Source organism: Spirillospora sp. NPDC048819 (assembly GCF_040650055.1).
Lineage (GTDB): Bacteria > Actinomycetota > Actinomycetes > Streptosporangiales > Streptosporangiaceae > Spirillospora.
In genome coordinates this window covers 1-113,524 of the sequence record NZ_JBEZGN010000026.1, presented here as the reverse complement: position 1 = coordinate 113,524, position 113,524 = coordinate 1, and the positions used below count along the sequence as shown (strand labels likewise).

The window sequence follows — 113,524 nt, the reverse complement described above, 5'->3', positions numbered from 1 at the left end:
GCCGTCGACGCCGCCTTCGACGCCGTCGTCGAACAGCCGCGGCAGATCGCCCGGCAGGTGCCGGACCTCCACATCATCCATTTCACGCCGTTCCGGTACAGAGCATGCCAGTGGCGATCGTAACGGCGGCGGGGGCGCCCTGGGGGACGAGCGGTGCGGTTCGATCGTCCCGGCAGGGCGTCCGGCGGTCCGCGGCTCACTGCTCGCGGCGGCGCCGGAGCACGAAGTCGGCCACGATGGCGATCGCGGCGACGCCGAAGACGACGCTGAGCGCGATTCCGATCCAGGTGTCCGGCATGACCGTGTTCGACAGGACGTTGAGGGCGACGAGAATGCCGACCAGGGTCCAGCGGGTGGAATTGCTCATGATCTTCGCCTTTCGAAGGAGAGGGGTGTTCGGGAAGAAGGAGGGGGTGTTCAGGAAAGGGTGGGAGGGGTGCGCCGGGGGAGCACGGCCCGGGCGGGCAGCAGGATCGCGGCGGCGCCGGAACCGGCCACGCCGATCAGGACCGCCGCGCAGGCCGCGGGCGAGATCGACGGCAGCGGGAGCCCGGTGACCGCCAGGGCGAACACCGGCAGCGTCACCCCCGCGATGAGGGACCCGGCCGCGACGCCGGTGCCGAGCACGATCGCGGCCTCCAGCCGCAGCATGCGGAGCACCTGCCGGCGGGTCGCGCCGGCCAGCCTCAGCAGCGCGAACTCGCGCCGCCGCGCCGCCGTCGCCAGGGCCAGCGTCGTGACGAGGCCGATGACGATGAACGCGGTGATCGCGGCGACGACCACCCGGCCGACGAAGCCCTGCAGCCGGATCTCCCGCGACAGGCTCGCGCCGAACGCGTCCGGGCCGACCACGCGGGTGCCCGCGTACGCGGCGGTGACGGAGGTCAGATCGGCGTTCCCGCGGACGAGGACGTGGTCGTCCAGAGGCGACGGGGAGTGCGCGGCGACGAGGTCGTGGGGCAGGAGCACGTCGCCGAAGCCGAGGCCCCGGTCGTACACGGCGACCACGCGGGCCTCGACCTTCGTCCCGTCGCCGAGCCACAGCGTCGCCGTCGACCCCACGCCGCGTCCGCCGGCGACGTCCCGGCTGAGCGCGACGGCGTCCCCCCGCAGATCGCCGAGCCGCCCGGACGACACGCCGGGGTCGAAGGCCGCTGCGGCGCCGGCGCCGACGCCCCGGGCGTTCAGCGACCGGAGGTTCTCCTCGCCCAGTTCCTTGACCGGCATGACGACCGTGGTGCGCTTGACGGGCGTCGCCGCGGTCACACCGGGCGTGCGGCGCACCGCCTCGGCGACGCCCCGCGGAAGCCCCGGCCCGGCCGCGACGACGATCTGGTCCGCGCGGCCGCCGTCGTCCGCCTGCACCCGCGTCGCGTGGGCGACGGTGGTCTGCGCGAACAGCTGGACGCCCGCGAACGCGACGGCCAGGGCGACCGGCGTGATGAGCGACCCGGCGCGCAGCGCGGCGGCGCGCGCCGCGTGCCGGGCCATCCCGCCGGCCACCGGCGACACGGCCTGCGCCGCGCCGCCCAGCACCCGGTCGCCGAGCCGGGCCACCAGCGGACCCAGCAGCGCCGTCGCGACGATCAGCGCGATGACCAGGCCGCCGATCGACGCGTTCGCGGCCGGGCCGGTGGCCGTGGCCGAGAACCCGAGCGCGTTCAGGCCGGCGACGAGGAACACCGCGCCGCTGATCACACGCCATCGGGGCAGCCCCGCGGGTTCGGCGGCGGCCTCGCCCAGCGCCTCCACCGGGCGGATGCCCGACACCCGCAGCGAGGCGAGGTACGCGGTCGCGACGGCTGCGAGCAGCGTCAGCGCGAACGCGGCCAGCGCCGGCAGCGGGCTGAGCGACAGGCCGAAACCGTCCGGCAGGACGTCCTCGCGGACCAGCGCCGCGTGCATCGCCGCGCCGAGCCCCAGGGACAGGACACCGCCGGCGAGCGCGGCCGGCGCCCCGATCCGGGCCATCTCGCGCACGAGAAGCGCCCGCACCTGCCCGGGGGTGGCGCCGACCGCGCGGAGCAGCGCGAACTCGCGCGCCCGCTCCCGCACCGACAGGACGATCAGCCCGCCGACGACCACGATCGCGGTCATCCCCGCCACGCCGCCGAGCGACGCGGCGATCTCCACGATGTCGGGCCGCGCGGCGGCCACGGACAGGTCTTCGGCGTCGCCGCGCGCCGCCCCGGTCGCCACGGTGAGACCGGGAACCGCCGCGCGGAGGGCGTCCTCGTCCAGCTCCTCGCCACCGAGCACGGCCAAGGCATCGGCCTGGCCCGGATGCCCGTACAGGGCCGCGGCCGTCGGCGCGGTGAAGAACGCCGCATCCGGGCCGTCCGCGACGACGCCGGTGACCCGGTACGGGCGGGGCTTCGCGTCTGCCTGGATCCGGACCAGCGCGCCCGGCCGGACGCCGGCCGACGCGCTCAGCACGACCTCGTCCGGTGCCTGCGGGGGGCGGCCCGCGCTCAGCCTGTACGGGCGCAGCGCCGCCGACTCCCAGCCGTGGCCCGTCACCGCCCGCCCCGAAGTGAGCAGGACGGGGAACGACACGTCCGCGACGACGTTCCGGACCCCGGGGACCGCCAGCAGCCTCGCCGCCGCGCCGGCCGGCACCCGGGCCGGGCCGGTCAGCGGCCGGCTCTGCTCCTCCGGCTTCTCCCCGAGCCGTTTCACCCGGTGCTCGACGCTCTGCGGCCCGGTCACGACCGCCTCGGCCGCGCCGTACCGCTCGACCGGCGCGTGCGCGCGCAACGCCGACTCCAGCAGCACCCCGCACGCCCCGACCAGCGCGGCCGCGAACAGCAGGGCCGCGAAGATCCCGATGTGCGCGCCCGTGTTCCTCGCCATGCCCTTGCTCACAGGGACTCCCAGCGGGCCATGACGGCGGAGGCGGTCGGGGCCGCCATCTCGTCGACGATCCGGCCCCGGCTGAGGAACACGACGGAGTCGGCCCACGCGGCGGCCACCGGGTCGTGGGTGACCAGCACCAGCGTCCGTCCGGTCACGTCGACCGACTCGCGCAGCATCCGCAGGACGTCGCGGGCCGCGCGTGGGTCGAGGGCCCCCGTCGGCTCGTCCGCGAAGACGACCTCGGGGCGGGTGATCACGGCGCGGGCGATGGCGGCGCGCTGCTGCTGGCCGCCCGACAGCTCCGGCGGCCGGTGCCGCAGCCGGTCCGCGAGCCCGACGCGCCGGACGACCTCGTCCAGCCAGGCCGGGTCGGGGTCGGTGCCGCCGAGGCGCAGCGGCAGCGTGATGTTCTGCTCGACGTCCATGGAGGGGATCAGGTTGAAGGCCTGGAACACGAACCCGATCCGCTCACGGCGCAGGCGCGTCCGCTTGGTCTCGCTGAGCCCGCCGATGTCCACGCCGCCGATCCGGACGGTGCCCTCGCTCGGCCGGTCGAGCCCGGACGCGCAGTGCAGGAACGTGCTCTTGCCCGACCCGGACGGCCCCATCACCGCGGTGAACGTGCCGCGCGGGAACGCCCAGGTGACGCCGTCCAGCGCACGCACTTCGCCGTAGGTCCTGCTGACCGACTCCAGTCCGACCGATGCCGGATCGGCGGGTTCGCGGTCCACCGGCGCGGTCGCCCCGGCCGTCATCGTCGTCATGGTGCCCCTCCGTCGGATGCCGCTCTCACCTGGTCGAACCTAGGTTTCGGAGGCGGTCCGGCACATGGGCGCGCTCTCCCGAATCGATGGTGTAGCGGGCTACACCACCGGCCTGGGTGCACGCCCGGATGCGGGGGGTCGCGAGGTGGCTTACGGTGTGCTGCGAGGTGACATGACCAGCGAAACGAGCCGTGATCTGAGGGGCGCGCTGAGGCGGAGCGCGGACGCGACCGGGCAGCTGGTCGGCGCGCTGCGGACCGGCCTGCCCGCATTGCTCGGGCTCGTCCCGCTGACGGCCTTCCTGGCCCTGATGTGGATCGCCCTGCCGTGGCTCCCGTCGGCCGTGAAGCCGCTGCGTGCGCTCGCCAACGCCGAGCGGCGCAGGGCCGGCCGGATCCTCGGCCGCGAGATCCCCGAGCCGTACCGGCCGCCGCGCGACGGAGGGCTGCGGGAGGCGCGCCGGCTGGTGCGGTCGCCGGACACCTGGCGGGACGCCGCCTGGATGGCGGTGCACGGGCTCACCTGCCTGCAGGCCGCCGTGATCGCGGTGGGGATCTGGGCGGCCGTCCCGTACACGCTCTCGCTGCCGCTGTGGTGGTGGGCGGCGCCCGAAGGGTCCGTGGCCGCGTTCGTCACACTGGACGGCTGGCCGAAGGCGCTGACGCTGCCGTTCCTTCAGGGCGCCCTCGACGTTTTCATCCTCCTGTGGCTGGTGCCGCGGTTCGCCCGCTGGCAGGCCCGGCTGGCGGAGGTCCTGCTCACCCCCACGACGCGCACGAGCCTCAGCGAGCGGGTCGAGGAACTCACCGAGACCCGCGCCGAGGCCCTGGAGGCGCACGGCGCCGAGCTGCGCCGCATCGAACGCGACCTGCACGACGGCACGCAGGCCCAGCTCGTCGCCGCCGCGCTCCGCCTCGGACTCGCCGACCGCCGCTTCGAAGCCGACCCGGACGCGGCGCGCGAGCTGTTCCTGGAGGCCAGGGAAGGCGTCGAGGAGGCGCTCGTCCAGCTGCGGACGGTGATCCGCGGCATCTACCCGCCGATCCTGTCGGACCGGGGCCTGGCGGGGGCGCTGCGCGCCCTCGCCGCCGGTCAGCCGATCCCCGTCGAGCTGGACATCGACATGGGCGGCGCGGCGGAGGGGCGGGCGCCCGCCGCCGTCGAGGCCGCCGCGTACTTCGTCGTCGCCGAGGCCCTCACCAACATCGCCAAGCACAGCGGCGCCCGCAACGGGCGGGTCGCCGTCCGCCGCGCGCCCGGCCGGCTGACGATCGCGGTGCGCGATGATGGCAAGGGCGGGGCCGACCCGGACCGGGGCAGCGGCCTCGCCGGTATCCGCCGCAGGGTCGCCGCGCTCGACGGGGCCACCCGCATCGACAGCCCCGACGGGGAAGGGACGACGCTCACCGTGGATCTGCCGTGCGGATCGTGATCGCCGAGGACAACGTGCTCCTCCGCGAGGGACTCGTCATGCTGCTGACCTCGGAAGGGCACGAGGTCGTCGCCGTCGCGGGCACCGGCCCGGACGTGCTGCCCGCTCTGCTGACGCACCGTCCGGACGCCGCCGTCCTCGACGTGCGGCTGCCTCCGGGGTTCCGCGACGAGGGGCTGCGCGCCGCCGTCGAGGCCCGCGTACGGCTCCCCGGCCTGCCGCTGCTGGTCCTGTCGCAGTACGTCGAGGAGACCTACGCCGCCGAACTGCTCGCGGGCGGCGCGGAGGGCATCGGCTACCTGCTCAAGGACCGCGTCGGCCGCGTCGGCGAGTTCCTGGACGCGCTGGCCCGCGTCGCCGCCGGCGGCACCGCCCTCGACCCCGAGGTCGTCTCCCAGCTGATGACGACCCGCCGGGACCCGCTGCGGGCCCTCACGCCCCGCGAACGCGAGGTCCTCGGCCTGATGGCGCAGGGCCTCGACAACGCGACGATCGCGTCCACCCTCGTCATCACCGAACGGTCGGTCAGCAAGCACATCGGCGCGGTGTTCGCCAAGCTCGGCCTTCCCCACACCGACAGCGGGCACCGTCGCGTACTCGCCGTCCTGGCCTACCTGAACGCGTGAGCGGGACCTTGCGGGTCCGGCGGGCCGTCCGGGCGCTGCTGCTGGACGGCGACGCGCTGGTCCTGATCCGGCGCACCCGCCCGGGCCGTCCCGTCTACTGGACGACCCCCGGCGGCAAGATCGAACCCGAGGACGCGAGCCCCGAGGCGGCGCTGCGACGCGAACTGGACGAGGAACTGGGCGCCACCGCGGGGCCCGTCCGCCAGGTGTTCGCGTGCGGGGAGCAGAGCCCCGGCCTGTACCGCCTCAACACGTTCTACGTGTGCCGCCTGACCTCGATGGACGTGTTCCGCAGGCACGGCCCCGAATTCGACGACCCCCGCAACGGCCGCTACGACGTCGACCACGTGACCTGCACCTCCGCCGGCCTGGCGTCCATCGACCTCATCCCCGAGACGCTCGCCGCGTACCTCCATGACCACGCGGCGGACCTCCCCGGCCTGCTGCCGTAGCGCTCAGGGGCTTGTCAGGGTTGTCGGCGTATGCGAATTTTGCGGTGCCTCTGTGATCAAGGAGCCGCACATGCCGCGAACCCTCCTGCGCGTGGCGGGAGCCGCCGTGCTCACCGCCGCAGCACTGACGCCCGTGACCGCCACGGGATCCGCCGCCACCGAGTTGCGCGCGGGGCGCGGCATGTCGGCGACCATCCGCTACACCCAGTACGGCATCCCGCACATCACGGCCAAGGACTACGCCGGACTCGGATACGGCACCGGCTACGCGGCTGCGAAGGACAACGTCTGCCTGATAGCGCAGGGCGTCGTCACCCTGAGCGGGGAACGATCCAAGCACTTCGGCCCGGACGCCGCCCCCGACGGTTCGCTGTCGTCGGCGTCCACCAACCTGGCCAGCGACGTGTTCTTCACGGCCGTCAACGACAGCGGCATCGTCGAGAAGCTGATCGCCGCGCCCGCCCCCTACGGCCCGACCGCCGAGGTGCACGAGCTGAGCCGCGGCTGGGCGGCCGGATACAACCGGTTCCTGCGCGAAGGCGAGATCACCGACCCGGCGTGCAAGGGCGCGCCGTGGCTGCGGCCCATCACCGAACTGGACGTCCACCGGCGCGGCTACGCCCTCGCCATGCTCGGCGGGTCCGGCATGGTCACCGACCAGATCATCGCGGCCGGTCCACCCGGGGAGAACACGGTGCGGCGCAGGACGCAGTCGCCGCAGGAGGCCGCCGAGGCGGCCCGGAACCTGCTGCCGGACGCCGGCATGGGCAGCAACGCGATCGCCGTGGGCGGCCAGGGCACCGCGAACGGGCGCGGGCTCCTCCTCGGCAACCCGCACTACCCGTGGCACAACGGGCGGCGATTCTGGCAAATGCACCAGACGATCCCGGGCAAACTCAACGTCAGCGGCGCAGGCCTTCTGGGCTCGCCCGTGGTCAACATCGGCCACAACTCCACCTTCGCGTGGAGCCACACCGTCGCCACAGGCGTGCCCCTGACCCTTACGGAACTGCGCCTGGTGCCCGGCGACCCGACGTCCTACTTCGTTGACGGCAAGAAAGAGAAGATGACCGAGCGGCGGGTCACCGTCCAGGTCGAACAGCAAGACGGCTCACTCAAGCCGGTGACGAAGACGCAGTGGCGCAGCCGCTACGGCCCGATCGTCACGTCCGTCTCGTCCGTCGACCTCCCGTGGACGACGTGGAACGCGTACGCGATCACCGACCCGAACGCCACCAACGTCCGCCTCGCCAACACGTCACTCGCCCTGGGCCAAGCACGCACCACCGACGACGCCGTCCGCGCATTGAAGAAGACCCAAGGTCTGCCCTGGGTCAACACCATCGCCGCCGACTCGCGAGGCAAGGCGCTCTTCGCCCAGATCCAGGTGCTGCCCAACGTCACCGACGAGTTCGCGGACCGCTGCAACAGCCTCCTCGGCCACCTGACGTTCCGCCAGGCCGGTCTCGCGATCCTGGACGGCACCCGGTCGTCCTGCGCGCCGGGCAAGGCCCCCGGAACCGTCCAGCCGGGCATCCTCGACCCCGGCCGCTACCCGGTGCTGAACCGCGCCGACTACGTCACCAACTCCAACGACAGCTACTGGCTGTCGAACCCCGAGAAGCCGCTGACCGGCTACGACCGCATCATCGGCGACGAGAACGCCGCCCGGAGCCTGCGCACCCGCAGCGGCCTCGTCGCCGTCCAGGACCAGCTCGGCGAGAGCCCGTTCACCCGGGCCGACATGCAGGACCTCGTCTTCGCCAACCGCAACCACGCGGGCGAACTGGCCGCCGACGGCACCGTGAAGATGTGCCGCGACATGCGGCTCGGCGAACCCTGCGACGTCCTCGCCGAGTGGGACGGGACGGCCGACGCGGGCAGCCGCGGCGCCCTCCTGTTCGACCGCTACTGGCGCAAGGCCACCGCCGCGTGGGACCTGTGGAAGACGCCCTTCGACGCGTCCGACGCGGTCAACACGCCACGCGATTTCAACACCGGCTCCTGGGCGGCCCGCAAGGCCCTGATCGACGCGGTCGACGAACTCCGGAAGTCGGACATCCCCCTCGACGCGCCCCTCGGCGACCACCAGTACGTCACCCGCAACGGCGAGAGGATCCCGCTCGGCGGCGGCACCGAAGGCCTCGGCATCCTCAACAAGATCGAGGCCACGTGGACGCCCGGCAAGGGCTACACCGAGGTCCGGACCGGCTCCAGCTACGTCCAGGTGGTCTCCTTCGACGGCGGCCGCTGCCCGGACACGCGGACCCTGATGACGTACTCGCAGTCCGCCGACCCGACCTCCCCGCACTACGCCGACCAGACCCGCCTCTTCTCCGCGAAGCGCTGGGTCACCGAGAGCTTCTGCCCACAAGAGATCAACACGGCGCCGGGCCTGAAGGTCGTCGAACTCAACGGAGGCTGACCCGGGCCAACCCGTCCAGAAGGCACTCCAGCCCATGGACGAACGCGGCATCCCACTCGTCCCCGCTCAGATGACCGTGCGCGGCGAGATGCGGATACCGATCGCGGTTGCGGACGAGATGCTCCGCGGCGGCGTCATGCGCCACGGTCTCATCGCGCCGCGCTCCGACCTCCATGAGCGCTGAGCCGATGACGTAGTTCGCGACCGCGTACGCGGCGCCGGCGAGCCGCGGACCGGCCAGCCCTGCCGCGGCCAGAACGCCGTACAGGAAATCAGTGCGGGCCATGACGTTGGGGCCCAGAAGCGGACGTCCGCCCAGAACCGCCGCCGACCACGGGTGGCTCAGCATCGCGGCCCGCCATCCCGACATCAGCGCGATCACGTCAGCGCGCCAGTCGGGCCCCGCCTCAGGCAGGGAGACATCGCCGAAAATGGCGTCGAGCGCCAGTTCCAGCACATCGTCCTTCGTCTTGACGTGCCAGTACAGGGTCGTGGACCCGGTGTTGAGACGCTCGGCGAGCCGCCGCATCGTCAACCGCCCGACGCCCTTCTCGTCCAGCAGCGCCACGGCCTCGCCGACGATGCGTTCCCGGGTCAGAGGCGGCGCCTCCCTGCGCGGACGTTGCTGCCGCAGCCACACGCTCTCGCTCATGCGTCCAACGCTAGTACATTGGACGAGTACTAGACCGTTGATCCGGTCACCCGAACGACGTACGGGAGGATGGCATGGGGCACATCGAGGTGAGCCGCCTGACCTTCGCGCTCCCTGACGGCCGACTCCTCCTGGACGACGTGTCATTCCGCGTCGGCGAAGGCACCAAGGCGGCGCTCGTCGGACCCAACGGTGCGGGCAAGACGACACTGCTGCGGCTGATCGCGGGCGACGTCCGGCCATCGGAAGGCGTCGTGACGGGCTCCGGCGGCCTCGGCGTGATGCGCCAGTTCATCGGCAGCGTCCGCGACGGACGGACGGTCCGCGACCTCCTGCTCTCGATCGCCCCCGAGCGCGTGCGGCTCACCGCGGACCGACTCGCGGCCACCGAACGCGACCTGGACGACGAACGCGGCCAACTCGCCTACGCGCAGGCCATCACCGACTACACCGACGCCGGCGGGTACGACATCGAAGTCGTCTGGGACACCTGCACCACAGCAGCGCTGGGCCTCCCTTTCGACGAGGTGAAGGCCCGAGGGGTGAACACCTTGTCGGGCGGCGAGCAGAAACGCCTCGTTCTGGAGGCACTCCTGCGCGGCCCGGACGAGGTCCTCCTGCTGGACGAACCCGACAACTACCTGGACGTCCCGGCCAAGGAATGGCTGGCCGAGAAACTGCGCGCCACGAGCAAGACCGTCCTGCTGGTGTCCCACGACCGCCGACTCCTCGCGGACACCGCCGACCGCATCGTCACCGTGGAGTCGCGGGACGTCTGGATACACGGCGGCGGGTTCTCGGGCTACGCACCGGCCCGCCGCGAACGCACCGAACGCCTCCACGAACTGCGCCGCCGCTGGGACGAGGAGCACACACGTCTCAAGCAACTCGTCCACACGCTCCGCCAACGCGCCACCAACAACGACGCGGTCGCGTCCTCCTACCAGGCCGCCCGCACCCGCCTGCAACGCTTCGAGGAAGCAGGACCGCCGCAGAGCGCCCCGAAGGAACAGAACGTGCGAATGCGCCTACGCGGCGGCCGCACCGGCAAGCGTGCCCTGATCTGCGAATCCCTGGAACTGACGGGCTTGACGCTCCCTTTCGACACCGAGATCTGGTACGGCGAACGCGTGGCGGTACTCGGCTCCAACGGCTCGGGCAAATCGACGTTCCTGCGCCTCTTGGCCGGACACGGCCTCCCGCACACGGGAGCTTTCCGCCTGGGCGCCCGCGTGGTCCCCGGCCTCTTCGTCCAGACGCATGCACGCCCAGACCTGCTCGGCCGCACCCCCGCGGAAATCGTCATGTCAGAGAACGCACTGACCCGCAACGACGCCATGGCCGCGCTGGCCCGCTACGAACTGGCCCCCGCCGGCTCCCGTCCGTTCGAAACGCTATCCGGCGGCCAGCAGGCCCGCCTGCAGATCCTGCTCCTCGAACTGTCGGGCGCGACACTTCTCCTGCTGGACGAGCCGACCGACAACCTCGACCTGGCCAGCGCCGAAGCGCTCCAAGAGGGCCTGGCGTCCTACTCGGGCACCGTACTGGCCGTCACCCACGACCGCTGGTTCGCCGCAGACTTCGACCGCTACCTGATCTTCGCCTCCACCGGCGACGTCCACGAGTCGCCCACGCCATGGTGGAAATGACGCGCCGGCGTCGGGTCTGTACGGTTCAACTCGACACTCACTGTCGCTGCTGGTGAACGACCGTCAGGGAGCAGGCGAGCGAGGGGATCACCGGGTCGAGGGTGCTGGGGTGCTCGTTCCAGGGACGATCACGGGTCTGCTCGTCGAGGGCGGCGAAGACTTCGTCGATGAGCCGTTCGGCATGCGCGGGGCCTTGCGGCGAGTCAGTTCGACGGGCCTGCGCCGTCCGGCATTGTGGAGTGCGCCGGAGAGCCGTCACGCGCCAGTAGCCAGGTGACGGCCGGGTGATCGAGTCTCGGCCCGAGGACGCGTTCGAGGCGCGGGTGGAACCGGGTGAGCAGACGGCGGATCCGATTGCCGATGCGGTTGGCCCCGGCGGCCAGATCCTGCTCGAAGCCGACCAGGACGGTCAGCCCGGCGGTGATCTCGTCGGTGAGTTCCAGCGACCGAAGGCCATGCCGAATGGTGCGGGCGGCGTCAGTGATCACCGCTTTCTCGGCGTCGGCCTTGGCCTCGCCTGGGTAGAGGCCGGTGATCCGCCGCATGGCCAGGCCGGGCAGGCAGGCGACCTTGCAGCCCGTGTCCCGGGCCACCGCCGGCGGCGGCGCGCCGATGGATGCGGGCTGGTCGACCACGACCACCACGGTCCCGAACTCGGCGGTGAGCTTGTCGAACACGTCTTGCAGCTTCGGTTCCCGGTTGGGCAGCGGCTTGTCGAAGACCCTTCCTGCCCGGCGACGGTCAGCCCGTGACCATGATGAGCGCTCTTCCCGACGTCCAGGCAAGGAAGACGCCCACCTCTTCTGTGTTGAACAACCTGACACCCCCAACTGCTCGCACGGGCCGGCCACAGGCGTCGTACACGCGCATCCACGTAATGCAGGCCTGCCGCCCGCAAAACGACCGGGCATTGCACCAGGCCAGGCAGTGGTCGGGCCTCCCATCAGCGTCTCCGACGGCACCCACGGGCCCAGTGACACCACCCCCAGGTCATCGGATCGACAGAGGGAACAGTCATGCCGGGTCCGAAGCCAGCGGCCTTCTTGTAGGACCGCGAAGAACATGACGGGGAGGTCGTGACGGGGCGGACGGTCAGGTCCTGACGGCGGAATGCGGCTGGGGGATCTCAAGGACCGGCGGTTTGGCGGTTCCCCCGGTAGAAGGTTCCTTTCCGTGAAATGCGGCGCCGGTACCGTCGTCGCGGGCTCGGATCCGGTGCGCACGACAAGTTGGCTGTAGGTGGGTCGGCTGTAGATGAGTTGGGTGTAGATGAACCGGGTGTGGCGGTCAGGTGTTCCGGCTCCCAGGGGTTCGGGATGCCGGAGGGTGGTTCCGGTGGTGGACGGTGCCGGCCACGGGTGTCCCGGGGTGGTTGGAGCCGGTAGACGTGGCGTCCGTCGGCGGCTCGGGCGATGTGGACCTGGTCAGGGTTGGCCGCCTTGAAGCGATTGTGGAATCCGCAGGTCAGAGCCAGGTTGTCGATGTCGGTGGGGCTGTCGCCCAACGCCCAGCCGGACACGTGATCCACCTCGCACTGCGTCCCCGGAACTTCGCAACCGCCCACCACACAGGTGGGGTACAGCGTTTCGAGAACTCGGCGCTGTCCCGGGCTGGCGAAACGAACGGCGCGGCCGAGGTAGAGCGGGATGTTGCCGCGTCCCAGGAGGAGGGGTGACACTCCGGCGGTCAGGGCGATGCGGCGGGCCTGTTCGGCGGGGATGGGGGTGCCGTCGGTCAGCCGGGCGGGGGCGGTGCCGCCGGTGAGGGTGTCGAGGTCGCAGATGACGGTGACCTTGGTGCCCCGGTGCCCGCCGGACAGGACGGAGGTCAGCGCGGCCGCGGTGCGTTCTGACAGGTCGCGGCGGTCGTCGGTCCCGGCCGGTTTGGCCAGAGGACCGAGGGTGCCGTCCCAGACGGCGGCGTCCTCGGCGTTGAGCCAGCCCTTGATGAACCGGCCGCCGTCCAGAGAGCGGGTGGAGTCGATCCAGGACCGCTCGTACCCACGCCGAGAGTCGGGGCAGGGGGTCTCGGTGCCGTCGCGTTCGGCGATCAGGTCGGTGATCTTGTTGCCGAACGCCGCGACCTTCCCAGCGGAGAATCCCTGCCCGGCCAGGTCGAGAAGGATCTCTTCGGCCGTCGCACAGTCATCGTCGTCCAGGCGGACGACCGCACCGGCGATGGTGGCGGCGTACCCGTGGGACAACTCTCCGGCAGCCAATCTCCGGGTGACGCCGGGCAGGCGGTCACGCTGACGGGCCAGGTTGATGCGCTCCTTGGCGCGCGCCTCGCGCATTCCCATATGAGTGCGCAGCCATGCGCGGGTGGACGGCAGGCCCCAGCGGCGCATCTCCCCGGAGACGTCCACCCGTCCGATCAAGAGGGCGAGAGTGCTTTCGTGCAGGTCGGTGGCGCGGGCCAGGGTTTCGGCGTCCTGCATGCAAACGGCCGCCGATGCGGGCGCGTCCCGCTGGGCGAGCTCGGCCGCGATCAACGCCGCCGCGTCCACCAGCTCACCGGTGGACATCGACGCCACGTCGATCTCAGTCGAACACATGACTTCATGTTATCGAACACTCACGCTCCGTCCCACAGATTCTGGGTGAGAATATTGAGACCCTCCGGACAGCCGACAGCCGAGCCGGATCAGTGGTTTGGTCCGCGCATGGGTACTGGCCTGTTCATCTGGGGCCCCGCTGAGCCCGGTGTCCTGCGCGGGGCACGTGGTCGGCCCACCTTGACGCACCTTGACGTGCACGAGCGGGAGAGGTTCGCCTCCGCGGCAACGTGAACAATCGGCCTGTATCGGCGCCTTTCCAGTTGGGGGGCACCTACCGGCCGCGCGGCGACTTGTGCGTCATCCGTTGGGGCGGGCTTTGAGGACGGCCTGGATGAGGTCGTCGGGGTCGGGCGCGTTGACGATCTTCCACTGCGTCCCGCCGGGGATGAGCGCCCACCACTCCTGGGTGGTGATGCCCCACCAGCAGACGACGCCGTTGAACCGCTGCTGCAGTTCGGCGATGGTCACTGCGTGAGCGGGGTCGGGCATGGAGGGGATGTCGGGGCGGGTCGCGTCGATCGCGGTCTTCTGGTGTGTCCGCGCGGCGAGCGCGGCGGTGACGAATGGCGTAAGGATGCGGGTGATCTTCGTGGCCGCGAGGCCGGGCCGGTTGTAGGGGGCCAGGTTCTCGCCCGTGCTGGACTGGTACCACCAGGTGCGAGACGTCGATTCCCGGACGAGGCTGATGCTTTCGCCGAAATGGGGCACGGCGGGATCGAACACCCGGAGAAGTGGACGCGGCCCGTCGTAGCGGGGGAGGGCCTGCCAACCTTCCCGGGTGACTTCCGTTGAGAGCCTGTCGAGATGGGTCGTCACAGAGGAAGTGGGTTCCGGCGTAGGGCGTCCTTGGGGTCCGTTCCATCGCATTACCATCGGTCCCACCTGCTGGGCTGGCCCGTGGGTCGATTGGTCACGCGATTGAGTTCGAGGGTTAGCGCCCTGCGGAGTTCTTCTGCACTGGTGCGTACAAGGGTCGGCTCTATGCCGGCTTTTGGGTCGTGCAGAGTGGCGACCCAGTCGCCGGGCTTGCCGTCGTGGCGTGTGGCGCGCCAGATCCGATGTCCTTTGAAGTCCTGTCGGAGCTGGGCCAATGCGTGGTTAGCGGGGGTGACGGGCGTGTCCATGATCAGTTCGAGCTTTCGAGGTCGATTTCTCTCCGTTACCGCTTCCAAGCTTCCTGTAATCGGGCTATCTTCTGGAAGGGCGAGAAGCCCAAACAATGAAGGCCCCCCGTGCGCGGTTAGAAAACCGCGCCGCTTTCGGATCTTGGAGGCTCCCCATGCCCCGCCGTCCTCGCGACCCCGATGTCCCCTCTTCGCCGGTCGAGTACTTCGGCGTCGAACTGCGCGCATATCGGGAAGCTGCCGGTATGTCCCGTCCACAACTCGCTGAGAAGCTCGGATACACCCCTCAGTGGATCGGACAGCTCGAATCGGGCAAATATGGGCCTTCAGAGGATTTCGCCCGAGACTGCGACACCTGCTTCCAGACGAACGGGACCTTCCACCGCCTCTGGGAGTGGATCCAGCGCTTCGGACGCCTCGCCGTCCTACCCCCAGGCTTCCCCGACTTCATCGCGCGGGAGGCCGAGGCGATGGGAATGCACATCTTCGAGACGATGGTCATCACTGGCCTGCTCCAGACACCCGAGTACGCCTTCGAGGTGCTCAGGGAGGGGAGGACCACGGAGGAGGCGGAGCAGCTCGTCGTGACTCGGATGGAGCGGCAGGCGATTCTCAAGCGCAAGAATCCGCCCCACCTGGTAGTAATCCTCGATGAGGGTGCCGTCCGTCGTCCGATTGGTGGGCGTGAGGTGATGAAGGGACAGGTTCAACATCTGATTGACCTGGCGAGCCTGCACCACATCACGCTTCAGATCGTTCCAGCGGGCCGGGGCTCCTATGCGGGCCTGCCTGGTGCCTTCATGGTCCTGAGCTTCGCGCAAGATCCTGACATCGTGCACGTCGGTGGGTATCTGGGTGCGCAGCTGATCGATCACATCGACGCTGTCCGGACCTATGGGATACAGTTTGATTTGATCAGAGGTGCGGCGATGTCTGCCGGTGATTCCCTGGAGCTGCTCCGAACGATCTTGGAGAGCCAATGAATGGGCCCTATGTGTCGGCCGTGCACTGGCGTAAGTGCAGCCACAGTGATTCTTCCGGGGGCTCCTGTGTTGAAGTTGGTTCGGTGGTCCCCGTTGCCGCTGTGCAGTGGCAGAAGAGCAGCTACAGCGACTCATCGGGAGCTGAGTGCGTGGAGGTTGCTTCCGTGAATCCTGTGTCCATGCAATGGCGCAAGAGCAGCAAGAGTGACAACACCGGTGGAGCGTGCGTCGAGGTGGCGGACTTGAGGGCGGCGGCCTCGGTGGCGGTGCGGGACTCGAAGGACCCGGATGGGCCGAAGTTGGTGTTCGGGGCCGACGCGTGGCAGGCGTTCGCGGGTCGCGTGAAGGGCGGGACGCTCGACCTGGCCTGAGATCACGAGCAGAAGCCCCCGAACCGTGAACGCACGGGCCGGGGGCTTTCACGTCCCGCCGCCGCATCCTTCTCCGCCGTTGCCCGGCCCCGCTCGCGCGCCACCAACAAGGACCTGATCCAGTCCAAATTAGTGCGCACCGTCCGAGACGGATCGCAGCCCGCGCGCCGGCCGGAATTCGAGCGGTTAGCGCTCGGCGGGCTCCCACCATGCCAGGTTGGCGGCCGCTTGGGCCGCCGGCTCGATGATCTCCCAGCATTCGGCGATCAGGCCATCGTCGAACCGCCAGATGTCGACGACCGTGATCTCCGGGCCGCCGGGCAGTCGCCGCCGCGAATGCATCACGACGTGATCACCGTCGGCCAGCAGGTGGTGGACCTCGACCTGCATACCGGCCAGCGGGGTGAGTGCCGCGTTCACAGCGGCGAGCCATTCGGCCTTGGTCGAGGAGGTCGAGTCCGGCCTGTGATGGACGAAGCCGTCGCTCAGCAACGGGTCGAGCGCGTCGACGCTGCCCGCCTCGATCAGTTCCGCCAGTGCCCGTTGAACGATGCTCTTGTTGTCAGTGGTCATGGATCTGTCAGTGGTCATGGACTTGTCGGTGGTCATGGACGCAGTGTTTCCACGGTCGCGAGGATTGTCGATGAAATCCCATTTCATGGCGTCCGGCTCCACGATGAGTACCCTCGATGACCGTGCACACGATCGGGGAGCTCTTGCGGCAGTGGCGGCATCGCCGGCGGCTCAGCCAACTCGATCTCGCGATCGCGGCCGACGTCTCGGCTCGCCACGTCAGCCTGGTCGAGACGGGCAAGTCCAACCCGAGCGCCGACATGGTCCTGCGGCTCGCGGACCAGCTCGATGTGCCCTTGCGCGATCGCAACCGGCTGCTGCTCGCGGCAGGCTTCGCACCCCGGTACACCGAGCGGCCGCTTGAGGACGAGGCGCTGTCGGCGGCCCGGGACGCGGTCGCGAGGGTGCTCCGCGCGCATGAGCCGTACCCGGCGCTGGCCTTCGATCGCCGGTGGAACATCGTGATGGTCAACCGTGCGGTCGAGCCGTTTTTCGCCGGGGTCGATCCCGACCTGCTGCGGCCGCCGATCAACCTCGTGCGGCTCGGACTGGACCCGCGCGGGTTCGCTCCACTGGTCGTCAACCTGGTGGACGTGCGTGGGGTGTTCCGCTCCCGGATCAGGCGTCAGCTCGCCGTCGCTCCCGACGCCGAGCTCACCGCGCTGTACGAGGAACTGCTGGAGCCCGATTCCGAGGACGCGTCGAGCCGGTCGGTGGAGTCCGATGTCGTCATCCCGATGATCCTTCGCGTCGCCGGGCGGGAGCTGCGGCTGTTCTCGACCATCACCACGTTCGGTACCCCGATGGACATCACGCTGGACGAGGTCGCGATCGAGTCGTACTACCCGGCGGACGCGGAGAGCGCCGCCTATTTCGAGAAGACCGGCGGTGACGTTCGAGCCGTCCCTGAACAGCGAGCCCGGAATGCGTGACGGGCATGTGATAGTGACGGGACGTCTCGGAACTCGATCGCGGTAGGCGGGCGGGGGACGCTTCTCGGGAGTGGGGTGTGGTGGTGGACGACTGGCCCGGGAGCGGGTTGAGCGACGAGGAACTGGACGTCGCCTACAACGTGCGGCGGAAGGCGGGGGAGGAGCTCTTCGCGCGGCACATCGCGCGGTACCGGGCCGAGTCGGAGCGGGCCGTCGACGGTCTTCCCGGACATCCCGGGATCGTCTACGACGAGACGAGCGGGGAGCGGCTGGACGTCTGGGGCACCGGCGAGGGCTTGCGGCCGGTGTTCGTCTTTCTGCACGGCGGCTACTGGATGGCGCTGTCGCGGGACGTCTCGTCCTTCATGGCGCGAGGGCTTCACGAGCAGGGTGTCGCCACGGTGGTGCCCGATTACACGCTGGCGCCGGAGGCTTCGCTGGAGGAGATCGTCCGGCAGGTGCGGGCGTCCATCGCGTGGGTCCACCGGCACGGCCGTGAACATGGCCTCGACCCCGAGCGGATCGTGGTCGGGGGCAGCTCGGCGGGCGGGCACCTGACCGGGATGACGATGGTCGGCGGGTGGCAGGAGCCACTCGGGCTTCCCGAGGACGTGGTCAAGGCCGCGATGCCCATCAGCGGGTTGTTCGACATCCGTCCCATCACCCGGGTCTACGTGAACGAGGCCGTGCGGCTGGATCTTGAGCGGGCGGCGGCGTTGAGTCCGGCGCTGCTGCCGGCGGCGTACCGGTGTCCGGCCGTTTTCGTGGTCGCGGAGAACGACGGGGACGGGTTCTTGGAGCAGTCTCGGCTGTTCCAGCCGGCGTGGGACGCCGGTGAGCTCATGATCGTGCCCGGCCGCGACCATTTCGACGTCGTCCTCGACCTCGCCGACCCGGAGTCACGGGTCGGCGCGGCGCTGCTCGGCCTGATCAGGCGGTGAGCACGGCCGCCTCGCGGTGGAGGTGGTCGAGCATGAGGCGCGCGGACGGGGTCGGGGCGCGGTGGGCGGGGAGCGTGACGCCCACCTGGCGGCGGACGGTCTCCAGCGGCACGGGCAGCGGCGTGATGTCGGCGTCGGTGCGGGCCACGAGTTCGGGGAGGGCGGCGATCATGTCGGTGTCGCGGACCAGGGTGCGGACCGTCAGGACCGACGTGCATTCGACCAGGTTGCCCGGCAGGACGAGGCCCTCCGCGCGGAAGACCTGCTCCAGTTCCGAGCGCAGCGCGGTCTGCTCCAGGGGCAGCACCCACGGGTAGTCGAGAAGGTCGGCGAGGCCGAGGGACGGGCGGCGGCGGGCTGGGTGGCCGCGGCGGGCGACGAGGCGGACGGGCTCGCCGTAGAGGGTGATCTGGCGGAGGCCGCGCAGGTCGTCGATGGGGTTGAGGCGGCCGAGGATCAGGTCGATCTCGCCGTCGAGCAGGCGGGGGACCTGGGCGTCGAACGTGGCCTCCTGGACGATCACCGTGATGCCGGGACGGTCCTCCTTCAGGGCGGCGATCGCGCGGGGGAGCAGGACGTTGGAGCCGGCGAGGAGCGTGCCGATGGTGACGGTGCCGACCTCGCCGTCCGCGAGGCCGGTGATGCGTTCGCCCGCGCGGCGCAGCTCGGCGAGGACGGCGCGGGCGTGCTCGATGAACGCGTCGCCGAACAGCGTGGGTGTGACGCCGCGCGGGCCGCGGGTGAAAAGTTCGACGCCGAGGATGTTCTCCATCTCGCGCAGGCTGCGCGTGACGGCGGGCTGCGCCAGGTGCAGGTGCTCGGAGGCCCGCAGGACGCTGCCGTGGTCGGCGATGGCGACGACCAGCACGAGGTGGCGGAGTTTCAGCCGTCCGTTGAGCAGGTCGATCGCGCGCATAAGAACTTACTATCACAATATCGTCATACCTCCATGGTCGATTGGTATTTGCCAGGCATAGCTTCGGGGCGGAGGATCGGAGGCGTCGAGCCATGCCGGGAGGGACGGATGAAGGCTGAGCACTACGTCGGCGGGGTGTTCCGTTCGGACGGGACCTCCTTCCCGCTCATCGCCCCCGCCGACGGCTCCGAACTGGGCGCCGTCCCGGAGGCCACACGGGAGGTCGTGGACGATGCCGTGACCGCGGCACGGACCGCGCTGAAGGGACCCTGGGCGGCGATGGGCGCCCAGGAGCGGGTCGCCGCGCTGAGGTCCGTCGCCGATGGGATCCAGGCGCGGTTCGAGGAGTTCGTCGACGCCGAGGTCGCCGACACCGGCAGATCCCGGGAGTTCGCGTCGACCGTCGACGTCCCGAGGGCGGTGGGCAACTTCCGCGCGTACGCAGACCTGCTGTACGGGCGTCCTGAACGGGCCTACATGACGCAGGTCCCCGGGTGGAGCTCCGGGGCGGGGGAGGCGCTCAACTACACGGTGCGCCGGCCGCTGGGCGTGGTGGCGATCATCTCGCCGTGGAACCTTCCGCTGCTGCTGTCGACGTGGAAGATCGCCCCCGCGCTGGCGTGCGGCAACGCCGTCGTGCTCAAGCCGTCCGAGGAGACGCCGTCGACGGCGACGCTGCTCGCCCAGGTGATCGATGCCGCCGGGCTTCCGGACGGTGTGTTCAACCTGGTGCACGGGCATGGCGCGGGTGCGGCGGGCGAGTTCCTCACCGGGCATCCGGGCGTGGACGCGATCGCGTTCACCGGGGAGTCGGCCACCGGAGCCGCGATCATGCGCAACGCCGCCGACCACGTCACGCCCGTGTCGTTCGAGCTGGGCGGCAAGAACCCGGCGCTCGTCTTCGCCGACGCCGACATCGACGCCGCCGTGGACGGTACGGTCCGGTCGTCGTTCACCCATTCCGGGCAGATCTGCCTGTGCACCGAGCGCGTCTACGTCGAGCGGCCGGTGTTCGACGTGTTCGTCGAGAGGCTGGGCGGCCGCGCGCGGGCCCTCGACGGCTACGGGCCGATGATCTCGGCGGAGCACCGCGACAAGGTCCTGTCGTACTACCGGCTCGCCCGCGAGGAGGGCGCCACGGTCGTCGCGGGCGGCGGCGCACCGGAGTTCGGCGACGAGAGGGACGGCGGCTTCCATGTGGAGCCGACCGTCCTCACCGGCCTTCCGGAGACGGCCCGCACGGTGAGGGAGGAGATCTTCGGGCCGGTCTGCCACGTCGCGCCGTTCGACACCGAGGACGAGGCCCTTGCGCTCGCCAACGACAGCCCTTACGGCCTCGCCTCGACGATGTGGACGCGAGACCTGTCCAGGGCGCACCGGGTGGCGCCGCGGATCGAGACGGGGATCGTCTGGGTGAACTGCTGGAACCTGCGCGATCTCCGCACCCCGTTCGGCGGTGTGAAAGCGTCCGGGATCGGGCGTGAAGGGGGAGAGTACTCCTTGGACTTCTTCTCCGAGCCCGTCAACGTGTGCATCCAGATCTGAAAGCGAGTCCCGTGACCACCACCGACATCGACGCCGCCGCCGAGCGGATTCTCGGCGCCTACGCGTCCGGCACGCCCTGTGCGCCCGTCCGCGACCTGATCACGACGGCGGACGACGCGTACGCCGTCCAGGACCGGGTGACCGAGCGGTGGCTGGGCGAGGGCCGCCGCCTCGCCGGACGCAAGATCGGCCTGACGTCGCGGGCCGTGCAGGCGCAGATCGGCGTGGACAGCCCCGACTTCGGGATGCTGTTCGCCGACATGGCCGTCCCGGACGGGGAGGAGATCCCCGCGGGCGCGGTGCTGCAGTCGCGCGCCGAGGCCGAGGTCGCGCTCGTGCTGGAGCACGACCTGACCCACGAGCGGCACACCGCCGCCGACGTGATCCGCGCGACGGCGTTCGCGCTGCCGGCCATCGAGGTCGTCGGCAGCCGGGTCCGTGACTGGGACATCACGCTCGCCGACACCGTCGCCGACAACGCCTCGTCCGGCATGTACGCGCTCGGCAACCGTCCCGTCCTCCTCAAGGACGTGGACCTGCGCCTGTGCGGGATGGTCATGGAGCGGCGCGGCGAGCAGGTCTCCACCGGCAACGGCGCCGCGTGCCTCGGGCATCCGCTGAACGCGGCGCTGTGGCTCGCCGACACCCTCGCCCGCGTCGGGCGTCCGCTCCGCGCCGGCGACACCGTGCTGACCGGTGCGCTCGGCCCCGTGGTCCCGGCCGTCCAGGGTGACGTGTTCGAGGCCCGCATCGACGGCCTGGGCGATGTCCGCGTCGCGTTCGGCAAGGAGGAGGCGTGATGGTGGACGTGAACCGCCTCGCGGCGACGCTGGACGAGGCCGCCCGGGACGTCCGGGCGATCCCGAAGCTGACCGACGCGGCGCCGTTCGACGTGGCGACCGCGTACGCGGTGCAGCGCGCCGGGATCGAGCGGCGGCGCCGGAGGGGCGAACGGCTCGCCGGGGTGAAGATGGGCTTCACCAGCCGCGCCAAGATGGTCCAGATGGGCGTGGACGACGTCATCTGGGGCCTGCTCACCGACGGGATGCTCGCCGAGTCGGCCGTGGACGTCTCGCGCCTCATCCATCCGCGGATCGAGCCGGAGATCGCCTACCTGATCGGGCGGGAGGTCCGGTCGGCCGCCGAGGTCGAGTCGGCCGTGGCCGGCGTCGCGGTCGGGTTCGAGGTCCTCGACTCGCGGTACGCCGACTTCAAGTTCACCCTCCCGGACGTGATCGCCGACAACGCGTCGGCGGCGCGGTTCGGGTTCGGGCCCTGGCACGCGCCGCGCGACGTGTCGAACGCGGGGCTGCTCATGGAGATCGACGGGCGTCCGGTGCAGACGGGCTCGTCCGCCGCGATCCTCGGCGACCCGGCGCGGTCGCTGCGGGCGGCGGCGCGGCTCGCGCTCGGCGCGGGCATGAAGCTCGAACCCGGCTGGATCGTCCTGGCGGGCGCCGCGACGGCGGCCGTGCCGCTCCCGAAGGACGCGCACGTCCGCGTCACGGGCGCCGGGCTCGGCGGAGTGGAGGTGACGACGTGATGGGCGACGCGATCCTCGTCGAGGGCAAGGCCGCGCCGCGCGGGCGGTTCCCGCACGTCAAGCGGGCCGGCGACCTCGTGTTCGTGTCCGGGACGAGCTCGCGCCGCCCCGACGGGACGTTCGCCGGGGCGAGCGCCGACGCGATGGGCGTCACCGACCTCGACATCCGGGCGCAGACCCGCGCCGTCATCGAGAACATCGGCGACATCCTCGGCGCGGCCGGGGGAGGGCTGGCCGACATCGTCAACGTCACCACGTACCTGGTGAGCATGAACGACTTCGGCGGGTACAACGAGGTCTACGGAGAGTACTTCGACGAGACCGGCCCGGCCCGCACCACCGTCGCCGTCCACCAGCTCCCGCACCCGCACCTGCTCATCGAGATCGCGTGCGTGGCGCACATTCCCGGAGACCGCACACCCGACGGGCGCACAGCCCATGAGGAGGCCGGAGCATGACCCTGCCCCAGCTGTCGTTCGGAACGCCGTTCAACTTCGAGTCCTGGATCGACGAGCACCGTGACCTGCTCAAGCCGCCGGTCGGCAACGTCCAGGTGTTCGACGAGGCCGGCCTGATCATCATGGTGGTCGGGGGTCCCAACCAGCGGACCGACTTCCACGACGACCCCACCGAGGAGTTCTTCTACCAGCTCAAGGGCAACATGGTGCTGCGCGTCATGGAGGAGGAGGGCCGCCCGCCGCGCGACGTGCAGATCAACGAGGGCGACGTCTTCCTGCTGCCGCCGCACGTGCGGCACTCGCCGCAGCGGCCCGAGGCGGGGTCGATCGGGCTCGTCGTGGAGATCCCGAGGCCGGAGGGGCTGAAGGAGGCGTTCGAGTGGTACTGCCCCGAGTGCCACCACCTCGTCCACCGCGCCGAACTGCAGGTCCGTTCGATCGTGGACGACCTGCCGCCCGCGTTCCAGGGCTTCTACGACGGCGACCGCAAGTGCCCGAACTGCGGCGCCGTCCACCCGGGCAAGAAGTGGCCCCAGACCATGACCCCGACCACGGCCCCCCGTGCCTGACCAGCCCGTGTCCGGCCAGCCCGTGTCCGGCCGGCCCGTGTTCGACGAGAACCCGTGTCCGATGGAGGCTCCGTGACCGTCATCGACGTCCACGCCCACGTGTTCCCGCGCCTCACCCGCGCCGAGGGCCGCGTGCTCGCCGACGCGGGGGAGCCGTGGCTGCGCGTCGACGGCGGCGGCACCGGCGCGATGATGTGCGGGGACGAGGAGTACCGGCCGGTCGGGGAGGCGCTGTGGGAGCCCGCCCGGCGGCTCGCCGACATGGACGCCGCGGGCGTGGACGCCCAGGCCGTGTCGTCCACCCCGCTGATGTTCGGGTACGCGGCCGAGCCGTCCCGCGCCGCCGACTGGTGCGACCTGGTGAACGAGCGCATCCTCGCGTTCTGCGCGGGCGCGCCGGACCGGCTGCTGCCGCTGTGCCAGGTCCCGCTGCAGGACCCGGCGCTCGCCTGCGAGGTCGCGACGCGGGCGGCGGCGGCCGGGCACCGCGGCGTGCACATCGGCAACCACGTCGGCGACCGCAACCTCGACGATGACGGGATCACCGCGTTCCTCGCGCACTGCGCCCGGCTGGGGCTGCCGGTCCTGGCGCACCCGTGGGACATGCTCGGCGCGGGCCGGATGCGCGGTCACATGCTGCCGTGGCTGTCCGGGATGCCCGCCGAGACGCAGCTGAGCATCCTCGGTCTGATGCTGTCTGGGGCGTTCGAGCGGATCCCGGCGTCGCTGCGGCTGTGCTTCTGCCACGGCGGTGGCAGCTTCGCGTTCCTGCTAGGGCGGGCCGACAACGCCTGGCACCGGCGCGACATCGTCCGCGCCGACTCGCCGCGCCCGCCGTCGGAGTACGTCGACCGGTTCCACGTCGACTCCGCCGTGTTCGACCCGCGCGCGCTCCGGCTGCTCGTCGACGTGATGGGCGCCGAGCGGGTGATGCTCGGCACCGACTACCCGTTCCCGCTGGGGGAGGAGGAGCCGGGCACGACGATCCGGGCGTGCCCGGGGCTGGACGACGCCGAACGCGCCCTGCTGCTCGGCGGCAACGCGCGGGCCTTCTTCGCCCGGGCGGAGGTCCCCGCCCAGGCACCGGCCGGCCCGGCCGTCGCCGGGACGACGCCATGAGCCCGACGACGCCATGAGCCGGACGACGCCATGAGCCGGACGACACCGTGAGCAGAACGACACAGGGGAAGGACGCCGTGACGGACGAAGACGAGGCGCGGCGGCTCGACGAGGACGATCCGCTGCCGACGCTGCGCGGCGAGTTCCTCGTCCCGCCCGCTCCCGGCGGGACGTTCGGGGAGGCGGCGTACTTCGCCGGCAACTCCCTCGGCCTCCAGCCGAGGAGCGTGGCCGGACGCCTCCGCGAGGAACTGGACGACTGGGCGACGCTCGCCGTCGAGGCGCACACGGAGGGCCGCCGCCCCTGGGTGGACTACCACGAGCTGCTGCGCGAACCCGCCGCCCGCCTCGTCGGCGCGCTGCCGCACGAGGTCGTCGCGATGAACTCGCTGACGGTCAACCTGCACCTGATGATGGCGAGCTTCTACCGGCCCGCCGGGACGCGCACCCGCATCGTCATCGAGGACTCGGCGTTCCCGTCCGACTCCTACGCCGTCGCCAGCCAGGCCGTCCACCACGGGCTCGACCCGGCCGCGGCGGTCGCGCGGCTCAAGCCCCGCCCCGGCGAGGACAACCTGCGCACCGAGGACGTCCTCGCCTTCCTCGAACGCGAGGGCGGCACGGTCGCGCTCCTGATGCTCGGCGGCGTCAACTACCTGACCGGCCAGCTGATGGACATGGCCGCGATCACCAAGGCGGGCCGCGCCGCCGGGGCGGTCGTCGGCTGGGACCTCGCGCACGCCGCCGGCAACGTTCCGCTGCGCCTGCACGACTGGGACGTCGACTTCGCCGCCTGGTGCACCTACAAGTACATGAACAGCGGTCCCGGCGCGGTCGCCGGATGCTTCGTCCACGAGCGGCACGTCCGGGACGCGTCGGTGCCGAAGCTTTCGGGCTGGTGGGGCACCGACCCGTCCGTCCGGTTCCGGATGGAGCCCGACATCGCCCCGCCCGCCTCCGCCGACGCGTGGCAGCTGTCCAACCCGCCCATCCTCGCGCTCGCCCCGGTCCTGGCCTCCCTGGAGATCTTCGACCGGGTCGGGATGGACGCGCTGCGCGCCAAGAGCGAGCGGCTCACCGGCTACCTGGCGTCCCGGCTCGCGGGGACCGGCGCCCGGATCATCACCCCGGCCGACCCGGCGGCGCGCGGCGCCCAGCTCTCGCTGCGGGTGGACGACGCCGGCGGGCTGGTCCGGCGGCTCGCCGAGGCCCACGGCGTGGTCGCCGACGCCCGCGAGCCCGACGTCATCCGGCTCGCGCCCGTCCCGCTGTACTGCACCTATCACGACTGCCACCGCGCCGCCGAAGCCATCGAAGATCTTGTTTAGGTGTGTCGGTGCATGGGGTGGCCCGGCATCGGGTAGGTTCGGGGGCGTTGCACGATGGCGCCCGGTCAGGCCGGCCGGGCACCAGGCAGTCTCAATGCGTTTTCTCCGGGTGACCGGCGGACGTGAGATGAGTCCGCTTGCAGCCCGGTCCGCCGCCCGGCGGGCCGGTGAGTTACACCCGAAGGGAAAGACCATGGCCGAAGGCACCGTGAAGTGGTTCAACTCCGAGAAGGGCTTCGGGTTCATCGCGCCCGACGGCGGCGGCCCGGACGTGTTCGTCCACTACTCGGCGATCGCCACCAACGGCTACCGCAGCCTGGACGAGAACCAGCGCGTCTCGTTCGAGATCACCCAGGGCCAGAAGGGCCCGCAGGCCGAGGGCGTCTCGCCGCTCTAACCTGCACCGGCGTGGTCTGACACGCGCTTTGGGCCGGGGACGTACGCCGTCCCCGGCCTTTCGCTTCCCCGGCTTTCGTTCTCCCGGCCGGATGCGGTCGCGGCCTAGTCCCGGGGGAGCCGCTCGCCCGTCCGCAGCCGGTCCAGGCCGAGCCAGATGAACTCCATGGCCATCTGCTCGGCGCGGTCACGCGGGGTGTCGGGATGCTCCAGCCACCACGACACCATCGACAGCATCGACCCGTACATGAGGGGGACGAGCAGCCGCGCGCGCCGCTCGTTCACCTCCAGCGCGGCCGGGGACAGCGCCGGGTCGGCGCGGCGGCGGCGCAGCAGCAGGTCGGCGAACGCGCCTCCGAGGCGGTCGCGGAGCTCCCGCAGCTCCAACCCGACGTCGTCGGGCTTGTCGAGGTGCCGGATCACCAGCGCCCACGCGTCCGGCTCGGCGGTGGCGTAGTCGAACAGGACCCGGATCATGGCCCGGATGCCGTCCGCCGAGCCGTGCGAGGCGAGCACGGAGGCGTTCAGCCGCGCGGTGAGCTCGGCGACGATCGTCTCGGTCACCTCCGCGAACAGCTCCTCCTTCGAGGTGAAGTGCTGGTACAGCAGCGCCTTGGACACCTGCGCGGCCGCGGCCACGTGCTCCATCTGGGTGAGGTGGTAGCCGCGGCGGCCGAACTCCTCCAGCGCCACCTGCAGCAGCTGCTCGCGCCGCCGGGCGTACGGCATCCGCCGCCGCACGCCCGGTGCCCGCGCCTCCGTGCCGTCGGTCATGCGGTGTTGTACTTGCCCAGCTCGGCGCGGGCGACGGAACGGACGTGGACCTCGTCGGGGCCGTCGGCGAGCCGCAGGGTGCGCAGGCCCGCCCACATGGCGGCGAGCGGGGTGTCGTCGCTGACGCCGGCGCCGCCGTGCATCTGGATCGCCTTGTCGACGACGTCCAGCGCGACCCGCGGCGCGATCACCTTGATCGAGGCGACCTCGGACCTGGCGGCCTGGACGCCGTGCTTGTCGATCAGCCAGGCGGTCTTGAGGGTGAGCAGCCGGGCCTGCTCGATCGCCATCCGCGACTCGGCGATCTGCTGGCGGACGACGCCCTGCTTGGCCAGCGGCCCGCCGAACGCCTCCCGGGACAGGGCGCGCTCGCACATCAGCTCCAACGCCCGCTCGGCCGCGCCGATCGCGCGCATGCAGTGGTGGATGCGGCCGGGGCCGAGGCGGGCCTGCGCGATGGCGAAGCCGCCGCCCTCCTCGCCGACGAGGTTCTCCACCGGGACGCGCACGTCGGTGAACGTGATCTCGCAGTGGCCGTGCTGGTCCTGGTAGCCGAACACGGGCAGCGGGCGGACGACCTCCACGCCGGGCGTGTCGAACGGCACCAGCACCATCGACTGCTGCCGGTACGGGTGGCCGTCCGGGTCGGTCTTGCCCATCAGGATCATGATCTTGCAGCGCGGGTCGGCGGCGCCGGTGATCCACCACTTGCGGCCGTTGATGACGTAGTGGTCGCCGTCGCGCTCGATGCGGGTGGAGATGTTGCGGGCGTCGGAGCTGGCCACATCCGGCTCCGTCATCGCGAACGCGCTGCGGATCTCGCCGTTCAGCAGCGGGGTGAGCCAGGCGTCCTTCTGCTCGGGCGTCCCGAACAGGTGCAGGACCTCCATGTTGCCGGTGTCGGGGGCCGCGCAGTTGACGGCCTCGGGCGCGAGCTCCAGGGAGCGGCCCGTGATCTCGGCGAGGGAGGCGTAGTCGGTGACGGAGAGTCCGTGTGCCGGGTCCTCGCTGTCGGGTAGGAAGAGGTTCCAGAGGCCGCGCTTGCGGGCCTCGACCTTGAGGTCCTCGACGACCTGGGGGACGTGGTGCTCGCGGTCCGCCGCGCGCAGCTCCGCCCGCTGGGCCGCGTAGACCGGCTCCGCCGGGTAGACGTGGGTGTCCATGAATTCCTGGAGGCGGCCGAGGTACTCCTGGGCCCGCTCGCTCAAACCGAAGTCCATTCCGTTATAGTAACTGACGAGTCAGTTACTTCGTGAGGGGAGTCCCATGCCAGCCTCGGACACGGCCTTCGACGGAACCGGCAAGGTCGCGCTGATCACGGGCGGATCCAACGGCATCGGGGCCGCGGTGGCGCGCCGGCTGGCCCGCGGCGGCGCCCGCGTCGTCCTCGCCGACGTCGACGTGGACGCCGGCACCGCGCTCGCGAAGGAGCTGGACGGCGCCTTCGTCCGCTGCGACGTGCGCGAGCCCGCCGACAGCGAGGCCGCCGTCGCCGCCGCGGTGGACCGGTTCGGCGGACTGGACGTGGCGTTCCTCAACGCCGGCGTCGCCGGCGGCGGCGGGATGGGCGACGACTTCGACCTCGCCGCGTACCGGCGGGCCATGGGCATCAACCTCGACGGCGTCGTGTTCGGCGTGCACGCCGCGCTGCCCGCGATCCGCGCCCGCGGCGGCGGCGACATCGTCGCCACCGCCAGCATGGCCGCGCTCACCGCCACGCCGTTCGACCCCGTCTACGGCGCCAACAAGGCGGCCGTGGTCGGTCTCGTCCGCGCGCTGGGCCCCACGTTCGCGGAGGAGGGCATCCGGGTGAACGCCCTGTGCCCCTCGTTCGCCGACACCGACATCCTGACCCCGATGAAGGGGCACCTCCAGGACACCGGCTTCCCGATCCTGGACGTGGACGACGTCGTGGAGGCGTTCATGCGCATCCTCGGCGCCGGCGGCACCGGCGACGCCTGGTACGTGGTGCCGGGCCGCCCGTCCGAGCCGTTCAAGTTCCGCGGCGTCCCCGGCCCCCGCTGAGCGCCCGCCCGACACACGACAGGCCCGACACACGACAGGCCCGACACACGACAGGCCCGACAGACACCCAGAGGAGAGTCATGCGCGCGATCCAGATCACCGAGTTCGGCGGGCCCGAGGTGCTGAACGTCACCGAGCTGCCCGAGCCGGAGGCCGGGCCGGGACACCTGCTCATCGACGTGTCGCGGGCCGGGATCAACTACGCCGACACGCACCAGGCCGAGAACAGCTACCTGTCGGAGTCCACGCTGCCGATGGTGCCGGGCGGCGAGGTCGTCGGGACCACCGCGGACGGCCGCCGCGTCCTCGCGCTCGTCGGCACGGGCGGTTACGCCGAGAAGGCCGCCGCGCCCGAGGCGCTCGCGTGGGACGTCCCGGACGGCATCGACGACGTCACCGCCCTCGGCATGATCGTCCAGGGCGCGTCGGCGTGGCTGCTGCTGCGCCGCAGCGTTCACCTGGCTCCGGGCGAGTCCGTCGTCGTCCACGCCGCGGCGGGCGGGGTCGGCACCCTCGCCGTCCAGCTCGCCAAGGCCTGGGGAGCCGGCCGCGTCATCGCCACCGCCTCGTCCAAGGACAAGCGCGACCTCGCCCTCGAACTCGGCGCCGACGTCGCGATCGACGCGAACGAACCCGACCTGAAGGACGCCCTCATCGACGCCAACGGCGGCAGGCGCGTCGACACCGTCCTGGAGATGACGGGCGGGACGGTCACCGACCAGAGCCTGCGCGCCCTCGCCCCCTTCGGGCGCCTCGCCTTCTACGGCATGGCGTCGCGGCAGGAGCCCTCGCCCGTACGTCCCGCCACGCTGATGGCGCACTCCACCACGATCGCGGGCATGTGGCTGGCGCACGTCTTCCAGCTCCCCGGCGACGTGATGGGCACCGCCCTCGGCGAGCTGTTCGGCCTCGCCGCGGACGGGCGGCTCCGCGTGATCGGCGGCGGCGAGTACGGGCTCGCCGAGGTGAGGCAGGCCCACGAGGACCTGCGGGCCCGCCGCACCACCGGCAAGCTCGTCCTCGACCCGTCGCGCTGAGCCCCTCTGCGGAGCGGCCCCGCCCCGATCAGCCGACGAGCCCGTTCTCGTAGGCGTAGACGACGGCCTGGGTGCGGTCGCGCAGCCCGAGCTTGGTCAGCACATGCCCGACATGCGTCTTGACCGTCTGCTCGGCCAGCACCAGCTCGGCGGCGATCTCGGCGTTGGACAGCCCCCGCGCGATCTGCCGCAGCACGTCCAGCTCGCGCGGGGTCAGGCCCGCGGTCGCCTTCGGGCTCGGCCGCTGATGGCGGCGCCGGCGCGCGAAGTCGCCGATCAGCCGCCGGGTGATGGACGGGGCGAGCAGCGCGTCGCCGCCCGCCACGACCCGCACGCCGTTCACCAGGTCGGCCGCCGACGCGTCCTTCAGCAGGAACCCGCTGGCCCCCGCGCCGAGCGCCTCGTAGACGTACTCGTCCAGGTCGAACGTGGTGAGCACCAGCACCTTGGGGCGCGCCGCGGCGGGGTCGGCGTCCGGGTCCGGGTCGCCGATCACCTCGGCGGTGGCGGCCAGGCCGTCCATCTCCGGCATCCGGATGTCCATCACGATCACGTCCGGATCGAGCCGGCGGGCCATCTCCACCGCCTCACGGCCGTTGCCCGCCTGGCCGATCACCTCGATGCCGGGATCGGAGGACAGCAGCGCCGCGAGCCCGTCGCGGATCATGACCTGGTCGTCTGCGATCAGCACCCGAATCGTCACGGCCCCAACCCTACGGGCATCGAAGATCAGTCCGGATCTCCATAGGGCAGTTCCGCGACGACCGCCCAGCCGGCGCCGTCCCGCGGACCGGCGGTGAGGCCGCCGCCGAGCATCGTCACCCGCTCGCGCATCCCGACGAGCCCGTGCCCGCCGCCGTGCGACTCCTCCGGCGTGCTGCGGGCCCCGTCGTCGGTGACCGACACCGCCAGCGACTCCGGCCCGTACCTGATCTCGATGTGGACCTGGGAGCCCGGCGCGTACCGCGAGGCGTTGCTCAGCGACTCCTGGACGATCCGGTACGCCGACAGATCGACCCCCGCGTTCAGCGGGCGCGGCATCCCGACGACGACGCTCGCGACCGACAGCCCGGAACGGCGGGCCGCGCCGACCAGGTCGTCCAGCCGGTCGAGACCCGGCTGGGGCGCGCGCTCGGCGTCGTCGTTCTCGGAGCGCAGCAGCCCCACGACGCGGCGCGTCTCGGTGAGGGCCTCGCGCGCCGCGTCCCGCACCACCCCGAACGTCTGCCGCGCGGCGTCCGGCAGGTCCGGGATCCGGTAGGGCGCGGCCTCCGCCTGCATCGCGATCACCGACATGTGGTGCGCCACCACGTCGTGCAGCTCGCGGGCGATGCGGGCGCGCTCCTCCAGCACCGCCTGGCGGGCGAGGTCCTGCCGGTGCTGCTCCTCGCGCCGGCGCAGCTCCTCCACGGCCGAGTGCCGCCCGCCGACCGCGTCGCCGAAGGTCAGCGCGATCGCCGCGACCCCGGCCAGGATCATGCCGAACCAGCCGGGCATGCCGAGCACCACGGCGGGCGTCAGCACCGCCGCGATGGTGATCGCGCCGACGCCGAGTGTGGTCTGCCGGTCGGCGCCGACCCCGGTGAAGAAAAGGATGACGATCAGCGCCAGGATCGCCGTGACCGGCCACGGCATGAAGCCTTCCCCGTGCCGGACGAAGACCGTCAGCAGCAGGCCGGCCGCCGCGACCCGCCACGCGGCGAGGGGCCAGCGCGCCGCGAAGATCAGCGGCGTCGCCTGCAGTACGCCGAGCGGCCAGGCGAGCCCGGCGCGGACGTCGTACTGCACGATGGCGATCGCGATCGACCCGGCCGTGAAGCCGATCGTCATCGCGAGCATGACCGCCAGGATCGGCAGGCGCAGCGCCGGCCGTCCGGGCAGCAGCGTGACGGCCGGGTCGTCCCGGCCCGGCATGAGCGCGGAGCGGACGCCGGCGAGCAGCCGGGGACGGACCCCGGGCGCGAAGCGGTCGTGATCGTTCATTTGGACGAAGCCTAGAACGCCGCGGGCCGCGGCGGCCTGACCCGGGGGAGGGAGATGTGGACCGCCCCCCTCGGTATCACGCCTGAGCAGCGCCTCACCGCGGCGATCTTGCGGTGATCGGCCGGGCGACGGAGGATGCGGGGATGACCGACCTGAGCCATCCGATCTTCGCCCGGCTCTACCCGCGGCTCGACGCCGCCTCCGCCAGGGCGGGCGGCGACGCGCACCGCGCCGAGCTGCTCGCCGGGACGTCCGGCCGCGTGCTGGAGGTGGGCGCCGGGCACGGGGCCAACTTCGCGCACTACCCGCCGGAGGTCACCGAGGTCGTCGCCGTCGAACCCGAGCCGAGGCTGCGCGCCAAGGCCGGCCGCGTCGCCGCCCGCGCGCCCGTCCCCGTCACCGTGCGGCCCGGCGTCGCCGAGGACCTCGACCTCGACGACGCCTCGTTCGACGTGGTGGTGGCGTCCCTCGTGCTGTGCTCGGTGCGCGACCCCGTCCGCGCCCTGGCCGAGGTGAGGCGGGTCCTCCGGCCCGGCGGCGAGTTCCGCTACTACGAGCACGTCCGGGGACGCACGCCGGGGAAGGTGCGGTTCCAGCGCTGCGCCGACGCGGTGTGGCCGTTCCTCGCCGCCGGATGCCACGTGTCCCGCCCGACGGACGAGTGGATCGCACGCTCCGGGTTCACCGTGCGCGACGAGCGCCGCTTCGAGTTCCCGGCGTCCGGCGCCAACCCCGCCTCCCCGCACGTCCTCGGAATCGCCGTCCGCGACTGAGCAACGGCGAATCCCCGCATGGGGGGTCCTTCCCCTGTTCGGCTACGACTCCGCGGTCATGCCGGGCGGCGACGTGCACTGCGGCGGCCCGCGCTCGTCGGATACAGTGGAATCATGTCGCAGGCATTCGAGACGACGACGCCGGGTCACTCCCGGCGAGACTGCGGCATGTCCTGACATTGCACGCGGCAGGGCCCCGGGAGCGATCCCGGGGCCCTGCCGCTTTTTCGGGGCGGCCCTCCGGGACCGCCGGGCCCTCCACGACGAGAGGAGCGGCCGATGGAACCGGATGCGTCCGGGCGGCACCCCGAATCGATAGCATCGGAACCCGCTGACCCCAGCCCACCAGGTCCTGACCGAATACTGCGAGGAGTACCCGTGTCCACCGTGTCTGAGCTGCGCATCACCCTCGACGGGAGCGAGCGGGCGGTGCCGGCGGGCACCACCGCGGGCCGGGCACTGGACGCCGACGGCCGCACCGTGATCGCCGCCCGGGTGAACGGCGAGCTGCGCGACCTCGCCGGCGAGCTGCGCGACGGGGACGCGGTCGAGCCGGTCGAGATCGGCTCCGCCGACGGCCGGGCGATCATGCGGCACTCCGCCGCGCACGTGATGGCGCAGGCCGTGCAGGAGCTGTTCCCCGAGGCGAGGCTGGGCATCGGCCCGCCCGTGGAGAACGGCTTCTACTACGACTTCGACGTCGCCGAGCCGTTCACCCCCGACGACCTGAAGCGCATCGAGAAGCGGATGCGCGAGATCGTCAAGCAGGGGCAGCGGTTCTCCCGGCGGCCCGTCTCCGACGAGGACGCGCGCGCCGAGCTGGCCGCCGAGCCGTACAAGCTGGAGCTGATCGGCCTCAAGGGCTCCGGCCCCGTCGGGGACGCCGCCGACGGCGCGGACGTCGAGGTCGGCGGCGGCGAGCTGACCATCTACGACAACCTCGACGCCAAGTCCGGCGAGCTGCGCTGGAAGGACCTGTGCCGCGGCCCGCACCTGCCGTCCACCCGGGTCATCCCCGCGTTCAAGCTGATGCGCTCCGGCGGCGCCTACTGGCGCGGCAGCGAGAAGAACCCGCAGCTCCAGCGGATCTACGGCACCGCCTGGGAGTCCAGGGACAAGCAGGACGAGTACCTGAAGTTCCTGGAGGAGGCCGAGAAACGCGACCACCGCAGGCTCGGCGCCGAACTCGACCTGTTCTCGTTCCCGAGCGAGATCGGCAGCGGCCTCGCCGTCTTCCACCCCAAGGGCGGCGTCGTCCGCAAGGTGATGGAGGACTACTCCCGCCGCCGGCACGAGGAGGAGGGGTACGAGTTCGTCAACACCCCCCACATCACCAAGGGCCACCTGTTCGAGACCTCCGGCCACCTCGGCTGGTACAAGGACGACATGTTCCCGCCCATGGAGGTCGACGGGGGCGAGTACTACCTCAAGCCGATGAACTGCCCGATGCACAACCTGATCTTCCGGGCGCGCGGGCGGTCCTACCGGGAGCTGCCGCTGCGGCTGTTCGAGTTCGGGTCGGTGTACCGGTTCGAGAAGTCGGGCGTGGTCCACGGCCTCACCCGCGTCCGCGGCATGACCCAGGACGACGCGCACATCTACTGCACCGAGGACCAGATGGGCGAGGAGATCAAGCGGCTCCTCGACTTCGTCCTCGGCCTGCTGCGCGACTACGGGCTGAACGAGTTCTACCTGGAGCTGTCCACCCGCGACGACTCCGACAAGTTCATCGGCTCCAACGAGATGTGGGAGAAGGCCACCGCGGCGCTCCGGGGGGCCGCCGAGTCGACCGGGCTCGACCTCGTCCCCGATCCGGGCGGCGCCGCCTTCTACGGCCCCAAGATCTCCGTGCAGGCCAAGGACGCGATCGGCCGGACCTGGCAGCTGTCCACCATCCAGGTCGACCCGAACCAGCCCGAGCGGTTCGGCCTGGAGTACCAGGCGGCGGACGGCACCCGGCAGCGGCCCATGATGCTGCACCGGGCGCTGTTCGGGTCGATCGAGCGGTTCTTCGGCGTGCTGCTGGAGCACTACGCGGGCGCGATGCCGCCGTGGCTGGCGCCGGTGCAGGCCGTCGGCATCCCGATCGGCGACGCCCATGTCCCGCACCTGGACAAGGTCGCCGCGCGGCTGCGCGAGCGCGGCGTCCGCGTCGAGGTCGACACCTCCTCCGACCGCATGCAGAAGAAGATCCGCAACGCGCAGAAGCAGAAGATCCCGTACATGCTGCTCGCGGGCGACGACGACGTGGCCAAGGACGCGGTGTCGTTCCGCTACCGCAACGGCGAGCAGCGGAACGGGGTCCCGATCACCGAGGCGGTCGACGAGATCGTCAAGGCGGTCGAGGCCAGGATCCAGATCTGAGCCGGGGGGCCGTGCCCGCCCCGTTCGGGCGCGGCCCCCGCCCGGTCCCGGTCAGTCCGTGGACAGGACGAGCGGTCTCGTGGCGTCCCGGAAGCCGACCGCCCACACGGTGCCCGTGCCGGGGACGCGGGTGAGTCCCTGGATGGCGCCCTTCATACCGGGCGCCGGCTCCTCCATCCGCCAGGAACCGTCCGTGTAACGGAGGATGCGCGGGGTGCCGTTCAGGCCGGGCATCGAAGGAACGGCCCAGAGCCCGCCCGCACCGTCGTCGACGAGGCCGTCGGCGGAGTAGGAGGCGTTGCCTGCATCCGGACCGTAGAAGTAGTACGTGCCGCCGCCGAAGGCGGCCCCCTCCGGGAGGGCGTCCTCCCGCCAGGTGGACCCGTTCCAGTGGTAGGAGGCGTACTTCCGGGGGCTGTCGGTGAAGCCGGTGATCCACACGTCGTCGGGGGCCAGCGGGAGGACGGCGACGAGGCGTCCCTTCTTGCCCACTGCCTGCGGCGGGGTCATGGTGGTCCAGGCGGTGCCGTCGAAGCGCGCGGCGTAGGCGAGGCCGGAGTCGGCCGTCCGGCCCACGGCCCAGACGTCTCCCGGTGTCCGCTGCCTGATGCCCTGGATCGACGCACCCAGCGTGTGCGGGACCCATGCACCGGACTCGTACCGGTAGACCGACGGGTCGTCCGGTGTGACCGGCATGCCCGAGACCCACGCGCCTTCCCCGTCGGCATCGAGCGACTCGATGACCCTGAGGGTGGACGGCGCCGCGACCTCACTCCAGTTCCCGGCAACGGCGCGGGCCAGATAGGGCGCTCCCTCGACGGTGCCGGCGGCGGTGTCCCGCGTGCCCGCCGCCCAGGCGTCGGCCGCCGATGTCGCGTCCACGAACTTGATCTGGCCCTGGCCTGCCAGGCCGGGCGTGCTCGTCCACGACCAGCCGCCGCCGGTCCAGTGCTGCAGAGTGGGGTTCTGGTGCCGGCTCTCGATGCAGGGGCCGCTTCCCGGGCAGGCCAGCGTGACGCTGCTCTGCCACTGGTAGCCGCCGATCCATACCGAGTCCGGACCCGTCGCCGAGACCCCCAGCAGTCTGCTGGTGCCGATGGTGAACGGGGAGGGCTTCACCGTCCATGCCGTGTCGGCCGATGCGGCGGGCGCCGGTCCCGCGGCGACCGCCAGGGCGACCGTGGCCATCACCGCCAGCGCGGCGGACGCACCGCGCTTATTCGGGGAAATACGTATGATCTTCACCCGAGGCACGATCCGGTAGATGGCGTCGTGATCTCTTGTCCGGCGGATCACAACTTCGGGGTGATGGTGTGTCCCGTGATGGGCGAAATCGCGAAATCTGTCTACCGCGTTCCCTGCGTGAACGACTCCTCGACGCGGCCTACGGCATCGTGGAGAACGGCGACTGGGACTCGCTGCGGCTCGCGCAGGTCGCCCGGACGGCCGGCGTCAGCCGACAGACCGCCTACAACGAGTTCGGCTCCAAGATCGGGCTGGGCCGCGCCCTCGTCGAACGCGAGGTCGACGTGCTCGTCGGCGGCGTCCAGGAGCGCATGGACGGGCATCTCGACGACCCCCCGGCGGCGGTGGAGGCCGCCGTGCTGTTCGTCCTTGCGGAGGCGGGACGCCGGACGCTGCTGCGCAGCATCCTCGGCGCCGGGCGGTACCGGGACGACGACCTCGTCGCCCTCGCCACCCGGGGACGCGAGCCGGTGCTCGCCGAGGTGATCACGGTGTTCCGCGCCTACGCGGACGCGACCTGGCCGTCCGTCGCCGCCGAGGTCAAGGACGTGCTGGTGGAGACGCTGATGCGGGCGACGGTCAGCCACGTCGTCGCGCCGCTGCACGAGCCCGCCGCGGTCGCCCGCGACCTCGGTACCCTGACCCGGCTGCTCGTCCACCCGGCGGACGGCTCCGCGCCCCGCGCCGCCCGGCCGCGGGGCCGGGCCGCCGCGACGCGGCAGTGAGCGCCGCCCGGAATTGGTAGCCTCGTCGCGCACGTGCGACCGGGGAGATGGCGGAGATGAAGTCCAGGAGACCGGCACGGCGGTCCCGGTCGGTCTTGGCCAGGGTCGCCGGCTACGCCGGAACCACGCTGCTGGTGGCGGCCGCCATCGTGGTGCTCCTCGTGCCGCTGCTGGACGACGGGAAGAGCGGCGGCACCGCGGGCGCCCAAGGGTCGGCGAGCCCGTCGCCGACGTCGCCGGGCGGCCCCGCGGGCCCCGGTCCCGGCCTCCCGGTGGCCCCGACCGGCCCGGCGCCGCAGCAGAACGGGACCGGCCGGCCCGACCCCGCCGGCGGCGGGGGCGGCGGGCCGCAGATCCCCGGCCAGGGCGGCGACGGCGGCCTCACGTGGTGCCCGGAGGGCACGGCGCACTACCGCGCCGCGGCCACCGGCGTGGACGTCGTCATCACCGTGGCCTCCAGCGGCGCGATCCGGGCGGAGTTGTCCCTGCGCGGGCGGTCACCGGAGTCGCAGCAGACCACCGTCACCGGCGGCAGGCCGCACACGTTCCGCTTCAAGGGCGTCTCACCGCAGCTCGTCGAGCGCGTCAAGGTCACCACGGTCTCCGTCGGGGTGTCCATGCAGACGTGCTACGCCCGCGCCGCGGCGTGACGGGCGCCGGCCGGCGGGAAGCGGCGTTCAGCGGTGCGAACCGGCGGCCAGGCGGACGTCGCCGACGGACACGTTGACCGCCGCGACCCGCGCCCCGAGCATCACACCCGCCACCCGCGCGACGTTCGTCTGGACGACCTTGGCCACGTCCCTGATCACGCTGCCGTACTCGACGGCGATGACGAGGTCGAGCGTCACCTCTTCCGCGTCCAGGACGACGCGCACGCCCGTCCCGGCCCTTCCGGCGGCCGGCCCCGGGTTCTGCCCCGGGGCCGCCGGACCGGGGCGCGCGACCAGGGCGGCGACCCCGGCCACCTCCAGCGCGGCCAGTGCGGCGATCTTCTCGATGACCTCGTCCTCGATCGTGATGCGCCCCTCCACCGCCGTGGTGACGTCGGACGCCGAGCCCTGCAGCGTCATCGGCAGCGCGTTCGCCCCGGGCGCCGCGGCGCCCGGCCGCCCCTCCGCGCCCGGCCGCCCCTCCGTGCGGGGCCGCTCCGCCGGGCCGGACGTTTCCGCGGGGGCCGCGGGCGGCGCCGGGAGCGGCGTCCCCGGCGGCGGCACCGTGCCCTGGTGGCCGGCCGGCCCGGGGAAGAACGGCATGGACCCGGGCTCCGCGCCGCCCGCCCCGCGCCGCGTCTCGCCGTTCCCGGTACCGCCCTTGTCGAGCCCGGTCATGATCGCTCCCATGGTTCGGTTGGACGACCATGGTGTCGGAGCGACCCGCGAGACGTCACGGAAGGGGTGTTCGCGGGCGCGTCCCGCCGGCATCCCGGCTACAGCCCCGCACGCGTCTCTCTCTATGCTGCTGGTCAGGCCGTGAACAAAAGGAGACCGCCGCCTTGAGCGCAGAGCCGGAGGAGTCCGTGGTGCAGACGGGGCGCGAGGGCGCGTCCGGGACCGGGAGCGAGCGCGGGCCCCGCTTCGAGGAGGAGAGGGGCGGCGCGGGCGTGCCCGACAACTTCCAGCGGCTGTGGACCCCGCACCGGATGGCCTACATCAAAGGCGAGGGCAGGCCGACCGGGGCCGACGCGGGCGAGGTCTGCCCGTTCTGTGAGATCCCCGGCATGTCCGACGAAGACGGCCTCGTCGTGTCCCGCGGAGAGTCGGTGTTCACGGTGCTGAACCTCTACCCCTACAACTCGGGGCACCTGATGGTCGTCCCGTACCGGCACGTCGCCGACTACGCCGACCTGGACGAGCCGGAGTACCTGGAGCTGGCCACGTTCACCCAGCGGGCCCTCACCGCGCTGCGCAAGTGCAGCGGCGCGCAGGGCTTCAACGTCGGCATGAACCTCGGCCTCGTCGCGGGCGCGGGGATCGCCGCGCACCTGCACCAGCACGTCGTCCCGCGCTGGGGCGGCGACACCAACTTCATGCCGGTCGTCGGGCACACCAAGGTGCTGCCGCAGCTGCTGCGCGACACCCGGCAGATGCTCGCCGACGCCTGGCCCGCCGTATGACCCGCCGAACGACCCGCCAAATGACCCGCCGTACGCGCCGGCGGGAAAGGCCGGTGCTCGTCTACGACGGCGACTGCGGTTTCTGCACGTCCTCGGTGCGGTTCCTCGAACGGCACGTCCCCGTCCGGGCCACGGTCGTCGCCTACCAGTTCGCCGACCTCGACGCCCTGGGCACCAGCGCCGAGCGGGCCGCGTACGAGGTGCTGTGGATCGACCGGGCCGGGCGGGTCAGCGGCGGCGCGGAGGCCGTCGGGCGGCTGCTCACCGAGGCCGGCGGCCCCTGGCGGGCGCTCGGAGTGATCATGCGGGTGGCGCCGGTGAGCTGGGCCGCGCACGCCGTCTACCGGCTCGTCGCGAACAACCGGGACCGGATGCCGGGCGGGACGGCGGCGTGCATGCTGCCCGCCGCCGAGCGTCCCGGCGCCGCCGCCGAGCGTCCCGGCGCCGGCGGCTGAGTCACCGGCGGCAGGTCACCCGCGCGGCCGGGTTCACCGCGGGTCCGCGGCGGGTACCTCCCGCGCCGGCCGCGCGCGCAGCCGCTCCGGCAGCAGGCCGGTGAGCCGCTCCAGTGGCAGGAACGCCGCCAGCCAGATCGCGTGCGGCAGGAAATGGATCGTCATCAGCGCGTAGGTGACGGCGTGGAAGACCGCGAAGAACAGCACCAGCAGGTACAGGGGCCGACCGCGCAGGAACAGCATCGCCGGCGAGAGCGCCTCGGCGAGGAACATGACCCACTGGCTGGCCTTCAGCATCACCGGGAACCCGATGAGGTCGCGCCCGAGCCCGGTCCCGCGCCGGCTCAGCGCCCACTGCACGGTCGAGCCGTTCGGCCACGCCGGGAACCCGCCGATGCGCACCTTCGCCCACGCGGACAGGAAGTAGGCCGCCACCACCCCGATCTGGACGCAGCGCACCGACCACGCCGACGCCTCGCAGGCCCGGCTGTCGCCGATCCGCGCGCGTCCCACGCTCGGCAGGACGAACAGGGCCACGACGAGCGCCAGATGATCGTGGTCGACCTTGCCGTAGGACATGCTGATCGTGACCCACCACAGGTAGCCGCAGGCGGCGACGTAGCCGCTCACCCTCGGCAGCACCCGGCCGGTCGCCGCGACGAGCCCGGCGGCGACGGTCACGGCCAGCAGCGTGTACATCGACCACGGCGTGGGCGCCGGCAGGTGCAGCAGCCGCCCGAGCAGGACGGGCTGGTACAGGTCGGCGGGCAGCCGCGCGTGCGCCAGCGAACTGCCGGTCAGCAGCAGCATGTCGAACGGCAGGAACACGTAGCCGATGATCCGCAGCCAGGTGATCCGGGCGCGGGGGACCGGCCCGAACCACCAGCGGCCCCACGCGGTGCGGGCCGGGCCGGGCCCGTCCGCCGCCCGGACGGGACGGGGCGCCTGCGGTGTCGCCTCCGCGGTCACCGCACGTCCCAGACGACGCGGTTCCGCCTCATGGTCGACACGACCTTGCCCTGCTTCAGCGTCTTGATCTCCTGCACGACATAGATTCTGGTCAGCTCGGGCCCGCCCGGGTGCAGCCTGTGCTGTCCTTCGGCGATTCCCTGCAGCAGGGAGGGGTCGCGGACGATCCGGCTCATCTGGCCTTCGATCTCGGCGCGTTTCATGCCCGTCCCGACCGCCGAGCGCGACAGCTCGATGTGCCTGCCGTCCGCGGTGTCGGCCTCCAGCCAGAACGAGCTGATCGTGCCGCCGTCGTCCTTCACCGAGAAGGCGAACTGCGTCATCGGCCCGAGCGGGAAGTGGTCGTTGCTTCCGTACGCGCTGGTCCAGAGCAGCGCGCCGACGACGGCGGCGCCGGAGAGGGAGCGCCAGAGCCGCGCGCGGGGCCCCAGCCGGAGGGGAGGAAGATCCACGGCGCAAGCCTAGAGTCCCGCCCGGGCGGAAACGGGCGGGACCCCGGGAACGTCCTGCCGTTCCTCGGCGCTACTCCTTTGACTCGGCGGCGACCTTGTCGGCCAGGTGCGGCGGCAGCGGCTCGTAGCGCAGGAACGTGCGGCTGAAGGTGCCGGTGCCCTGCGACATCGACCGCAGGTCGATCGCGTAGCGGATGATCTCCAGCTGCGGCACCTCCGCCTTGATCATCGTGCGGCCGCCGGGCACCGCCTGGGAGCCCTGCACCCGGCCGCGCCGGGACGTCAGATCGGACATGATCGGGCCCACGTACTCGTCGGCGATCAGCACCGACACCTCGTCGACCGGCTCGAGCAGCAGGACGGGCACCTGGCCCGCCGCGTCCTTGAGCGCGAGCGCCCCGGCGGCCTGGAACGCCATGTCGGACGAGTCGACCGAGTGGGCCTTGCCGTCGTGCAGGGTGACCTTGATGTCGACCAGCGGGTACCCGGCGGACACGCCGCGCTCCATCTGCTGCCGGACGCCCTTCTCGACCGACGGGATGAACTGCCGCGGCACCACCCCGCCGACGATCTTGTCGACGAACTCGAAGCCCTCACCGGAGGGCAGCGGCTCCACGTCGATGTGGCAGATGCCGTACTGCCCGTGCCCGCCGCTCTGCTTGACGTGCCGGCCGAGGCCCTTGGCCGTCCCGCCGAACGTCTCCCGCAGCGGCACCCGCAGCTCGATCCGCTCGACCTCGACGCCGTACCGGGACCTGAGCCGGTCGATCAGCACGTCGGCGTGGGCCTCGCCCATGCACCACAGCACCAGCTGCCGGGTCTCGGAGTTGTTCTCCAGCCGCAGCGTGGGGTCCTCGGCGACGAGACGGCCGAGCGCCTGGCTGAGCTTGTCCTCGTCGGCCTTGGACTTGGCGCGGATCGCCACCGGCAGCAGCGGGTCGGGCATCGACCAGGGGGCCATCACCACCGGCGACCCGGGATCGGACAGGGTGTCGCCGCTCTCGGCGCGGGTGAGCTTCGCCACCGCGCAGATGTCGCCCGCGAAGCACGACGACGCGGTGCGCTGCGCCTTGCCCAGCGGCGAGGTGAGCGCGCCGACCCGCTCGTCGACGTCGTGGTCCTCGTGCCCGCGGTCCTCCATGCCGTGCCCGGAGACGTGCACCGTCGTGTCCGGGCGCAGCGTCCCCGAGAACACCCGGACCAGGGAGATCCGCCCGACGTACGGGTCGGACGTCGTCTTGATCACCTCGGCGACCAGCGGCCCCTCGGGATCGCAGGCCAGTTCCCGCGGCGGCCCGCCCCGGACCGGGGTCACGGGGGGAATGCCGTGTTCGAGGGGCGAGGGGAACGCCTGGGTGATGACCTCCAGCAGCTCCAGCATGCCGATGACCGGCCCGGGATGATCGCCGTGCGGGACCGACGTCGCCATGACGGGGTAGAAGCTGCCGCGCGCCACCGCGGTCTCCAGGTCCTCGATGAGCGCCTTGACGTCGAGGTCCTCACCGGACAGGTACCTGTCCATGAGGGTCTCGTCCTCGCTCTCCTGGATGATGCCCTCGATCAGCGACGCGCGCTGCTCGGCGATCTGGTCCAGGTACTCCGGGTCGGGGTCGCACTCGGTCCGCCGCCCGGTGGAGTAGTCGAGGCAGCGCCGGCTCAGCAGCCCGATCAGGCCCTTCGGCCCCTCCGCGCCGCCCGCCGGGAAGTACAGCGGAGCGACGCCCTCACCGAAGACGTCCTGGCAGGCCATGACCACGTCGTCGAAGTCGCCGCGCTGTTGGTCGATCTTGGTGATGACGACCGCGCGGGGCATCTGCACCGCCGCGCACTCCTCCCAGAGCATCCGGGTCAGCCCGTCGATGCCGTCCACCGCCGAGATCACGAACAGGGCCGCGTCGGCGGCGCGCAGCCCGGCCCGGAGGTCGCCCACGAAGTCGGCGTACCCCGGTGTGTCGATCAGATTGACCTTGATGTCGCCGTGGCTCAGCGGGGCGAGCGCGAGGTTGACCGAGCGCTGCTGGCGCACCTCCACCTCGTCGAAGTCGCTGACGGTGGTGCCGTCCTCCACCCGTCCCGCCCGCTGCAGCGTGCCCGTGGCGGCGAGCAGCGCCTCCACGAGCGTCGTCTTCCCGGCCCCGGAATGGCCGACCAGCGCGACGTTGCGCACCTTGTCACACCCGCCGGCCTCCGGTGCCCTGCCGGGGGCACCCGGGTGGCCTCCCTTGTCCGCCATTGACTACCTCCTCGGACGGGTCTCCGCGCGGAGGCCCGCGTGCGGTTGGGGCCCGGCCCAGGCGAGGGGCCGGCCCTGACGTCCGAGTGCGGCGTCCGACCTCGTCCAACGTGCGTGACCGACGTCACACCCGTACCACCACCTTTTCCCGTGACGCGCGGGACCACAAGGGGTGAAGGGCAATCAACCGTGATCTGTCCGCGGCGCACGCCGCCCAAACCCGCCCTGACCACCCTGTGCGCGGCATCCGACTACGATGGGCGCGCCGCGGCGGCCAGGCCCCCGGGGCCCTCTCCCCGAGACACGAGAACGGACGGCGATGCTCAACAAGATCAGGCCCGCGCTGGGGCGCGTCCTCACCCCCGTCGGACAGGCGGTCGCGCGGACCGGGGTGTCGCCCAACGCCATCACCGTCATCGGGACGCTGGGCGTCGCCGCCGGCGCGCTCGTGCTGTTCCCCCGCGGCGAGTTCTTCTGGGGCACGCTGGTCATCACCGCGTTCGTGCTGTTCGACATGCTGGACGGCGCGGTCGCCCGGGCCACCGGGAAGATCTCGAAGTTCGGCGCCTTCCTGGACTCCACGATGGACCGGGTCGCCGACGCCGCGATCTTCGCCGGGCTGATGATCGGGCTGTACCGGGACGGGCAGGAGCCGCTCGCCGGAGTCGCCCTGTACTGCCTGGTCGCCGGGGTCGTGGTGTCCTACGCCAAGGCCCGCGCCGAGGGGCTCGGCTACACCTGCGACGTCGGCATCGCCGAGCGCGCGGAACGCCTCATCGTCGCGCTGGTCGCCGCCGGATTCGACGGGCTCGGCGTCCCCTACATCCTCGCCGTCGCGCTGTGGGTCCTCGCCGGGCTGAGCACCGTCACGGTCGGCCAGCGGTTCGCCACCGTCCACGCCCAGGCGAAGGACGGCGCCGCCGCCCCGGAGCCGCGCCCATGAACGCACCCCGCCCGCAGCGGGACGGCCCGGATCGCACGCCGCGGCGCGGCCCCGGCGGCCCGTCACTGCGCGACGAGGTGACCGACGCCGCGTACGCGGCGGGCTGGACGGTCGTCCGCAAGATGCCCGAGGCGGCGGCCCGGCTGGCGTTCACCGCCCTGGCCGACCGCACCTGGCACCGCTACGGCCGCGGCGTGCGGCAGCTGGAGAAGAACCTGTGCCGCGTCCTCGGCAAGGACGCCGTCGACGACGAGGTCCGCATCCTCAGCAAGAAGGTGCTGCGCTCCTACTTCCGCTACTGGCTGGAGGTGTTCCGGCTGCCCGAGTACAGCCGGGCGCGCATCGTCGGCCGGATGCGGGTGACCGGCGAGAAGAAGCTCTTCGCCAACCTCGACGCCGGCCGCGGCGTCGTCCTCGCCCTGCCCCACATGGGCAACTACGAGCACGCCGGCGCATGGCTGGTGCACTGCGGGTACCCGTTCACCACCGTCGCGGAACGGCTCAAGCCCGAGTCGCTGTTCGACCGGTTCGTCGAATTCCGCGAGGGGCTCGGCATGGAGGTCCTCGCCCACAGGGGCGCCTCCGCGTACGGGCGGATGGCCCAGCGGCTCCGGGCGGGCCGCCCGGTGTGCCTCGTCGTCGACCGCGACCTGACCGAGAGCGGCATCGACGTCGAGTTCTTCGGCGCCACCGCCCGGATGCCGGCCGTCTCCGCCGCGCTGGCGATCCAGACCGGCGCCGCCCTCATTCCCGTGACACTCTGGTATGAGGGCGAGTACTGGGCGGCGCGCGTCCACGACGAGATTCCGGTTCCGGACGAGGGCGGCAGACAGGAGAAGATCCAGGCCATGACCCAGGAGCTCGCGCACGTCTTCGAGGCGGGCATCGCCGCCCACCCCGAGGACTGGCACATGCTGCAGAAGGTCTGGGTGGAAGACCTGACGGACGGCGGCCCATGAAGGTCGGCCTCGTCTGCCCCTACACCTGGGACGTCCCGGGCGGCGTCCAGCAGCACATCGGCGACCTCGCCGAGGCGCTGATCGCCCTCGGCCACCACGTGTCGGTGATCACACCCGCGGACGACGACGCGGAGCTTCCGCCGTACGTCGTGTCGGCCGGACGCGCCGTCCCCGTCCCCTACAACGGCTCGGTGGCCCGGCTGGCGTTCGGGTTCCTGTCGGCGGGCCGTGTGCGGCGCTGGATCAACGAGGGCGCCTTCGACGTCCTGCACGTCCACGAGCCCGCCGCGCCGTCCCTGGGGCTCCTCGCCTGCTGGGCGGCGGACGGCCCGATCGTCGGCACCTTCCACGCGTCCTACGAGAAGTCGCGCATGGTGTCGGTCACCGCGCCGATCCTGCAGAGCGCGATGGAGAAGATCACCGGCCGGATCGCGGTGTCGGAGGCGGCCCGCACCACCCTCGTCGAGCATCTCGGCGGCGACGCCGTGCTGATCCCCAACGGCGTCGCGACCGAGCGGTACGCGATGGCGGACCCGCTGCCCGGCTGGCCGGGGCGCGCCCTGACGGCCGGGGGACCGGCCGGAGGCGTTCCCCGCGGACCCGGCGACGGCGGCGCGCTCGGGTTCCTCGGCCGGATGGACGAGCCGCGCAAGGGCCTGCACGTGCTCCTGCGCGCCTTCGAGATCCTCGGCCGGCGGCGGCCGGGCCTGCGGCTGCTGCTCGCCGGCCCCGGCGACGCCGACGACGCGGTGGCCCGCGTCTCACCGGAGCTGCGCGACCGGGTCGTCGTCCTCGGCCTGGTCAGCGAGCAGGACAAGGTCCGCGCCTACCACTCGGTGGACGTGTTCGTCGCACCCAACCTCGGCGGCGAGAGCTTCGGCATCGTGCTCGCCGAGGCGATGTCGGCGGGCGCCCCCATCCTGGCCAGCGACATCGAGGCGTTCGACCGGGTGCTGCGCGGCGGGCGCGCCGGGGCGCTGTTCCCCGCAGGCGACCACGAGGCCCTCGCGGCGGCGGCCGGCGAACTGCTCGACGACCCCGCCCGGCGCAAGCAGCTGTCGGCGGAGGCCCGCGCCGCCGTCCGCGACTACGACTGGTCGTCGGTGGCCCGCGACGTGCTGCGGGTGTACGAGACGGTCGCCTTCGCAGGAGCGGGCGCGGCCGCCGGCGTCGTCGAGTCCGGCCTCGGCGCCTAGGAGGCCACCGGATGTACGACTGGATCATCGACGTCCTGTTCTGGATCGCCGTCGTCTTCCTCGCCGGCGTGTACGTGTCGTGGCGTGCGACCCGGCTCGACCGGCTGCACGTCCGCGTCGAGACCGCCCGCGCCGCGCTCGACGCCGCGCTGGTCAGGCGGGCCGCCGCGGCGCTGGAGCTGGCCGCGTCCCGGCTGCTGGACCCGGCGGCGAGCCTGGTCCTGGCCACGGCCGCGCACGAGGCCCGCACCGCCGACGCCGACAACCGCGAGTTCGCCGAGAGCGACCTGTCCCGGGCGCTGCGCGCCGTCGCCGACCAGCCCGAGTTCGTCGGCACCCTCACCGCGGGCGGCTCCGGCGAGGGCAAGGCGGTGCTGGACGAGCTGTCCTCGTCCGCCGCGAAGGTCGCCTACGCCCGCCGGTTCTACAACGACGCCGTCTCCCAGGCCAGGATCGCCCGCCGCAAGCTGCTCATCCGGATCCTGCCGCTCGCCGGCCGCGCCCCGCTCCCCGACTTCTTCGAGATCGACGACGACCCGCCCGGAATCTGACCGCCCCGAATCCGACCGCCGGAATCCGGCCGCGCCGAATTGATCGTTCTCGGTCCGCGCGGCCGTACCGCTGAGCGGGCGGGCGCATCCGGCCGCGTTCGCTACCCTCTGGCAGAACGCAAAGGGAGGGTTCATCGTGCGATCCGCATGGCAGACCACCGGCAGGGGCCGTGCGGCCGCAGGCCTCGGGGCCCTCGTCCTCGGCGCCGGCCTGGCGGCCTGCTCGGATCCGGGCGGCCCGGAGACGGCGCCGCCGCCGCGCAGCACGGGCGGGCCCCAGCGGACCGAGCCGCCGCCCCCGCCCCCGACGCACCCGTTCACCGGTGAGCGCAAGGGCCTGGACAACCCCGTCCTCGCCGTCAAGATCGAGAACACCCGGCCCGCGCTCCCGCAGAGCGGGGTCAAGGCCGCCGACATCGTCTACGTCGAGCAGGTCGAGGGCGGCGAGACCCGGCTGATGGCGGTGTACTCGTCCGAGCTGCCGAAGCGGGTCGGGCCGGTCCGCAGCGCCCGGATCTCCGACCTGCACATCCTGCCGCAGTTCGGCCGGCCCGCGTTCGCGTTCTCCGGCGTCCAGAGCAAGATGAAGAAGCACGTCCGCGCGGCGCCGGTGTACGACATCTCGCAGGAGAACGCCGGAGGCGCCTACTTCCGGTCCGGGAGCAAGCCCATCCCGTACAACCTCTACGCCGACCCGAAGGACCTGCTGAAGAAGGCGCCCAAGGCCGCCAAGCCCCGCGACATCGGCTTCCGCTTCGGGGACGCCCCGCCCGGCGGCGAGCCCACGACGTCCTTCACCGCGCGGTGGCCGTCCGCCAGCATGGGGTTCACCTGGTCGAAGAAGCAGGAGCGGTGGCTCGCCAGCTTCGGCGGGCGGCCCGACCGCGCCGCGGAGGGCGGGCGTCTCGGCGGCGAGACGGTCGTCATCCAGTACGCCAAGACGACCCGCTCGAAGTTCCACGACTTCCTCGGCAGCTACACGCCGCTGATCGACACCACCGGCACCGGGCGGGCGCTCGTCCTGCGGGACGGGAAGTCCTACAAGGCCAAGTGGTCGCGGCCGTCCGAGAAGAAGGGGACGACCTTCACCACGGCCGGCGGCGAGCCGGTGAACTTCGCGCCGGGGCAGGTCTGGGTGGTCCTCGTCAACGACGGCAAGCCCTACATTCCGTAGGCGCCGCTCCCGTCCGACGCGTCAACCGCCACTTTGTAAGGTCCGCCGGCCGCGCGTTGACACTGTGGCGGGTCGAGAGGTCCCGCGAGCAGGCAATACCATGGAAAGGACTTATCGTCCGTCCACGTGAGGAATGCCCGTGTCCACTTCCAGTCCCGCCCCTGAGAACTCCGCGCCCGAGACCGGGACCGCCCGCGTCAAGCGCGGCATGGCGGAGATGCTCAAGGGCGGCGTGATCATGGACGTCGTCACGCCCGATCAGGCGAAGATCGCCGAAGACGCCGGAGCGGTCGCCGTCATGGCCCTGGAGCGGGTGCCCGCCGACATCCGCGTCGAGGGCGGCATCTCCCGGATGAGCGACCCCGACATGATCGACGGGATCATCTCCGCGGTCTCCATCCCGGTGATGGCCAAGGCCCGCATCGGCCACTTCGTCGAGGCCCAGGTGCTGCAGGCCCTCGGCGTCGACTACGTCGACGAGTCGGAGGTGCTCACGCCGGCCGACTACGACAACCACATCGACAAGTGGGCGTTCACCGTCCCGTTCGTCTGCGGCGCCACCAGCCTCGGCGAGGCGCTGCGCCGCATCACCGAGGGCGCGGCGATGATCCGCTCCAAGGGCGAGGCCGGCACCGGCGACGTGTCCAACGCCACCACGCACATGCGCCAGATCCGCCAGCAGATCCGCAGGCTGCAGTCCCTGCCCGAGGACGAGCTGTACGTCGCCGCCAAGGAGCTCCAGGCCCCCTACGAGCTGGTCAAGGAGGTCGCGGCCGCGGGCAGGCTGCCCGTCGTGCTGTTCACCGCCGGCGGCATCGCCACCCCGGCCGACGCCGCCATGATGATGCAGCTCGGCGCCGAGGGCGTCTTCGTCGGCTCCGGGATCTTCAAGGCCGGCAACCCGGCGCAGCGCGCCGAGGCCATCGTCAAGGCCACCACCTTCCACGACGACCCCGGCGTCATCGCCAAGGTGTCGCGCGGCCTCGGCGAGGCCATGGTCGGCATCAACTCCGCCACCCTCGGCGACGACCAGAAGTTCGCGGGCCGCGGCTGGTGACGCGGGCGTGCCGGTGAGGACGGCGCCGCGATAAATGGGCCGTCCCCACTGCACACCGCGCCCTGACAGGGTTTACGCTGGCGGCGCGGCCGGTGAGGGGAGCGCGTGCCCCTGGGCGGTGCCCGGCCGCGGGAGGGGAGAGCATGGCTTGGTCGGTCGCGCTGGCGTGCGCGAGCGCGGGTGAACCCACCGAGGTGTTCCGGCCGGGCCTGGTGCCCGATCCGGACGCCGCCGCGGCGATCGCCCGCGGCCTCTATCCGGCGGACACACTCACCGAGACCGGTGACACGGTCCTGGACTTCGCGCTCTGGCCGTACGAGGACGAGCTGTTCGTCGGGGCGTTCGAGCGGGCGCTGCTGCTGTGCGACCGGCGTCTTTTCTGCCTCGACGACGACGCCCGCCGCATCGCCGACACCGCGGCGGCGTCGCTGCCCGGCTCGCACTGCGGCGTCCTCGTCCTGCACACCGTCATCCGCGGCTGCTGGTTCCGCTGGTACGAGTCCGGGGAGCTGCTCCGCGACGTGTTCGTCACCGCCGAGGACGGCGTCGTCGTCGACCAGGGCGAGCGGCTCCCCGCCGAGCGGCCGTTCTGGCGGGCGATCGACGCCGGCGCGCCCGACGTCCCGCTGCCGTTCGACCCGGAGGAGTTCGGGCTCGCGCTCGCCGAGGCGCACATGTTCGGCCGCGGCATCGCCGACCGCGGCAAGGACGGCTTCCTGCCGCTGGAGCTGCCGCTGCGCCGCTTCAAGCACGTGTGACGCGCACGATCCCGGAAGATCCGCGAGGTCGAGCCGCGTTGTAGTGAACGTCTAGGCTTGAACGACCCCCGCGAACCCCGGAAGGTTGCACGTGAGCGCTGTGCCGACGATCGGTGTCCTCGCCCTGCAAGGCGACGTGCGCGAGCACACGACGGCCCTGGAGGCGGCCGGGGCGCGCACCCTGAACGTGCGCCGCCCCGAAGAGCTGGAACGGGTCGACGGGCTCGTCCTGCCCGGCGGGGAGTCCACCACCATGTGGCGGCTGGCGCGCTCGTTCGAGCTGCTGGAGCCGCTGCGCAAGCGGATCGAGGCGGGACTGCCCGTCTACGGCTCCTGCGCTGGGATGATCATGCTGGCGGACCGGATCCGGGACGGCGTGGCGGGCCAGGAGACGGTCGGCGGGATCGACATGACCGTACGGCGCAACGCCTTCGGCAGGCAGGTCGACTCGTTCGAGTCCGACGTCCCGCTGACCGGTATGGGGGACACGCCGTACCACGCCGTTTTCATCCGCGCTCCCTGGGTGGAGTCCGTCGGCGACGCCGTCGAGATCCTCGGACGCGCCGAGAGCGGCCCGAACGCCGGTAGGATCGTCGCCGTCCGTCAGGGGCGCCTCATGGCGACCGCGTTCCATCCGGAGTTGACAGGCGATTTCCGCGTGCACCACTACTTCGCCGATCTGGTGCGCCGGACGACAGAGGAGGAGTGACAGATGTCCGGCCATTCCAAGTGGGCGACGACCAAGCACAAGAAGGCGGCCCTCGACGCCAAGCGGGGCAAGCTCTTCGCCAAGCTGATCAAGAACATCGAGGTGGCGGCCCGCACCGGCGGCGGCGACCCGGACGCCAACCCGACCCTCTACGACGCCATCTACAAGGCGAAGAAGAACTCCGTCCCCAACGACAACATCGAGCGCGCGCGCAAGCGCGGCGCCGGTGAGGAGGCCGGGGGCGCCGACTGGCAGAACATCACCTACGAGGGTTACGCCCCGGGCGGTGTCGCCGTCCTCATCGAGTGCCTGACCGACAACCGCAACCGCGCCGCCTCCGAGGTGCGCGTCGCCCTCACCCGCAACGGCGGCTCCCTCGCCGACCCGGGCTCGGTCTCCTACATGTTCAACCGCAAGGGCGTCGTGATCGTCCCCAAGGAGGGCACCAGCGAGGACGACGTGATGATGGCCGTCCTGGACGCCGGCGCCGAAGAGGTCAACGAACTCGACGAGGAGAACTTCGAGGTCGTCAGCGACGCGGGCGACCTGGTCGCCGTCCGCAGCGCGCTGGTGGACGCCGGGATCGACTACGAGTCGGCCGAGAGCAAGTTCCTGCCGACCGTCACCGTCCCCCTGGAAGAGGACAACGCCAAGAAGGTCTTCCGGCTCCTGGACGCCCTCGAAGACTCCGACGACGTCCAGGACGTCTACGCGAACTTCGACGTCTCCGACGACATCCTGGCCACCCTGGACTGACGCCGCCGCGCCCCGTCCCGGGCGGGGCGCGACGCGGGCATGGCATACGGTCTGGATCATGGAGATCCGGGCGCTCGGCGCAGACGAGAGGGACGCCGTCCGCGACATCGGGGCACGCGCCTTCGGGCCGATCCCGGACGAGGAGTGGGAACGGCGCGCCGAGGCCTCCCGGCCGATGTGGGAGGCCGGGCGGTGGTTCGGCGGTTTCGACGGCGGCGGGATCGTCGCCTCGGGCGCCCTGCACGACATGACGCAGTGGTGGCACGGGCGGCCGGTGTCCGCGGCGGGCGTCGGCGGGGTCACCGTCGCGCCCGAGGAGCGCGGCCGCGGGCTCGGCCGCCGGCTGATGGCCGACCTGCTGCGCCGGTGCGCCGAGTTCGGGCACCCGCTGGCGATGCTGTATCCCGCGACGACGCCGATCTACCGGTCGCTCGGCTGGGAGCACGCGGGCGCCCAGCACCACATCGAACTGCCGGCCGAGGCGCTGCGCACGGTCGCCGCCGAGCGGGTGCCCGTCCGCAGGGCCGGGCCGGAGGACGCCGCGGAGGCCGCCGCCGTCATCGGCCGCGTGCACGCGCAGGCGCGCGACAGCGGCCCCGTCGGATGGGGCGAGGCGAGGTGGCGGGGCCTGCTCGGGCAGCGAGACGACTACGTCTACCTCGCCGAGGACGGGTTCCTCTCCTACCGCTGGGCCGAGGGCGGCGGCGGGCTGGAGGTCTCCCGGCTCGTCGCGTCCTCCGAGCGGACGCTCCGGGCGCTGTGGGCCATCGTCGGATCGGGCTCGTCGACCGCCGGGACCGTCCGCGCGTGCGTCTCCCCGCTGGACCCGGTGCTGTGGCTGCCGCGCGAGCGCCCGCCCGAGATCGTCCACCGGACCCCGTGGATGCTGCGGGTCGTGGACGCGCCCGCCGCCATCGCGGCGCGCGGCTACCCCGCCGGGGTGGCCGCCCAGGCGCCGCTGCTGGTCGACGACCCGCAACGTCCCTCGAACTCCGGCCACTGGCGGCTGGAGATCGAGGACGGGGAGGGCCGTCTGGAGCCGTCCGGCGAGACCTCCGATGCCGTGCGGCTCGGCCCCCGCGGCCTGTCGGCGCTCTACGCGGGCGTCCCGGTCTCCGCGCTGCGCCGCTCCGGCCTCCTCCAGGGCGGGGACGCGGAAGCCCTGTCGCCCGCGTTCGCGGCCACGCCCTTCTCTTTGGATTACTTCTGACAACACGCCGCCGCCCCCTCCACGATGCGAGGCCGGATTGATAGCGTTGGCGGCCGAACAGGTGATCGAAGGAGTGGCCTTGCGGGTGATGGGGGTGGACCCCGGGCTCACCCGGTGCGGGGTGGGGGTCGTCGAGGGCGCCCCGGGCAAACGGCTCCACCTGGTGCACGTGTCCGTCGTGCGGACCGCGCCCGAAGACGACATCCCCCTGCGCCTGCTGGGCATCGAGTCGGGCATCGAGGCGCTGATGGACGAGTTCCGCCCGGACGCCGTCGCCGTCGAGCGCGTGTTCTCCCAGCACAACGTCCGTACCGTGATGGGCACCGCGCAGGCGGCCGGGGTCGCGATGCTGGTGGCGGCCCGCCGCGGCCTGCCCGTCGCGCTGCCCACCCCGAGCGAGGCCAAGGCCGCCGTCACCGGGAACGGGCGCGCCGACAAGGCGCAGGTGACCAGGATGGTGACCCGGCTGCTGTCCCTGGAGGCGGCCCCGAAACCGGCGGACGCGGCCGACGCGCTCGCGCTGGCCATCTGCCACGTGTGGCGCGGGGGAGCGCAGCAGCGGCTCGCCACGGCCCAGCGGTCGCGGATCGAGGAGGCTGCCAGGGCCGAACGCGAGCGCCTGGCCGCCCGGAGCAGAGGAGGAACCGTCCAGTGATCGCCTTCGTCAGCGGCAGGGTGGCCGCCGCCGGACCCGACGGCGCCGTGATCGACGTGCACGGCGTCGGCCTGGCGGTGCAGTGCACCCCCGCCACCCTGGCCGGGCTGCGGGTCGGCGACGAGGCGAAGGTGCCGACCTCCCTCGTCGTCCGCGAGGACTCCCTCACCCTGTTCGGGTTCGCCGACGACGACGAGCGGACGGTGTTCGAGATGCTGCAGACGGCCAGCGGCGTGGGGCCCAAGCTGGCGCTGGCGATGCTCGCCGTCCACACGCCCAACGCGCTGCGCCACGCGGTGGCGAGCGACGACCTCACCGCCCTCACCAAGGTCCCCGGCATCGGCAAGAAGGGCGCCCAGCGCATCGTCCTGGAGCTCAGGGACCGCCTCGGCGGCCCGGTCGGGGACGGCGCCGGCGGCGTCCGCGCGCCCGCCCGCGCCGAGCCGTGGCGCGAGCAGGTCCAGATGGGCCTGATCAACCTGGGCTGGTCCGCCAAGGACGCCGACGCCGCCGTGGACGCCGTCGCCGCCGATCTCGACGGCGGCGAGACGCCCCCGGTCGCGGCTCTTCTGAAGTCGGCGCTGAAGAAGCTCAGCAAATGATGAGCGGGAGCGAACCGGGGGGTGTGGGGGGTCGTCCCCCCACGGAGAACAGGATGAGCGGGAGCGAACCGGGGGGTGTGGGGGGTCGTCCCCCCACGGAGAACAGGATGAGTGATCCTGAGCGGCTGGTGTCGCCGGATGCGGACGGGGCCGAGGAGCAGCGGATCGAGGCCGCGCTGCGGCCCCGGAAGCTGGACGACTTCGTCGGGCAGGAGCGGGTGCGCGAGCAGCTCTCGCTGGTGCTGCAGAGCGCGCTGCGGCGCGGCCGGACGCCCGATCACGTGCTGCTGTCGGGCGGGCCGGGCCTCGGCAAGACCACCCTCGCCATGATCATCGCCGCGGAGCTGGGGCAGCCGCTGCGGATCTCCTCCGGGCCGGCGATCGAGCGGGCCGGCGACCTCGCGGCCGTGCTGTCCACGCTCGCCGAGGGCGAGGTGCTGTTCCTGGACGAGATCCACCGGCTGGCGCGGCCCGCCGAGGAGATGCTCTACATGGCGATGGAGGACTTCCGCGTCGACGTCGTCGTCGGCAAGGGCCCGGGCGCGACGGCGATCCCCCTGGACATCGCGCCGTTCACACTGGTCGGCGCCACCACCCGGGCGGGGATGCTGCCCGGGCCGCTGCGCGACAGGTTCGGGTTCGTCGCGCACATGGACTTCTACGAGCCCGCCGAGCTGGAGATCATCGTCCGGCGTTCGGCGGCGCTGCTGGACGTGGAGATCGGCGGCGACGCCGCCGCCGAGATCGCCGGCCGGTCCCGGGGCACCCCCCGCATCGCCAACCGGCTGCTGCGCCGCGTCCGCGACTACGCCGAGGTCCGCGCCGACGGGAGCGTCACCCTGGAATCAGCGCAGGCCGCGCTGGCGTTGTACGAGGTGGACGAACGGGGCCTGGACCGGCTCGACCGTGCCGTCCTGGAGTCGCTGATGCGCAAGTTCGGCGGCGGTCCCGTGGGGCTGTCGACGCTGGCCGTGTCGGTGGGGGAGGAACCCGAGACCGTGGAGGTCGTCGCCGAGCCGTTCCTCGTCCGGCAGGGCCTGCTGGCGAGGACGCCGCGGGGGCGGATCGCCACCGCGGCCGCGTGGGCGCATCTCGGGCTCGCGCAGCCGCCGACGGCGCCGATGGCGGGAACGCTGTTCGACGTCGACGCGGGCGACGGCGGGCCCGAATAGTGATCATCCGATAACGGGTTGGGAACTTCCCGGCTTCGCCGGTCGTCACGTCGTTGCCGGGGTCTCGCGTACTCTCTAGACTCCGGGACTTGGTTCACCGTCTCCAGCCGGCGGTCCCGTTACCTGACCGGTCCGGTCACAGGCTGGGCTAACGACATCGGAAGGATGCCCCAGTAATGGGCGGCGACATGATTATCGCGGCGGGCTCGGGCGGCAGCGGGGCTTTCAACCTGCTCCTGCTCCTCGCCATTCCCCTGGTCTTCTACTTCCTGCTCATCCGGCCGCAGAGCAAGCGGCGCAAAGAGCAGATGAATATGCAGAACGCCATCGAGCCCGGTGTGCGGGTGCTGACGACCAGCGGCATGCGCGCGACCGTCGTGGAGGTCGACGACGACGGCATCGTCCTGGAGATCGCGGAGGGCGTCGAGGTCCGCTTCGTCAAGCAGGCCGTCATGCAGGTCCTCAAGGACGACGAGCCCGAGGACCTCGACGACGAGCACGATGACGACGACGAGGACGAGGACGGCGACCGCGTCGACCTGTCCAAGGACGGCGACTCCGACGACGAGGCGGACGAGGACGACTCGGACGAGGACGGCCCGGACGAGACCGCCGAGGCGGAGGAGCCCGAGACCAAGTCCCGCAAGGGGCTGAAGGTGAAGGCGGCGAACAAGTCCACCGGCTGACCCCGCCTCCTGCCGCGATTCGAAATCGCGGCCGTGCCGGCCGGGCACCGAGCAGGGCAGCGACGACATCGCCGGACCGGGCTGCAAGGACGGACTGAACGCGAACGGCGGCGGCGCGAAGCCGTCGCCGTTCGCGTCCGCCGTCCCGTTCGGCGCCGAGGGCGGCCCCGCCGACGACGCCGGCGGCCTCGGCGGTACAGTCACCGTCCGTGAGGTCGTGCAGACCGGGCCGCCGCGGCGGCCCGGACGCGCGGCCCGGCAGCGGCGGCGAGTAGGAGCGAACTGTGGACCTCGGCAAGCTGATCCTGGAGCGGATCCGCGACGTGGACGACTACCCCAAGCCCGGGGTGGTCTTCAAGGACATCACGCCCCTGCTGGCCGACCATGTCGCGTTCGCCGGCGTGGTGGACGCGATCGTCAACCACCACGGCCGCGGCACCATCGACAAGATCGTCGGAATCGAGGCCCGCGGGTTCATCCTCGCCGCGCCCGTGGCGTACCACTTCGGCGCGGGGTTCGTCCCGGTGCGCAAAAAGGGGAAGCTGCCGTCGCGGACGCGCGAGGAGACCTATGATCTCGAGTACGGGACCGAGACGATCGAGATCCATCTCGACGCGCTCGAGCCCGGTGACCGTGTGCTGATCGTCGACGACGTCCTGGCGACCGGAGGCACGGCCAGGGCCGCCGCCGAACTCGTCCGGCGGAGCGGAGCCGAGGTCGCCGGCCTGACCGTCCTCCTCGAACTGTCCTTCCTGAACGGACGCGACAAGCTGGGGAATCTGGACGTCCATTCGCTGGTTACGGTCTAGTAAGAAATGGCTGCCGGATACACTGGGCGCCATCAGGGTCCGGTGGGGACGGGCGCATCCCGCGGGCAGCGGGTCTGCGCCCGGATGGACTAAGGAGGCTGGGTGCCCGGTGAGGTGGTATCGACCGACGCGGTGAACGACGCCGCCCCCGAGACCCGCCCCGCGCGGGACACCACGGGGGAGCACGGTGTGCGGGCCGCCGCGCCCGCCGCGCCGCCGCGCCGCGCCGCACGGAACGCACCACCGCCCGGCCGTCCCGCCGCCGAACCGCCGGAGCCGCCCCCCGAACCGTCCGCGGAGAAACCGGGGACGCCCCCGGGCCCGCCCGCGAAGGACTCTCCCGGACGGGCCCCCACCGCCCGGACTCCGGAAGAGCAGGCCTCCGGAGAGCCCGCCCTCGAAGAGCAAGCCCCCCGAGACCAGGCACCCCATGAGCAGGGCCCCCGAGATCAGGGCCCGCCCACCGAGGGCCCCGGCTCCGCCGGGGACGCCGACACCCCCGAGCCCGCAGTTCCGTCCAGGCCCACGCCGGCCACGATTCCACCGTCTGCCGCCCGGGTGCGCCGTAGGCTCGCCAGGTTGGGCGCCCAGCGCGGCTCCGCTATGAACCCGGTACTAGAACCACTGATCAAGACGGTCCGCAACACGCATCCGAAGGCGGACCTCCGGCTCATCGAGCGCGCCTACGACGTCGCCGCTCACCACCACCGCCACCAGAAGCGCAAGAGCGGCGACCCGTACATCACGCACCCGCTCGCCGTCGCCACCATCCTCGCCGAGCTCGGCATGAACACCGAGACGCTCTGCGCGGCGCTGCTGCACGACACCGTCGAGGACACCCCGTACACCCTTGAGCAGCTCGGGTCCGACTTCGGCGACGAGATCGCCGCCCTGGTCGACGGCGTCACCAAGCTCGACAAGGTCAAGTACGGGGAGGCCGCCGAGGCCGAGACCGTCCGCAAGATGGTCGTGGCGATGTCCCGCGACATCCGCGTCCTGGTGATCAAGCTCGGCGACCGGCTGCACAACATGCGCACGCTGCGCTACATGCCGCGGCCCAAGCAGGAGAAGAAGGCCCGCGAGACCCTGGAGGTGTTCGCGCCGCTCGCGCACCGCCTCGGGATGAACACGCTGAAGTGGGAGCTGGAGGACCTCGCGTTCGCCACGCTCTACCCCAAGCGGTTCGACGAGATCGCCCGGCTGGTGTCCGAGCGCGCCCCGCGCCGCGACGTCTACCTGCAGGAAGTGATCGAGAACGTCTCCACCGACCTGCGCGAGGCCCGGATCAAGGCCACCGTGACCGGGCGGCCGAAGCACTACTACTCGGTCTACCAGAAGATGATCGCGCGGGACGTCAGCTTCGACGACATCTACGACCTGGTCGGCATCCGGGTCCTCGTCGACAGCGTCCGCGACTGCTACGCCGCCCTCGGCTCGATCCACGCGCGATGGAACCCGGTCCCCGGCCGGTTCAAGGACTACATCGCGATGCCGAAGTTCAACATGTACCAGTCGCTGCACACCACGGTGATCGGCCCGGAGGGCAAGCCCGTCGAGCTGCAGATCCGCACCTGGGGCATGCACCGCCGCGCCGAGTACGGCGTCGCCGCGCACTGGAAGTACAAGGAGGAGACGGTCGGCGGCCGCAAGGCCGGTGACATGCAGTGGCTCCGCCAGCTCCTCGACTGGCAGAAGGAGACCGCCGACCCGGCGGAGTTCCTGGAGTCGCTGCGCTTCGACCTGTCGGTCTCCGAGGTGTTCGTGTTCACCCCGAAGGGCGACGTGATCGCGCTGCCGCAGGGCGCGACCCCCGTCGACTTCGCGTACGCGATCCACACCGAGGTCGGGCACCGATGTATCGGCGCCCGCGTCAACGGGCGTCTCGTCCCCCTCGAATCGACCCTCGACAACGGCGACACCGTCGAGGTCTTCACCTCCAAGTCGCAGGACGCCGGCCCGAGCCGCGACTGGCTCGGCTTCGTCAAGAGCGCCCGCGCCCGCAACAAGATCAAGCACTGGTTCTCCAAGGAGCGCCGCGACACCGCGATCGAGTCCGGCAAGGACGCCATCGCCCGCGCGATGCGCAAGCAGAACATGCCGCTGCAGCGGATGATGTCCGGGGAGGCGCTGCTCGCCCTCGCCCGCGACATGCGCTACCCGGACGTGTCGTCGCTGTACGCGGCGGTCGGCGAGAGCCAGGTCTCCGCGCAGCACGTCGTCCATCGGCTCGTGGACGCCCTCGGCGGTGTGGAGAGCGCCGAGGAGGACCTCGCCGAGATCGCGCTGCCGACCCGCCGCAAGCGGAGCCGGCCGGCGGGCGACCCGGGCGTCGTCGTCGCGGACGACCCCGACGTGTGGGTGCGGCTGTCGCGCTGCTGTACGCCCGTCCCGGGCGACGACATCGTCGGGTTCGTGACGCGCGGGCACGGCGTGTCCGTCCACCGCGCCGACTGCGCCAACGTCGAGAGCCTGAAGTCGCAGCCCGACCGGCTGATCGACGTGAAGTGGTCCCCCGGCGAGGATTCGGTCTTCCTGGTCGCCATCCAGGTGGAGGCGCTCGACCGTCCCCGGCTGCTGTCGGACGTGACCCGCGTCCTGTCCGACCAGCACGTCAACATCCTGTCGGCGTCGGTCACCACGACCCGCGACCGGGTCGCCGTCAGCCGCTTCACGTTCGAGATGGGCGACCCGAAGCACCTCGGCCACGTCCTGAAGGCCGTCCGCTCCATCGACGGCGTGTACGACGTCTACCGGGTGACCAGCGGCGCCACCCGGTAAGGGGCGGCGCCGCTTCACGGTCAGCCTTCGCCTGGGCCGTCCTCGCCCTCGCCCTCGCCCTTGCCCTCGGCCTCGGGTTCGGCGTCGATTCCGGCCTCCGCGCGCTGCTGCGGCGTGATCGGCGTGGGCGCCGCCGTCAGCGGGTCGTACCCGGACGCGGCCTTCGGGAAGGCGATCACGTCGCGGATCGAGTCCTGCCGGGCCAGGAGCATCACCATCCGGTCCCAGCCGAACGCGATGCCGCCGTGCGGGGGCGGGCCGAACTTGAACGCCTCCAGCAGGAACCCGAACTTGGACTCGGCGTCCTCCTTCGACAGGCCGAGCACTTCGAACACCCGCTGCTGCATCTCCGCGCGGTGGATGCGGATGGACCCGCCGCCGATCTCGGTGCCGTTGAGGACGAGGTCGTAGGCGTTGGCGAGCGCGGCTCCCGGGTCGTCCTGGAAGGAGGCGGCGAACTCCGGCTTCGGCGCGGTGAAGGGGTGGTGGACGGCCGTCCAGCCGATCTGCTCGCCCTTGTCGTCCTCGACGGGCTCGAAGACCGGCGCGTCGACGACCCACACGAACTTCCACGCCGTCTCGTCGATCAGTTCGCGGCGGCGGCCGATCTCCAGGCGGGCGGCGCCGAGCAGCTCCTGCGTCGCGTGCCGCTTCCCCGCACCGAAGAAGATCGCGTCGCCGGGTCCGGCGCCGGCGGCGGCGGCCAGCCCCTCCTTCTCGGTGTCGGACAGGTTCTTGGCGACCGGGCCGCCGAGCGCCCCGTCGTCCTGGACGAGCACGTAGGCGAGGCCGCGGGCGCCGCGCGCCTTCGCCCAGTCCTGCCAGCCGTCCAGCTCCTTGCGGGTCTGGGACGCGCCGCCCGGCATGACGACCGCGCCGACGTAGGGGGCCTGGAACACGCGGAACGGCGTGCCGGCGAAGTACTCGGTCATGTCGGTCAGCTCGAGACCGAACCGCAGGTCGGGCTTGTCGGAGCCGTACCGGGCCATCGCGTCGGCGTAGGTGATGTGGGGGATCGGCCGGGGGATCTCGTATCCGGCCAGGTCCTTCCACAGCCGGGCGACGAGGTCCTCGCCGACCCGCAGGACGTCGTCCTGGTCGGCGAAGGACATCTCGATGTCGATCTGGGTGAACTCCGGCTGCCGGTCGGCGCGGAAGTCCTCGTCGCGGTAGCAGCGGGCGATCTGGTAGTAGCGCTCCAGCCCGCCGACCATGAGCAGCTGCTTGAACAGCTGCGGCGACTGCGGCAGCGCGTACCAGTGGCCCGGCTGGAGCCGGACGGGGACCAGGAAGTCGCGGGCGCCCTCGGGCGTCGACCGGGTCAGCGTCGGCGTCTCGACGTTGATGAAGCCGTGCTCGCGCATCACCTCGTGCGTCAGGAACGACGCCTCGGACCGGATCCTCATGGCGCGCGCGACGGCGTCGCGGCGCAGGTCGAGGTACCGGTACTTGAGCCGGATCTCCTCGTTGACGTTGACGTCGCCTTCGATGGGGAACGGCAGCGGCGCCGCGTCCGACAGCACCTCGATCTCGCCGGCGGCGACCTCGATGTCCCCCGTGGGCAGCTCGGGGTTCTCGTTGCCCGCCGGCCGGACGCGGACCTCCCCGACGACCTTGACGCAGAACTCCGACCGCAGGTCGTGCGCGGTGTCCTCTTCGCGGAACACGACCTGCGCGGTGCCGGACGCGTCGCGCAGGTCGATGAACGTGACGCCGCCGTGGTCGCGGCGGCGGCCGACCCAGCCGGCCAGCGTGACCTGCTGCCCGGCGTGCTCCTTGCGGAGCGTCCCCGCCTCGTGCGTGCGGATCATTTCGAGAGCCTTTCCTTCAACGTCGTGACGATGCCGGTGAGCGGGACGGCTGTCTGCTCGCCCTCGGCCAGATCCTTGACCTGGGCGACGCCGTCCGCGATATCTCGCTCCCCGAGGATCACGGCGTAGCGGGCGCCCGAGCGGTCCGCGTCCTTCATGGCGCCCTTCAGCCGCTTGCCGCCGAACGCCATGTCGGCCGCGATCCCGGCCCGGCGCAGCTCGTCGACCAGCGCGAACATCCGGCGTTCGGCGGCGTCGCCGAGCGCGACCCCGAACGCCTCGCAGCGCGGCCCGGTCGTGAACGCGGCGGCGCCACCCTCCTGCGACTCGGCCTCCAGCGCGAGGACGGTGCGGTCCAGGCCGAGCCCGAACCCGATGCCGGGCAGCGGCGGGCCGCCGATGTCCTCCGACAGCCCGTCGTAGCGGCCGCCGCCCCCGATGCCGGACTGGGCGCCGAGCAGCGGGTGATCGAACTCGTAGGTCGTCCGGGTGTAGTAGTCCAGGCCGCGGACGAGGGTCGGGGTGTCCTCCCACGGAATGCCGAGGTCGCCCAGGAGCTCGCGGACCCGGTCGTGGTGGGCCTTGCAGGCCGGGCACAGGTGGTCGGCCATCAGCGGGGCGTCCGCGATCTGGGCCCTCACCTGCGGGCGCTTGTCGTCCAGGACCCGCAGCGGGTTGATCTCGACGCGGGCGCGGGTGTCGTCGTCCAGGTCCAGGCCGCGCAGGAAGTCCTGCAGCAGGGCCCGGTAGGCGGGCCGGCACTCCTTGCAGCCCAGCGAGTTCAGCAGCAGCCGCACCCGGGTCAGCCCGAGCGAGCGGTACCAGTTCCACGCGATCGCGATCGTCTCCGCGTCGACCTGCGGGTCCTCGCTGCCGATCGCCTCAAGGTCCAGCTGGTAGAACTGCCGGTAACGGCCCTGCTGGGGGCGTTCGGCGCGGAACGCGGGCCCGGTCGTCCACACCTTCACCGGCAGCGGGCCCTTGTGGAGGTTGTTCTCCAGGACCGACCGCAGCACCGAGGCGGTGAACTCGGGACGCAGCGTCAGCGACCGGCCGCCCCGGTCCTCGAACGTGTACATCTCCTTGGACACCACGTCGGTGGACTCGCCCACCCCCCGCCTGAACAGGTTGGTGTCCTCGAAGACGGCCAGTTCCAGGTAGCCGTAACCGGCCAGCCTCGCCTGCTCGGCGAACGCCTCCCGGATGGCGTAGAAGAGGTCCGCGCGCGGCGGGACGTATTCACTGACCCCCTTGGGGGCCCGGAAGCTCGAACTCATGATCGTCTTTTGCTCAGAATCCCTTGTTGGGCCCGTCCACCGGAACCCCCGGCTCGCTCAGGGGGGACGACCCTCCTGAACCCCCCGGCGAAAGCTCGCTGAGGAACGGGTTGGTGGCGCGCTCGCGGCCGATTGTGGTCTGCGTCCCGTGGCCGGGCAGGACGGCCGTCTCGTCGGGCATGGCGAGGCACACCCGGGACAGGCTGGCGAGGATCTCCTCGTACGATCCGCCCGGCAGGTCGGTGCGCCCGATGGACCCGGCGAACAGCAGGTCCCCGGTGAACATGACGTCCGGGACCTCCTGCGTCTTCGGCGTCCGGAAGGTCACCGACCCCGGCGTATGGCCCGGCGCGTGGTCGACGGTGAAGCTCAGCCCGGCCAGCTCCAGCGCCGCTCCGTCGGCCAGCTCCTTCACATCGTCCGGCTCGGACAGCTCCAGGCCGCCGAACAGCTGCTGCCCGGCGCCCAGCGACAGCCCCTTCGCCGGATCGGTGAGCAGGTCGCGATCGTCCGGATGGATGTAGGCGGGCACGTCCTTGGCGCCGCAGACGGGGGCCACCGACCAGACATGGTCGATATGGCCGTGCGTCAGCAGCACCGCGACCGGCTTCAGCCGGTGCTCGCGCAGGATCTCCTCGATCCCGGCCTCGGCGTCCTGGCCGGGGTCGATGATCACGCATTCCTCACCCGCGGCGGGGGCCACGACATAGCAGTTCGCGGCGAAAGAGCCAGCGGGGAACCCGGCGACGAGCACGGTCGTCCTTCCTTGGAACCATCTCGGGTGGGCTTGTCCGAGGGTACCGGCGCGGCCGCGGCCACCGCGAACGAGATGGCGCGGTCGCCGTGTCGCCCGCCGAAGCGCTCGGCGGACGGGAAAGCGCTCCCTGAAAGCGGAGACGCGTTCACTCTCGGGGACCGCTACTATGCGCTGCACGTTCACCTGATCACACCGGAGGAGCAGCCACGTGGCGGGGAAGGACCGCAAGAAGCAGCTCGCGCGGCAACGCTACGAGCGGCAGCAGCAGCGGCGGGCCCAGGAGGCGGCCAAGGCGCGCCGCCTCAAGATCATAAGTTCGGCCGCCGCGGTGGCCGCCATCGTCGTCGGCGGGGCGGCGATCGTCGCGTTCACCGGCAAGGACGACGAGCCCGAGGCGGACGCGAAGGCGTCCGCGACGCCCCAGGCCAAGCCGGGGGAGTGCGCCTACAATCCGGCGTCGGTGCCGGGGGCCCCCGAGGACCTCGGGACGCCGCCCGCCAAGCCGGTCCACAAGGGAATGGTGAAGGCGACCGTCAAGACCGACCACGGCGACGTCGTGATGGAGCTGGACGGCAAGAGCGCGCCCTGCACCGTCAACTCGTTCGTGTTCCTGGCCGAGAAGAACTTCTACGACAAGACCGAGTGCCACCGGCTGACCAGCGGCGGCCTCAACGTCCTGCAGTGCGGCGACCCGACCGGCGAGGGGGCCGGCGGCCCCGGCTACCAGTTCGCCAACGAGAACACCGAGGGCGCCAAGTACACCGCGGGCACGCTCGCCATGGCGCACAGCCGCCAGCCGGACTCCAACGGCAGCCAGTTCTTCATGGTGTACGAGGACTCGGAGCTCCAGCCCGACTACACCGTGTTCGGAAAGATCACCAAGGGGCTGGACGTCGTGCAGAAGATCGCCAAGGGCGGTTCGGACCCGAAGGGTGACGGCGCACCCAAGAAGAAGGTCACGATCCAGGACGTATCGATCGCCGGGAAATAGGCGAACGGGATACTAAGGTGTGGAGGGTCCGGTGGCTTTGAGCACATTCGGACCCGCGATTCAGGAGGCAAGGGTGTCCAGCGCGACCGATCCCTGGGGCCGGGTGGACGAGGACGGCACCGTGTATGTCACGACGTCCGAGGGCGAGCGGGTCGTCGGATCCTGGCAGGCCGGCGCACCCGAAGAGGCCCTGGCCTACTTCAAGCGCAAATACGACGCGCTCGTCACCGAGATCGGCCTGCTCGAACAGCGGGTCCGCACCACCGATCTGCAGCCCGCGCAGGCCCAGCAGAGCATCGACCGGCTCCGCGAGGCCGTCGCCGAGGCGCACGCCGTCGGCGACCTCGACGCCCTCGGGCGGCGCCTGGACACCCTCACCGAGCGGGTCGGGCGGCGCCGCGAGGAGGTCAAGGCGCAGCGCGAGCAGCACCGCCACGAGGCCCGCGAGATCAAGGAGCGGATCGTCGCCGAGGCCGAGCGGATCGCCGTCGAGGAGACCCACTGGAAGAACGGCGGCGAACGCCTGCGCCAGCTCGTCGAGGAGTGGAAGGCCGCCGACCGCATCGACCGGCCCACCGAGACCGCCCTGTGGAAGCGGCTGTCGGCCGCCCGCAACGCCTTCACCAAGCGCCGCAAGGTCTACTTCGCCACCCTGGACGACCAGCGCGAGGAGTCCCGCAGGGAGAAGGAGCGCCTCGTCGCCGAGGCCGAGGCGATCTCCGGCTCCACCGAGTGGGGCGAGACGGCCGCCGCCTACCGCGACCTGATGCGCCGCTGGAAGATGGCCGGCCGCGCCTCCCGGGACGCCGAGGAAGACCTCTGGTCCCGTTTCAAAGGAGCCCAGGACACCTTCTTCCAGGCCCGCAGCGCCGCGTTCGCCGAACGCGACGCCGAGTTCCGCGAGCACGCCGAGGAGAAGGAGAAGATCCTCGCCGAAGCCGAACGGCTGCTGCCCGTCAGGGACGTCCGGCAGGCCAGGCAGGCGCTGCGCGGCATCCAGGAGCGCTGGGAGGCCGCCGGCATGGTCCCCCGCGAGCAGCGCGACCGCCTCGAAGGCCGGCTCCGCAAGATCGAGGAGACCGTCCGCGCCGCCGAGGAGAACGAGTGGCGCCGCACCAACCCCGAGGCCCGCGCCCGCGCCGAGGCCACCGTCACCCAGCTGCGCACCTCCATCGAGCAGCTGGAGAAACGCCTCACCAAGGCCCGCGACAACGGCCGCGAGAAAGAGGTCAAGGAAACCGAGGAAGCCCTCACCGCCCGCCGCGCCTGGCTCGAAGAAGCCGAACGCACCCTCGCCGAATTCTCTTAACTCCCAGGGGGGCGACCCCCTGGAACCCCCGTTGCGACGCGGGCGATCCTCACGCCACGGTTCGGGGCGTCGTGCCCGTTGCGGTAGGTGTCGTGGCGCTGCGGTCGTCCGCGTCGGCGGGTCGGGCGGCCTGCGCTCGCAGGGCTCGCTCCGGCCGCCCGACCCGTGCTCCGGTGGTTCAGGTTCAGGCCCGTGGTTCAAATTCAGGTCCGCCGGCTCCGCCGCCGTGACCGGTGCTCCGGGCGATCTGGTCAGGGGGTTCTGCCTAGGAAGGCGAGCATTCTTGTCTGCTCGTCGGCGCCCCGGGGGGCCGGGAGGGGCTTGGCCAGGTGGCCTTCGGCTCGGAGGGGGGCCGCGATGACCTGGGCGGTCGCGAACGCGTGGTGGACTAGGTCGGGGTCCAGGCGGGACGGCTGGCCCGTCGACCTGGCCAGGTCCCAGGCGTGCACCAGCGGCTCCAGGATGTAGCCCTCCAGATAGTCGGCCAGCGGCAGTTCGCCCAGGCCGCCGAACGGGATGGGGCGGCCCAGCGCGGCCGGGGTCAGGGCCGCGGCGCACTCCTTGCGGGCCGTCCGCCAGCCCATGAGGACGTCGCCAGGGACGAAACGGGCGGGCGCGCGGCCGATGTCGGGCTCGGGCTCACCGCCGGCCAGCGCCCGGATCAGGTACTGGCCGCCGGTCACGTGGCCGGCGACGTCCCGGGCGGTCCACCCCTCGCAGGGCGACGGCGCGTCCCAGGCGTCCCGGGGAACACCGGCCACCAGGCCCTCGAAGAGATCGAGGGCCCGGTGGAAGCCGCTGAGGTTCTGAGCCATGGTGGTCAGTGACGCGCGAACCGGCCGCCCTGTCAAGCGCTATCGCGAAGACCGCCTCACGGCCCGTCAGGCGTCCCGGCTCCGCAGCATCGAGGTCATCAGGGTGATCTCCGCCCGCTGGCCGTCCACCATCGTCCGGGCCAGCCGGCGGACGCGGTCGTGGCCGGTGAGGGTGAGCACCGCCTCCGCCATGTCGACGCCGCCGCGGTGATGGGCGATCATCAGGCGCAGGTACAGCACCTCGGCGGCGCGGCCGGACGCCTTCTCCAGGTCGGCGAGCTGCTCGCGCGTCGCCATCCCCGGCATCGCCGCCGCGCCGCCGCGGTGGCCCGCGTGCCCGGACATCCAGCGCATGGGGCCCGCCGGGTCGGCCTTGGGCAGTCCCCACTCGTCCAGCCAGGCGGTCATCATGCCGATCTGCGCCGACTGGGTGTTGATGATGTCGTAGGCCAGGAGGCGGACGTCGCGGTCGCCCGTCCGGTCCCGGACGATGAACGACATCCGCACCGCCTGGGCGTGGTGGGTGCTCATGTCGCGGGCGAACCCGGCTTCGGGGCCGTCCGTGCCCGGTTCGCCCGAGCGGTACACGGTCAGCGCCACCAGCGCCGCGCCGGTGAGGAGGACGAGGACGGCGAGGACGACGGCGGGCCGCCGTCCCCGGGGCGTCTCACCGCTCACGGTGTGTCCTTCGCGCCGACGCAGGCCGCGCCGGGCTCCGGCGTCTGCGGGCCCTTCACGAAGGCGCGCAGGAACGCGTCCACGCGCGGGTCGGACGCGTCCTGGATCTTGATCTGCCTTCCCCAGGCGCTGAGCGCGATCGGGGCGTCCAGGGACGGGTACGGGCTCATGAGCGTGTAGTCGGTGCCGGTGACCTTGGTCTTGAGCGCGTCGAGCTGGTCGGCGGCGAGTCCGGGACGGTAGGTGATCCAGACGGCGCCGTGCTCCAGCGAGTGGACGGCGTTCTCGTTGCGCAGCGGTGAGTCGTAGACGCGGCCGTCGCAGTTCTGCCAGGCGCTGTCGTGGTCGCCGCCCATCGGCGGGTCGGTCTCGTAGTCGACGGTGCCGGTGACGTGGTCGCGGCCCAGGTCGTCCTTCGTCACCAGGCCGGCGATGGACGAGGAGTCGTCGGACGACCTGGACTGCATGAACGCGTAGCCGATGGCGACGAACGCCACCAGGCCGATCACGGTGAAGAAGGCGATGGTGCCCCACGGGACCTGCGTCTGGGTGAGTGCGTTCTTGCGGGCGTTGTTGTTTCTGGCGGCCTTGTTGCGGGCGCTCTTGGACACGAGCGGGTCCTCTCGGGGTGGTGTGGCTGGGCTGTACGGGACGTGAGGGCGCGCCACGTCGCGTCGACATGGCGGAGCCCGGGCCTTACGGCCGGTCCTTTACAGCCTCAGCACCTGGAGAGAGGGCCGGAAAGCGGGCGTGTACGCGCCTCTGGGGGGTGGGGCGAGCGCCCAGCCGAGGCGGGCGGGAAGGCGGAAGACCGGACGTCCGAGACCGGTGGCCAGCGCGAGCAGGACGAGGGTGAACAGCACCGCCAGGCACAGGCAGGCGTTCATCGGGATCAGCGGGGGCTCCTGCTTCAGGGGCGCGGCCTCCGCCGCCGGCCCGGCGGCGGAGCTCTGGAGGTCCTGGAGCGGCGGAACCCCGGCGAAGGAGGACGCGGTACCGGAGGACGCGGTACTAAAGGACGCGGCGCCGGCGGGCGCGCTGACGGCGTGCTCGGTGCACACGCGAGGCACGGGCGCATGGCCCAGCCCGTAGCTGAAGATGAGCCCGCCCACGACGAAGAGGATCGCGAGCAGCCCTGCCAGCCCGTGCCGCCGACGCGGGGTCATACCGGACACCGTCACGCTCCCGAAAGTGCCTTCCGGGCTGTTCCAACGCCGCAGCCGCGTCCCGGGTTCCCGCGCGGCGGGAGGGCCGGGGATGTCCGCGGCGGCGGATAGTGTCGGAGCGTGACCAGAAGGGCGGAATCGGGCGAGCCGGAGGGCCTTTTCGACGCGCCGTCGGAGGCGGGGGCCGCTCCGGGCGCCGGCCCGTCTTCGGGCGGGGCGGCCCCGGATCGTGCTGCCCCGGCCGCCGGCACCGGAGGGGCGGGGCAGCCCCTGGCCGTGCGGATGCGTCCCCGCGCGCTGGACGAAGTCGTCGGCCAGGCCCATCTGCTCGGCCCCGGCACCCCGATCAGGCAGCTCGTCGACCGGGACGTGCCGATGTCGCTGGTCCTGTGGGGGCCGCCGGGCACGGGCAAGACCACCCTCGCCACGGTCGTCAGCCAGGTCACCTCCAGGCGGTTCGTGGAGATCTCCGCGGTCAGCGACGGCGTCAAACGCGTCCGCGCGGAGATCGACCTGGCCAGGCGAGAGCTCGGCATGACGGGACGGCAGACCGTCATGTTCGTCGACGAGGTCCACCGTTTCAACAAGGCGCAGCAGGACGCGCTCCTGCCCGCGGTGGAGAACCGCTGGGTCTCCTTCATCGGCGCCACCACCGAGAATCCGTTCTTCTCCGTCATCAGCCCGCTGCTGTCGCGCTCGCTGCTGCTCACGCTGGAACCGCTCGGCGAGGACGACCTGCGCGAGGTGATCCGCCGGGCGCTCGCCGAGGAGCGCGGGCTGAACGGCGCGGCCGGCCTCGACCCCGCCGCCGAGGATCATCTCATCCGGCTGGCCGGCGGCGACGCCCGGCGCGCCCTCACCTACCTGGAGGCGGCCGCGCTGGTGGTCGAGGACGGCGCGGTGATCGACGCCGACGTCCTGGAGAAGGCCGTCGACCGGGCCGCCGTCCGCTACGACCGCGAGGGCGACCAGCACTACGACGTGATCAGCGCGTTCATCAAGAGCATCCGCGGCAGCGACGTCGACGCGGCGCTGCACTACCTCGCCCGCATGATCGAGGCCGGGGAGGATCCGCGGTTCATCGCCCGGCGGCTGATCGTCCACGCCAGCGAGGACGTCGGCATGGCCGACCCGACCGCGCTGCAGACGGCGGTCGCCGCGGCGCAGGCGGTGGAGTTCGTCGGCCTGCCCGAGGCCCGCATCAACCTCGCCCAGGCGGTGATCCACCTGTCCCTGGCCCCCAAGTCCAACGCGGTGATCAGGGCGGTGGACGGGGCGCTCGGAGACGTGCGCAAGGGGCTCGCCGGGCCCGTCCCCGGCCATCTGCGCGACGCCCACTACAAGGGCGCGGCCAAGGTCGGGCACGGGGAGGGCTACAAGTACGCGCACGACCATCCCGGTGGGGTGGTCAGGCAGCAGTACGCCCCTGACGCGGTGAACGGACGGGAGTACTATCGCCCGACCAGGCACGGCGCCGAATCCCGGTTCACCGAGGTCCTCGCGCGGATCCGCTCGGTTCTGCGCGGCTCCGGGGACCGGCAATGACCCGTCTTCCCCGGCCGGTGCTCCCGGCAAGCGGGCCGGTTGACCGGTAAGGTCTTTCACGCCATGCCCGGCCCCCGAGCCGAACTCACGCGAACGGAAAGCCCTGATGCTCACTGGTGGACAGTTGGCAGGTCTCATCGTGGCGGTGTTCTGGGCGGTGCTCGTCTCGTTCATCGCGCTCACCCTGCTGAAGCTCTCCCGTCTCCTCGGCGAGGCGACCAAGGTCGTCCACGACATCGGCGACCAGGCCGGCCCGCTGATGGACGACATGACCCGGACGGTGACGCGCGCCAACGAGCAGCTCGGCCGCACCGACGTCATCACCAAGCAGGTCGCCGGCGTCACCCAGAACGTCTCGGCCGTCACCACCGTCATGACCTCGGTGGTGGGCGGCCCGCTGGTGAAGGCCGCCGCGTTCTCCTACGGGGTCCGCAAGGCCCTCGGCAGCCGGGACGGCGACGCCCCGCCCGAGTCCGGCCGGCGGCAGCTGCAGGCCCGCTCCCCGGGTAAGGGACGCGGATGAGGCGGCTGTTCTGGATCTCGGTGGGCGCGGGTGCCGGCGTCTACGTCTCGCACCGCGTCAAGCGCCGCGTCGAGCGGATCGCGCGCGCGTGGTCCCCCGAGGGGGTCGCCGCGCGGGCCGTGTCGACCGGGCAGGGCGCGGGCGAGCGATTGAGGCATTTCGCCTCGGACGTACGTACCGAGATGCGTGCCCGTGAAGAGGAGTTGCGCGAGGCCGTCCGCATGGACCAGGCTCCGCCGGACGCCGAAGTGCCCCGGCCGCGCCGGGTGCTCAAGGCGCGCTACACGATCATCGATAACGACAAGGATGGCCACTGATATGGAGTCGGCAGAGGTCGCACGCCGCTTCCTCACGTTCTTCGAGGAGCGCGGGCACCTGGTGGTGCCCTCGGCAAGCCTGGTCGCCGAGGACCCGACCCTGCTGCTGGTCAACGCCGGCATGGTCCCGTTCAAGCCGTACTTCCTCGGCCAGCGCACCCCGCCGTCCCAGCGCATGACCAGCGCGCAGAAATGCGTGCGGACGCCGGACATCGAAGAGGTCGGCAAGACCACCCGGCACGCCACGTTCTTCCAGATGCTGGGCAACTTCTCCATCGGGGACTACTTCAAGGAGCAGGCGATCCCGTTCGCCTGGGAGCTGCTGACCCGGCCGCGGGACGAGGGCGGCTTCGGGTTCCCGGAGGAGAAGCTGTGGGTCACCGTCTTCGACGACGACGATGAGGCCCGCAACATCTGGCACGGCAAGGTCGGCGTCCCCCTCGACCGCATCCAGCGGCGCGGCATGGAGGACAACTTCTGGTCGATGGGCGTCCCCGGCCCGTGCGGCCCCTGCTCGGAGATCTACTACGACCGCGGCCCCGCGTACGGGCGCGAGGGCGGCCCGGTCGCCGACGAGGACCGCTACCTGGAAGTGTGGAACCTCGTCTTCATGCAGTTCGAGCGGGGGCCGGGGGACAGCAAGACCGACTTCCCGATCCTCGGCGAACTGCCCGCCAAGAACATCGACACCGGCATGGGCCTTGAGCGCATGGCGGCGATCCTTCAGGGCGTCGACAACATCTACGAGACCGACACCCTGTGGCGGGTCCTGGACCGCGCCGCCGGGCTGACCGGCGCCGTGTACGGCCGCGACCACCGCTCCGACGTGTCGCTGCGCGTCGTCGCCGACCACGTCCGCAGCGGGACGATGATGGTCGCGGACGGCATCCGCCCCGGCAACGAGGGCCGCGGCTACGTGCTGCGCCGCATCCTGCGCCGCTCCATCCGCAACCTGCGGCTGCTCGGCGGCCAGGACGCGGGCCTCATGCACGAGCTGACCGCCGCCGCGATCGGCGCGATGGGCGAGCAGTACCCCGAGCTGGTGCGCACCGCCGCGAACATCCACACCGTCATCGACGCCGAGGAGGACTCCTTCCTCCAGACGCTGCGCACCGGCACCGCCATCTTCGACACCGCCGTCGAGGACGCCAGGCGGTCCGGCGGCGCGACGCTCGCCGGCGAGCAGGCGTTCAAGCTGCACGACACCTACGGCTTCCCGATCGACCTCACCCTGGAGATGGCGTCCGAGCAGGGCCTCCAGGTGGACGAGGAGGGCTTCCGGCGGCTCATGCTCGAGCAGCGCGATCGCGCCAAGAAGGACGCCCGCGACAAGCGGACCGGCAACCTGGACGTCTCCGTCCTCGACGAGCTCCTCACCGGCGCCGGCGGTCAGGTCGACTTCATCGGCTACGGTCACCTGCTCGGCGACGCCCGCCTCGTGGGCCTGCTGGTGAGCGGCGCCAGCGCGCCCGCCGCCGGGGAGGGCACCGAGGTCGAGGTCGTCCTCGACCGCACCCCGTTCTACGCCGAGGGCGGCGGGCAGCTCGCCGACCACGGCCTGATCCGGCTCGGCAACGGCGCCGTCATCGAGGTGACCGACGTGCAGGCCCCGCTGCCGGGCCTCATCGTGCACCGCGGGCGCGTCCGCAGCGGCGAGGCGCAGGCCGGCGACTCCGCGCACGCCGAGGTCGACGTGGAGCGGCGCCGGGCGATCTCCCGCTCGCACACCGCGACCCACATGGTGCACGCCGGGTTCCGCCGCGCGCTCGGCGAGTCCGCGGCGCAGGCCGGGTCGGAGAACTCGCCCGGCCGGTTCCGGTTCGACTTCACCGCGTCCGGCGCCGTCCCCGTGAGCGTGCTGCGCGACGTCGAGGACGAGGTCAACGAGGTGCTGGTCGGCGACCTGGACGTCCGCGCCTTCCACACCTCGATCGACGAGGCCCGCGCGATGGGCGCGCTCGCCCTGTTCGGCGAGAAGTACGGCGACGAGGTCCGGGTCGTGGAGGTCGGCGACTACTCCCGCGAGCTGTGCGGCGGCACCCACGTCGCCCGGTCCGGGCAGCTCGGCCTGATCAAGGTGCTGGGCGAGTCGTCGATCGGCGCGGGCGTCCGCCGCGTCGAGGCCCTCGTCGGCATCGACGCGTTCCGTTTCCTGGCCCGCGAGAGCGTCCTGGTGGCGCAGCTCGCCGAGCAGATGAAGGCGCGCAAGGAGGAGCTGCCCGAGCGCGTCTCCGGCGTCGTCACCCGGCTCCGCGACGCCGAGAAGGAACTGGACAAGCTCCGGTCCCAGCAGGTCCTCGCCATCGCGGGGTCGCTCGCCGACGCCGCCAAGGACCTCGGCGGCATCGCGTTCGCGGGCCACCGCGCCCCCGACGGCACCGGTGCCGACGACCTGCGCAAGCTCGCCGTCGACATCCGGGGACGGCTCATCGCCCGGCCCGCCGTCGTCATGGTCGCCGGCGTGCCGAAGGACCGTCCGGTCGTGGTCGTCGCCGTCACCGAGGGCGCCCGCGAGCGCGGCCTCAAGGCGGGCGGGCTCGTCGGACTCGCCGCCAAGGCCCTCGGCGGAGGCGGCGGCGGCAAGGACGACCTCGCCCAGGGCGGCGGCGCGGACGCCGCCGCCATCGGCGACGCGCTGGCGGCGGTCGAACGAGCCGTAGGGGCCGCGTGAGCCCGGCGTTTCGGGGTAGGCGACCGGAGCCGACGCGATGAGGCGGGGCGTCCGGTTGGGAGTTGATGTGGGGAGCGTGCGGGTCGGGGTCGCGCGGTGCGACCCGGACGGGATTCTCGCCTCCCCTTTGGAGACCGTGAAGAGCGGCAAAGGGGACATCGACCGGCTTGTGGAGCTCGTCGCCGAACATGAGGCGATCGAGGTGGTCGTGGGGCTGCCGACGTCGCTGTCGGGCCGGGAGGGCCCGGCGGCGCAGGCGGCGCGCAGGTTCGCGGACCGGCTCGCGGACCGTCTCCCCCCGGGGACGGTCCGGCTGCACGACGAGAGGCTCACCACCGTCACCGCCGAGAGCGGCCTGCGGGCCGGCGGCGTGCACGGAAGGGCCCGGCGCAAGGTCGTCGACCAGGCCGCCGCGGCGGTCCTGCTCCAGGCGGTCCTCGACGCGGAACGGTTGACTGGAAGCCCCCCGGGAGAGATCGTCCGGGGGAGCTCATGAACGATTTGGACCTTTTCTCAGATCCGTACGGCGACGGGCGGCCGCCGCCGTACGAACGGTCCGGCAGGAAGGACAAGCGGCGCGCCCGCAAGCGGCAGAAGCAGCGACGGCGCAACGGCCGGGCGGCGGCGCTGTTCGCGATGGCGTTCCTGGTGGCGGTGTTCGGCACCGGCGGGGTGCTGGGGTACGCGTGGCTGGACAACCGGCGTAACCCGCCGGACTACGACGGCGACGGCACCGGGAATGTCACGGTCCAGATCAAGGACGGCGCCACCGGCGTGAAGATCGGGGCGACGCTGGAGGAGCACGAGGTCGTCAAGAGCTCCCGCGCGTTCGTCAAGGTGTACAACAAGGAGACGCGCGCCTCCAGCATCCAGCCGGGCTTCTACCAGATGCGGCGGAAGATGTCGTCGTCGGCGGCGATGGCGCTGCTGCTCGACCCGAAGTCGCGGGCCGGCAACCAGATCACGATCCCGGAGGGGCGGCGCGCCACCGAGGTCTTCGAGCAGCTGTCGAAGAAGACCGGGATCTCGGTGAAGGAGTTCCAGGCGGCCGCGAACGAGCCGGAGGGGCTCGGGCTGCCGCCGTACGCGAAGGGCAAGGTGGAGGGGTACCTGTTCCCGGGCCGCTACGACCTCGACCCGAACGGGTCGGCGGCGCAGATCCTCGAGCAGATGGTGAGCCGCTTCAACGCGGAGGCGGAGAGCAGCGGCCTGGTCGGCAAGGCGCGCGAGGCGGGGCTGAACCCGGGGACGGTCGTCACGCTGGCCAGCCTGATCCAGGCGGAGGGCGCCCGGCCCAGCGACCTGCCGAAGGTCTCCCGGGTGATCTACAACCGGATCGACAAGGGCATGAAGCTGCAGTTCGACAGCACGGTCGTGTACGCGCTCGGCAAGCGGACGCTCACGGTGACCAACAAGGACCTCGAGTACGACTCCCCGTACAACACCTACAAGTACAAGGGCCTGCCGCCGGGTCCGATCGGCAATCCGGGGAGCGCGGCGATCGAGGCGGCGCTGGAGCCGAAGGAGGGGACGTGGCTGTTCTTCGTCACGACCGACCCCACCCGCAAGATCACCGAGTTCGCCACGACCTATGAGCAGCAGCTGGAACTGGAGAAGAAGTTCCGGGCCTGGCAGCGGGCGAATCCGGGCAACTGACCCGGGTGGGCGACCCGGAAACGACGGGCGGGCGCGGCGGGCCTCCGCCGCGCCCCTTCGACTGTGCTGAGGGAGTGGCAGTGGGGGAGACGGGGCGGCGTGCCGCGGTCCTGGGGTCGCCGATCGCGCATTCGCTGTCGCCGGTGCTGCACCGGGCGGCGTACGCCGCGATGGGCTTGGACGGGTGGTCCTACGACGCGATCGAGTGCGGCGAGGAGAAGCTCGCGGCGCTGCTGGACGGTCTCGGTCCGGAATGGGCCGGCCTGTCGCTGACCATGCCGCTCAAGCGCGTCGCGCTGGACCTGGTGGACACGGTGTCGGACCTGGCGGTGACGGTCGGCGGCGTCAACACGATCGTCCTGCGGGACGGGCGGCGCCACGGCGACAACACCGACGTGCACGGCATCGTGGCGGCGCTGACGGAGGCGGGTGTGAAGGCGTCCGGGCCGGGCGGCGGGGCGTCCGCGCTGGTGCTGGGCGGCGGCGCGACCGCGGCGTCCGCGCTGGCCGCGCTGGCCGGGCTCGGCATGGACGAGGCGGTCCTCGCGGTGCGGACGCCGGAACGCGCCGCCGGCGCGGCCGAGGCGGGGGAGCGGTGCGGGCTCGCGGTCCGGGTCGTGACGCTCGACCAGGTGGCCGCGCACCTGCCGGCCGCCGAGCTGGTGGTGTCGACGCTGCCGGGGCGGGCGGCGGACGCGTTCGCCGGGCCGGTCGCCGCCTCGGGCGCCGCCCTGTTCGATGTGGTGTACGCGCCGTGGCCCACGGCGCTCGCGGCCGCGGTCGGGCGGGCCGGCGGGACGGTCGTCGGCGGGTTCGGGATGCTGCTGCACCAGGCCGTCCGGCAGGTGGCGCTGATGACCGGCCGCGACGACGTGCCGGTGGAGGCGATGCGGGCGGCGGGGGAGGCGGAGCTGGCCCGCCGCGCCTGACCGCCCCGGAGGTTCACGGCGGGGCGGGGGGCGGCCCGCGCGGGGTGCGGCGCCGCTTCACCGACTCGTCGATGCTGGTGAGGATGACGGGCAGGATCACGCTCAGCCAGAAGTCCTTCCACCCCCACGCGCCGAGGGCGACGCCGAACGCGCTGCCGGCGCACACCAGGCCCAGGAGCAGCGCCGCCCAGTGCCGCCGAGCGAGTGCCGCCGGATCGATGAGGCGGCGGTGCGGCAGCAGCGCCGCCAGCGGACGTTCCCGCGCGTGGGCGCGTTGCACGACGGTCGCGTCCGGCAGCCAGTGCAGCACGTCGGCGTTCCCGGCGAGCGGGGTCCGGGTGAGCGCGATCAGCGCCTCCAGCCGCCACCACAGCGTCCACAGCGATGTGCGCCCGCTGCCCGGGTAGCCGTTCCAGCGCGGGTCGGCGACCTCGCCGCGGACCAGTGTGCGGAACGTCCGGGCGACGGCCGGGCCGTGCGGCCCGCGCGGGTCGCGCAGCAGCGCGGTGAGCGCGATCGGCAGGCCGTAGTGCCAGAGGGCCAGCCGCCACACGGGCTTGGACCCGGCCCCGTGCGGCGAGACGTCGTAGGTCTCGATCCACGTGTGGTCGTCGTCGGGGTCGAGGTGTTCCAGCAGCCAGTCGTAGGCGTCCAGCAGCCGCTCGGTCGCCAGGTCCGGCCGCGCCTCGGCCAGCGTCACCAGCGCGAACGCGGTGTGGGTGACGGTGGGCCGGGACTCCTGCGTCGGTCCCCAGCCGGGACGGTGCGCGGTCCGGTCCGCGGTCAGCCACTCCACGCCCCGGTCGACCGCCGGGTCGTAGGGGTTGAGCTGGCTGAGCGCGCGGAGCGCCAGGCACGTCAGCCACACCCGCGACCGGCAGCCGTGCAGCGACCCCCACCCGCCGTCGGGATTCTGGTTGTGCACCAGCCACTGGTAGGCGCGTTCGAGGTCGGGCGCGTCGTCGCGCATGTCGCAGCGGGCGCGGGCCAGGAACCGCGCGATCCAGCCGGTCGCCTCCACCACCGGCATGCCGAGGCTGGTCTTGGTGGCCCAGCCGCCGTCCCGCAGCGCGTCGCCGGACGTGGTCTGCCGCGCGGCGAGGAAGGCGAGGCCGTCGTCGAAGTACTCGAACGGCCGGCCCGCCTCGACGAACGCCAGCAGCCCGAGCGCCGTCGCGGTCGTGCCCGGCTCGGGCCGTGTCAGCTCGTGGTACCAGCCGCCGCCGGAGCCGAGCGCGGGCGCGTAGGTGTCGCGCAGGACGTCCAGCGACTCGTTCAGCCGGGTCTGCAGCACCGCCATGTCGATCGAGGGGACGTCGGCGGGCGGGGACGCGCCCCGGATGCCTGCGCCGCGGGGGCGGCCGGTGCGGGGGGCCGGTGCGGGGAGCGGAGGTGTCTGATTCACGGTGTCGCCTTCTGCTCCCTTTGTTCCCGTCAGGCCAGGCTTTGTACCCCGTGGGTTCCATGTCTGTGTCCGCGGCCGTACAGAGCACCGGTACCGGGCACCGGGCATTTTGAAAGGAGAGTGTCCGGGACCTGGAGGAGGCTTGGCCGAGCCGACGGTGCGGGACGAGCCCGTTCACGAGTGCGTGCTGTGCCCGCCTCTGCGGTTCCGGTTCAACGCCATGGCCGACCTCCCGGGGGAGTCGGGAGTCATCGCCCGCGACGGCGACTTCCTCCTGATGCCGGACGTGGCGCCGCTCACCGAGGGGCACGTGCTGCTGGTGACGCGCGAACACCACCAGTGCGCCGGCGCGTTCGGCCGGGACTTGTGGGAACGCGCCTTGGCATGGCGTGACCGCGTCGCCCGCCTCTACCGCGAGGCGTACGGAAGCGGCGAGCTGCTGCTGTTCGAGCACGGCCCGGCCGTCCCCCAGGGCGGCGGCGCCTGCATCGACCACGCGCACTGGCACCTGCTGCCCGGAGCACACGGCGTCCGGGCGGCGGTGGAGGCTCAGGGGCATCCCGGAGCGCCCGCCGACCACGCCACCCTGCGAGCCTGGCTTCGCACCGGCCGCTCCTACCTCCTGATTGAGGAGGACGGCATCGCGACCGTCCACCCCGGTGACGGCGTACGAAGCCAATACCTGCGCTGGGCCGTCACCGCCGCCGGACCCGGCCGGACGTGGCGCTGGCAGGAGACGTTCGGGCTGCCGGGCAGCAGACGCCGCTTCCTCCGCACCCTCCAGGCGCTGCGCGGAGCCGCCGCGGTCCTGGCGGAAGGAGTCCCGGAGGACGGTCACGGTCCCGACAGCCACCAGTAGAGCTCGGCCGCGGCCAGCCGGTCGCCGAACCCCGCCCGCTCCACACCGTCCCCGTATCCGGTCGGGTACTCCAGCAGCAGCCGTTCCCGCTGGTACGCCACCACCCGCTCAAGGGACGTGGCGCCGAAGCGCAGCAGCCACAGCGGGCGGCCCGGCACCGCCCGGTCCAGAACCGGCAGCAGGTCCCGCACCCCCTGGCCGCCGGCCTCCACCGGGCGGCCGAGCAGCCGCGCCAGCGTGGGGGCCTCGGAGATGACGAGATCCGACAGCGCCAGCATCGGCAGCACGCCGTCCGCCGGGAGCCGTGCGTCGACGTCGTGCGGGACGAGGTCGAACGCGACCCTCGTCCCCGCGGCGCGCGCCAGCCGGGCCGCCGCGTGCAGCGCCGCCCGCGAGACCGGCGACAGCAGCGAGTACCCGTCGGTCACCAGCACGTCCGCGGCCCCGATTTCGGCCGCCGCGGCGCGGACCTCCCGCTCGGCGAGGCGGCGGCCAGGCGGATCGTCCCGGACGACCAGGAGCCGGGCGCCCGGCCCGCCGCCGCACGGCCGGTCGCGCAGCATCACCGCGACGCCGTTCGCCGCGCCGGGCTCGACGCGCAGCCGGTCGTCCACGCCGATCCGCCGCAGCTCCCCGCGGATCACGGGCGTGAAGGCGTCGTCGCCGACCTTGCCCAGCACACCGACCCGGCGGAAGTAGCGGGCCGCGCACCGGGCCAGGTTGACGGCCGTCCCCGCGACCATGGCCCGCGCCGGGGCGTAGCAGAGACGGTCCGCGTCCAGATCGGTGAAACGGACGTCCGGGAGCGATGCGCGGACCTCGATCCCCACGTCGCCGATGACGAGGAGCTCGAAGCGGCGCTCGTCCACGCCCTCCAGACCCGGCCACTGCGCCGGCGATCGGGACGTGGCCATGTCGCGGCGGCGCTCAGCGGGGCGGAACCAGGAACGCCCGCATCACCGGGCGCAGGCTCGGGATGAGGTCGTAGCGCCGGATCTCGTCGAGCGGCACCCAGGCGCAGCCGTCCAGGTGGTCGCCTGAGTCCTGGTTCTCCAGGCTGGTGTCCACGGTCACCGGCCGGCAGCGGCGCGCCGCCGCCACGACGCGTATCCGCCCGCCGGAGGGCGCCCGGCGGTCGGGCATGAACCACTGCCACAGATGGAACGGCGGACCCGGGTCGATCTTGAGGCCGACCTCCTCCCAGACCTCCCGGCGGATGTGGTCGTCCAGGTCGAGGTCGTCCGCCACCTCCAGCCGCCCGCCGGGCACCTCCCAGCGGCCCGGGTGGAACGGGTCGGAGGCGGACTTGCGGACCAGCAGCAGGCGTCCGCCGGACACGATGAACGCCTTCTGGGCGAACTCCAGCCTGATCGGTGACAAGGCGGTGAGGGGGCCGGCCGTGCCGGCCTGGACCGAGGGCATCGCGGGAACTACCTCCCTGTGCCGGCCCCACCGGGCCGTCTACGCTCCACCGTAACAAGCCGGGACCGTCACGCCGAGAGGCCCGGCGGGGCCAGAACACCCTCACCTTCCCGCCCCGGCCACGCTCGCCACCGCCGCCTCCCGCGCCTCACCGGAGCCGGGGAATGGGCGGGCGTTCCGGAGTGTTGGCACAGTGGCGTACCTCACGCAGGCATCATTCCGATCCAGATCATGCGAGTTGCCCTCGCATGGCGCACCCAGCTCCCGCAGGTGGTAATCTGGGTGGTCGACCGGCCCTGTGCGCGCGACCACGACGGTGGTGCGCACCGGGCGCACAAGCGGAGGCCACCTCCCACCTGACCGGCTGATGAGGCCGGTGGGTTCTCGGTCCGGCGAACGGGCGCACGGCGCTCGTGTCGCCGTCGTCCCCGGCGGCCCGGCCGTCAGGGAGACCGAAGGTGGCCCCGTACGTGAGTCGTGCGGGGCTTTTCCTGTGGAAGCCTCGGGGTACGACCGGTCCAACGAACTTGAGAACGGCCCCAAGGAGGTCCCATCAGCGCCGAACCGCGTATCAACGACCGCATTCGCGTGCCCGAGGTCCGTCTCGTCGGCCCGAACGGCGAACAGGTGGGCATAGTGCCCATCGCCAAGGCCCTTGAAATCGCGCGTGAGTCGGACCTCGATCTGGTCGAGGTGGCGCCCACCGCGCGTCCGCCCGTCGCCAGGCTCATGGACTACGGCAAGTTCAAGTACGAGTCCGCGATGAAGGCGCGTGAAGCGCGGAAGAACCAGGCGCACACGGTCATCAAGGAGATCAAGCTCCGCCCGAAGATCGACCCGCACGACTACGAGACCAAGAAGGGTCACGTGGTGCGGTTCCTGAAGGCCGGGGACAAGGTGAAGGTCACGATCATGTTCCGTGGCCGTGAGCAGTCCCGTCCCGAGCTCGGTTACCGGCTGCTGCAGCGGCTCGCCGACGACGTCGAGGAGCTCGGCTTCGTCGAGTCCCGGCCCAAGCAGGACGGCCGGAACATGATCATGGTGATCGGTCCGCACAAGAAGAAGACGGCCCGCGGGCAGGAGGCGGAGAGCACCGCCTGACGGCCGTTGCGGGACCGGCCACGCGGCGGTCCCGACTCCGCGGCCTCGCGGCGAGCGAGGTCGCGGCGCACGTACATTGAAGTCTGACCTGGCGCGTCCATGGACACGTCCGCGGAACTCCGTGTGATGCGCCGATCAGGCGCGCCCAGGTGCGGTCCGCACGTGGGCCGGGATAAAGGAGACGACGGCGACCATGCCGAAGACCAAGACACACAGCGGTGCCAAGAAGCGCTTCAAGCTGACCGGCTCCGGCAAGGTGATGCGCCGCCGCGCCAACAAGAACCACCTGCTCGAGCACAAGGCGTCCAAGCGGACCCGGCGGCTGTCCGGCCCCGCCGTGGTCGCCGACGCCGACGCCAAGAACATCAAGAAGCTGCTGCGCAAGTAGCGCTCGATCTGCCATATCAGCGACCGGCCGAGGTCGGCATGGCCCCGGCCCCCACGAAGGAGTTCATCACGTGGCACGCGTGAAGCGGGCGGTCAACGCCGCCAAGAAGCGTCGGGTCGTCCTGGAGCGGTCGAGCGGCTACCGCGGTCAGCGTTCGCGCCTGTACCGCAAGGCCAAGGAGCAGCAGCTCCACTCGATGACCTACGCGTTCCGGGACCGCAAGGACCGCAAGGGCCAGTTCCGCCGGCTGTGGATCCAGCGGATCAACGCCGCGGCCCGCGCCAACGGCATCACCTACAACCGGTTCATCCAGGGCCTGAAGGCCGCGGAGATCGAGGTCGACCGGCGCATGCTCGCCGAGCTGGCCGTCAACGACGCCCCCGCGTTCGCCGCCCTGGTCCAGGTCGCCAAGGACGCGCTTCCGGCCGAGGGCTCGGAGGCGGCCTGAGCCGGGTCCCCGGCGAACAGGCGATCGCAGCGATATGGCGGGCCGCGAGCTGACCTCCCTCCGATCACCGCGGGTGAAGGCCGCTCGCCGGCTCGCCAAACGCGCGTTCCGCCGCCGTGAGAACCGGTTCCTCGCCGAGGGGCCGCAGGCGGTGCGGGAGGCGCTGGAGATCCCCGGCGGCCTCGCCGAGCTGTTCACCACGGCCGAGGCCGAGGCCCGCCATCCCGAACTGGTGCTCGCCGCCGAGCGCGCGGGCGCGCCGGTGCTGCGCGTCAGCGGGGAGATCATGGCCGAACTCGCCCAGACCGTCACCCCGCAGGGGCTGCTGGCGGTCTGCGAGTTCGTCGACGTCCCGCTGGGCAAGGCGCTGGAGGCCGGTCCCCGGCTGGTGACCGTCCTCGCGCACGTCCGCGACCCCGGCAACGCGGGGACCGTCCTGCGCACCGCCGACGCCGCCGGTTCGGAGACGGTCGTGTTCACCGACGCGTCCGTCGACCCCTACAACGGCAAGTGCGTGCGCGCCTCGGCGGGCAGCCTGTTCCACCTGCCGGTCGTCGTCGGCCCGCGCTTCGGCCCGCTGATCGCCGAGCTGAAGGGCGCGGGGCTCACCGTCCTCGCCGCCGACGGCGCCGGCGACCGGACCCTGGACGACGCGATCGACGAGGGCCTGCTCGCGCGGCCCACCGCCTGGGTGTTCGGGAACGAGGCCTGGGGGCTCCCGGACGAGATCCTCGAGCACGTCGACGAGGTCGTGCGGGTGCCCATCTACGGGCGCGCCGAGAGCCTGAACCTGGCGACGGCCGCGGCCGTATGCCTGTACGCCTCGGCCCGCGCACAGCGCGGGACGTGACGAACCGCACGTGAAGACGGTCGCGGTGGTTCAATGCGAACCGTGATCGGATGGCCGCAATCGGTCGCCTCAGGCGCCGCTTTCCGGCCGGTGAGCTGGGAAGATGGTCTGCGCGCGTGCGGGGGGCAGGGGGCCTGCCGCCGCGCGGGCCTCATTCGCAGGTAGGACCGGGATACAGGTCCGGCGAGGGATTTCGCCGTCCGGCCCGCGAGCCTACGGTGTTGATCAGTGCGTTGACCAGGGGCGGCGACGATGCCGTGCAGAGGGGGCGAACGTGATGACCGAGGAGATCAGGCCGGCCAGAAGGGCCGGCCGCCGCGTGCCGGAGGTGCGGTGCCGGACGGCCGCTCCGGCGCCCGGGTCCCGCGCGCCCGCCGCGGCCCCCGGATTCTCCGGCGCCCGCGTCCCCGGAGCCGGCGACGGACTCGAGGTCGAGGTCACCCGGGTGCGCGGCGACACGGCCGTCGTCGCCGTGACCGGCGAGATCGACCTGCGCACGGCCGACACCCTGCGGGCGCGGCTCGTCGAGGTGCACGCCTCGGGGCCGCGCCGGCTGCTGGCCGACTTCACCGCCGTCCCGTTCTGCGACGCGGCCGGGCTCGGCGCGCTGGTCGCCGCGCACAACCGGATCTCAGAGTCCGGCGGTGAGATCGTGCTCGCCGGCGTGCGTCCGAGCCAGCTGCGGCTGCTGCGCATCACCGGGCTGCACCGCCTGTTCCAGGTTCACGCGGACGTGCGCGGCGCCCTCGACGCGCTGGACGAGCCGACCACGTCCAGGTGAGGCCGCCGAGCCGCTGGTGAGGCCCCGTTCCGGGCGCTCCGGAACGCCGCCCGGAGGCTACACATGCCTTGCCGCCGGGGGGTTTGCGGGTCCCGCGGGGTGCCCGACTGCGGCTAGAGTCTCTTCTCGACAGGCCGCGTTCTCTTCGGTGTTCTGGAGGCCGCTGTGGGCGGAGAGGAACCCCCTCGCGTCGCCGCGCGCGCGCCCTCGGGGGGGCCCGGGCCGGGCCCCGGGGAGATCTCGGCGGACGACCTGCCCGACGGGATGCTGGTCGCCGACCACGCCGCCCGGGTGGTGGTGTTCAACGCCGCCGCGACGCGGATGACGGGGGTCGCCGCCGCGTCCGCTCTGGGCCGCGACTTCCGCGACGTCCTCCCGCTGCACGACGCGGAGGGCCGTGACTGGTGGAAGTGCCTGGCCCCCTACGACGGCCTGCGCACCCGCACTCGCCACCCGGAGCGCGTGCTGTTCCTGCCCGGCGGCACGGAACTGCTGGTGACGGCCGCGTACCGGCGCGACGCCGAGGGCCGTGTGGAGCGGTTCACGGTCTGCCTGCGCGACGCCCTGCACCGTGCCCGCCAGGAACGCGACCGCGCCGACCTCGTGTCCACCGTGGCCCACGAGCTGCGCTCCCCGCTGACGAGCGTCAAGGGCTTCACGGCGACGCTCCTGGCCAAATGGCACCGCTTCAACGACGACCAGAAGCGCGTCATGCTGGAGACCGTCAACGCCGACGCCGACCGCGTCACCCGGCTGATCACCGAGCTGCTGGACGTGTCCCGCATCGAGGCGGGCCGGCTGGAGATGCACCGCCAGGTCGTCGACCTGCCCGAGGAGGTCCGCAAGGTCATCGCGGGCCGGGTCGCGGCCGGCGAGGCGGAGGACCGGTTCCGCTTCGAGGCCCGCGGCGAGCTGCCGGAGATGTGGCTCGACCCCGATAAGATGGACCAGATCCTGGGTAACCTCGTGGAAAACGCGGTGCGCCACGGGGCCGGCACCGTCACCATCGTGGTGGAGCCGGACGCGCATAAGGAGGGAGCGGCCGTGTCGGTGCGCGACGAGGGCGAGGGCATCCCGCCCGAGGCCGTCCAGCGCGTCTTCCGGCAGTTCTGGCGCGGCCCCGGCGGCAACCGCCGCGGCGGCACCGGCCTCGGGCTCTACATCGTCAAGGGCCTCGTCGAGGCGCACGGTGGCGTGATCACCGTGCGGAGGGCGCCCGGCGGCGGCGCCGAGTTCCGATTTACCGTGCCCGCAGGGGCCCCCGACTACGCCACCTGAGCGCGGCGCACGCCGCGCGGCACGGCTCACCACGCCGGGCGAGGCGGCACCGGGCCCCGACAGGGCCAGCGCGTCACGCGCACGCTTTCCGGATCCTCATCGCCCGCGCACTAGACTGCGGGCGTCCCACGCCGACCGGAGTCGATCACACCACCATGTCTGCACCCAACAAGTCCTATGACCCCGTCGAGGTGTCCGCGTTGCAGCCCGAAGAGCTCGACCGGGTCCGCGACGCGGCCCTCGCCGCCATCGCCGCGGCCGCCGATCTCGACGCGCTGAAGCAGGTCCGCCTGGCGCACGCCGGGGACCGTTCCCCGCTGGCGCTCGCCAACCGCGAGATCGGCGCGCTGCCGCCCGCCGCCCGCGCCGACGCCGGCAAGCGCATCGGCGCCGCCCGCGGCGCGGTGTCCACGGCGCTGAAGGAGCGCCAGGCCGCACTGGAGGAGGAGCGCGACCAGCGCGTCCTCGTCGAGGAGACCGTCGACGTCACGCTGCCGTGGGACCGCGCCCCCCGCGGCGCCCGGCATCCGCTGACCACCATGCAGGAGCGGATGGCCGACGTCTTCGTCTCGATGGGCTTCGAGGTCGCCGAGGGGCCCGAGGTCGAGGCGGAGTGGTTCAACTTCGACGCGCTCAACTTCAAGCCCGACCACCCGGCCCGCACGATGCAGGACACGTTCTTCGTCGGGTCGGAGGAGACCGGGCTGGTGCTGCGGACGCACACCTCGCCGGTGCAGATCAGGGCGCTGCTGTCGCGTGAGCTGCCGGTGTACGTCGTGGTGCCGGGGCGCACGTTCCGCACCGACGAGCTGGACGCCACGCACAGCCCCGTCTTCCACCAGCTCGAGGGCCTCGCCGTCGACGAGGGCCTGACCATGGCCGACCTGCGCGGCGGCATCGACGCCTTCGTCACCGGGATGTTCGGCGCGGGGCTGAAGACGCGGTTCCGGCCGTCGTACTTCCCGTTCACCGAGCCGTCGGCGGAGGTCGACATGCAGTGCTTCGTGTGCCGGGGCGCGTCCGCCGAGCCGGGCGCCGACCCGTGCCGCACCTGCAGCTCGGAGGGCTGGATCGAGCTGGGCGGCTGCGGCATGGTCAACCCGCGGGTGCTGGTGGCCTGCGACATCGACCCGGATCGCTACAGCGGCTGGGCGTTCGGGCTGGGCGTCGAGCGGACGCTGATGTTCCGGCACGGCGTGGAGGACATGTACGACATGGTGGAGGGCGACGTCCGGTTCACCCTCCCGTTCGGGACGGAGATCTGATGCGGGCCCCGCTTTCCTGGCTGCGCGAGTACGTCGAACTGCCCGCCGGCGTCGACGGCCGCGCGCTGGCCGCCGAGCTGATCGCGGCGGGCCTGGAGGTCGAGACCGTCGAGCGGGCCGGCGCCGACATCACCGGCCCGCTCGTCGTCGGCGAGGTCCTGGCGGTCGAAGAGCTGGCCGGCTTCAAGAAGCCGATCCGCTACTGCCAGGTGGACGTCGGCAAGGCCAACGGCACCGGCGACCCCCAGAACATCGTGTGCGGCGCCACCAACTTCGCGGCCGGCGACCGTGTCGTGGTCATCCTTCCGGGCGGCGTGCTGCCCGGCGGGTTCCGGATCGGGGCCCGCAAGACCTACGGCAAGGTGTCCGAGGGCATGATCTGCTCGGTCGCCGAACTCGGCATCGGCGACGACCACGGCGGCATCCTCGTGCTGCCGCCGGACACGCCCGTCGGCGCCGACGCGATCGAGCTGCTCGGGCTGCGCGACGACGTCCTGGACATCGCCGTCACCCCCGACCGCGGGTACGCCCTGTCGATCCGCGGCATCGCCCGCGAGGCCGCCACCGCCTACGGCGTGCCGTTCAAGGACCCGGCGGACGTGGATCTGCCTCCCGAGACCGGGGCCGCTTACCCGGCGAGCATCGGCGACCCCACCGCGTGCGACCGGTTCGTGCTGCGGGAGGTGCGCGGCTTCGACCCGGACGCGCAGACCCCGATGTGGATGCGGGTCCGGCTCCACCGCGCCGGGATGCGCCCGGTGTCGCTGGCCGTGGACGTCACCAACTACCTGATGCTGGAGCTCGGGCAGCCGCTGCACGCCTTCGACCGGGGCGCGCTCACCGGCCCGATCGTGGTGCGGCGCGCCGCGCCCGGCGAGAAGCTGGAGACGCTCGACCACGTCAAGCGGTCCCTGCACCCCGAGGACATCCTCATCACCGACGAGTCGGGGCCGATCTCGATGGCCGGCACGATGGGCGGGCTCGCCACCGAGATCGGCGAGCGGTCGTCCGACATGGTCATCGAGGCCGCGCACTTCGACGACATCGGCACCGCCCGGATGAGCCGCCGGCACCGGCTGCACAGCGAGGCGTCCTACCGGTTCGAGCGCGGCGTCGACCGGGAGCTGCCGCTGTACGCCTCCTACCGGGCGGCGCGGATGCTCGCCGAGCTGGGCGGTGCGGAGGTCGTGCCCGGCGTCACCCACGCCGAGGCGCCGGTCGAGCCGGTCACCGTCACGATGGCCGCGGGCCACCCCGACCGGGTCGCCGGCGTGACCTACGGGCGGGACGTGGTCGTCCGGCGGCTGGAGCAGGTCGGCTGCACCGTCGAAGGGGACGCGTCGCTCACGGTGACGCCGCCGTCCTGGCGCCCCGACCTCACCGACCCCAACGACCTCGCCGAAGAGGTCATCCGGCTGGAGGGGTACGAGGACATCCCGGCGCGGGCGCCGCGTCCGGCGGCGGGCACGGGCCTGACCGTCCAGCAGCGGCTGCGCCGCCGGGTGGGGCGCGCGCTCGCCGGCGCCGGCTACGTCGAGGCGCTGACGTTCCCGTTCGTCGCGGAGAAGGATCTGGACGGGCTCCAGTTCCCCGCCGACGACGCCCGCCGCCGTACGCTGCGGCTCGCGAACCCGATGTCGGAGCAGGAGCCGCTGCTGCGCACCACGCTGTTGCCGGGCCTGCTCAAGGCGCTGGCGCTCAACGTGGGGCGCGGCTTCGGCGACACCGGCCTGTTCGAGGTGGGCGTGGTGTTCCGGCCCCGCCCGGACGCGCCGGAGCGGGCGCCGCGCCTCGCCGTGGACCGCGGCCCGACCGCGGAGGAGCTGGCAGGGCTTGAGGCGGCGCTGCCCGACCAGCCGTACCGGGTGGGCGTCGTCCTGTCCGGCGACCGCGAGCCCTCCGGCTGGTGGGGTGAGGGCCGCCCGGCGCTGTGGGCGGACGCGATCGAGGCGGCCCGCACGGTGGCCCGCGAGGTCGGCGTCGAGCTGACGGCCGGGGCCGACCAGCACGCGCCCTGGCACCCGGGCCGCTGCGCCGCGCTCTACGCGGGCGACACCCTGGTCGGCCACGCCGGTGAGCTGCACCCGCGCGTCACCAAGGCGTACGGGCTGCCCGAGCGGTCCTGCGCGATGGAGCTGGAGCTGCGCCGCCTGGGCGACCCCGTGACCGTCAGCGCGCCGCACGTGTCGAGCTACCCGGTCGCCACCCAGGACGTCGCGCTGACCGTCGACTCCTCGGTGCCGGCCGCCGAGGTGGAGTCGGCGCTGCGCGACGGGGCCGGCGAGCTGCTGGAGGCGATCCGGCTGTTCGACGTCTACACCGGCGAGCAGGTGGGCGAGGGCCGCAAGTCCCTGGCCTATTCGCTGCGCTTCCGCGCCTCGGACCGCACGCTCACCGCCGAGGAGGCGTCGCAGGCCCGCGCCGCCGCAGTGGCGTCCGCGTCCGACCGCACCGGCGCCGTCCTCCGCGGCGCCTGACGAACGCGGAACCCGCCCCGGACCCCGCCCCCGCGGGCCCGGGGCGGGGTTCGCGTTTCAACCGGCGTGGTCGAGGCTGCCGTCGCGCCGGCCGGCGGCCACGAGCCGGTCCATCGACAGCCCCGCCACCGCGTACCAGGCCGCACCGACCAGCGCCTCGATGCCGAGCAGCCCCAGGACGCGGCCGGGGGACGCGCCGTCCAGGATGCCGCGCACCGCCTCCAGCCCGTGCACGACCGGCAGCGCCCGCGCCGCGAACTCCAGCGGGGCCGGCCAGGTCTCGACCGGGACGTTCACCCCGCCGAACGTCATCACGATCCCGTAGGCGGCGTTCAGCACCAGCCATTCGACGCCGCGCATCCGCAGCGCGATGCCCGCCAGCGCGCACCCGTACCCGTAGCTGCTGACGAGGATGAGCACGATGACCGGGATCGCGTACGCGGCGCGCGGCCACGGCAGCGGGACGCCCAGCAGCGGCGGCAGCACGAGCCAGGCGACCAGGGAGCTGATCATCCCGGTCACCGTCCACTGCAGCCCGCGCCCCAGGTAGACCGGCAAATGCCCGGACGGTGCGATGGCCAGCAGCGGCAGCGTTCCCATCCGCCGCTCCCCGGCGAGCGAGATCACCACGATCGTTGACTCCATGCAGGCCAGCACCACGATGTTGCCGACGAGGACGTACCGCATGGTGTCGTCGTCACCGACGTAGCGGCCCAGCAGGGCGTAGAAGGTGGCCTGGCAGAGCAGCCGCACCAGCCACCCGAACGTCCACGTCCGCCAGGTGTAGACGGCGCTCATCTCGGCGAACCCGAGAATCAGCGACTCCCGGACGATCCGGAGCACGTGCCTCACGCGAACCCCACCGTCCCGTTGCGCCGGGCCTGGTCCACGTAGCGCCCCGTCAGCCACAGCCCCGCCGCCATGGCCGCCGCGCCCAGGCCGAGGATCGCCGCGACCGACCGGGGCCACCCGTGCGCATTTCCGTGGACGGCGTCGCGCAACAACTCCGCGCTCCACGACAGGAACACCACATGGCTGAACGGGTGCAGCCAGCCGGGCAGCACGGCCACCGGAACGAGGATTCCGCCGAGGATGTAGAACGGGTAGCCGAGCGAGTTCTGCAGCACGTCGCGCGCCCGGGACACGGTGAGCACGGCCGACAGCAGAGTGGCGGTCCCGACCGTCGCCAGGCAGGTGACCGCGACCGCGAGGACGAACAGCGCGGGATCGGCGACCGTCAGCACCCGGCCGAACCCGAGTGCCGCCACCAGCCACGACTCCGCGAACGCCGCCGCGCCCACGAGCACCACCATCGCGACCCGGCCGGCGACCACCGGGCCGAGCGGGACGGGCGCCGCGACCATCGGCGAGAACCGTCCCGCCCAGCGGTCCTCGGGGACGATGCGCCCGGCGTAGTCGAGTGCGGCGACCCAGAGCCCGATCAGCCCCGGCGCCAGCACGGCGTTCGCCACGGCGTCGGTGCGGTGCTCCGTCACGGTCAGCGCCAGCATCGTCGTGGTCTGCATGGGGGCGATGAGCAGGATGAGCGCGTGCTCTGGATCTCGCCGCGTCAGCGCCACCTGCAGCAGGGCCGCGTGCCACATCGCGCGGAGGGTGCTCATATCCGCATCCCCCGGTCGCCGACCGTGCGCAGGTAGACCTCTTCGAGGGTCGGCTCGCCGCGCCGGGCGGTGAGGACGTCGCGCTCCAGCAGCCAGGAGAGGACGCGGCGGGTGCCGTCCCGCCCGGACGTGTGGGCGCGCCACAGGGTCCCGTCCCGCCGCTCGACGTCGGTCACGTCCGGCAGCAGGGCCAGGGCGCCGGTGAGGGCGGCGTCGGGGTGGCTGAAGTCGACGCATTCGCGGTCGCCGAGGAAATGCCCGACCCGCGCGGTGTCCGCGCTCAGCACCATCCGGCCGCGGTCGATCAGCGTCACCCGGTCGCAGAGCGCGGTCGCCTCGTCCATGTCGTGGGTGGCCAGCAGGAAGGTGCGGCCCTCGGCGCGCAGGTCGAGGACGAGCCGCCGGAAGGCGCCGGCCGCGACCGGGTCGAGCCCGGAGGTCGGCTCGTCCAGGAACAGCATGCGGGGCTCGTGCAGCAGCCCGCGCGCCAGGTGCAGGCGCTGCCGCATCCCGCGCGAGAACCGTTCCACGCGGTCGTCCGCGCGATCGGCGAGGCCGACGCGTTCCAGCAGCGCGTCGGCGCGGTTCCGGGTCGTGCGGGCGTCGAGCTTGTAGAGCGCGCCCCAGAACAGCAGGTTCCGGCGGGCGGTCAGGCGGTCGTAGAGGCCCCGGTCACCGCCGAGGACGAGCCCCACCAGCGATCGGACGGCGCGGGTCCCGGCCACGACGTCGTGCCCGAGGATCCGCGCCGACCCCGCCGTCGGCAGCAGCACCGTCGAAAGGATCTTGACGAGGGTGGTCTTGCCCGCGCCGTTCGGCCCGAGCAGCCCATGGATCTCGTTCTGGGCGATGGTCATGGTCAGGTCGTCCAGGGCGACGACGGGGTCTTGACGGCCGCGCCTGTAGGTGCGGCGCAGCCCGGAGGTGTGCACGGCGGCTTCCATGCCTCCGACCGTCGCCGTAAGAAGGCGTGCCGGGCCATAAGGCGGCGGCTTATCTCCTACGCCGGCGCCTACGCCAGGCCGCGGTCGCGGGCGGCGGCGACGGCCTCTCCGCGGGAGGCCACGCCGAGCTTGGCGAGGATGTGCGAGACGTGGACGCTGGCGGTCTTCGGGGAGATGAACAGCTCCCCGGCGATCTCCCGGTTGGACCGGCCGCGTGCCAGCAGCCGCAGCACCTCCGATTCGCGGGCGGTGAGCGGCCCGCCGGACGGCCCGGCCAGCCCCGCGCGGCGGGCGCGCTCGGAGATCCGGCGGGCCAGCGGGGCGGCGCCGAGGCGGGCGGCGATCGCGGCGGCGCGGTCGAGGCGCACGGCCGCGGCGGTCCGGTCGCGGGCCGCCAGGTCGGCGCAGGCGGCGTCGAACAGCGCCCGCGCGAGCGGGTACGGCTGATCGAGGTCCTCCCACGTGCCGATCACGAGGTCCCAGGCGGCGGGGCCGCCGGTCAGCGCGGTCACTGACGCCTTGAGCGCCGCGGCCGCCGGGTTGGCGGCGGGCGCCCGGGCGGCCAGCCCGGCGATCTCGGGCAGGCGCGGGCCGCCGGCGCGCGCGGCCGCCTCCAGCAGCGGCCACAGATGGCACGGCTGGACGGTCAATCGCGGATGGCGCAGGACGGCGTCCACCGTGGCGCGGGCCGCCGGGCGGTCGTCCTCCGCCAGCCGCCACTCGATGATCATCTGGGCGAGCGGCAGTGCGGCCTGCGGCAACCCGGTGCCGAGGGGGACGGCGAGGGCCTCCGGATCGGGCCCTGGGCCGTCGCCCCGGGCGGCCAGCAGGGCGATCCGCCAGATCATCAGCTGGACGCGGAAGGCCGGGCCGTGGTGGTGGTCCAGCCGCCATTGGAGGGCGGCGGCGGCCTCGTCCCAGCGGCCGAGCCGGTACAGCGCCTCGATCCGGTTGACGGCCGGCGCCAGCCCGAGGCTGTGCACCAGCCCGGCATGTTCGGCGACGGCGAGCGCCTCGTCCGCCGGTGCGAGGGCGTCGGCGGGGCGGGCGGTGTTCAGCCGGCAGTGCGCCAGCGTGTTGAGCACCCGGACGCGTCCGGGCACGCCGAGATCACCGAGGGGGAGCCGTTCCAGCGGTGCCATGTCGCCGTCGCCGTCTCGCGCGGCCGCGACGGCGACGGTGGCCTCCAGCGCGGAGCCCGCCGCGTCGAGGCCGAGGGCGGCGGCCAGCTCCAGTCCTTCGCGGCCCAGCCGTTCCCCCTCGTCCATCTCCCCGTAGACGAGCAGCCGGGAGCCGAGCCGCGCGAGGATCTCGACGCGTTCCGGGGACGGGGCGGCGGCGAGCCGCTCGGCCTCCCGCAGGTCGGCAAGTTCGTCCTCGTGGCCCTGGTACCCGCGCATCTGCGCCCGGAGGGCCAGCAGCCGTGCGGTTCTGACAGGTTCGCGGCCGCGGTCGGTCTCGTCCAGCGCCCGCTGGACGAGCGGAAGCCCGCGCCCTGGGTCGCCGACCGCGCCGGCGGCCTCCGTCGCGGCCTCCAGGACACCGTGGCGGGTGCGGCCGGTCAGCGACGCCGCGTCCGGCACCCGGTCCCAGAGCGCGAGGACGCGTTCCGTCAGCGCCAGCTGCTCGGCGTAGGCGGTGGCCGTGCCCCGCTCCCCGGCGGCCCGCCACGCGGCCGCGAGGGCCTGGGCATGGTCGCCGCAGCCGTGCCAGTGGACGGCCAGCGCGCTCGCCGGCGTGTCGCTGAGATCCGGGGAGCGTTCGATGATCTCGGCGTAGCGGCGGTGGAGGGCGGAGCGCTCGCCGGGAAGCAGGTCCTCGTGGACGGCCTCGCGGATGAGCGCGTGCCGGAACGCGTACCCGTCGCCGTCCGCGGCCAGCAGGCCGTGGTCGACGGCCGGGCGCAGCGCCTCGCTCAGCTCGGCGCCGGACAGCCCGGTCACCGCCGTCAGCAGGGCGTGCCCGGCCCGGTCCCCGGCGCCGCTCGCGGCCCGCACCGCCGCGCGGGCCGGACCGGGGAGCCGCTGGACGCGGTCGAGCAGCAGGTCGCGCATCGATCCGGGCACCGCCTCGCCGGGGCTCGCGACGAGCGCCTCGACGAACAGCGGGTTGCCGCCGCCGCGCGTGTGCGCGTCCCGGACCACGGCCGGGTCGGCGTCCCCGAGGATGCCGCGCACCTGGTCGGCGACCTCGGTCCGGGAGAGGGGCGGCAGGTCCAGCCGGGTCACGTGCGGGAGGCGGGCCAGGTCGGCGAACAGCGGCCGGGTGCCCGGCTCCTCGGGGCGGAACGTGACCACGAGCAGCACCCCGGCGCGCGGCGGGTTGCGGAACAGGAAGGACAGCAGATCACGGGTGGAGCGGTCGGCCCAGTGCGCGTCCTCCACCACCAGGGTGAGCGGTTCCGCGTCCCCGAGCCGCTCGACCAGGGTCAGCAGGTGCTCGAACAGCCGCATCTGCCCGGTGCCGTCGTCGGGCGGCGGCGCGGCGGCGGTCAGGCCGGGCATGAGCCGGGCCAGTTCCGGCAGGGCGCCGCCGGGCATCAGCGAGGCGACGGCGTCCCGGCCGAGCCGCCGCAGGATGGCGCTGAACGGCGCGTAGGGCAGGCTCGCGGCGCCGAGATCGAGGCAGGCGCCGGTCAGGGCGCGCAGATCCCGCGTGAACTCGGTGACGAGGCGCGTCTTCCCGCCGCCCGCCTCACCGGCGACCAGCACGGCCGCCGGCCCGCCCGCGCACGCCCGCGCGTAGGCGGCGCGCAACCCGGCCAGTTCGGCGCTGCGCCCGGCGAACACGGGGCTGACGGTTCCCACGCGAACGAGGATGCCGGGCGGCCCGGGGAGAGTCCACCGGAAAAACTCTTAACACTACTTGTGTTGCGATAAGGGATCGGGTATTCTCGACCGCGTCACATCGCCGCCCGGCAGGGGAGTCCATTGAGGATCTGAGGTCCGACACCGCGCAGTGGCCGTTCACCGGCCCGCGCACGTGACCTCAGTGTGGGCTCTCGTCCCGCCGGGCTTTCTCATGCCCGCCGGCGCGTCGCGCGTTCCCGCGGTGTCTCCATGTGTTCCGCACCCGCTCACCACCATGGAGGCCGCACTTATGTCTTACGCCATCGTGTGCTCGGACCTGTCGTTCGCGTGGGCCGACGGCACCGTCGTCCTGGACGGCCTGGACGCCGCGTTCGGTCCCCGCCGGACCGGCCTGATCGGCGTCAACGGCTCCGGCAAGTCCACCCTGCTGAAGATCATCGCCGGGGAGCTGCGTCCCGGATCGGGGACCGTGAGCGTCGAGGGGGAGATCGGCCACCTGCCGCAGAACCTCGTCCTCGACGGCGCGGCCACGGTCTCCGACCTGCTCGGCATCAGCGGGACCCGCGCCGCGCTGCACGCCATCGAGCGCGGTGAGGCCACGGAGGAGAACTTCACCGCCGTGGGCGACGGCTGGGACGTCGAGGAACGCGCCCGCGCCGAACTCGACCGGCTCGGCCTCGACCACCTCGGCCTGGACCGCACCGTCCCGACGCTGTCGGGCGGCGAGGCGGTGATGGTCGCGCTGGCGGCGCAGTTCCTCGCCCGGCCCGACGTCCTGCTGCTGGACGAGCCGACCAACAACCTCGACCTGGACGCGCGGCACCGCCTGTACGACGCGGTCGCGTCCTGGACGGGCGTCCTGGTGGTCGTCAGCCACGACCGTGAGCTGCTCGACCGCGTCGACGAGATCGCCGACCTGCGCGACGGCGCGATCCGGTCGTTCGGCGGCGGCCTGTCCGCCTACGAGGAGCTGCTCGCCGTGGAGAGGGAGGCCGCGCAGCGGACGGTCCGGGCCGCCGAGACCGACCTGCGGCGGCAGAAGCGCGAGCTGGAGGAGGCGCACGTCAAGCTGGCCCGCCGCAAGCGCTACGGCAACAAGATGTACGAGCAGAAGCGCGAGCCGAAGATCGTGATGGGGGCGCGCAAACGGCAGGCGCAGGAGTCGGCGGGCAAGCACCGCATCATGCACGAAGAGCGCCTCGCCGACGCCCGCACCCGCCTCACCGATGCGGAGGAGGCGGTCCGCGACGACGCCGAGATCCGGATCGCGCTGCCCGCCACTCGGGTCCCGGCCGGGCGGACGGTCGCGACCGTGACCGGCCTCGCCGCACCGGAGCCGGAGCCCGCCACCCTGACGGAGCTCATCGTCCGGGGACCGGAGCGGATCGCGCTGACCGGCCCGAACGGCTCGGGCAAGACGACCCTGCTCCGGGCGCTCACCGGCGACCGCGTCCCGGACGGAGTGGTCGTCAAGATCGGTGTGAGCGGGGTCCGGTACCTGCCGCAGCGGCTCGACGTCCTCGACGAGGACCTGAGCGTGCTCGACAACGTCCGGGCCGCCGCACCATCCGCACCGGTGAACGACATCCGGGCCGGTCTGGCGCGGTTCCTGTTCCGCGGCGCGCGCGCCGAACGTCCGGCGGGGACGCTGTCGGGCGGCGAGCGATTCCGCGCCGTGCTGGCGTCGCTGCTGCTCGCCGAGCCCGCCCCGCAGCTGCTGATGCTGGACGAGCCGACGAACAACCTCGACATGGCCAGCGCCGCGCAGCTCGCCCAGGCCCTCGCCGCCTACGAGGGCGCGCTCATCGTGGTGAGCCACGACGTGCCGTTCCTGCGCACCCTCGGCATCACCCGCCGGCTGCGCATGGACCGGACGACGGGCCTCACCGAAGTCGAGGCGACATAGGGAAAATGCGGTGATACCGCGATGAGACACCTGTTACGGTCATGATCGCATCGAGGGGAGTGAACGGGGTGCCGACCAAGCTCAACCAGATCATCGCGGTCGAGAAGGGCGTGAAGAGCAAGTCCTTCCAGGATCTGACCGCCGCCCATCATTCGGTCCAGAAGGCTCCGCTGCTGTCGGGCATCTCGCGGACCTACCAGCCGAAGGACGAGGAAGGGGAGCAGCTGCCGGCCGAGTCCACCCGGGTGCAGGTCAAGGTCGACGACGTCCTGGGCGACGTGACGGGGTCGCTGACGCGGCTGTTCGACGTCACCGCCACCAAGGACTGGGCGAACTGCACCGCCCGCGCCGACGTGACGGTGGACGGCACGACGCTCCTGCGCGACGTGCCGGTCTCCTACCTGCTCTTCCTGGAGAAGCAGCTCAAGGACCTGCACACCTTCGTCAAGAAGCTGCCGGTGCTGGACGCCGCCGAGACGTGGACGTTCGACCCGTCCACCGACGTGTGGCGGACCGAGACCGTCCGCACCGTGAAGACCAAGAAGGTGCCGCGCAACCATGTGAAGGCGGAGGCGACCGAGAAGCACCCGGCCCAGGTCGAGGTGTACTACGAGGACATCCCCGTAGGCACGTGGACGACGGTGAAGTTCTCCGGCGCGCTTCCGGCGAGGCGCGTCAACGAACTGCTCGGCCGGGTGGAGAAGCTGCAGGACGCGGTCAAGTTCGCCCGCGAGGAGGCCAACGGGATCGAGGTCACCGACCAGCGCGTCGGTGAGGCGGTCTTCGGCTACCTGTTCGGATGACCCTGCCGTACGAGACCGTTCGACAACTCAATAGGATCCCCCCGCCGCAGCGCGGGGGGTGCGCGAGGAGCGCAAGCTGAAGCTGAAGCCGAAGCTGACCAGGGTGAGCGTCATATGCGGGTTCGAGTCCCGCCCCCGGCATCCGCGCCGGGGTGGCCCAACGGTAGAGGCGGCCGCCCGATCAACCTCAGATTCTTGCTCCAGACTCAGCATTCACCGCCGATCGCCGGATCGCGCGGACGTGGACGACCACCGTCGAGATGCCGGTTCGAGTCCGGCTCGCCGCGCTCGTGCGGCGATCGCATAACGGTAACGCGCGACGGTCTCAGGCTGATCCACGTCCATTCATGTGCCGGCGTGCGAATTGGGCGGTAACCACAGGGGCCCGGGGGGCGGCAAAACCCCCGGGCCCCGCTCCCGCGCCCGTCAGGTCAGGACCCGCTTGGTGAAGGTGCGGGTCGCGGCCCAGGTCAGCAGGACCGTCCCGCCGACGATCGCCAGCAGGAACGCCCACACCGGCATGTGCGGGACGTCCGGCGTCAGCGTGCTCCGCAGCCCCTCGCTGACGTACACCAGCGGGTTGAACAGGCTGAGGATCTGCAGCCAGCGGATGTCCTCCAGCGCCGACCACGGGTAGTACACGCAGCCGAGCATGGTCATCGGCAGCAGCACCATCGCGAACAGCACCTGGACCTTCTGCGGGTTCATCAGCGTGCCCAGCAGCAGCCCGCCCGAGGCGGACAGCAGTGCCCCGGGCACCATGACCAGGATCAGGACGGGCCAGTTGCCCACGTGCACGCTGGGCGCCTCGCCCTCGGCGTGGATGAACAGCACGGCCGGGAACACCAGCAGCCCGCCGATCAGCCCCTGCGCCGCCGCCGCGATGATCTTCTGGGCGGCCAGCAGCGGGATGGGCACCGGGGCCAGCGCCCGGTCGGTGATCGACTTCTGCCAGGTCAGCTCCATCATCAGCGGGAAGATCACCGCCATCATGGCCTGCATGATGATGGACGACCCGACGAGGCCGGGCAGCAGGATGGTGGCGAACGTCGGCCCGCCGGAGCCGCCGACCATGGCGCCGCCGCCGAGCTTGGGCAGGACGTAGGCGAACACGAAGACGAACATGACCGGCTGCACCAGCACCCGGACGAACGTCGACAGGAAGTTCTTGCGCATGACCCGCGCTTCGCGCGCCATCATCGCGCCGAACGTGCGGGCGATCGTCGCCCGCGCCGGGGGCGGCGGCGCGATCACTGCGGGGGCGGCCGGGACTGCGGAGGCGCTCATTCGCGGTACTCCCTTCCGGTGAGCGTGAGGAAGACGGTCTCCAGGCTGGGACGGAGCTGAGTGGCGTCGGTGACGCCGATTCCGGCGCCGGAACCGATCGTGACGAGTTCGCCGAGCAGCCCGTCGGGCTCGGCGGCGAACACGCGCACCTGGCCGTCGTTGATCTCGACCTTGCTGATGCCGGCCCGGTCGGCGAGGGCCCGGATCCGCTCGGGGACCGGGGCGTCGTAGGCCACGGTGATGACCGTGTCGGCGCCCGCGCCGGCCTTGAGCTGGTCCACGGTCCCGCTGGCGAGGATCCTGCCGTGGTCGACGACCGCGACCCTCTCGCAGAGGGCCTCGGCCTCCTCCATGTAGTGGGTGGTCAGCAGGATCGTCTGCCCGGCCGCCTGCAGACCCCGCAGCACCTCCCACAGGTTCGTGCGGGTCTGCGGGTCGAGGCCGGCGGTCGGCTCGTCCAGGAACAGCACCTCGGGGCCGTGCATGAGGGCCCGGCAGATCATGACGCGCTTGGCCTGCCCGCCCGAGATCTCGAACGGGTTCCCGTCGCGCTGCTCGGTCAGCCCGAACAGCTCCAGCAGCTCGGCGGCGCGCCTGCGGGCGTCGCGCGCGCCCAGCCCGAAGTACCGGCCGCGGAACTCCAGGTTCTCGGCGACGGTCAGGTCGCTGTCGAGGGTGTTGTTCTGCGACACGACGCCGATGCGGCGCTTGATCTCGACAGCGTCCTTCACCACGTCCAGGCCGCAGACGTGCGCGCTGCCCCCGGTCGGGACGACGAGCGTGGTGAGCATGCCGATGGTGGTCGACTTGCCCGCGCCGTTCGGGCCGAGCAGCCCGAAGAACTCGCCGCGCGGGACGTCCAGATCGATGCCCTGGACGGCGGGCACCGCGGGACGGGGCCCGGACGCGGGATAGGTCTTCTTCAGCCCGACCGTGCGAACGGCGGCTTCCGGGGGTTCGGTCATTGGTTACCTTTCGTGGATACCCCCGTGCTTTAGCTGGGGGGAAACGGAAGCGCGGGAGGGCCGCCAGGGCCCGGGCGGTGCTCTGTCCTGTCAGGTCGCATCGCTGATCACGCCCTCGGGTTTTGTGGTGTAGCCGTAGCCGTCACCTCGCTGAAGGAGGGCCAGGTTCTTGTGCGACGTCTTGACGGCCCCTGCGGGAGTGGTGACGGTGTGGCTGCCGCTGGAGCGGACCGCGACGCGTCCGGTGCGGGTTCCGGCCCACCGGCCCGCCGGGACCGTGGCGCGGGCCAGGTCGCCGGTGGCGAACCCGAAGAACCGCTTGGTGCGGGGCAGTCGTAGCCGGGGGAACCCGTGCCGGTCTGTGCGGGTGCGGGCGTAGGTGCCGCGTCCGGTGGCCGCGACGGCCAGCACGGTGTGCGGGGTGTGGTCGATGGTGTCCAAGTGGCCGACGCACAGGGCGTCCAGGGTGTGTGTCTTGGGCAGGCCGGTGCGGGTGCGGTTCCACTTGGTGCGCCCGCCGGACGCGGTCCGCACGGCGGGGAAGGCGGCATGCAAGGCCCGCCATAGTGCCCACCGGGTGGCGTTGACGGCTGCTGCATCGCTGAGCGGGGCTTTGGCGTGAGCGAGGATGCGGGCGAGCCGCTCGGGGGACGTGTCGAGGAAGTTTTGCACCGGCCGGTTGTTCTTGGCCTGGTTGCAGGGGATGCAGGCGGTGCACAGGTTGCCGATCCGGTCGGAGCCGCCCTTGGATCGGGGGTGGATGTGGTCGATGTTGAGCGGCACCGCGGTGGCGTCGCAGTAGGCGCAGGCGCGTCCCCACTTGGCCAGCAGGTATTCGCGCACTTCGGTGCCGTGCAGCGTGCCTTGCTGGTATTCGGCTCCTTCCAGGGGGCGGCCGGCGGAGATGGCGTGGGTGTCGAACGCGACCCGTTCCAGGTGCACCGCGCGGACGGGTGCCCACCGGGCCAGGCGCGCGGTCCAGGCCATGGTGGTCTCGACCCGGTGCCGCAGTGACGGCGCCAGCCACCCCTGCGGTTTGGTGCGGTTGGAAAAGCGAGGTGCGCGGTGGCGCAGGTTCCGCGATCTGCGGCCCCGGCGGTAGGCGGCGCGCCGCGACAGCCTGTCCCGGATGCTGCCGCCCCGGTGGGCGAGATCGATGCCGTACAGGCCCCGGCGGTTCCCTTCTTTGTCGGTGAACACGGCGATGCCGGTGTGCTTGGAGCCGGGGTCTATTCCGACCTCGACACCGTCCACCTGCGACTGGGCGATGGTGCGGTCCTTGACCCGGATGACGAACGGGGTGTGGCGGGCGACCACCGCCCGCCCGGACTTGAGCAGCCTGCGCGCCCTGGCGGGCGTGGTCGGCTGCAACGGTGCGCCGTGCTTGTCCAGGACGAACACGGCGGGGTGGCCCTCACGGGCCTTCTCCCCGACCGCAGGGCCGGGGGTGACGCGCCCGGCGCCAGGTGAGGCGCCGAGCATCTCCCCTCGCACATGTACCGCGCCGGGTGCCTGACGGCGTTCAAGTCCCGTTTCGTCCCCGATCCGGGGGTTGTCTGCTGACTCGAATTCGAGAGCGGGCTGCTGAGGAAGCACAGCCTGGTCGGTCTTCGGTCCTACGCGATACGTAGCCAACGTCGTTCACCTCCAATGTGCTGTTGGCTGGTGCTGGTAACGGCGGCCCTCAGCCAGTGCGGCTGAAAGCCCCCTCCTTCGCTTCAGGAGGGGGATCCCGTTACGCGCCGTCTCCCTCCGCTTCCTCTTCGTGGGGTTGGGTCTCGAACTGCTTGATCAGGTTGAGCAGGAACCGGCGGACGGCCGCCTCGTCGCCCTCGTCCACGACGTCGTAGAGCCGGGCCAGGTCCTGGCCGATGGGCTGGGACTTCTCAGCGAGCAGCCGCCGGCCGGAGTCGGTGATGCGCAGCATCACGCCGCGCCGGTCCCGGTAGGAGCGCTCGCGCCGCACATGCCCGTTGCGCTCCAGGGTGTCGACCACCGAGGTGACGGTCGCCGGGGTGACGAGGAGCCGCTTGGCGACCTCGCCCGGACGCAGCCCGTCTTCGACGATGAGCAGCCGCAGCAGGAAGAAACCGGTCGGGCTGATGCCGTGCCTCTCGATGATCCGCCACACGACGGGCCCGGACAGCCGTGAGGCCAGGCCGAACAGCCGGCCGATCGGCCACTCCTCCATGGACGGGAACGTCTTCAGGTCATGGAAGCCGAGGTTCTCCATGGCGAAGATGTTAGTCGGCTGATGGTTAGAGGGCAAATCTTTAGATGACTAAGTATTTGTCGTTCACAGTGTCAATGTAAGTTGACAAGGAGGTGATGTCAACATTGGTTGACAAAACCTTCCCGTACCAGGTGTTGACCGCCGTCCCCGGGATGGGCATCGTCGCCTGAATGATCTGGATGTCGAAACGGCGATCAGGCGCCCTGGCCGCCGCCGCGGTACTGGCCGTCGCCGGATGCGGCGGCGGAGGAGGCGGCGGCGAGCGCGAGCAGACGCCTGCGCCGCGAGGCGCGTCCCCGCCGGCGTCCCCGTCGGCGTCGCCTCTCCCGGAGCCCAACGGCACGCTCGCGAAGGCCCCGCGGGGCCTGGCCGAGGACCTGAACCGGACGCACCGGGCCATCGGCCCCGCGGTGGACGAGTGGGTGCGCGGCGACCCGCGCCGGACCGGGCCGCCCGCCGCGGTCGTCCACCTGGCTCTGCGGCAGCAGCGGCTCTACCGGGTGCTGGCCAAGGACCGCGGCCTCGAACGGCGCACGCTGGCGCGGCTGCCGGAGGCGGTCGCCGGCCCGGCGCGCGACAACGTGACGGCCGTCCGCAAGCTGCTGGAGCTGGCGAAGCCGGCGGACGACCTCGGCAAGTTCCGCACGCAGGAGCCCCCGCCCGCCGGGGTGCTGCTGAAGCACTTCAAGGACGCCGGGAAGCGGTTCGGCGTCGACTGGCAGGTGCTCGCCGCGATCATGCTGGTGGAGACGAAGTACGGGCGGGTGAAGTCGCCGAGCTGGGCGGGGGCGCAGGGGCCCATGCAGTTCATGCCCGCCACCTGGCGGCAGTACGGGATGGGCGGCGACATCCGCGACCCGCGCGACGCGGTGATGGGCGCCGCCAACTACCTGAAGTCCTCCGGAGCGCCGGGCGACTACCGGCGGGCGCTCCACGCCTACAACCCGACCCCGCTCTACGTCGAGTCGGTGCAACGGCACGCGCGCCGGATGAGAAAGGACCCGCGCGCCTACTACGCCTACTACAACTGGCAGGTCTTCGTGGTGACCACCCGCGGCGACGTCCGCATCACCGGCCCCGGCGCCCGCCGCTGAACCCGGTCACGGCGCGCTCCCGCTGCGCGGGCGACACCGGGGTCGTCGCGGGGTCCTTGGCGCATGCCCCGACACCGGCGGCGAATGTGGCCCTCGTCTCAGCAGGTGGGAAAAGGGGGTGCCCGTGTTGAATAGAAATCCGGCCTCATGCATACTCTTGCTTGTTGCTTCCGAAGGGCAGAGTGGACATGGGAATCCGGACGGCGGTCGCCGGCGCCAGCGGTTACGCGGGCGGCGAGCTGCTGCGCATCCTCGCGGGACATCCAGAGTTCGAGATCGGCGCGCTGACGGCGGGCTCCAACGCGGGCTCCGAACTGGGCGCGCACCAGCCCCACCTGCGATCCCTGGCCGGGCGCGTCCTGGCCGAGACCACCCCGGAAACGCTCGCCGGCCACGACGTCGTGTTCCTGGCGCTGCCGCACGGCCGGTCGGCGGAGATCGCCGCGCAGCTGGGCGAGGACGTCCTGGTCATCGACTGCGGCGCCGACCACCGGCTCACCGACCCGGCCCACTGGGAGAAGTTCTACGGGACGCCCCACGCGGGCACCTGGCCCTACGGGCTCCCCGAAATGCCCGGGCGGCGCGACGCCCTGCGCTCCGCCAGGCGCGTCGCGGTCCCCGGCTGCTACCCGACGGCGGTCACCCTCGCGCTGTTCCCGGCATTCGCCGCCGGGCTCGCCGAACCCGACGTCGTCGTGGTCGCCGCGTCCGGGACCTCGGGCGCCGGACGGGCCCTCAAACCGCACCTGCTGGGCAGCGAGGTCATGGGCTCGGTCTCCGCGTACGCCGCCGGCGGAGCGCATAGGCATACACCCGAGATGATCCAGAACCTGAGCGCGGTCGCGGGGGAGCCGGTCACGGTGTCCTTCACCCCGACGCTCGCGCCGATGAGCCGCGGCATCCTCGCCACCTGCACGGCCAAGGCGCGCCCCGGCGTGACCGCCGCGGCGGTGCGCGCCGCCTATGACGAGGCGTACGCGGGCGAGCCGTTCCTCGGGCTGCTGCCCGAGGGGCGGTGGCCCGCCACGTCCATGACCCTCGGCGCGAACACCGTGCTCGTCCAGGCCGTCCTCGACGAGGACGCCGGGCGCGTCGTCGTGGTCGCCGCCGTCGACAACCTCGCCAAGGGCACCGCGGGCGGCGCGGTGCAGAGCGCCAACATCGCCCTCGGCCTCCCGGAAGAACTCGGGCTCACCACGATCGGAGTGTCCCCTTGAGCGTCACCGCCCCCCGGGGCTTCCGCGCCGCCGGCGTCGTCGCCGGGCTCAAGGACAGCGGGAACCGCGACCTGGCCCTCGTCGTCAACGACGGGCCGTCCCGCGCCGCGGCCGGGGTCTTCACCCGCAACCGCGTGAAGGCCGCGCCCGTCCTGTGGTCGGAGCAGGTGCTCAAAGGCGGCCGCGTCCACGCCGTCGTGCTGAACGCCGGCGGCGCCAACGCCTGCACCGGGAGCCCCGGGTTCCAGGACACCCACGCCACCGCCGAGAAGGTCGCCGGGCTGCTGGACGACTCGGCCGGCGAGATCGCGGTCTGCTCCACCGGCCTCATCGGCGAGCGGCTCCCGATGGACCTGCTGCTGCCCGGCGTCGACAAGGCCGCCGCCGAACTGTCGCGCGGGGACGGCGGCCTTGCCGCCGCCGACGCGATCCGCACCACCGACACCGTCGCGAAGATCTCCTTCCGGCAGGGCGCCGGCGGCTACATGATCGGCGCGATGGCGAAGGGCGCCGGCATGCTCGCCCCGTCCCTGGCCACCATGCTGTGCGTCATCACCACCGACGCCGACCTGCCCGCCGAGGCCCTGGACCGGGCGCTGCGCTCGGCGACCGCCGTCACCCTCGACCGGCTCGACTCCGACGGCTGCATGTCCACCAACGACACCGTGCTGCTGCTGGCGTCCGGCGCCGCCGGGACGACCCCGGACGAGGAGGAGTTCACGGCGCTGCTCACCGACGTCTGCGGCGACCTCACCCGGCAGCTCCTCGTGGACGCCGAGGGCGCGTCCAAGGCCATCGCGATCGAGGTCGTCGGCGCCGCGAGCGACGGCGACGCGGTCACCGTCGGGCGCTCCATCGCCCGCAACAACCTGCTCAAGTGCGCCATCCACGGCGAGGACCCGAACTGGGGCCGGGTGCTGTCGGCGGTCGGCACCACCGACGCGGTGTTCGAGCCGGACCACCTCAACGTCGCGATCAACGGCGTGTGGGTGTGCCGGAACGGCGCGCCCGGCGACGACCGCGACAAGGTCGACCTGCGTCCGCGCGACGTGACGATCACCGTCGACCTCGCCGCGGGCCCGCACAGCGCGACCGTCTGGACGACCGACCTCACGGCCGACTACGTCCACGAGAACTCGGCGTACTCGACATGAGCGCGATCACCTCGGGTGCGGAGATGCACCAGAACCGGGCCGGCGTCCTGTCCAAGGCCGAGACGCTGATCAAGGCGCTGCCGTGGCTGGAGCGGTTCCACGGGAAGACCGTCGTGATCAAGTACGGCGGGCACGCGATGACCGACGAGGAGCTGCGGCACTCCTTCGCCGAGGACATCGTGTTCCTGCGCTACGCCGGGCTGAAGCCGGTGGTCGTGCACGGCGGCGGCCCGCAGATCAACGCGGCGCTGGCCCGCAACGGCATCGACTCGACGTTCACCGCCGGGCTGCGGGTGACCACGCCGGAGGCCATGGAGGTCGTCCGGATGGTGCTGACCGGCCAGGTGCAGCGGGACGTCGTCGGGCTGATCAACCGGCACGGGCCGTTCGCGGTCGGCATGTCCGGCGAGGACGCGAACCTGTTCACCGCCGAGCGCAAGCACGCGGTGGTGGACGGCGCTCCCGTCGACATCGGCCAGGTCGGCGAGATCGTCGAAGTGCAGGTCGGGGCCGTCCGGGCGCTGCTGGACGACGGCCGGGTCCCGGTGATCTCCAGCATCGCGCGCGGCGACGACGGCGAGGTCTACAACGTCAACGCCGACACGGCCGCCGCCGCGCTCGCCGTCGCGCTGGACGCGGCGAAGCTGGTCGTGCTGACCGACGTCGAGGGCCTGTACGCGGACTGGCCCGGCAGCGAGGACGTGATCGACAGCCTCACCACCGACGAGCTGGCCGTACTTTTGCCGGGCCTGTCGGCGGGGATGGTGCCGAAGATGGAGGCGTGCCTGACGGCCGTGCGCGGCGGCGTCCCGCAGGCCCACGTACTGGACGGGCGCGTCCTGCACAGCCTGCTGCTGGAGATCTTCACCGACGAAGGGATCGGAACGATGGTGCTGCCGAGCCTCCCGGGCGTCCCCGCGGGGGAGGCGTCGTGAGCGGCGCGGACCTCGGGGAGCGGTTCGAGGCCGCGTTCATGCCGAACTACGGCGTCCCGCCGGTCGCGCTGGCGCGCGGCGAGGGCTGCCGGGTGTGGGACGCCGGCGGCCGCGAGTACCTCGACCTGATCGCCGGGATCGCGGTCAGCTCGCTCGGGCACGGCCACCCCGCGCTGGTCGAGGCGGTGTCGTCGCAGGTCGCGACGCTGGCGCATTCGTCCAACCTGTTCCTGCACGAACCGGAGGTGCTGCTCGCCGAGCGGCTGCTGGAGCTGCTGGGCGGCGACGGGAAGGTGTTCCTCGCCAACAGCGGCACCGAGGCCAACGAGTGCGCGCTGAAGCTCGCCATCAAGTACGGCAAGGCGAACGGCCGGTCGTACTACGTCGCCGCGGAGAACGGTTTCCACGGCCGGAGCATGGGGGCGCTGTCCCTGACGGGCAAGGCGTCGATCCGGGAGCCGTTCGGCCCGTTCGGGATCGACGTCCGGTTCGTCCCCTACGGTGACGCGGCCGCTTTGAAGGACGCGGTGGACGAGGACTGCGCCGCCGTCTTCCTGGAGCCCACCCAAGGCGAGGCCGGGGTCGTCCCGCCGCCGGACGGGTACTTCGCCGCCGTCCGCGAGATCTGCGACGCGACGGGCGCGCTGTTCGTCGCCGACGAGATCCAGTCCGCGATCGGCCGGACCGGCACCTGGTTCGCGTTCGAGCACGAGAACGCCAGGCCGGACGTGATCACGCTCGCCAAGGGCCTCGGCGGGGGCCTGCCGATCGGGGCGTGCGTCGCGTTCGGCCCGCACGGCGCCCTGTTCGCGAAGGGCGACCACGGCAGCACGTTCGGCGGGAACCCGGTCGGCGCCGCCGCCGCACTCGCCGTCCTCACCACGATCGAGAAGGACGGCCTGCTCGCCAACGCCGCCGCGGTGGGGGAGGCCCTGGCCGCCGGGCTCGAAGCCATCGGCCATCCGCTGCTCGCCGGGGTGCGGGGCCGCGGTCTCTGGCGCGCCGCCGTCCTCACCGGGCCGCACGCACCCGCCGTCGAGGCCGCCGCCCGCGACGCCGGCTTCCTCATCAACGCGCTCCAGCCGGACGCGCTGCGGATCGCCCCGCCCCTCATCCTCACCGCCGGGGAGGCGCGGTCGTTCACCGCCGCCTTCCCCTCGATCCTCGACGCCGCCTCGCCCGGGCAGGAGGGCTGATCATGACCAGGCACTTCCTCCGCGACGACGACCTCACCCCCGCCGAGCAGGCCGAGGTCCTCGACCTGGCCGCGCGGGTGAAGAACGACCGGTTCGGGTTCCGGCCCCTCGAAGGCCCGCAGTCCGTCGCGGTCCTGTTCGACAAGCCGTCCACCCGGACCCGGATCTCGTTCACCGTCGGCATCGCCGAACTCGGCGGCAACCCCCTCGTCATGGACGCGGGAACCAGCCAGCTCGGCCGAGGCGAGGCCATCGCCGACACCGCCCGCGTCCTGGAACGCCAGGTCGGCGCCATCGTGTGGCGGACGGCCGGGCAGCAGCGCATCGACGAGATGGCGGACGGCACCGCCGTCCCCGTCGTCAACGCCCTCACCGACGAGTTCCACCCCTGCCAGGTCCTCGCCGACCTGCAGACCGTCCGGGAGGCCAGGGGCGACCTCGCCGGCACCGTCCTCGCCTACTTCGGCGACGGCGCCAACAACATGGCCCACTCCTACCTCCTCGGCGGCGCCACCGCCGGGATGCACGTCCGGATCGGCGCCCCCGCGTCCCTGCCGCCCGATCCCGCCGTCGTCACCCGCGCCGCCGAGATCGCCGCCGCGACCGGCGGGTCCGTGACCGTCACCGACGACGCCCGGAAGGCCGCCGCCGGAGCCGACGTCCTCGCCACCGACACGTGGGTGTCGATGGGCCAGGACGGCAAGGACACCTCGCTGTACGAGCCGTACGCCGTGACCGAGGACCTGCTCGCCCTCGCCGCCGCCGACGCGATCGTCCTGCACTGCCTGCCCGCCTACCGCGGCAAGGAGATCGCCGCGTCCGTCCTCGACGGCCCGCGCAGCCGCGTGTGGGACGAGGCGGAGAACCGGCTGCACGCCCAGAAGGCGCTGCTCATCTGGCTTCTGGAGCGGTCCCGGTGACGACTCCCATGACCAAGGCCGCCCGGCACGCCCGGGTGATCGATCTGCTGACCCGGCACCCCGTCCACTCGCAGGGCGAGCTCGCCGGCCTCCTCGCGGACGAGGGCGTCGACGTCACCCAGGCCACGCTGTCGCGCGACCTGGTCGAGATCGGCGCGGTGAAGCTGCGCGCCGACGACGGCAGCCTGATCTACGCCGTCCCCGGAGAGGGCGGCGAGCGGATCCGGCGGGCCCGCACGGGCACCGCCGAGACCTTCACCGGACGGCTCTCCCGGCTCGCCGCGGAGCTGCTCGTCTCGGCCGAGGCGTCGGCCAACCTGGTCATGGTGCGGACCCCGCCGGGGGCCGCGCAGTACCTGGCCTCGGCGATCGACCACGCCGAATGGCCGACGATCCTCGGCACCGTCGCGGGCGACGACTCCATCCTCGTCATCGCCCGCGACCCGCACGGCGGGGACGACGTCGCGCAGGCGCTCCTGCGGCTGACCAACGGACGCGAGCGACGAAGCTAGGGCCGCCCGGCCCGGTCCCAGCCAGAACACCGAAACCTCATGCACGCACACTTCATACACGCACACTTCTCACAGGAGACATGACCATGAGCGAGCGCGTCGTACTCGCGTACTCCGGAGGCCTGGACACCTCCGTCGCCATCCCGTTCCTCGCCGAGCAGACTGGCGGGGAGGTCATCGCGGTGGCCATCGACGTCGGCCAGGGCGGCGAGGACCTCGACACCATCCGCAAGCGGGCACTCGCCTGCGGCGCGGCCGAGTCCGTCGTCGTGGACGCCAAGGAGGAGTTCGCCGCGGACTTCTGCGTCCCCGCCATGCAGGCCAACGCCCTCTACATGGACCGCTACCCGCTGGTGTCCGCGCTGTCGCGGCCGCTGATCGTCAAGCACCTGGTGTCGGCCGCCCGCGAGTTCGGCGGCACCACCGTCTCGCACGGCTGCACCGGCAAGGGCAACGACCAGGTCCGCTTCGAGGCCGGGCTGTCCGCCCTCAACCCCGACCTGAAGGTCATCGCGCCCGCCCGCGACTTCGCCTGGACGCGGGACAAGGCGATCGCGTTCGCCGAGGACAAGGGCCTCCCGATCGACGTGTCTGCCAAGTCCCCGTACTCCATCGACCAGAACCTGTGGGGCCGCGCCGTCGAGACGGGGTTCCTGGAGGACATCTGGAACGGCCCCATCGAGGACGTCTATGACTACACCGCCGACCCCGCCGAGCCGCGCGAGGCCGACGAGGTCGTCATCACCTTCGCCGCCGGCGTGCCCGTCGCGCTCGACGGCCGCCCGCTCACCCCGTACCAGGTCGTCGCCGAGCTGAACCGGCGCGCCGGCGCCCAGGGCGTCGGGCGCATCGACATGGTCGAGGACCGGCTCGTCGGCATCAAGAGCCGCGAGGTCTACGAGGCTCCCGCCGCGATCGCGCTCATCGCCGCGCACATGGAGCTGGAGAACGTCACCGTCGAACGCGACCTCGCCCGCTTCAAGCGGTCCGTCGACCAGCGGTGGGGCGAGCTCGTCTACGACGGCCTGTGGTTCTCGCCGCTGAAGGACTCCCTGGACGCGTTCATCGCCGACGCGCAGAAGCAGGTGTCCGGTGACGTCCGGCTGACCCTGCACGGCGGCCGCGCCGTCGTCACCGGCCGGCGCAGCGACGCGTCCCTCTACGACTACGACCTCGCCACCTACGACACCGGCGACGCCTTCGACCAGAGCCTCGCCAAGGGCTTCGTCGAGCTGTGGAGCCTCCCCAGCAAGATCGCCGCAAAGCGGGACCGGGAAATCTGACCCGGGCGGCCCCGCCACCGCGCGCGACGCTCGCCGGACCGGAGCTCGTCGTTTGATTGGCGGCGGGTGGGGGCTGGAGGACGGTCGTCGAGCGGAGCTCGTCGTTTGATTGGTGGCGGGTGGGGGCTGGAGGACGGTTTCGCCGTACCCTGTGGCGGACGCCGCGTCACCGTGTGGGACGCCGTGCACGCGGCGTCCCACGCCGTGCGTCCGCGCTGCGGCATGGTGAGATGGAAGACGACATTCAGCGGTGGGAAGAAGAGGAATCTCCGTGACCAAGGCACCGACGCGGCTGTGGGGCGGCCGGTTCGAGGGCGGCCCGTCGGACGCGCTCGCTCGGCTCTCGGTGAGCGTCCAGTTCGACTGGCGGCTCGCCCCCTACGACCTGATGGGCTCGCGCGCGCACGCCCGCGTCCTCAACCGGGCGGGGCTGCTCACCGACGACGAGCTGACCCGCATGCTCGGTGCCCTGGACGACCTAGAGGAGGCATGCCGGACCGGGGCGTTCCGGCCCGCCGTCGCCGACGAGGACGTCCACACCGCCCTCGAACGCGGCCTGCTGGAGCGGCTCGGCGCCCTCGGCGGCAAGCTGCGCGCCGGCCGCAGCCGCAACGACCAGGTCGCCACCGACCTGCGCCTCTACCTGCGCGACCACGCACGCCAGATCGTGTCCCGGCTGGTCGAGCTGGAGACCGCGCTGATCGCGCAGGCCGAGCACAACCTCGGTGTCGCCGCGCCCGGCATGACCCACCTCCAGCACGCCCAGCCGGTCCTGTTCTCCCACCAGCTCCTCGCGCACGTCCAGCCGCTCACCCGCGACGTCGAGCGCCTCCGCGACTGGGACAAGCGCGCCGCGATATCCCCGCTCGGCTCCGGTGCCCTCGCGGGCTCGTCCCTGCCGCTGGACCCGCAGGCCACCGCCGCCGAACTCGGCTTCGACGCCGCCGCGCCCAACTCCATGGACGCCGTCGCCGACCGCGACTTCGTCGCCGAGTTCCTCTTCGCCGCCGCGCTGATCGGCGTCCACCTGTCGCGCCTCGGCGAGGAGATCTGCCTCTGGGCGTCGCAGGAGTTCCGCTGGATCGAGATGGACGACACCTACGCGACCGGGTCGTCGATCATGCCGCAGAAGAAGAACCCCGACGTCGCCGAGCTGGCGCGCGGCAAGGCCGGCCGCCTCATCGGCCACCTCGTCGGCCTGCTCACCACCCTCAAGGGCCTGCCGCTCACCTACAACCGCGACCTGCAGGAGGACAAGGAGGGCGCGTTCGACGCCGTCGAGACGCTGCTGCTCGTCCTGCCCGCCATGTCCGGGCTGATCGCGACCATGCGGGTCAACACCGAGCGTCTGGAGGCCCTCGCCCCGGACGGCTTCGCCCTCGCCACCGACCTCGCCGAGCTGCTCGTCCGCCGCGGCGTCGCGTTCCGCGACGCGCACGAGGTCGTCGGGCACCTCGTCGTCTGGTGCCAGGTCAACGACAAGGACTTCGGCGACCTGACCGACGAGGAGCTCGGCAAGGTGTCCCCGCACCTGACCCCGGACGTCCGCGAGGTCCTCAACGTCCAGGGCGCCCTGGCGTCGCGGAAGGCGTACGGAGGCACCGCCCCCGACCGCGTCCGCGAGCAGATGGGCGACCTGCGGACCCTGGTCAACGAGCACGCCGCGTGGGCCAGCGGCTCCGACTCCTGACCCGTTGCCCGCGAGCGAAGTGATCCACGAGTCCGGTCAGAGGCGGCCGCGGGGCGGCCATAAGGTGAGGCGATGAGCGGAGCGCTGCTGCCACGGGACTTCTTCGACCGCCCGGTCGACGAGGTGGCGCCCGCGCTGCTCGGGCAGGTGCTCAGGCACCGCACGCCCGAGGGCGAGGTCGCGGTCAGGCTCACCGAGGTCGAGGCGTACGCGGGGCCCTTGGACCCCGCCTCCCACGCCTTCCGGGGGCGGACGGCGCGCAACGCCGTGATGTTCGGGCCGCCCGGTCACGTCTACGTCTACTTCACCTACGGCATGCATTTCTGCATGAACCTCGTGTGCGGGCCGGACGGGACGTCCATGGCGGTGCTGCTCCGCGCGGGCGAGATCATCGCGGGGGAGGAGACCGCCCGGGCCCGCCGCCCGCGCTCCACCGTCCGCGACCTGGCCCGGGGACCCGCCCGGCTCTGCCAGGCGCTCGGCATCGCCCGCGAGCAGAACGGCCTGGACGTCTGCACGCCCGGCGGACCGCTGACCGTCCACCCGGGTGAACCCGCCGACCCCGGCCTCATCAGGACGGGTCCGCGCACCGGGGTGAACGGCGCCAAGGAGATTCCGTGGCGCTTCTGGATCGACGGCGACCCCACCGTCTCCCCCTACCGGGCCCACGTCCCGCGGCAGCGGAAGAAGATCCCCGCGGACGACTGAGCCGGCATCGCCCCCTGGTCTCCCACCCGCGCCGAAGACGAACCGCACACGGCGCGGAACCGGATGGCCTTCATTGCCGCTCGCCACCACCCGGGCGGCCTTTGAATATCGTTGGCGTGACATGGGCCCGCCGGGCAGTCTGGTGGGCGAACGAAAAGCAAGCCGGAGACGAGGGAGACCGTGACCGACATCCTGGACGATCTCGCGTGGCGCGGCCTGATCGCGCAGTCCACCGACCTGGACGAACTGCGGGCGCTGCTCGCCGCGGGACCGGTCACGCTCTATTGCGGGTTCGACCCGACGGCACCCTCGCTGCACCTCGGCAACCTGATCCAGATCCTCGTGCTGCGGCGCTTCCAGCAGGCGGGGCACCGGCCCCTCGGCCTCGTCGGCGGCGCCACCGGCCTGATCGGCGACCCGAGCGGCAAGAGCGCCGAACGCGTCCTGAACTCCGAGGAGACCGTCGCCGGCTGGGTCGAGCGGATCCGCGGACAGGTGTCGAAGTTCCTCGACTTCGATGAGGGCCCGACGGGCGCGACGATGGTCAGCAACCTGGACTGGACGGGCCCCATGACGGCCATCGAGTTCCTGCGCGACATCGGCAAGCACTTCCCCGTCAACCGGATGCTCGCCCGCGAGACGGTCAAGGCCCGGCTGGACAGCACCGGCATGAGCTACACCGAGTTCAGCTACGTCCTGCTCCAGTCGATGGACTTCCTGGAGCTGTACCGGCGGTACGGGTGCCGGCTGCAGACGGGCGGCAGTGACCAGTGGGGCAACCTCACCGCTGGCGCCGACCTGATCCGCCGCGTCGAGGGCGGCAGCGCGCACGCGCTGACCACGCCGCTGCTCACCAAGGCGGACGGCTCCAAGTTCGGCAAGACCGCGGGCGGCGAGACCTACTGGCTCGACCCCGAGCTGACCTCGCCGTACGCGTTCTACCAGTTCTGGGTCAACGCGGACGACCGGGACGTGGAGAACTACCTCAAGGTCTTCAGCTTCCGCCCCCGCGAGGAGATCGAGGATCTGATCAAGCAGGGCGCCGATCGTCCCGCCGCCCGCGCGCCGCAGCGGGCGCTCGCCGAGGAGATGACCACGCTCCTCCACGGCGCGGACGAGACCGCCAAGGTCGTGGCCGCCTCACGCGCCCTGTTCGGTCAGGGCGCCCTTGAGGAACTGGACGAACGGACGTTGCAGGCCGCGCTCGCAGAGGTGCCCCGCACGGAGATCCCCCCGGGGGATCTGCCGACCGTGGTGGACCTCCTGGCCGCATCGGGCCTGTGCAAGAGCAAGTCCGAGGCACGCCGCGCGATCGTCCAGGGCGGCGCCTACCTCAACAACGCCAAGGTCGAGTCGGAGGACGCCGCACCGGCGGCCACCGACCTCCTCCACGGCCGCTTCCTCGTCCTGCGACGCGGCAAGCGCAACGTGGGCGGCGTCGAGGTGACCGCGTCCTGAACCGTCTGGTGACCGTCCACCCGGGCCGAACGGGTGGACGGTCACCATGGCGAGGGCAAACTTCGGCAAATACACGTCACAGTGCGGTTACGAGGTCGGGTCCGCGGGCATGAGTAGAGCCTTGAAAACCACGGCTGAGCTGGGGTTTCGAGTCCAGCGGGACTGATTTGACGCCCTAGGCGGCCGGATCTAATGTTCTACACGCCCCACAGGGGAGCGGGACGCCGAAAGGCGGCCGGCCCCAAGGGGAACCCTCTACGAACCCATCGGGTGGAGATCCGTCTCGCCCGAAAAGGGATGTATAGGAACGAACCGGCCCAGAGTTGGATAAACGGGACGGATCGGATAGACTGGTGAGGTTGCCCCGGAGCCGGGTCCTGCGGAAGCGGGTCTGGCGCGGTGGGTGTCCGTTTCTTGAGAACTCAACAGCGTGTTAAAAGCCAGTGCCTTTATCGGTCCGGTTGTTGTTTGGCCGGGCCGCCCCGTGCCGCCTCCTGTTGGGGGTGGTGGGGATTTCTTTGAGGCAAGAGGCCCCGTTTGGGGTTTCATTGCTGGGATTGTTTTCCGAGGTTTGGCCGGTCGGGGTTCGCCCCTTGGTCGGTCGTTTGGCCTTAATGGAGAGTTTGATCCTGGCTCAGGACGAACGCTGGCGGCGTGCTTAACACATGCAAGTCGAGCGGAAAGGCCCCTTCGG

At 72.2% G+C, this 113,524-nt stretch carries 108 protein-coding genes, 1 rRNA gene and 1 pseudogene (1 of these 110 cut by a window edge); 73 read left to right on the top strand and 37 right to left on the bottom strand.

The window, feature by feature from the left end:
• The 4 genes from AB0C35_RS29765 to AB0C35_RS29750 form a co-directional block, all read right to left on the bottom strand.
• Positions 1–81: the start of a DUF4253 domain-containing protein gene (locus AB0C35_RS29765; RefSeq protein WP_358462806.1), read on the bottom strand. The gene continues 783 nt to the left of window position 1, outside the view; the window shows 81 of its 864 coding nt (coding positions 1–81); the start codon lies at positions 79–81; its stop codon lies beyond the left edge, outside the window.
• A gap of 115 nt (positions 82–196) precedes the next feature.
• The gene (locus AB0C35_RS29760; RefSeq protein WP_358462803.1) at positions 197–367 is read right to left on the bottom strand and encodes a hypothetical protein; all 171 of its coding nucleotides are present in this window, start codon (positions 365–367) and stop codon (positions 197–199) included.
• Positions 368–417: 50 nt separating this feature from the next.
• Positions 418–2,853 (bottom strand): ABC transporter permease, encoded by a 2,436-nt coding sequence (locus AB0C35_RS29755; protein WP_358462800.1) that lies wholly within the window; start codon positions 2,851–2,853, stop codon positions 418–420.
• An 8-nt stretch (positions 2,854–2,861) separates the two neighbouring features.
• Positions 2,862–3,620, bottom strand: coding sequence for an ABC transporter ATP-binding protein (locus tag AB0C35_RS29750; protein WP_358462797.1), 759 nt, complete (start codon positions 3,618–3,620; stop codon positions 2,862–2,864).
• Positions 3,621–3,792: 172 nt separating this feature from the next.
• Between AB0C35_RS29750 and AB0C35_RS29745 the strand changes: the two genes are divergently transcribed.
• The 4 genes from AB0C35_RS29745 (at position 3,793) to AB0C35_RS29730 (ending at position 8,555) form a co-directional block, all read left to right on the top strand.
• Entirely contained in the window at positions 3,793–5,052 is a 1,260-nt protein-coding gene (locus tag AB0C35_RS29745) for a sensor domain-containing protein (RefSeq protein ID WP_358462794.1), read from the top strand.
• Positions 5,040–5,678: a response regulator transcription factor gene (locus AB0C35_RS29740; RefSeq protein ID WP_358462791.1), complete on the top strand. Its 639-nt coding sequence runs from the start codon at positions 5,040–5,042 to the stop codon at positions 5,676–5,678. Before AB0C35_RS29745 ends, AB0C35_RS29740 begins: the two co-directional genes overlap by 13 nt.
• Positions 5,675–6,130 carry an NUDIX hydrolase gene (locus AB0C35_RS29735; protein ID WP_358462788.1) on the top strand — a complete coding sequence of 152 codons (456 nt, stop codon included), beginning with the start codon at positions 5,675–5,677 and terminating at the stop codon, positions 6,128–6,130. Before AB0C35_RS29740 ends, AB0C35_RS29735 begins: the two co-directional genes overlap by 4 nt.
• Before the next feature lie 70 nt (positions 6,131–6,200).
• Positions 6,201–8,555 carry a penicillin acylase family protein gene (locus tag AB0C35_RS29730; protein ID WP_358462785.1) on the top strand — a complete coding sequence of 785 codons (2,355 nt, stop codon included), beginning with the start codon at positions 6,201–6,203 and terminating at the stop codon, positions 8,553–8,555.
• Here the strand turns inward: AB0C35_RS29730 and AB0C35_RS29725 are convergent.
• Positions 8,542–9,207: a TetR/AcrR family transcriptional regulator gene (locus AB0C35_RS29725; RefSeq protein ID WP_358462782.1), complete on the bottom strand. Its 666-nt coding sequence runs from the start codon at positions 9,205–9,207 to the stop codon at positions 8,542–8,544. The two genes, AB0C35_RS29730 and AB0C35_RS29725, sit on opposite strands and share 14 nt — an antisense overlap.
• Positions 9,208–9,281: 74 nt before the next feature.
• Between AB0C35_RS29725 and AB0C35_RS29720 the strand changes: the two genes are divergently transcribed.
• Positions 9,282–10,856 (top strand): ATP-binding cassette domain-containing protein, encoded by a 1,575-nt coding sequence (locus tag AB0C35_RS29720; RefSeq protein ID WP_358462779.1) that lies wholly within the window; start codon positions 9,282–9,284, stop codon positions 10,854–10,856.
• Between the two features lie 40 nt (positions 10,857–10,896).
• Here the strand turns inward: AB0C35_RS29720 and AB0C35_RS29715 are convergent.
• The 3 genes and pseudogenes from AB0C35_RS29715 to AB0C35_RS29705 all read right to left on the bottom strand — a co-directional run.
• Positions 10,897–11,672: pseudogene (locus tag AB0C35_RS29715) on the bottom strand (IS110 family transposase); the annotation flags it as partial.
• 310 nt (positions 11,673–11,982) lie between these two features.
• On the bottom strand, positions 11,983–13,410 hold the full coding sequence (locus AB0C35_RS29710) for a DUF222 domain-containing protein (protein ID WP_358462776.1): 1,428 nt from the start codon (positions 13,408–13,410) through the stop codon (positions 11,983–11,985).
• 300 nt (positions 13,411–13,710) lie between these two features.
• The gene (locus AB0C35_RS29705; RefSeq protein WP_358462773.1) at positions 13,711–14,136 is read right to left on the bottom strand and encodes a hypothetical protein; all 426 of its coding nucleotides are present in this window, start codon (positions 14,134–14,136) and stop codon (positions 13,711–13,713) included.
• Between the two features lie 556 nt (positions 14,137–14,692).
• Here AB0C35_RS29705 and AB0C35_RS29700 point away from each other — a divergent pair.
• Both AB0C35_RS29700 and AB0C35_RS29695 read left to right on the top strand, forming a co-directional pair.
• Positions 14,693–15,520 (top strand): helix-turn-helix transcriptional regulator, encoded by an 828-nt coding sequence (locus tag AB0C35_RS29700; RefSeq protein ID WP_358462770.1) that lies wholly within the window; start codon positions 14,693–14,695, stop codon positions 15,518–15,520.
• Positions 15,517–15,891, top strand: a complete 375-nt coding sequence (locus AB0C35_RS29695; RefSeq protein WP_358462767.1) for a DUF397 domain-containing protein — start codon at positions 15,517–15,519, stop codon at positions 15,889–15,891. Before AB0C35_RS29700 ends, AB0C35_RS29695 begins: the two co-directional genes overlap by 4 nt.
• Before the next feature lie 186 nt (positions 15,892–16,077).
• Here AB0C35_RS29695 and AB0C35_RS29690 read toward each other — a convergent pair whose 3' ends face one another.
• On the bottom strand, positions 16,078–16,566 hold the full coding sequence (locus tag AB0C35_RS29690) for a nuclear transport factor 2 family protein (protein ID WP_358462764.1): 489 nt from the start codon (positions 16,564–16,566) through the stop codon (positions 16,078–16,080).
• 14 nt (positions 16,567–16,580) lie between these two features.
• On the opposite strand from AB0C35_RS29690, the gene AB0C35_RS29685 reads away from it, so the two are divergent.
• Both AB0C35_RS29685 and AB0C35_RS29680 read left to right on the top strand, forming a co-directional pair.
• Positions 16,581–17,396, top strand: coding sequence for a helix-turn-helix transcriptional regulator (locus AB0C35_RS29685; protein ID WP_358462761.1), 816 nt, complete (start codon positions 16,581–16,583; stop codon positions 17,394–17,396).
• Between the two features lie 77 nt (positions 17,397–17,473).
• Positions 17,474–18,337 carry an alpha/beta hydrolase gene (locus AB0C35_RS29680; protein WP_358462758.1) on the top strand — a complete coding sequence of 288 codons (864 nt, stop codon included), beginning with the start codon at positions 17,474–17,476 and terminating at the stop codon, positions 18,335–18,337.
• Here AB0C35_RS29680 and AB0C35_RS29675 read toward each other — a convergent pair.
• Positions 18,327–19,253 (bottom strand): LysR substrate-binding domain-containing protein, encoded by a 927-nt coding sequence (locus tag AB0C35_RS29675; RefSeq protein ID WP_358462755.1) that lies wholly within the window; start codon positions 19,251–19,253, stop codon positions 18,327–18,329. The two genes, AB0C35_RS29680 and AB0C35_RS29675, sit on opposite strands and share 11 nt — an antisense overlap.
• Positions 19,254–19,361: 108 nt before the next feature.
• Here AB0C35_RS29675 and AB0C35_RS29670 point away from each other — a divergent pair, with 108 nt between their 5' ends.
• From AB0C35_RS29670 to AB0C35_RS29635, 8 genes are all read left to right on the top strand, one after another.
• On the top strand, positions 19,362–20,798 hold the full coding sequence (locus AB0C35_RS29670; protein WP_358462752.1) for a 2-hydroxymuconic semialdehyde dehydrogenase: 1,437 nt from the start codon (positions 19,362–19,364) through the stop codon (positions 20,796–20,798).
• An 11-nt stretch (positions 20,799–20,809) separates the two neighbouring features.
• Positions 20,810–21,598, top strand: a complete 789-nt coding sequence (locus tag AB0C35_RS29665) for a fumarylacetoacetate hydrolase family protein (RefSeq protein ID WP_358462750.1) — start codon at positions 20,810–20,812, stop codon at positions 21,596–21,598.
• The gene (locus AB0C35_RS29660; RefSeq protein WP_358462747.1) at positions 21,598–22,341 is read left to right on the top strand and encodes a fumarylacetoacetate hydrolase family protein; all 744 of its coding nucleotides are present in this window, start codon (positions 21,598–21,600) and stop codon (positions 22,339–22,341) included. Before AB0C35_RS29665 ends, AB0C35_RS29660 begins: the two co-directional genes overlap by 1 nt.
• Complete coding sequence (locus AB0C35_RS29655) at positions 22,341–22,799, top strand: RidA family protein (protein WP_358462744.1); 459 nt, start codon at positions 22,341–22,343, stop codon at positions 22,797–22,799. The genes AB0C35_RS29660 and AB0C35_RS29655 overlap by 1 nt, the downstream gene beginning before the upstream one ends.
• On the top strand, positions 22,796–23,368 hold the full coding sequence (locus AB0C35_RS29650; RefSeq protein WP_358462741.1) for a 3-hydroxyanthranilate 3,4-dioxygenase: 573 nt from the start codon (positions 22,796–22,798) through the stop codon (positions 23,366–23,368). The genes AB0C35_RS29655 and AB0C35_RS29650 overlap by 4 nt, the downstream gene beginning before the upstream one ends.
• A 72-nt stretch (positions 23,369–23,440) precedes the next feature.
• A complete protein-coding gene (locus AB0C35_RS29645) occupies positions 23,441–24,487 on the top strand; it encodes an amidohydrolase family protein (RefSeq protein WP_358462738.1) in 1,047 nt (348 codons plus the stop codon).
• A 47-nt stretch (positions 24,488–24,534) separates the two neighbouring features.
• On the top strand, positions 24,535–25,815 hold the full coding sequence (kynU, locus tag AB0C35_RS29640; RefSeq protein ID WP_358462735.1) for a kynureninase: 1,281 nt from the start codon (positions 24,535–24,537) through the stop codon (positions 25,813–25,815).
• Positions 25,816–26,008: 193 nt separating this feature from the next.
• On the top strand, positions 26,009–26,212 hold the full coding sequence (locus AB0C35_RS29635) for a cold-shock protein (RefSeq protein WP_131974991.1): 204 nt from the start codon (positions 26,009–26,011) through the stop codon (positions 26,210–26,212).
• Positions 26,213–26,316: 104 nt separating this feature from the next.
• On the opposite strand, the gene AB0C35_RS29630 is transcribed toward AB0C35_RS29635, so the two are convergent.
• Both AB0C35_RS29630 and AB0C35_RS29625 read right to left on the bottom strand, forming a co-directional pair.
• Complete coding sequence (locus tag AB0C35_RS29630; RefSeq protein ID WP_358462732.1) at positions 26,317–26,985, bottom strand: helix-turn-helix domain-containing protein; 669 nt, start codon at positions 26,983–26,985, stop codon at positions 26,317–26,319.
• Positions 26,982–28,205 carry an acyl-CoA dehydrogenase family protein gene (locus AB0C35_RS29625; protein ID WP_358462729.1) on the bottom strand — a complete coding sequence of 408 codons (1,224 nt, stop codon included), beginning with the start codon at positions 28,203–28,205 and terminating at the stop codon, positions 26,982–26,984. Before AB0C35_RS29625 ends, AB0C35_RS29630 begins: the two co-directional genes overlap by 4 nt.
• 46 nt (positions 28,206–28,251) lie before the next feature.
• Between AB0C35_RS29625 and AB0C35_RS29620 the strand changes: the two genes are divergently transcribed.
• Together AB0C35_RS29620 and AB0C35_RS29615 are read left to right on the top strand one after the other, a co-directional pair.
• Positions 28,252–29,010, top strand: a complete 759-nt coding sequence (locus tag AB0C35_RS29620) for an SDR family NAD(P)-dependent oxidoreductase (protein ID WP_358462726.1) — start codon at positions 28,252–28,254, stop codon at positions 29,008–29,010.
• An 80-nt stretch (positions 29,011–29,090) separates the two neighbouring features.
• Positions 29,091–30,047, top strand: a complete 957-nt coding sequence (locus tag AB0C35_RS29615; protein ID WP_358462723.1) for an NADPH:quinone oxidoreductase family protein — start codon at positions 29,091–29,093, stop codon at positions 30,045–30,047.
• Between the two features lie 28 nt (positions 30,048–30,075).
• On the opposite strand, the gene AB0C35_RS29610 is transcribed toward AB0C35_RS29615, so the two are convergent.
• Positions 30,076–30,750: a response regulator transcription factor gene (locus AB0C35_RS29610; RefSeq protein WP_358462721.1), complete on the bottom strand. Its 675-nt coding sequence runs from the start codon at positions 30,748–30,750 to the stop codon at positions 30,076–30,078.
• A 26-nt stretch (positions 30,751–30,776) separates the two neighbouring features.
• A complete protein-coding gene (locus AB0C35_RS29605; protein WP_358462719.1) occupies positions 30,777–32,030 on the bottom strand; it encodes a sensor histidine kinase in 1,254 nt (417 codons plus the stop codon).
• A 143-nt stretch (positions 32,031–32,173) separates the two neighbouring features.
• Here AB0C35_RS29605 and AB0C35_RS29600 point away from each other — a divergent pair, with 143 nt between their 5' ends.
• Together AB0C35_RS29600 and thrS are read left to right on the top strand one after the other, a co-directional pair.
• On the top strand, positions 32,174–32,803 hold the full coding sequence (locus AB0C35_RS29600) for a class I SAM-dependent methyltransferase (protein ID WP_358462716.1): 630 nt from the start codon (positions 32,174–32,176) through the stop codon (positions 32,801–32,803).
• A gap of 378 nt (positions 32,804–33,181) precedes the next feature.
• A complete protein-coding gene (gene thrS / locus AB0C35_RS29595; RefSeq protein WP_358462713.1) occupies positions 33,182–35,167 on the top strand; it encodes a threonine--tRNA ligase in 1,986 nt (661 codons plus the stop codon).
• A gap of 51 nt (positions 35,168–35,218) precedes the next feature.
• On the opposite strand, the gene AB0C35_RS29590 is transcribed toward thrS, so the two are convergent.
• Positions 35,219–36,412 (bottom strand): hypothetical protein, encoded by a 1,194-nt coding sequence (locus tag AB0C35_RS29590; RefSeq protein WP_358462710.1) that lies wholly within the window; start codon positions 36,410–36,412, stop codon positions 35,219–35,221.
• Between the two features lie 68 nt (positions 36,413–36,480).
• Between AB0C35_RS29590 and AB0C35_RS29585 the strand changes: the two genes are divergently transcribed.
• Together AB0C35_RS29585 and AB0C35_RS29580 are read left to right on the top strand one after the other, a co-directional pair.
• Positions 36,481–37,137, top strand: coding sequence for a TetR family transcriptional regulator (locus tag AB0C35_RS29585; protein ID WP_358462707.1), 657 nt, complete (start codon positions 36,481–36,483; stop codon positions 37,135–37,137).
• Between the two features lie 56 nt (positions 37,138–37,193).
• Positions 37,194–37,787 (top strand): hypothetical protein, encoded by a 594-nt coding sequence (locus AB0C35_RS29580; RefSeq protein WP_358462704.1) that lies wholly within the window; start codon positions 37,194–37,196, stop codon positions 37,785–37,787.
• Positions 37,788–37,814: 27 nt separating this feature from the next.
• On the opposite strand, the gene AB0C35_RS29575 is transcribed toward AB0C35_RS29580, so the two are convergent.
• Positions 37,815–38,465, bottom strand: coding sequence for an Asp23/Gls24 family envelope stress response protein (locus AB0C35_RS29575; protein ID WP_358462701.1), 651 nt, complete (start codon positions 38,463–38,465; stop codon positions 37,815–37,817).
• 272 nt (positions 38,466–38,737) lie between these two features.
• Between AB0C35_RS29575 and AB0C35_RS29570 the strand changes: the two genes are divergently transcribed.
• Complete coding sequence (locus AB0C35_RS29570; RefSeq protein WP_358462900.1) at positions 38,738–39,250, top strand: HIT domain-containing protein; 513 nt, start codon at positions 38,738–38,740, stop codon at positions 39,248–39,250.
• A gap of 20 nt (positions 39,251–39,270) precedes the next feature.
• Complete coding sequence (locus tag AB0C35_RS29565; protein ID WP_358462698.1) at positions 39,271–39,705, top strand: DUF393 domain-containing protein; 435 nt, start codon at positions 39,271–39,273, stop codon at positions 39,703–39,705.
• A gap of 33 nt (positions 39,706–39,738) precedes the next feature.
• On the opposite strand, the gene AB0C35_RS29560 is transcribed toward AB0C35_RS29565, so the two are convergent.
• The 3 genes from AB0C35_RS29560 to AB0C35_RS29550 form a co-directional block, all read right to left on the bottom strand.
• Complete coding sequence (locus AB0C35_RS29560) at positions 39,739–40,674, bottom strand: hypothetical protein (RefSeq protein ID WP_358462695.1); 936 nt, start codon at positions 40,672–40,674, stop codon at positions 39,739–39,741.
• Positions 40,671–41,126, bottom strand: coding sequence for a hypothetical protein (locus tag AB0C35_RS29555; protein WP_358462692.1), 456 nt, complete (start codon positions 41,124–41,126; stop codon positions 40,671–40,673). The genes AB0C35_RS29560 and AB0C35_RS29555 overlap by 4 nt, the downstream gene beginning before the upstream one ends.
• Positions 41,127–41,196: 70 nt before the next feature.
• The gene (locus tag AB0C35_RS29550) at positions 41,197–43,359 is read right to left on the bottom strand and encodes an elongation factor G-like protein EF-G2 (RefSeq protein ID WP_358462689.1); all 2,163 of its coding nucleotides are present in this window, start codon (positions 43,357–43,359) and stop codon (positions 41,197–41,199) included.
• Between the two features lie 319 nt (positions 43,360–43,678).
• Here AB0C35_RS29550 and pgsA point away from each other — a divergent pair, with 319 nt between their 5' ends.
• The 16 genes from pgsA to AB0C35_RS29470 all read left to right on the top strand — a co-directional run bounded on the left by pgsA (position 43,679) and on the right by AB0C35_RS29470 (position 59,374).
• Positions 43,679–44,302 (top strand): phosphatidylinositol phosphate synthase, encoded by a 624-nt coding sequence (pgsA, locus tag AB0C35_RS29545; RefSeq protein WP_358462686.1) that lies wholly within the window; start codon positions 43,679–43,681, stop codon positions 44,300–44,302.
• Positions 44,299–45,261, top strand: coding sequence for a phosphatidylinositol mannoside acyltransferase (locus AB0C35_RS29540; RefSeq protein ID WP_358462683.1), 963 nt, complete (start codon positions 44,299–44,301; stop codon positions 45,259–45,261). The genes pgsA and AB0C35_RS29540 overlap by 4 nt, the downstream gene beginning before the upstream one ends.
• Positions 45,258–46,457, top strand: coding sequence for a glycosyltransferase family 4 protein (locus AB0C35_RS29535; protein WP_358462680.1), 1,200 nt, complete (start codon positions 45,258–45,260; stop codon positions 46,455–46,457). Before AB0C35_RS29540 ends, AB0C35_RS29535 begins: the two co-directional genes overlap by 4 nt.
• A gap of 11 nt (positions 46,458–46,468) precedes the next feature.
• Positions 46,469–47,008: a hypothetical protein gene (locus AB0C35_RS29530; protein WP_358462677.1), complete on the top strand. Its 540-nt coding sequence runs from the start codon at positions 46,469–46,471 to the stop codon at positions 47,006–47,008.
• 136 nt (positions 47,009–47,144) lie between these two features.
• Positions 47,145–48,182 (top strand): DUF3048 domain-containing protein, encoded by a 1,038-nt coding sequence (locus AB0C35_RS29525; protein WP_358462674.1) that lies wholly within the window; start codon positions 47,145–47,147, stop codon positions 48,180–48,182.
• 133 nt (positions 48,183–48,315) lie between these two features.
• Positions 48,316–49,239 (top strand): pyridoxal 5'-phosphate synthase lyase subunit PdxS, encoded by a 924-nt coding sequence (gene pdxS / locus AB0C35_RS29520; protein WP_358462671.1) that lies wholly within the window; start codon positions 48,316–48,318, stop codon positions 49,237–49,239.
• Between the two features lie 143 nt (positions 49,240–49,382).
• Positions 49,383–49,997: a hypothetical protein gene (locus tag AB0C35_RS29515; protein WP_358462669.1), complete on the top strand. Its 615-nt coding sequence runs from the start codon at positions 49,383–49,385 to the stop codon at positions 49,995–49,997.
• Positions 49,998–50,088: 91 nt separating this feature from the next.
• On the top strand, positions 50,089–50,706 hold the full coding sequence (pdxT, locus tag AB0C35_RS29510) for a pyridoxal 5'-phosphate synthase glutaminase subunit PdxT (protein WP_358462666.1): 618 nt from the start codon (positions 50,089–50,091) through the stop codon (positions 50,704–50,706).
• A 3-nt stretch (positions 50,707–50,709) separates the two neighbouring features.
• Complete coding sequence (locus tag AB0C35_RS29505; protein WP_358462663.1) at positions 50,710–51,462, top strand: YebC/PmpR family DNA-binding transcriptional regulator; 753 nt, start codon at positions 50,710–50,712, stop codon at positions 51,460–51,462.
• A 58-nt stretch (positions 51,463–51,520) separates the two neighbouring features.
• Positions 51,521–52,672 (top strand): GNAT family N-acetyltransferase, encoded by a 1,152-nt coding sequence (locus AB0C35_RS29500; RefSeq protein WP_358462660.1) that lies wholly within the window; start codon positions 51,521–51,523, stop codon positions 52,670–52,672.
• Between the two features lie 79 nt (positions 52,673–52,751).
• Positions 52,752–53,327, top strand: a complete 576-nt coding sequence (gene ruvC / locus AB0C35_RS29495; protein WP_358462657.1) for a crossover junction endodeoxyribonuclease RuvC — start codon at positions 52,752–52,754, stop codon at positions 53,325–53,327.
• A complete protein-coding gene (ruvA, locus tag AB0C35_RS29490) occupies positions 53,324–53,929 on the top strand; it encodes a Holliday junction branch migration protein RuvA (protein ID WP_358462654.1) in 606 nt (201 codons plus the stop codon). Before ruvC ends, ruvA begins: the two co-directional genes overlap by 4 nt.
• Before the next feature lie 107 nt (positions 53,930–54,036).
• Positions 54,037–55,101, top strand: coding sequence for a Holliday junction branch migration DNA helicase RuvB (gene ruvB, locus AB0C35_RS29485; RefSeq protein ID WP_358462651.1), 1,065 nt, complete (start codon positions 54,037–54,039; stop codon positions 55,099–55,101).
• A 176-nt stretch (positions 55,102–55,277) separates the two neighbouring features.
• Entirely contained in the window at positions 55,278–55,787 is a 510-nt protein-coding gene (gene yajC, locus AB0C35_RS29480; RefSeq protein WP_358462648.1) for a preprotein translocase subunit YajC, read from the top strand.
• 284 nt (positions 55,788–56,071) lie between these two features.
• A complete protein-coding gene (locus AB0C35_RS29475; protein ID WP_358462645.1) occupies positions 56,072–56,596 on the top strand; it encodes an adenine phosphoribosyltransferase in 525 nt (174 codons plus the stop codon).
• 603 nt (positions 56,597–57,199) lie between these two features.
• Positions 57,200–59,374, top strand: a complete 2,175-nt coding sequence (locus AB0C35_RS29470; protein ID WP_358462897.1) for a bifunctional (p)ppGpp synthetase/guanosine-3',5'-bis(diphosphate) 3'-pyrophosphohydrolase — start codon at positions 57,200–57,202, stop codon at positions 59,372–59,374.
• Between the two features lie 20 nt (positions 59,375–59,394).
• Here AB0C35_RS29470 and aspS read toward each other — a convergent pair whose 3' ends face one another.
• Genes aspS through AB0C35_RS29455 form a run of 3 tightly spaced genes read right to left on the bottom strand, consistent with a single transcriptional unit; the run spans position 59,395 to position 63,216 of the window.
• Entirely contained in the window at positions 59,395–61,185 is a 1,791-nt protein-coding gene (gene aspS, locus AB0C35_RS29465; RefSeq protein ID WP_358462642.1) for an aspartate--tRNA ligase, read from the bottom strand.
• A complete protein-coding gene (hisS, locus tag AB0C35_RS29460; protein WP_358462639.1) occupies positions 61,182–62,462 on the bottom strand; it encodes a histidine--tRNA ligase in 1,281 nt (426 codons plus the stop codon). Before hisS ends, aspS begins: the two co-directional genes overlap by 4 nt.
• Positions 62,463–62,475: 13 nt before the next feature.
• Positions 62,476–63,216 carry an MBL fold metallo-hydrolase gene (locus tag AB0C35_RS29455; protein ID WP_358462636.1) on the bottom strand — a complete coding sequence of 247 codons (741 nt, stop codon included), beginning with the start codon at positions 63,214–63,216 and terminating at the stop codon, positions 62,476–62,478.
• A 211-nt stretch (positions 63,217–63,427) separates the two neighbouring features.
• On the opposite strand from AB0C35_RS29455, the gene AB0C35_RS29450 reads away from it, so the two are divergent.
• Together AB0C35_RS29450 and AB0C35_RS29445 are read left to right on the top strand one after the other, a co-directional pair.
• Positions 63,428–64,210, top strand: a complete 783-nt coding sequence (locus tag AB0C35_RS29450) for a peptidylprolyl isomerase (RefSeq protein ID WP_358462633.1) — start codon at positions 63,428–63,430, stop codon at positions 64,208–64,210.
• Between the two features lie 73 nt (positions 64,211–64,283).
• A complete protein-coding gene (locus AB0C35_RS29445; RefSeq protein ID WP_358462630.1) occupies positions 64,284–65,519 on the top strand; it encodes a DUF349 domain-containing protein in 1,236 nt (411 codons plus the stop codon).
• Positions 65,520–65,770: 251 nt separating this feature from the next.
• On the opposite strand, the gene AB0C35_RS29440 is transcribed toward AB0C35_RS29445, so the two are convergent.
• The 4 genes from AB0C35_RS29440 to AB0C35_RS29425 all read right to left on the bottom strand — a co-directional run bounded on the left by AB0C35_RS29440 (position 65,771) and on the right by AB0C35_RS29425 (position 68,178).
• On the bottom strand, positions 65,771–66,334 hold the full coding sequence (locus tag AB0C35_RS29440) for a TIGR03086 family metal-binding protein (protein WP_358462627.1): 564 nt from the start codon (positions 66,332–66,334) through the stop codon (positions 65,771–65,773).
• 66 nt (positions 66,335–66,400) lie between these two features.
• On the bottom strand, positions 66,401–67,012 hold the full coding sequence (locus AB0C35_RS29435) for a DUF305 domain-containing protein (RefSeq protein ID WP_358462624.1): 612 nt from the start codon (positions 67,010–67,012) through the stop codon (positions 66,401–66,403).
• A complete protein-coding gene (locus AB0C35_RS29430) occupies positions 67,009–67,623 on the bottom strand; it encodes a DUF3105 domain-containing protein (protein ID WP_358462621.1) in 615 nt (204 codons plus the stop codon). Before AB0C35_RS29430 ends, AB0C35_RS29435 begins: the two co-directional genes overlap by 4 nt.
• A gap of 99 nt (positions 67,624–67,722) precedes the next feature.
• A complete protein-coding gene (locus AB0C35_RS29425) occupies positions 67,723–68,178 on the bottom strand; it encodes a hypothetical protein (RefSeq protein WP_358462618.1) in 456 nt (151 codons plus the stop codon).
• A gap of 282 nt (positions 68,179–68,460) precedes the next feature.
• Between AB0C35_RS29425 and AB0C35_RS29420 the strand changes: the two genes are divergently transcribed.
• The 7 genes from AB0C35_RS29420 to AB0C35_RS29390 all read left to right on the top strand — a co-directional run bounded on the left by AB0C35_RS29420 (position 68,461) and on the right by AB0C35_RS29390 (position 75,819).
• Positions 68,461–69,723, top strand: coding sequence for a replication-associated recombination protein A (locus AB0C35_RS29420; RefSeq protein WP_358462894.1), 1,263 nt, complete (start codon positions 68,461–68,463; stop codon positions 69,721–69,723).
• A 106-nt stretch (positions 69,724–69,829) separates the two neighbouring features.
• On the top strand, positions 69,830–70,246 hold the full coding sequence (locus AB0C35_RS29415; protein WP_358462615.1) for a DUF948 domain-containing protein: 417 nt from the start codon (positions 69,830–69,832) through the stop codon (positions 70,244–70,246).
• Complete coding sequence (locus tag AB0C35_RS29410; protein ID WP_358462612.1) at positions 70,243–70,563, top strand: hypothetical protein; 321 nt, start codon at positions 70,243–70,245, stop codon at positions 70,561–70,563. The genes AB0C35_RS29415 and AB0C35_RS29410 overlap by 4 nt, the downstream gene beginning before the upstream one ends.
• Position 70,564: 1 nt before the next feature.
• The gene (alaS, locus tag AB0C35_RS29405; protein ID WP_358462609.1) at positions 70,565–73,234 is read left to right on the top strand and encodes an alanine--tRNA ligase; all 2,670 of its coding nucleotides are present in this window, start codon (positions 70,565–70,567) and stop codon (positions 73,232–73,234) included.
• Positions 73,235–73,271: 37 nt separating this feature from the next.
• Entirely contained in the window at positions 73,272–73,730 is a 459-nt protein-coding gene (gene ruvX, locus AB0C35_RS29400) for a Holliday junction resolvase RuvX (protein WP_358462606.1), read from the top strand.
• Positions 73,727–74,890: an endolytic transglycosylase MltG gene (gene mltG / locus AB0C35_RS29395; protein WP_358462603.1), complete on the top strand. Its 1,164-nt coding sequence runs from the start codon at positions 73,727–73,729 to the stop codon at positions 74,888–74,890. Before ruvX ends, mltG begins: the two co-directional genes overlap by 4 nt.
• An 80-nt stretch (positions 74,891–74,970) precedes the next feature.
• Positions 74,971–75,819 (top strand): shikimate dehydrogenase, encoded by an 849-nt coding sequence (locus AB0C35_RS29390; RefSeq protein WP_358462601.1) that lies wholly within the window; start codon positions 74,971–74,973, stop codon positions 75,817–75,819.
• 13 nt (positions 75,820–75,832) lie between these two features.
• Here the strand turns inward: AB0C35_RS29390 and AB0C35_RS29385 are convergent, their stop codons facing one another.
• Positions 75,833–77,224, bottom strand: coding sequence for a prenyltransferase/squalene oxidase repeat-containing protein (locus tag AB0C35_RS29385; RefSeq protein WP_358462598.1), 1,392 nt, complete (start codon positions 77,222–77,224; stop codon positions 75,833–75,835).
• Positions 77,225–77,366: 142 nt separating this feature from the next.
• Between AB0C35_RS29385 and AB0C35_RS29380 the strand changes: the two genes are divergently transcribed.
• Positions 77,367–78,083 carry a hypothetical protein gene (locus AB0C35_RS29380; protein WP_358462595.1) on the top strand — a complete coding sequence of 239 codons (717 nt, stop codon included), beginning with the start codon at positions 77,367–77,369 and terminating at the stop codon, positions 78,081–78,083.
• Here the strand turns inward: AB0C35_RS29380 and AB0C35_RS29375 are convergent.
• Both AB0C35_RS29375 and AB0C35_RS29370 read right to left on the bottom strand, forming a co-directional pair.
• Positions 78,059–78,997, bottom strand: a complete 939-nt coding sequence (locus tag AB0C35_RS29375; protein WP_358462592.1) for a carbohydrate kinase family protein — start codon at positions 78,995–78,997, stop codon at positions 78,059–78,061. The two genes, AB0C35_RS29380 and AB0C35_RS29375, sit on opposite strands and share 25 nt — an antisense overlap.
• A 13-nt stretch (positions 78,998–79,010) precedes the next feature.
• Complete coding sequence (locus AB0C35_RS29370; RefSeq protein WP_358462589.1) at positions 79,011–79,505, bottom strand: NUDIX hydrolase; 495 nt, start codon at positions 79,503–79,505, stop codon at positions 79,011–79,013.
• Between the two features lie 552 nt (positions 79,506–80,057).
• On the opposite strand from AB0C35_RS29370, the gene infC reads away from it, so the two are divergent.
• The 8 genes from infC to pheT all read left to right on the top strand — a co-directional run bounded on the left by infC (position 80,058) and on the right by pheT (position 88,093).
• A complete protein-coding gene (gene infC, locus AB0C35_RS29365; RefSeq protein WP_131950606.1) occupies positions 80,058–80,606 on the top strand; it encodes a translation initiation factor IF-3 in 549 nt (182 codons plus the stop codon).
• Between the two features lie 193 nt (positions 80,607–80,799).
• The gene (rpmI, locus tag AB0C35_RS29360; protein WP_358462586.1) at positions 80,800–80,994 is read left to right on the top strand and encodes a 50S ribosomal protein L35; all 195 of its coding nucleotides are present in this window, start codon (positions 80,800–80,802) and stop codon (positions 80,992–80,994) included.
• A gap of 70 nt (positions 80,995–81,064) precedes the next feature.
• Positions 81,065–81,442 carry a 50S ribosomal protein L20 gene (rplT, locus tag AB0C35_RS29355; RefSeq protein WP_358462584.1) on the top strand — a complete coding sequence of 126 codons (378 nt, stop codon included), beginning with the start codon at positions 81,065–81,067 and terminating at the stop codon, positions 81,440–81,442.
• 34 nt (positions 81,443–81,476) lie between these two features.
• Positions 81,477–82,292, top strand: coding sequence for an RNA methyltransferase (locus AB0C35_RS29350; RefSeq protein WP_358462580.1), 816 nt, complete (start codon positions 81,477–81,479; stop codon positions 82,290–82,292).
• 277 nt (positions 82,293–82,569) lie between these two features.
• Entirely contained in the window at positions 82,570–83,073 is a 504-nt protein-coding gene (locus tag AB0C35_RS29345) for an STAS domain-containing protein (protein WP_358462577.1), read from the top strand.
• Positions 83,074–83,310: 237 nt separating this feature from the next.
• Positions 83,311–84,351: an ATP-binding protein gene (locus AB0C35_RS29340; RefSeq protein WP_358462891.1), complete on the top strand. Its 1,041-nt coding sequence runs from the start codon at positions 83,311–83,313 to the stop codon at positions 84,349–84,351.
• A gap of 155 nt (positions 84,352–84,506) precedes the next feature.
• Positions 84,507–85,616 carry a phenylalanine--tRNA ligase subunit alpha gene (pheS, locus tag AB0C35_RS29335; protein ID WP_358462574.1) on the top strand — a complete coding sequence of 370 codons (1,110 nt, stop codon included), beginning with the start codon at positions 84,507–84,509 and terminating at the stop codon, positions 85,614–85,616.
• Positions 85,616–88,093 (top strand): phenylalanine--tRNA ligase subunit beta, encoded by a 2,478-nt coding sequence (gene pheT / locus AB0C35_RS29330; RefSeq protein ID WP_358462571.1) that lies wholly within the window; start codon positions 85,616–85,618, stop codon positions 88,091–88,093. The genes pheS and pheT overlap by 1 nt, the downstream gene beginning before the upstream one ends.
• 57 nt (positions 88,094–88,150) lie before the next feature.
• On the opposite strand, the gene AB0C35_RS29325 is transcribed toward pheT, so the two are convergent.
• From AB0C35_RS29325 to AB0C35_RS29310, 4 genes are all read right to left on the bottom strand, one after another.
• On the bottom strand, positions 88,151–88,945 hold the full coding sequence (locus tag AB0C35_RS29325) for an ABC transporter permease (protein WP_358462568.1): 795 nt from the start codon (positions 88,943–88,945) through the stop codon (positions 88,151–88,153).
• Positions 88,942–89,715: an ABC transporter permease gene (locus AB0C35_RS29320; RefSeq protein ID WP_358462565.1), complete on the bottom strand. Its 774-nt coding sequence runs from the start codon at positions 89,713–89,715 to the stop codon at positions 88,942–88,944. Before AB0C35_RS29320 ends, AB0C35_RS29325 begins: the two co-directional genes overlap by 4 nt.
• Positions 89,712–90,659 (bottom strand): ABC transporter ATP-binding protein, encoded by a 948-nt coding sequence (locus AB0C35_RS29315; protein ID WP_358462562.1) that lies wholly within the window; start codon positions 90,657–90,659, stop codon positions 89,712–89,714. The genes AB0C35_RS29320 and AB0C35_RS29315 overlap by 4 nt, the downstream gene beginning before the upstream one ends.
• 68 nt (positions 90,660–90,727) lie before the next feature.
• Complete coding sequence (locus AB0C35_RS29310) at positions 90,728–93,466, bottom strand: AAA family ATPase (protein WP_358462559.1); 2,739 nt, start codon at positions 93,464–93,466, stop codon at positions 90,728–90,730.
• A 292-nt stretch (positions 93,467–93,758) separates the two neighbouring features.
• Here AB0C35_RS29310 and AB0C35_RS29305 point away from each other — a divergent pair, with 292 nt between their 5' ends.
• On the top strand, positions 93,759–95,375 hold the full coding sequence (locus AB0C35_RS29305; protein ID WP_358462556.1) for an ABC-F family ATP-binding cassette domain-containing protein: 1,617 nt from the start codon (positions 93,759–93,761) through the stop codon (positions 95,373–95,375).
• Positions 95,376–95,416: 41 nt separating this feature from the next.
• Complete coding sequence (locus AB0C35_RS29300) at positions 95,417–96,178, top strand: hypothetical protein (protein ID WP_358462554.1); 762 nt, start codon at positions 95,417–95,419, stop codon at positions 96,176–96,178.
• A gap of 426 nt (positions 96,179–96,604) precedes the next feature.
• On the opposite strand, the gene AB0C35_RS29295 is transcribed toward AB0C35_RS29300, so the two are convergent.
• The 4 genes from AB0C35_RS29295 to AB0C35_RS29280 form a co-directional block, all read right to left on the bottom strand.
• Positions 96,605–97,465 (bottom strand): ABC transporter permease, encoded by an 861-nt coding sequence (locus AB0C35_RS29295; protein ID WP_358462551.1) that lies wholly within the window; start codon positions 97,463–97,465, stop codon positions 96,605–96,607.
• On the bottom strand, positions 97,462–98,430 hold the full coding sequence (locus AB0C35_RS29290) for an ABC transporter ATP-binding protein (RefSeq protein WP_358462548.1): 969 nt from the start codon (positions 98,428–98,430) through the stop codon (positions 97,462–97,464). Before AB0C35_RS29290 ends, AB0C35_RS29295 begins: the two co-directional genes overlap by 4 nt.
• Before the next feature lie 90 nt (positions 98,431–98,520).
• Complete coding sequence (iscB, locus tag AB0C35_RS29285) at positions 98,521–99,912, bottom strand: RNA-guided endonuclease IscB (protein ID WP_358462545.1); 1,392 nt, start codon at positions 99,910–99,912, stop codon at positions 98,521–98,523.
• A 253-nt stretch (positions 99,913–100,165) separates the two neighbouring features.
• Entirely contained in the window at positions 100,166–100,663 is a 498-nt protein-coding gene (locus AB0C35_RS29280; protein WP_358462542.1) for a MarR family transcriptional regulator, read from the bottom strand.
• Between the two features lie 170 nt (positions 100,664–100,833).
• On the opposite strand from AB0C35_RS29280, the gene AB0C35_RS29275 reads away from it, so the two are divergent.
• The 12 genes from AB0C35_RS29275 to AB0C35_RS29220 all read left to right on the top strand — a co-directional run.
• Positions 100,834–101,757 carry a lytic murein transglycosylase gene (locus tag AB0C35_RS29275; protein ID WP_358462539.1) on the top strand — a complete coding sequence of 308 codons (924 nt, stop codon included), beginning with the start codon at positions 100,834–100,836 and terminating at the stop codon, positions 101,755–101,757.
• Between the two features lie 188 nt (positions 101,758–101,945).
• Positions 101,946–102,974: an N-acetyl-gamma-glutamyl-phosphate reductase gene (argC, locus tag AB0C35_RS29270; protein ID WP_358462888.1), complete on the top strand. Its 1,029-nt coding sequence runs from the start codon at positions 101,946–101,948 to the stop codon at positions 102,972–102,974.
• Positions 102,971–104,128 (top strand): bifunctional glutamate N-acetyltransferase/amino-acid acetyltransferase ArgJ, encoded by a 1,158-nt coding sequence (gene argJ / locus AB0C35_RS29265; RefSeq protein WP_358462536.1) that lies wholly within the window; start codon positions 102,971–102,973, stop codon positions 104,126–104,128. The genes argC and argJ overlap by 4 nt, the downstream gene beginning before the upstream one ends.
• Positions 104,129–104,151: 23 nt before the next feature.
• On the top strand, positions 104,152–105,063 hold the full coding sequence (gene argB / locus AB0C35_RS29260) for an acetylglutamate kinase (protein ID WP_358462885.1): 912 nt from the start codon (positions 104,152–104,154) through the stop codon (positions 105,061–105,063).
• Positions 105,060–106,259, top strand: coding sequence for an acetylornithine transaminase (locus tag AB0C35_RS29255; RefSeq protein ID WP_358462533.1), 1,200 nt, complete (start codon positions 105,060–105,062; stop codon positions 106,257–106,259). Before argB ends, AB0C35_RS29255 begins: the two co-directional genes overlap by 4 nt.
• A gap of 2 nt (positions 106,260–106,261) precedes the next feature.
• A complete protein-coding gene (gene argF, locus AB0C35_RS29250; protein ID WP_358462530.1) occupies positions 106,262–107,179 on the top strand; it encodes an ornithine carbamoyltransferase in 918 nt (305 codons plus the stop codon).
• An 8-nt stretch (positions 107,180–107,187) separates the two neighbouring features.
• On the top strand, positions 107,188–107,691 hold the full coding sequence (locus AB0C35_RS29245) for an arginine repressor (protein ID WP_358462883.1): 504 nt from the start codon (positions 107,188–107,190) through the stop codon (positions 107,689–107,691).
• Positions 107,692–107,777: 86 nt separating this feature from the next.
• Complete coding sequence (locus AB0C35_RS29240; protein ID WP_358462527.1) at positions 107,778–108,974, top strand: argininosuccinate synthase; 1,197 nt, start codon at positions 107,778–107,780, stop codon at positions 108,972–108,974.
• A 271-nt stretch (positions 108,975–109,245) separates the two neighbouring features.
• Complete coding sequence (gene argH / locus AB0C35_RS29235; RefSeq protein ID WP_358462524.1) at positions 109,246–110,664, top strand: argininosuccinate lyase; 1,419 nt, start codon at positions 109,246–109,248, stop codon at positions 110,662–110,664.
• 72 nt (positions 110,665–110,736) lie between these two features.
• Positions 110,737–111,372 carry a DNA-3-methyladenine glycosylase gene (locus AB0C35_RS29230; protein ID WP_358462521.1) on the top strand — a complete coding sequence of 212 codons (636 nt, stop codon included), beginning with the start codon at positions 110,737–110,739 and terminating at the stop codon, positions 111,370–111,372.
• Between the two features lie 180 nt (positions 111,373–111,552).
• Positions 111,553–112,830 carry a tyrosine--tRNA ligase gene (tyrS, locus tag AB0C35_RS29225; protein ID WP_358462518.1) on the top strand — a complete coding sequence of 426 codons (1,278 nt, stop codon included), beginning with the start codon at positions 111,553–111,555 and terminating at the stop codon, positions 112,828–112,830.
• A gap of 611 nt (positions 112,831–113,441) precedes the next feature.
• Positions 113,442–113,524 (top strand): 16S ribosomal RNA (locus AB0C35_RS29220); the annotation flags it as partial.

Bases quoted from the DNA above. Each gene is read 5' to 3' on its own strand.
- AB0C35_RS29425 (WP_358462618.1), bottom strand. From the start codon at position 68,178: ATGACCCCGCGTCGGCGGCACGGGCTGGCAGGGCTGCTCGCGATCCTC.
- AB0C35_RS29685 (WP_358462761.1), top strand. From the start codon at position 16,581: ATGACCGTGCACACGATCGGGGAGCTCTTGCGGCAGTGGCGGCATCGC.
- hisS (WP_358462639.1), bottom strand. From the start codon at position 62,462: ATGAGTTCGAGCTTCCGGGCCCCCAAGGGGGTCAGTGAATACGTCCCG.
- AB0C35_RS29750 (WP_358462797.1), bottom strand. From the start codon at position 3,620: ATGACGACGATGACGGCCGGGGCGACCGCGCCGGTGGACCGCGAACCC.
- AB0C35_RS29440 (WP_358462627.1), bottom strand. From the start codon at position 66,334: ATGGCTCAGAACCTCAGCGGCTTCCACCGGGCCCTCGATCTCTTCGAG.
- AB0C35_RS29710 (WP_358462776.1), bottom strand. From the start codon at position 13,410: ATGTGTTCGACTGAGATCGACGTGGCGTCGATGTCCACCGGTGAGCTG.
- AB0C35_RS29615 (WP_358462723.1), top strand. From the start codon at position 29,091: ATGCGCGCGATCCAGATCACCGAGTTCGGCGGGCCCGAGGTGCTGAAC.
- ruvX (WP_358462606.1), top strand. From the start codon at position 73,272: ATGAGGCGGGGCGTCCGGTTGGGAGTTGATGTGGGGAGCGTGCGGGTC.
- argB (WP_358462885.1), top strand. From the start codon at position 104,152: ATGCACCAGAACCGGGCCGGCGTCCTGTCCAAGGCCGAGACGCTGATC.
- AB0C35_RS29320 (WP_358462565.1), bottom strand. From the start codon at position 89,715: ATGAGCACCCTCCGCGCGATGTGGCACGCGGCCCTGCTGCAGGTGGCG.
- AB0C35_RS29505 (WP_358462663.1), top strand. From the start codon at position 50,710: ATGTCCGGCCATTCCAAGTGGGCGACGACCAAGCACAAGAAGGCGGCC.
- AB0C35_RS29530 (WP_358462677.1), top strand. From the start codon at position 46,469: ATGTACGACTGGATCATCGACGTCCTGTTCTGGATCGCCGTCGTCTTC.
- AB0C35_RS29625 (WP_358462729.1), bottom strand. From the start codon at position 28,205: ATGGACTTCGGTTTGAGCGAGCGGGCCCAGGAGTACCTCGGCCGCCTC.
- AB0C35_RS29245 (WP_358462883.1), top strand. From the start codon at position 107,188: ATGACCAAGGCCGCCCGGCACGCCCGGGTGATCGATCTGCTGACCCGG.
- AB0C35_RS29650 (WP_358462741.1), top strand. From the start codon at position 22,796: ATGACCCTGCCCCAGCTGTCGTTCGGAACGCCGTTCAACTTCGAGTCC.
- AB0C35_RS29755 (WP_358462800.1), bottom strand. From the start codon at position 2,853: ATGGCGAGGAACACGGGCGCGCACATCGGGATCTTCGCGGCCCTGCTG.
- AB0C35_RS29370 (WP_358462589.1), bottom strand. From the start codon at position 79,505: ATGCCCTCGGTCCAGGCCGGCACGGCCGGCCCCCTCACCGCCTTGTCA.
- AB0C35_RS29295 (WP_358462551.1), bottom strand. From the start codon at position 97,465: ATGAGCGCCTCCGCAGTCCCGGCCGCCCCCGCAGTGATCGCGCCGCCG.
- AB0C35_RS29550 (WP_358462689.1), bottom strand. From the start codon at position 43,359: ATGGCGGACAAGGGAGGCCACCCGGGTGCCCCCGGCAGGGCACCGGAG.
- AB0C35_RS29600 (WP_358462716.1), top strand. From the start codon at position 32,174: ATGACCGACCTGAGCCATCCGATCTTCGCCCGGCTCTACCCGCGGCTC.
- AB0C35_RS29345 (WP_358462577.1), top strand. From the start codon at position 82,570: ATGACCGAGGAGATCAGGCCGGCCAGAAGGGCCGGCCGCCGCGTGCCG.
- AB0C35_RS29350 (WP_358462580.1), top strand. From the start codon at position 81,477: ATGGCGGGCCGCGAGCTGACCTCCCTCCGATCACCGCGGGTGAAGGCC.
- AB0C35_RS29540 (WP_358462683.1), top strand. From the start codon at position 44,299: ATGAACGCACCCCGCCCGCAGCGGGACGGCCCGGATCGCACGCCGCGG.
- AB0C35_RS29660 (WP_358462747.1), top strand. From the start codon at position 21,598: ATGGTGGACGTGAACCGCCTCGCGGCGACGCTGGACGAGGCCGCCCGG.
- AB0C35_RS29730 (WP_358462785.1), top strand. From the start codon at position 6,201: ATGCCGCGAACCCTCCTGCGCGTGGCGGGAGCCGCCGTGCTCACCGCC.
- AB0C35_RS29375 (WP_358462592.1), bottom strand. From the start codon at position 78,997: ATGGCCACGTCCCGATCGCCGGCGCAGTGGCCGGGTCTGGAGGGCGTG.
- AB0C35_RS29700 (WP_358462770.1), top strand. From the start codon at position 14,693: ATGCCCCGCCGTCCTCGCGACCCCGATGTCCCCTCTTCGCCGGTCGAG.
- AB0C35_RS29635 (WP_131974991.1), top strand. From the start codon at position 26,009: ATGGCCGAAGGCACCGTGAAGTGGTTCAACTCCGAGAAGGGCTTCGGG.
- AB0C35_RS29230 (WP_358462521.1), top strand. From the start codon at position 110,737: ATGAGCGGAGCGCTGCTGCCACGGGACTTCTTCGACCGCCCGGTCGAC.
- AB0C35_RS29725 (WP_358462782.1), bottom strand. From the start codon at position 9,207: ATGAGCGAGAGCGTGTGGCTGCGGCAGCAACGTCCGCGCAGGGAGGCG.
- AB0C35_RS29720 (WP_358462779.1), top strand. From the start codon at position 9,282: ATGGGGCACATCGAGGTGAGCCGCCTGACCTTCGCGCTCCCTGACGGC.
- pgsA (WP_358462686.1), top strand. From the start codon at position 43,679: ATGCTCAACAAGATCAGGCCCGCGCTGGGGCGCGTCCTCACCCCCGTC.
- pdxS (WP_358462671.1), top strand. From the start codon at position 48,316: ATGCCCGTGTCCACTTCCAGTCCCGCCCCTGAGAACTCCGCGCCCGAG.
- pheT (WP_358462571.1), top strand. From the start codon at position 85,616: ATGCGGGCCCCGCTTTCCTGGCTGCGCGAGTACGTCGAACTGCCCGCC.
- alaS (WP_358462609.1), top strand. From the start codon at position 70,565: ATGGAGTCGGCAGAGGTCGCACGCCGCTTCCTCACGTTCTTCGAGGAG.
- AB0C35_RS29695 (WP_358462767.1), top strand. From the start codon at position 15,517: ATGAATGGGCCCTATGTGTCGGCCGTGCACTGGCGTAAGTGCAGCCAC.
- AB0C35_RS29290 (WP_358462548.1), bottom strand. From the start codon at position 98,430: ATGACCGAACCCCCGGAAGCCGCCGTTCGCACGGTCGGGCTGAAGAAG.
- AB0C35_RS29415 (WP_358462615.1), top strand. From the start codon at position 69,830: ATGCTCACTGGTGGACAGTTGGCAGGTCTCATCGTGGCGGTGTTCTGG.
- AB0C35_RS29670 (WP_358462752.1), top strand. From the start codon at position 19,362: ATGAAGGCTGAGCACTACGTCGGCGGGGTGTTCCGTTCGGACGGGACC.
- AB0C35_RS29575 (WP_358462701.1), bottom strand. From the start codon at position 38,465: ATGACCGGGCTCGACAAGGGCGGTACCGGGAACGGCGAGACGCGGCGC.
- AB0C35_RS29565 (WP_358462698.1), top strand. From the start codon at position 39,271: ATGACCCGCCGTACGCGCCGGCGGGAAAGGCCGGTGCTCGTCTACGAC.
- AB0C35_RS29655 (WP_358462744.1), top strand. From the start codon at position 22,341: ATGGGCGACGCGATCCTCGTCGAGGGCAAGGCCGCGCCGCGCGGGCGG.
- AB0C35_RS29275 (WP_358462539.1), top strand. From the start codon at position 100,834: ATGATCTGGATGTCGAAACGGCGATCAGGCGCCCTGGCCGCCGCCGCG.
- AB0C35_RS29630 (WP_358462732.1), bottom strand. From the start codon at position 26,985: ATGACCGACGGCACGGAGGCGCGGGCACCGGGCGTGCGGCGGCGGATG.
- AB0C35_RS29580 (WP_358462704.1), top strand. From the start codon at position 37,194: ATGAAGTCCAGGAGACCGGCACGGCGGTCCCGGTCGGTCTTGGCCAGG.
- mltG (WP_358462603.1), top strand. From the start codon at position 73,727: ATGAACGATTTGGACCTTTTCTCAGATCCGTACGGCGACGGGCGGCCG.
- AB0C35_RS29620 (WP_358462726.1), top strand. From the start codon at position 28,252: ATGCCAGCCTCGGACACGGCCTTCGACGGAACCGGCAAGGTCGCGCTG.
- AB0C35_RS29300 (WP_358462554.1), top strand. From the start codon at position 95,417: ATGATCGCATCGAGGGGAGTGAACGGGGTGCCGACCAAGCTCAACCAG.
- AB0C35_RS29410 (WP_358462612.1), top strand. From the start codon at position 70,243: ATGAGGCGGCTGTTCTGGATCTCGGTGGGCGCGGGTGCCGGCGTCTAC.
- AB0C35_RS29500 (WP_358462660.1), top strand. From the start codon at position 51,521: ATGGAGATCCGGGCGCTCGGCGCAGACGAGAGGGACGCCGTCCGCGAC.
- argF (WP_358462530.1), top strand. From the start codon at position 106,262: ATGACCAGGCACTTCCTCCGCGACGACGACCTCACCCCCGCCGAGCAG.
- AB0C35_RS29760 (WP_358462803.1), bottom strand. From the start codon at position 367: ATGAGCAATTCCACCCGCTGGACCCTGGTCGGCATTCTCGTCGCCCTC.
- pheS (WP_358462574.1), top strand. From the start codon at position 84,507: ATGTCTGCACCCAACAAGTCCTATGACCCCGTCGAGGTGTCCGCGTTG.
- AB0C35_RS29535 (WP_358462680.1), top strand. From the start codon at position 45,258: ATGAAGGTCGGCCTCGTCTGCCCCTACACCTGGGACGTCCCGGGCGGC.
- ruvB (WP_358462651.1), top strand. From the start codon at position 54,037: ATGAGTGATCCTGAGCGGCTGGTGTCGCCGGATGCGGACGGGGCCGAG.
- AB0C35_RS29305 (WP_358462556.1), top strand. From the start codon at position 93,759: ATGTCTTACGCCATCGTGTGCTCGGACCTGTCGTTCGCGTGGGCCGAC.
- AB0C35_RS29470 (WP_358462897.1), top strand. From the start codon at position 57,200: ATGAACCCGGTACTAGAACCACTGATCAAGACGGTCCGCAACACGCAT.
- yajC (WP_358462648.1), top strand. From the start codon at position 55,278: ATGGGCGGCGACATGATTATCGCGGCGGGCTCGGGCGGCAGCGGGGCT.
- AB0C35_RS29675 (WP_358462755.1), bottom strand. From the start codon at position 19,253: ATGCGCGCGATCGACCTGCTCAACGGACGGCTGAAACTCCGCCACCTC.
- argC (WP_358462888.1), top strand. From the start codon at position 101,946: ATGGGAATCCGGACGGCGGTCGCCGGCGCCAGCGGTTACGCGGGCGGC.
- AB0C35_RS29315 (WP_358462562.1), bottom strand. From the start codon at position 90,659: ATGGAAGCCGCCGTGCACACCTCCGGGCTGCGCCGCACCTACAGGCGC.
- iscB (WP_358462545.1), bottom strand. From the start codon at position 99,912: ATGCTCGGCGCCTCACCTGGCGCCGGGCGCGTCACCCCCGGCCCTGCG.
- AB0C35_RS29515 (WP_358462669.1), top strand. From the start codon at position 49,383: ATGGCTTGGTCGGTCGCGCTGGCGTGCGCGAGCGCGGGTGAACCCACC.
- AB0C35_RS29240 (WP_358462527.1), top strand. From the start codon at position 107,778: ATGAGCGAGCGCGTCGTACTCGCGTACTCCGGAGGCCTGGACACCTCC.
- AB0C35_RS29280 (WP_358462542.1), bottom strand. From the start codon at position 100,663: ATGGAGAACCTCGGCTTCCATGACCTGAAGACGTTCCCGTCCATGGAG.
- AB0C35_RS29605 (WP_358462719.1), bottom strand. From the start codon at position 32,030: ATGAACGATCACGACCGCTTCGCGCCCGGGGTCCGTCCCCGGCTGCTC.
- rpmI (WP_358462586.1), top strand. From the start codon at position 80,800: ATGCCGAAGACCAAGACACACAGCGGTGCCAAGAAGCGCTTCAAGCTG.
- aspS (WP_358462642.1), bottom strand. From the start codon at position 61,185: ATGATCCGCACGCACGAGGCGGGGACGCTCCGCAAGGAGCACGCCGGG.
- AB0C35_RS29420 (WP_358462894.1), top strand. From the start codon at position 68,461: ATGCGTCCCCGCGCGCTGGACGAAGTCGTCGGCCAGGCCCATCTGCTC.
- AB0C35_RS29745 (WP_358462794.1), top strand. From the start codon at position 3,793: ATGACCAGCGAAACGAGCCGTGATCTGAGGGGCGCGCTGAGGCGGAGC.